The sequence below is a fragment of the Methylocystis sp. sgz306128 genome (assembly GCF_056032725.1).
The window spans coordinates 227129-342471 of record NZ_JBVYWO010000002.1 but is presented as its reverse complement, the minus strand read 5'-3'; the positions used below and the strand labels follow the sequence as shown (position 1 = coordinate 342471).

The following is a 115343-nucleotide window of genomic DNA, read 5'->3' as shown; positions in this document are numbered from 1 at the left end:
CCTGCTGCATTAAACAGATTCTGTTTGTAAATTAAATCAAATGGTGCGAATAAAATGGAGAAAAGGGCTTTCTCCATTGCCACACACCCGCAGCGCGCGCCTGTCCTGTGCCCGGCGCATCCGGCGATTCAGGCCACGGAACATTTGTCATGTCATCTGCCTCCACCCTGCACGGCAAAAACATCCTGCTCATCATCGGCGGCGGCATTGCTGCCTATAAAAGTCTCGACCTCATCCGCCAGCTGAAAAAGCGCGGCGCGGGCGTCAAGGTCGTGCTGACCAGAGCCGCAGAAGAATTCATCACCCCGCTTTCAGCCGCAGCCCTTTCCGGCAACAAGGTCCAGACCGATCTGTTCTCGCTCGATGACGAAGCCGAAATGGGCCATATCGAGCTTTCGCGCAGCGCCGATCTTGTGGTCGTGGCGCCCGCCACGGCCGATCTTCTGGCCAAACAGGCGCAGGGGCTGGCCAATGATCTGGCCTCGACGCTGCTGCTGGCCACCGACAAGCGCGTACTCAATGCCCCGGCTATGAACCTGCGCATGTGGCTGCACCCGGCGACGCAGCGCAATGTGGCGCAGCTTACCGCCGACGGCATGCTTTTTGTCGGGCCGGACGAGGGTGAGATGGCCTGCGGCGAATACGGCCCCGGCCGCATGGCCGAACCGCTGGAGATTGTCGCGGCCATCGGCGCTGCGCTGCAGGGTCCGCATATCCTGCCCCTGCCCGGCGGCCTGCTGGCGGGCCGGCGGGTGCTGATCACATCCGGCCCCACGCATGAGCCTATCGACCCTGTACGTTATATTGCCAACCGCTCCTCCGGCCGGCAGGGACATGCGCTCGCGCGGGCAGCCGTGGCGGCGGGAGCACAGGTGACGCTCGTTTCCGGCCCTGTCGCCCTCGCCGATCCGCCCGGCGCGAAAGTCATCCATGTCGAGACGGCGCGCGAGATGCTGGCCGCTGTCGAGGCGGCCCTGCCCGCCGACCTGTTCATCGCCGCCGCCGCCGTGGCCGACTGGCGCGTCAGCAGCACCGGCACGCAAAAGCTCAAGAAGGACAAGGGCGAAGCGCCGCATCTCGCCTTTACCGAAAACCCAGATATTCTCGCCACCATTGCCCGGCGCACGAGCGGACGTCCGCCGCTCGTCGTCGGTTTTGCCGCGGAAACCGAACATGTGCTCGAACATGCCCGGGCGAAGCTCGCGCGCAAGGGGTGCGACCTTATTGTCGCCAATGATGTGAGCGCAGCCAGCGGCGTCATGGGCGGGCAGAACAATCAGGTCACGCTGGTGTCTGCCGGCGGCGAGGAGAGCTGGCCCCGCCTCGGCAAGGAAGAGGTGGCGCAGAGGCTTATCGCCCATTTTGCGGGAATGCTGCCATGAACGTGCTGGTTGAACGGCTGCCCCATGCCGCCGACCTGCCGCTGCCGGCCTATCAGACAGCGGATTCAGCTGGTCTCGACCTGATGGCCGCACTCGCGGAACCATTGGTTCTGGCGCCCACGGCGCGGGCACTGATCCCCACCGGCCTGAAGCTGGCGCTCGCACCCGGCTTTGAGGCGCAGGTACGCCCGCGCTCGGGTCTGGCGCTCAAGCACGGCGTCACCGTGCTCAACAGTCCGGGCACGATCGATGCCGATTATCGGGGCGAGATCAAGGTGCTGCTGATCAACCTCGGAGCAGAACCCTTCACCATCACGCATGGCATGCGCATCGCCCAGATGGTGATCGCGCCGGTGCGGCAGGTGGAACTTGTGGAAATCGCCGTCCTGCCCGCCAGCGCACGCGGCGAAGGCGGCTTCGGCTCAACGGGCACCGGTACGGGGACTGGCCGATGAACCTGCTCGCGCGCCGCCAGATTCTGGCTATCGCCGCCGTGGTCGACATTGCTCTCCATGCCCGTGGTACGCCAGTGGCGGCCAAGGCGCTGGCCAGCAGGTTCAATGTCCCCGCGCGCTATTTCGAGACAGCGCTGCAGGCCCTCGTGCGCGTGAACATTCTCAAGGGCGTGCGCGGGCCGAAGGGCGGTTATGAACTGGCGCGCGAACGGCGGCGCATCACTCTGGCCGAAATTCTGCGCGCCACCGGCACGGATGAGGATGAGGCAACCGCCGCCTTCCCCTATGTGACGCAGATTATCGAGCCGGCGCTGCATCCGGCCACAACGGCTTTCATGAACGAGCTCGAACTCGTCAATATCGCGCAGTTGTGTCAGGCCTGTGAATCGGCGCAGGATGCCAGACAAACGACCAGCGCTGCTGATTTTACAATTTAATTTTGTAATTAAAAATAAATATCGACAAAATTATGTGTATTGAATAGTGTACTGGGATATCAATCAGTTTCTGCTAGGATCAGTTCAAAACAGGGAGATCCACCATGAGCGCGCAAACCAAGAAGCCGGGCCGCGGACGTATCTATAATTCCATCACCGATACGATTGGCGATACGCCGCTGGTGCGCCTCGACCGCCTCGCCAAAGCCAAGGGCGTCAAGGCCAACCTTCTGGCCAAGCTTGAGTTTTTCAATCCCATTGCCAGCGTCAAGGACCGCATCGGCGTCAATATGATCGATATGCTGGAAGCTCAGGGCCGCATAAAGCCGGGCCAGAGCACGCTTGTCGAGCCCACCTCCGGCAATACCGGCATTGCGCTCGCCTTCGTGGCGGCGGCGCGCGGCTACAAACTCGTTCTCGTCATGCCGGAATCAATGTCGATCGAACGGCGCAAGATGCTGGCTCTGCTTGGCGCGGAACTGGTGCTGACCCCCGCCCCGCTCGGCATGAAGGGCGCCATCGCCAAGGCCAACGAAATTGTCGCGGCCACGCCGGGCGCCATCATTCCGCAGCAGTTTGAAAATCCCGCCAATCCGGAAATTCACCGCACCACCACCGCCGAGGAAATCTGGAACGACACCAATGGCGAGGTGGATGTGTTCGTCTCGGGCGTGGGAACAGGCGGCACGATCACAGGCGTCGGGCAGGTGCTGAAGCCGCGCCGGCCTTCACTTCATGTCGTGGCCGTAGAGCCGGAAGATTCGCCGGTTCTTTCCGGCGGCGCGCCCGGACCGCACAAGATACAGGGACTTGGCGCGGGTTTTATCCCCGGTATCCTCGACCGTTCCGTGATTGACGAAGTGATCACCGTGGGCAACCAGACGGCTTTCGATACGGCCCGCCTTCTGGCACGGATAGAGGGAATTCCCGTGGGCATTTCTTCGGGCGCGGCGGCGGCGGCGGCCATCGAAATAGGTCTCAGGCCGGAATTCGAGGGCAAGAATATCGTCCTCATCATTCCATCTTTCGCCGAGCGCTATCTCTCCACCGCCCTGTTCGAGGGATTATAAAAACCTCCGCGGGGCGGGATCTTGCATTCATGCAAATGCGATCCCATATTGGCGTTATCCGGGGGCTGTCATGGACCCGGATAACCGAAGTGCCGATGAGAGGACTTCCCCGTGAGCCGTATTGCAACTCTGAATTCGCCATTTCTGCTTGGCTTTGATGAAATCGAACGCGCATTGGACCGCGTCACCAAAGCGACTTCGGATGGCTATCCGCCCTATAATATCGAGCGCCTCGCGCCTGCCGAGGGTCAGCCTGACCGCTTGCGCATAACTTTGGCTGTAGCCGGCTTTCGCCGCGATCAGCTTGAAGTGGTGATCGAGGAAAACCAGCTTCTGATCCGCGGCAAGCAGACAGACGACCGGGAGCGCCAGTATTTGCACCGCGGCATTGCAGCCCGGCAGTTCCAGCGCGCATTTCTGCTGGCAGACGGCATGAAAGTGCTGGGCGCCGACCTGCAGAACGGTCTCCTCTCCATCGACCTTGTGCGGCCCGAACCAGAAAAGCTCGTCCAGAGCATCACGATTAACGTTCACGATTAAAGAAAGGAATTCAGGGACTTATCGCCTGATAAACGCGATTGCACCCGTCCACTACCGAGGATCAACATGCCCCATATCGATTTGTCGACTTTCAATCATTCGCCCCTGACCACCGAGGAATTCGCACATCTGGGCGACGGACTGGTGGCCTATGTCAAGCCTATGCGCTCAGAGGACGTGGCCGCCTTGTTTCCGCAGGCTCCGGCGCTGGAACCGGGCCTGAAGATTTTTGCCCTGCTTGGCGCTGATGGTACGCCCATTCTGCTGACGGATTCGAAAGATGCCGCCATTGCCAATGCCTGGGAACATGAGCTGGAAACCGTCAGCGTCCACTGATGAGCGGCCCGGCCGCGCTCTAATTGCCGAACAATTGCTGCAGGAAATTGCCGGATGGCCGCGTTTTTCGCGGCGCTTCCGGGCGGTTTGGCACGTCCGCAGGCGGAAGGAGTTCGTCTGACGCAGCGGCCTGTGTCCGGCGCGGGCTGGCCGCTGTCTGGCCTCGTGCGGGCGTGACGGGCGAAGGCCCGGCGGGCGCCGCCGACTGAAGCGGCAGGGGCGCCTGCTCCGCGCCGGGAATCGAAGCCGGCGGCAATCCGGGCGCGGTCTCGGGGCTCTGCCCGTCGCCGCGATGCCAGAGGCCGAGCGGCAGCGGAGCGGGCGGGATGCCGTGAAGCGCAGCCTTCATGAAGCGGCTCCATATCTCGACGGGAAGATTGCCGCCCGACGTTTTCTTCGTCGGCGAGGAATCGTCATTGCCCAGCCAGACATCCGCCGTCAATGCGCTGGTATAACCGACAAACCATGCATCGCGGTATTCCTGACTGGTGCCGGTCTTGCCCGCCGCCTGCCAGCCCGGCAGTTCGGCCTTGCGGGCCGTGCCTGTGAGCAGGGTTTCCTGCATCATCGTGTTCATCATCCGCACATATTGCGGCTCGATCACCCGCCCGAAACCCGTGCCCTTGCGCTGATAGAGCAGCGCGCCCTCGCGTGTGCGCACTCTGGAGATGATATGCGGCTGCACGCCGATGCCGCCATTGGAAAACGGCACATAGGCGGCGGCCATTTCCAGCGGCGTGACCTCGGATGTGCCAAGCGCAATCGAGGCATTAGGCTGCAACTCGGACTGAATACCAAGACGGTGCGCGGTTGCGACGACATTTTTCGGGCCGACCTCCATGCCGACGCGCACCGCGACAGTGTTGAGCGACAGGGCCAAACCGTTCGTCAGCGTCACCGGGCCGAAATATTCGTGGCTGTAATTTTCCGGCTGCCAGCCATTGATGTTGAGCGGCCCGTCCTCGCGCACCGTATCCGGCGTGAGGCCGTGTTCCATGGCCGTAAGATAGACGAACGGCTTGAACGACGAGCCCGGCTGGCGTCTGGCCGAGACGGCCCGGTTAAACTGGCTGTCCGCATAATTGCGGCCGCCGATCATGGCCTTGATCGCGCCATTGCTGTCCATGGCCACGAGCGCGCCCTGAGAAACACCATATTTGCCGCCCTTGGCATCCAGTTCCTCGACAAGAGCCGTTTCCGCCGCGCTCTGCATCACCGGCGAAATGGTCGTCGAGACGACAATATCCTGATCAATGGCGCCGACGGTCTCATCCAGCGTGTCCATGACATAATCGGCGACGTAATTCATCGAACCGGCGCTGTCCTCGCGCACGGCGCGGGCCGGATGAGCGAGCGCAAGATCGGCCATGCCATGCGTGATATAGCCCTCCTGTTCCATGGCCTGTATCACTTGTGCCGCGCGCGCGCTGGCGCCTTCGGGGTTGCGATTGGGCGCGAGCTTCGTCGGCGCCTTCATCAGGCCGGCCAGCACGGCCGCCTCCGCCAGCGTGACATTCTGCGCGCTCTTGCCAAAATATTTACGCGCCGCCGCCTCTACGCCATAGGCGCCCGAGCCGAAATAGACGCGGTTGAGATAGAGTTCGAGAATTTGGTTCTTGGAATATGTATGCTCGAGCCAGAGCGCGAGAACCGCCTCCTGCGCCTTGCGCGACAAGGTGCGCTCCTGCGTCAGAAACAGGTTTTTCGCCAGTTGCTGCGTCAGCGTCGAGCCGCCCTGCGGCGCGCCATGACCGATCACGTTGCGCACGAGCGCGCGCGCTATGCCGAAGGGATCGATACCGAAATGATGGTAGAAACGCCTGTCCTCGATGGCGATAAAGGCCTTTGGCAGATAGGGCGGCAGTTCGCTCAGCCGGATGGCCGGGCCGCCTGAATCGCCGCGATTGACAATGAGCGAGCCGTCATCCGCCATGATCGCGATATTGGGCGGCCGCTTCGGAATCGCCAGCTGGTCGATCGGCGGCAATTGCGCCGCGTAATAGCCGACAAGCCCCGCCAGACCGATGAAGGCCCAGAGGCCGAGGATGAAACACCAGTAAACCAGCCTTAACAGCCATGAGCGCCGCTTCGGGCGCGAGGACCGGCGCCCGTCGCCGGAACCGGCGCGCGCGCGCCGTCCCTTGCCCCCGCCGGCCTGACCCTTGCGCCGGCCTGACGATTTCTTTGCAGGAGCCTCTTCCGCCTCGCCATCCCAATTCTGCGACGGATCATCGCGCGTGGCGCGCAGATCGGACATGCCCGGCGCGGCATGCGCATCGTCGAAGCTGGGCTCGATCCGCCCCCGCCCTTCACCTTTGCCCCGACGCGCCATCATACAGTCCTGACTGGTCGGCGCGGACCGGACGAACCGGAGCCGCACCTGAATAAGCCGCCTTTGAACAGGCTCGCCTGCGAGATTGTTTAGGCTGACAAGATAATAAGAATCAAAGTTAAATTTATTCTGGATTTTAAGCGAATCCGCCAGCAACGCCACGGATTTTCTCTTGCACTTACGCAGACGACACGTCAATGATATCGCCCCACCATGGTCTGCGAACTATAAAATGATGGATTTGGCGTTATGAAAGTGACATTGGAACGCTCGGCTCTCCTGAAATCCCTGGGCCATGTGCATCGGGTGGTCGAACGGCGCAACACCATACCGATTCTGTCCAACGTGCTTATTCAGGCCGAGGACGGCCATCTCGCCCTCAAGGCGACCGACCTCGATCTTGAAATCGCCGATCAGGTGCCCGCCGAAGTGACACAGCCGGGCGCGACAACCGTCCCCGCTCAGGTGATCTACGACATCGTGCGCAAATTGCCGGACGGCGCGCAGGTCACGCTGGAACTGGGCGGCGATTCAGGCCAGATGCTGCTGCGCTCCGGCCGCTCGCGCTTCAACCTGCAGGCGTTGCCGGAAACCGATTTTCCAAAATTGAGCGCGGGAGATCTGTCGCACCAATTCGCGCTGCCCGCCTCCGATCTCAAGAAGCTGATTGAAAAGACCCAGTTCGCCATCTCGAATGAGGAGACGCGCTACTATCTCAACGGCATTTTCATCCATACTCTGGATGTCGGCGGCAAAACCATGCTGCGCACCGTCGCCACCGACGGCCACCGCCTCGCGCGCGTCGAGATTGGCGCGCCCGCCGGGGCCATCGGGATGCCCGGCGTGATCCTGCCCAAGAAGGCTGTCGCCGAAATCCAGAAGCTTATCGACGACACCAATGCCGAGGTGAGCGTCGAAATGTCGACAACCAAAGCGCGGTTTTCCTTCGGCTCCGTTGTCCTGACCTCCAAGCTCATCGACGGCACCTTCCCGGATTATAACCGCGTCATTCCCACCAATAACGACAAGAGGCTGGTGGTCGAACGCAGTGCCTTTGCTGCCGCTGTCGACCGCGTCTCGACCATTTCTTCCGAGCGTGGCCGCGCGGTCAAGCTTTCGCTCAACGATGGCAAGATGACGCTTTCCGTCACCAATCCGGACAGCGGCTCTGCCGTCGAGGAACTCGAGGTCGATTACGACTCGGCCCCGATCGATATCGGCTTCAACGCCCGCTACCTGCTCGAAATCACCGCGCAGCTGGATGGCGACACCGCCCTGCTGAAGCTGGCGGACGCCGGTTCGCCGACACTCGTGCTCGACCGCGACGGCGCACCGGCGCTTTATGTGCTGATGCCGATGCGGGTTTGAAATTTCATTTTCGCATGAATCATGGCATGAGACCTCATGACCGCTCTCGTGCCAGACTACCCTGCGCTTCAGCGCCCGCTTGTCCGCCGGCTGGCGCTGAACGGGTTCAGATCCTATGCCACGCTCGATCTTGAGATCGAACGCCGTCTGGTTGTGCTGACCGGGCCCAATGGCGCAGGCAAGACCAATATACTCGAGGCCTTGTCGTTTCTCAGTCTTGGCCGCGGCCTTCGGCGCGCCGATCTGAAGGATTGTCTGCGCCGCGAAGCGCAAAGCATTGCCCCGTCCTGGGCGGTTTCAGCCGAACTGGCCGGCGACGACATAGAAGTGCACCTTGGCACCGGCTATGAAAGCGGCGAGACAAGCCGCAGATGCCGTGTCAACCGCGCACCCGTCGGCTCAGCCACGGCCTTTGCCGAATATATCTCGGTCATCTGGCAGACGCCCGCCATGGACGGCCTGTTCACCGGCCCCGCCGGCGAGCGGCGGCGCTTCCTGGACCGGCTGGTGCTGGCGATGGATGCGGCGCATGGCAGCCGGGTCAATGCGCTGGAGCGCGCGCTGCGCAACCGCAACCGCCTGCTCGAGGACTCGTTTACCGACAAAGTCTGGCTGGACGCCGCCGAACGCGAAGCCGCCGAACTCGGCATAGCCGTTGCAACGGCGCGATTTGAGGCGATCAGCCGCCTGCAGGCCCTGATTCTGCGTGAACGGGACGAATTTACTGTATTTCCATGGGCCGAACTGGCGCTGGAGGGGGAAATAGACCGGCTTTGCCGGGAAAACCCCGCTGTCGTCGCTGAAGAGATCTATCGCGAACTGCTGCATGACAACCGCGGCCGGGATGCGGCCGCCGGGCGGACGCTGATCGGCCCGCATGTGAGCGATCTGCACGTCAGGCACGGCCCCAAGGCCATGGATGGAGCGCAATCCTCAACCGGCGAGCAGAAAGCTTTGTTGACCGGCCTCATTCTTGCTCATGCGCAGCTTATCGGCCAGATGACGGGACGTGCGCCCCTGATCCTGCTGGACGAGATTGCCGCTCATTTTGACCCCGAGCGCCGGGAAGCCCTGTTCAACAAGCTGGACGGCTTCGGTGCCCAGATCTGGATGACGGGCGCAGACCAGGCGGCTTTCGCCGGTCTGGCGGGCCGGGCGCATATTTTCCATATTGAACAAGGCCGCGTGCACCCGACATGACATTGGCGAATCTTCTTCTGTTCAGCAGCATCTACGGCCTTGCCGTGGCCGTGCCCGGCCCCGGCATAGCCGCGCTCATCGCGCGCGTGCTGCGGCAGGGGCGGCATGGGCTGGCGGCCATGATTGCGGGCTTCGTTGTCGGCGACCTCATCTGGTTCACATGTGCTGCCGCCGGGCTGACGCTGGTGGTGCAGAAGTTCAGCTGGCTCTTCACCGTCATCCATTATGGCGGCGCGGCTTATCTCGCCTATCTGGGCTGGGCATTGTGGCATGCGCCCGCAACCGGGGCGGAGCCCGCGCGCTCCGGCGCCGATGCTGGCGCGCTGCCGCTGTTTGCCGGCACTGTGAGTCTGACGCTCGGCAATCCGAAGGTCATCATTTTCTTTCTGTCGATCATGCCGCTCGCGCTCGACATGACGCAGATAGGGTTACAGCAATTTATACTGCTTGCCGCCGTGCTGGCGCTGGTGCTGACCAGCGTGACGTTGCTTTATGCGTTCACGGCAGACAGGGCGCGCACCCTGTTTCGTTCAGCACGCGCGCTCACCTTCATGCACAGGGGCGTGGCGATGGTGCTGCTGGCGGTTTCGGCGTCGCTGGCGCTGCGTTAGAACCCGAACACGCGCCGCCAGATCTCGGTATAGGGAAATACAATCAACCCCGCCGCCGAGAGCGCGAGACCGTAGGGAACACCGTTTTCCGGGCTATGCAGCCGGGCGATCCATTCATGCGAATTAGCCCATTGCGGCAATGGCATTTTGCGCAACTGCAGAAACCCGAGCGTCAGGACGCCGCCCAATATTGCCGAAACCAGCGTGTAATCGAGTATATCGGTCCAGCCGAGCCATACGGCGGTTGCCGCCGCCAGCTTGGCATCGCCGCCGCCAACCCAGCCAAGCGCAAAAAAGGTGAATGTGATGACCAGCATTACCCCGCCGCAGGACAGATGCCAGCCAATCTCGTGCCATGGCAGGCCGATCGCAAGCGCCAGCGCCAGAAAACTCGCCACCAGCGCAAGCGATATATTGTTGGAAATCTTCATCGTGAACAGATCGGAAGAACCCGCATAGGCCATCAGAAACGGAAAAACCAGCAAGCCTGCCAGACTGATCATCATATTATCCCCCGGGACGAGCCGGCGCGCATTGAACTGACGTGAGCCTAGAATTTGAACATTTCAGTTTGATTAATAAAACCTTAGAGCCAAAAAATAAAGGCAGGTCCATGGAAGACCCGCCTGTATTCTGATCCGACCAAAGCCGGACTTCATGACTGACACCGGTCAGGACAAGCTGTTGGCTACAGTCGTAAATGTACTTTTCAGTTGTGTGCCCACACTCGTGACAGCAGTGATAATAGCAACAGCGATCAGCGACGCGAGCAGACCGTATTCAATGGCCGTTGCTCCGGACTGATCATGCACAAAGCGCTTTATAATGACCCTCATAGTTTTGCTCCGATGTTCGTGAGCTTATGCAACCATTTGATCCGACAAGGCATAATCTCTGAGCGGAAGTATGTCTTGTCTGGCTTGCGTAAACCTGAACATCGAAGCAAATGTAATTTATAACTGGTGTTTAAGTAGCAACATTGGTCGCGATGGAATTGAATCTATCGGAAATTTTTGTCCCAACATTGGTCACTGCCGTGATGATTGCCACAGCAATCAATGACGCAATAAGACCATATTCAATTGCAGTTGCTCCAGACTGATCCTGGATGAAGTTTCTAGCCAGATTTATCATGATTTGCTCCAACATATGAATTTTATAATGCGGTAATTCCGGTATATTTATTCCGCAATTCAAAAACTATTACGTAATTACGTATATTCAGTTAATTTCACTGTTTAATTTGCTTAGTATTGTTGTTGTAATTTCAAAAATAAGCACAAAATTTTTATATCAACTCTGCGTCATCATGAATTTAATTATATGATTATTATGTACCGTGAAGACACATCTGGTGCGAATAACAACCTGTGCTTGCAACCAGACAAAACAAAACGGCCCCGGAAAGGGGCCGTTGTGTTGAAAACCTAAATTATATTGCCTGCAGCAGGCCCTGCTTATTTCAGGGGGCGGGTGGCTTGAGCTTTGCGCCGGTGGCCTGCAAGGCGCCGACGATCGCGACGCCAATGAGCGAGGCAATGAGGCCATATTCAATTGCGGTCGCGCCGGATTGATCCGTCATGAAACGGGAGAGAAGTTTCAACATCAATGTGCTCCGAAAATAAACTGATAAAAATACATTAAACGCCATCGCGCTGACGTATCACGAGCATATCCGAGAGCCCCAAATAAATGCTTAACGGAAGGAAAGAAAGTAAGATAAAATATGTAAATAATCTGTTTTCAGCACATTCGCAGCTCTTCACTATATAATATAAAGTGAAAAATCAGGACAATATGGCAATTTATGCAAATCAATGAATAATAATGAGATATAATAGAAAGATATATTTAATTTTTATTCACTATTATTTGCTTGTTATGGGTGAAATTGCTCCAGATGGGAACCTGCAGATGAAATCGATCCGGGCCAGAATGCTGATTTCACTTGCCAGCATTTTATCCGGCGGCTGCGGCAACGCGCTGGCCGATCCAGCCCAGATCGAGGTTTTTCTTGACCGGGCGCAAGTCATGAAAATGCCGGACATGGCCAGGACCATCATCATCGGCAATCCGGCAATTGCGGATGTCACCGTTCTTAAAAATCGCACCATGATCCTGACGGGAAAAGGCTATGGCTCAACAAACCTGATTGCCGTCGACGATCAGGGAAAGGCAATTTCTGAGGCCACCATTTCCGTTCATCCGGCTGAGGAAAAAGTGCTGGTTCTGCAGCGTGGGATGAACCGCGAGTCCTATTCCTGCACACCCGGATGCATGCCTCTCGTATCACTGGGCGATGCGCAGGCCTTTTCCTCGGAAGTACAAACCGGCATCAAAGCAAGAAACGATCTTATAAGCCCATCATCCAAATAATATCGATAAATTCAGGCGAATTTATTTTTCAAATCGAAGTATAGATATAATTTAAATGCTGACATTAAAACATTTATAAGGTCATTCCAGTACGTTCAATTCAGAAAACAACGCTGAATGAACAGATATGCCGGAAAATAATAGGGTCCCTATACAACAGAGCACAAAATTTCCAGGCATACGCGCGCGACGGCGCTTCAGATCCATGGCGGGCTCGGTATCGATTGAATTCGCCTTGCTGGCCGTACCCATGCTTGGCCTCATCTTTGGAACCATTGAACTGTCGATAAATTACTTTCTCGAGGAGGTGTTTCAGACTGCCGTTAATGATGCAGCCCGCGACATCCTTACCGGGACAGCCGCTTCAAGCGGATATGCATCGGCGCAGGGCTTTATAAACGGAGCTCTGTGCGGCAACCCAAGGCGCCTGCCAGCCATAATGAATTGCAATGATGTTTATATGGATGTTTCAACGGCAACCTCGTTTTCTAGCGCGTCGCTCACATATCCCGTGCAATATCCAGTGCTGGATGTAAGTCAATGGACTTATAGACAAATCGGCTCGGGAGGCATCGCGGTCGTTCGCGCGGTTTATACCCTGCCCGCGCTGACGACTGGTCTTCTGGGTACTGCGAATACCGTCACTTCAGTTTCTACAGGCAATGGACAATCGACTTCATATACAATTCCGCGACGTGTGCTCTGGGCCACCGCTGTCTTCAAAGCCGAACCGTTCTGAGGCCGGCATGCTCAATTCAACACCCGGAACGGGCAGAGCGTCGCATGGATCCCGAAACCGGTGGCGAGATTATATCAATAACCGCGATGGCAGCGTGGCTCTGGAATTTGCCCTCATCGCGCCCCTCGCGATCATCCCGATCTTCGCCGGCGTTGTTGCCTTTTCTGAGGCGCTCATGGCGAACAGGCGGGTTGTCAGCCTGTCACGCTCGCTGGCAGACCTCACAGCGCAATATACTACAGTCAGCGACAGCGATATGACCAACATTTTCAGCGTCGCCACGCCGATGATGAGCGGCATCAGCGGGCCGACTGCCACAATGACAATATCCAGTGTATTTTTCAATTCGGGGGCAAATACACCAACAGCCTATCTGGCCTGGTCTGCAATCAATTCCGGCACGACGCAGTGGTCATGTGGCTCGCCATTAACCCTTGTGAGTTCCGGCGGTGCAAATGCACCCAACACTGTCCAGTCCAATCTGGCCATTGCCGGCACAAGCGTCATTGTCGCGAACGTATCCTTTGCCTATACGCCGCGGTTCGGATCCACCTTTTTAAGGAATGGAAGTATAACACTGACCCAAACCACCTACGCGCCGCCGCGCAAGGTCAATATCATTCCCAGCACCTTCTCAAATAAATACACGTCTTGCCCGGGCAACGTTTTCAATGGCTGACAGGCCTATATATGAAAAGCCATCTGCTCGCCCGAGATCTCGTAAGACCTGAACGTGCGCGGCAGGCTCATGCCCATCAGGCTTGATTGCGCGGCCCCCTGATTCATGACAAGGGCCGGGACATCGTAAAAAACATGCTGCGCGAAGCGAAAGGCGGCCAATCTGATCGGCGCGGCCGTGCCCGTTCCATTGGCCGTGGTCATTTTGAGCTGAAATTCAGCGGGAGCCGGGTTGATGCCGGCCGCGCGGGCATCCTCATATCTCAGGGCCACCATACTCGCGCCAGTGTCCACCAGCAGACGGAAGGCAACGCCATTGATGTCGACAGCGGCGCGGAAATGCCCATCGGCATCGGCATGGAGAACCAGATCTGGAACGCTGCGCAAAGAGTCAGCGGGCGCTGACGACGGGCGGACGGAACTGGAGGCTGGCGGAGCGAATGAGGCGATACGATCCTGAATATATTGCGACAGAAATACTGAGCCTATACTCAGTATAATTGCCGCTCGCAGAAACATAACCATACCGCGCCCTCTGCATTACGCAGGGAAAGCTAAAGACAATTTCTTATTAAATCATTGACATTATTACCATCAGCGGCCCAGCACGCTTTTTATTTCGCTTTCATACGGAATACTTGTCTGTGCGCCGGCGCGTGTACACGCCAGAGAACCCGCAGCTGCGGCGAAAGGCAGCGCAGCCTGCAAATCCGCGCCATTGGACAAGGCCGCTGCCAGAGCGCCGACAAAGCTGTCGCCCGCCGCCGTCGTATCGACCGGCCTGACCGGCAAGGCCGGCACAGCCAGCCGCGCGCCGGAAAAGAAGGCCACCGCGCCCTCAGCCCCCAGAGTGACAATGCTGATCAGGCCGAAGGCTTCGTGCAGCGCGCGCGCCGCCGCCTCTGGCGACGAGGCCTCAAGGCCAAGTGCAGAGGCCAGCACGCCCGCCTCATGTTCGTTCATCACCAGAATATCGACATTTTGCAGATATGTTCTGGAGATCATACCGGCAGGAGCCAGGTTTAACACGACTTTCGCGCCGCGCTGATGCGCCAGACGTGCTGCGGCCTCGCCTTCCTCATCCGGAACTTCGCGTTGCAGAAGCAACCAGTCGCCAGCATGGATATGTTCGGCCACCTGCGTGTGCGTTGACCGGGCATTGGCGCCGGACGCAACCACGATGGTGTTTTCCGAGTGCCGGTCGACCGTGATGAAGGCCGCGCCCGTCGGCACGTCTAAACGCTTGACCTGTGCGCAATCGACACCATCCTGCCGCAGCAGGGCAAGCGCGGTATCGGCAAAGCCATCGGCGCCCACGGCGCCCACCAATTTCACCTCGGCTCCGGCACGGCGGGCGGCCAATGCCTGATTGGCGCCCTTGCCACCGGGAATGACGACATAGGACGGCCCCAGCACAGTTTCTCCGGGCCGGGGAATATCCGGCACATTGGTGACCAGATCGACATTGATTGAACCGAAAACAACGATCATCCCTGCCTCCAGGCGCGAATAAGTGCTTCTGCCCGCTGTCTGACATCAATGGCGGAGAGGCCGGGCTTGTAGAGCGAAGACCCGATGCCGAACCCCGCCACGGGGGCGCCCTTCCATTGGACAATATTGTCGGCGGAGACGCCGCCCACGACAAGCAGGCGCGCATGGGCGGGCAGAACGGCCTTCAGGGCGCGGGCAAATGCCGGGCTTGCCAGTTCTCCGGGGAAAATTTTCAGGGCATCGGCACCGGCGGCAATTGCCGCAAAAGCCTCCGTCGGCGTGAATATTCCAGGCAGCGACACAAGGCCGAGCGCCTTGGTATGGGCGATGACTTCGGGATTCATATTGGGCGAAATGATGAGTTCGCCGCCGGCGTCGCGCACGGCTTCGGCATCCTTTGGCGTGAGCACGGTGCCCGCACCCACAAGCGCGCGGCCCCTGAGCGCGTCCGCAAGCAGGGCAATGCTCCTGAGAGGTTCGGGCGAATTGAGCGGCACTTCGAGAATTGTGATGCCGGCCTGAACCAGCGCCTCGCCGATCTGCAGGGCCTCGGCAGGCTGCAGACCGCGCAAAATGGCGATCAGGGGCTGCGCCGCAAGAGCGGCATCAAAACGGGAAGACAAACTCATGAACCCTCACATTGCGGCATGAATCGCGGCAAGCCCGGCGACAAGCGCCGCCTCCGGCACGATCAATCGAGCATTTAATCCATAAAACTGCAAGGCGGTCTGATAGGCCGCCGCCATATGGCCATCGGCAACCAGCACCCGTTCGGGGCTGGCGGAATGGCTCGTCATCGCGCCAAGAATTTCCGCGCCGATGAGCAAGCCTGAAAGATAAGGGCCGACCTGCGCGCCGGTCATCGCGGCGTCCAAAACATTGCTGCGGGCCAGAAACAGCAGATGGGTCAGGCCGGCCGGGCTGCGCGCGGCCTGCAAGCCAAGGACGAATCCAGAATCATCCTCCGGTTCGCTGGCAAGGCGGCTCAGGATCGACACATTGCGCGCCCATGCGTAAAGCTCGCCCGTCATATAGGTGGCGAAGCCGGTGATGCGCCCGCCCTCAATCCGCGCCCATTTCGAATGGGTGCCGGGCAGGATAATGGTGGCATCTTCCGTGCCGCAGCCGAAAATCAGCGTTTCCTCGCCGCGCATGACATCGGCGCCATCCGCGTCATGCGCCAGAACGCCCGGCACAATCATGGCAAGGCCGCCATCGAGCCGCGTCACGGCGCTCATCTGGCTGGCAATGTCGCGCGCCGATGCAGGCGCGAGCGCATAGGGCGCTTCCGCCCAGCCGTTTCGCGAGCCGACCATGCCGGCCATGATCACGCGCTGACCGGGCGCAGCCGCCAGCCAGGGGCCGATCGCATCGTGCAGCGCCGCCGGAAAGGCCCCGGCGGCCACATGCTGCATGCCGCCCTCGGGACGGCTGACGCGATCCAGTATTTCTCCCGAATCGCCCAGAAGATAGGCCCTTAACCGGGTGGTGCCCCAATCGACGGCGATCATCAGACCCAGCCCCCATCGGCGACGTAATGCTGATTGGTGCAGGCGCCAGATTCATCGGAGGCAAAGAACAGCGCCATGCGCGCCATGTCGTCCGGCACCAGTTTGCGCTTGAGGCATTGCCGCTCCATCAGTTCCTTTTCCGATTCGGGCGTCAGCCACAGATCAATCTGGCGCTGAGTCATGATCCAGCCCGGCGCAATGGCATTAACGCGGATATTGTCCTTGCCAAAATCGCGCGCCAGCGAGCGCGTCAGGCCAAGAACCGCCGATTTGGCCGCCGTATAAATGGCCATATTGCCCTGACCCACCATCCACGAGACCGAGCCGAAATTGATGATGGACCCGGCGCCCAGTTTCTGCATATCCGGAATCACGGCCTGCGCCGCAAAGAACTGATGCTTGAGATTGACGGCAATGCGATCGTCGAAATATTCAGGCGTGACATCCAGCGTGGCATGGCGCTGGTCATGCGCAGCATTGTTGACAAGCACGCCGATAGGCCCGAACGCGGCCCGCACATTGGCTATGGCTTTACGCAACGCATCGATATCGCGCAGGTCGCAGGCCTCAAACCGTACATTATGGCCGGCAGCCGACAATTCCGCCGCCAGCCTTTGCGAAGGCTCGACGGCAATATCAAGGAAACCGACCTTGCAGCCCTGCGCAGCAAAGCGGCGCACGATGGCCTCGCCGATACCGCTGCCGCCGCCGGTAACCAGCACCGCTTTGCCGGCAAGATCGGGGTAAATGACCGATTTTTTCTGCTCATCCGCCTTTGCTGTCATGCGCGCAACCATGTCTCTCGTTGAATGAAGGAAGGCCCGCTCACCGCGCGCCGCTAACATGCTAGGTTGAACATTAATCGGCCGGCTCTGTCGAGCAAATTTTTAAGCAGAACCTGGCGCCGTTCCTCCCGCCTAAGCCCCCATCCTTCAAAAGGCACAGAACAGGCGAAAGAAGCAGCCGGTTTTGTGAGGCCGGACGAAATCCGATCCCCGAAAACGGCTAAAGCAATCTGCGCAGCGCGTAGAGTGCCTCCAGCGCCGCGCGCGGCGTGAGTTCATCCGGATCAAGCTTGCGCAGGGCCTCGTGGATCGGATCGGGCCCCTGCGCGGGCGGCGGCGCCTTGGCGGCAAAAAGCGGCAGGTCATCGACGAGATCATCCATCCTGACGCCATGCTCGCCCGATTCAAGCTCGGCGAGGAGCACGCTGGCCCGATCGATGACGGTCTTCGGCAGGCCCGCCAGCTTGGCAACCTGAATGCCGTAGGAGCGGTTGGCCGCACCCTCGACAACTTCATGCAGGAACACGACGTCGCTGTTCCATTCAGTAACGCGCATGGTGAGATTGACAATGCGCGGCATGATGCCCTGCAGCCGGGTCAGTTCGTGAAAATGCGTGGCGAAAAGCGTGCGGCACCGGTTGATGTCGTGCAGGTGGTCAAGACAGGCCCAGGCGATGGACAGCCCGTCATAGGTGGCCGTGCCGCGGCCGATCTCGTCAAGAATGACAAGAGACCGGCTGGTCGCCTGATTGAGAATGGCGGCTGTCTCCACCATTTCCACCATGAAGGTGGAGCGTCCGCGGGCCAGATCATCCGAGGCGCCGACGCGCGAAAACAACCGGTCGACAATGCCGATGTCGGCGCTTTGCGCTGGCACGAAGGCGCCCATCTGCGCCAGAATGACGAGTAGCGCGTTCTGGCGCAGATAAGTCGATTTACCGGCCATATTGGGGCCGGTGATCAGCGCGAGATGATTGCCCGCACTGCCCGACAACTGGCAGTTGTTGGCGACAAAGGCGGCGCCGCGCGCCCGGAGCGCCGCCTCAACCACGGGATGACGCCCGCCAACAATATGAAACTGCGTCGACTGGCTCACCCGGGGCCGTGTCCAGTTGTGATTGGCGGCCAGTTCGGCCAGAGCCGCCGAGACATCGAGAACGGCCAGCGCGGCGCTGGCAGCGCGCAATGCCTCGCCCTGCGCCAGCACATGCGCCACCGCCTCCTCGAAATGACGGATCTCCAGCGCCAAAGCCTGATCGGCAGCTGATGAAATCTTCGTTTCAAGCTCGGCCAGCGCCGCTGTCGAAAAGCGCATCGCATCGGACATGGTCTGGCGATGAATGAAGGTTTCATTCAGCGGCTTTTGCAGCATCTTCTCGCCGAGCGCCTGCGGAACTTCGACAAAATAGCCGAGAAAATTGTTATATTTGACGCGCAATTGCCGCGTTTCGCACAATTGCGCGTAATGCGCCTGCATTTCAGCGATAACACGGCGGCTCTCATCGCGCAGCAGCCGCAATTCGTCCAGCGCCGGGTCGAACCCTTCCCCGACAAAGCCGCCGTCACGCTTGTTCAGCGGCAATTCGCCGGCCAGCATCCGGCCAAGATGTTCGGCCAGACGCGGACTGAGCGCCTGACAGCCGGCGACGGCAGCACGCAATTCGCGCGGCAGCGCCTCGCGCGCGCCCAGACGTGCGGCAAGATCGCCCGCGAGCATCATGCCATCGCGCAAGGCCGCAAGATCACGCGGACCGCCGCGCTCCAGCGCCAGCCGGGACAGGGCGCGGATCATGTCCGGAATGCGTTTGAGCGCGGCGCGAAGGTCAAACCGCGCGGCGCTTTCCTCGATGAACCAGCTCACCGAATCGAGCCTGTCCTCGATCCGTTCAAGCTGCGTCAGCGGACCGGCCAGCCTCTCCGCGAGGAGGCGCGCGCCCATCGGCGTCAGTGTCTGGTCAATCGCGGCCAGCAGAGAACCGGCCCGCTCGCCCGCCAGCGTGCGCGTCAGCTCGAGACTGGCGCGCGTCGCCGCATCGACGCTGAGATATTCGCCCTGCTGGACGCGCTGGGGCGGCGCAAGCAGCGGCTGCGAGCCAAGCTGGGTTTTTTCGACATAGTGCAGCGCCAGCGCGCAGGCCCTGATCTCGGCGCGCGAAAGTGCGCCGAAGCCATCAAGCGTGCCCACTTTGAAATAATTCAGCAGCTTTTTTTCGGCAGTTTCGTTATCCGCCGCATCGGAGAGGCGCGTCACGGGAATCGCGGTGTCGTCAAACTGAAGGCGCAGGGACAGATCATCGCCCGTCGTCTCGCTGACAACGATCTCGCGCGGCTCCAGCCGCGCCAGTTCGCCCGCCAGACCGGTTTCGTTGGCCGAGGCCACCAGAAACGCGCCTGTCGAGATATCCACGGCGGCGAGGCCGTAATGCCAGCTTTCATCCGGCTGCCTGTGCCGCGCCAGAGCCACAAAATGGCTTGAGCGCCCCGGCTCCAGCAATTGCTCCTCGGTGATGGTGCCGGGCGTCACCAGACGGATGACATCGCGCCGCACCACCGATTTCGACCCGCGCTTCTTCGCCTCCGCCGGGTCTTCCACCTGCTCGCAGACGGCCACGCGATGCCCCTGACCAATCAGGCGCTGCAGATAATCTTCGGCGCGCACCACCGGCACGCCGCACATCGGAATATCCTCGCCCTGATGCCTGCCGCGTTTGGTGAGCACGATGCCAAGCGCACGCGAGGCCACTTCCGCATCCTGGAAGAACAGTTCGTAAAAGTCCCCCATCCGGTAAAACAGCAGGCAATCGGGATAGGCCGCCTTGATCTCCAGAAACTGCGCCATCATCGGCGTTGCCGGGTCCTGGGTGCTGCGGGCCTTGAAGCTCTTGTCGGAGGCGTGTGTCATACGGAGACACTAACAAATGCACCATAACGATGCATCCGCCGCAGGCCGATCATCCACTGATTTGCGCCGATTATTGTCGATTATCAAAAAGTCTCATCACAAATTCTGCAGTTGTGAATTGATAAAGACCGGCGCTATTCTCGACGCAACGTCAAATCAGAAAGATTTTTGGAGGATTGATGACCGAGGAGCCCCGCAACCGCCCCAAGCGCCCCACCATTACGGATCAGGAGGCGCTGGCCTTTCATTCGCGCGGGCGGCCCGGCAAGCTGGAGATCGTTCCGACAAAACCCATGGCGACCCAGCGCGACCTGAGCCTCGCCTATTCGCCCGGCGTAGCCGTGCCGGTGAAGGCCATTGCGGCCGATCCGTCGCTGGCCTTCGAATATACGACACGCGGCAATATGGTCGCCGTGATCAGCAATGGCACCGCCATTCTCGGCCTCGGCAATCTTGGCCCGCTGGCCTCGAAGCCGGTGATGGAAGGCAAGGCCGTTCTGTTCAAGCGCTTCGCCGACATCGATTCCATCGATCTTGAAATCGACACCGAAGATCCCGATGCGTTCATTAACGCCGTGCGTTATCTCGGGCCTTCATTCGGCGGCATCAATCTTGAGGACATCAAGGCGCCGGAATGTTTCATCATCGAAGAGAAACTGCGCGAACTGATGTCGATTCCGGTGTTTCATGACGACCAGCACGGCACGGCGATCATTGCCGCCGCAGGCATGATCAACGCCATCGAACTCACGGGCCGCGATATCAAACAGACAAAGCTTGTGTGCAACGGCGCAGGCGCGGCGGGCATCGCCTGCCTCGACCTGATCAAAGCCATCGGCTTCGCGCCGGAGAATGTCGTTCTGTGCGACACCAAGGGTGTGGTTTACCGCGGTCGCAAGGAAGGCATGAACCAGTGGAAATCGGCCCATGCCGTGGAAACCTCCAAGCGCACGCTGGAAGAGGCAATGGAGGGCGCGGATATTTTCTTCGGCCTCTCGGCCAAAGGCGCGCTGACGCCGGAAATGGTCAGGAGCATGGCGCCCAATCCGGTGATCTTCGCCATGGCCAACCCTGATCCCGAGATCACGCCTGAAGACGCCCATGCCGTGCGGGACGACGTGATCATCGCAACCGGGCGTTCGGACTATCCCAATCAGGTGAATAATGTCCTCGGCTTTCCCTATATATTCCGCGGCGCGCTGGACGTGCGGGCAACGACCATCAACATGGAAATGAAGATTGCCGCCGCCAATGCGCTGGCCGCGCTGGCGCGCGAGGATGTGCCCGACGAGGTGGCCGCCGCCTATCAGGGCTCGCGCCCGCGCTTCGGCAAGGAATACATCATTCCGGTGCCGTTCGATCCGCGCCTGATCCATGTCATTCCGACGGCGGTTGCGCAGGCGGCGATGGATTCTGGCGTCGCGCAAAAGCCGATCGTTGATTTCAATGCCTATAAGGCGCAGCTTTCCGCGCGCCGCGATCCTGTGGCGGGAGCCCTGCAACGCATCGTCGAACGGGTGCGCAGATACCCGAAGCGGGTGGTCTTCGCTGAGGGCGAGGAGGAGCAGGTTATCCGCGCCGCCGTGTCTTTCGTCAATCAGGGCTATGGCACGGCCATTCTGGTGGGACGCGAAAGCCGCATCAGCCAGACAGCTGCGCTGGCCGGCATCGATCTTGAGGATAAAGGCATTGAAATTCACAATGCCGCCCTGTCGCATCGCAATTCCACCTATGCGCAGTTTCTTTACGAGCGCCTGCAGCGCAAAGGCTACCTTTTCCGGGACTGCCAGCGCCTGATCAATCAGGACCGCAACCATTTCGCCGCCGCCATGGTCAGCCTTGGCGATGCCGATGCCATGGTGACCGGCGTGACCCGTAATTTCTCCATCTGCCTTGAGGAAACGCGGCGCCTGATCGACCCGAAGCCCGGCCATTCAGTGATCGGGATCAGTCTCGTTCTGGCGCGCGGCCGGCCGGTGATCGTCGCCGACACGGCCATCCATGAAATGCCCGGCGCGGAGGATATCGCACAGATCGCCATAGAGGCGGCAGGCGTGGCGCGCCGTCTTGGCTATGAGCCGCGCGTCGCCATGCTGGCGTTCTCGACCTTTGGCCATCCACCCGGCGAGCGCTCGCTGCGGGTACAGGAGGCGGTGCGCATTCTTGACGCCAAGCGCGTGGATTTTGAATATGACGGCGAAATGGCTGCCGATGTCGCGCTCAACCGCGAACTGATGGCGTCCTATCCGTTCTGCCGGCTCACGGACACCGCGAATGTGCTGGTCATGCCGGCCTTCCACTCCGCCTCGATCGCAACCCGCATGGTGCAGGAGCTGGGCGGAGCCACGGTCATCGGGCCACTTATTGTCGGCCTCGACAAGCCGGTGCAGATCGTGCCGCTGGGCGCGAAGGACTCGGATATCGTCAATTGTGCCATTCTGGCCGCCTATAATATCGGCGGTTGAGGAAGTTCAGCTTCACATGAGCTTCATCCCGGCCTAGTAAGGCACGAACACTTGTCCGGCGCTTCGGCATGGCCGTGCGCCGGCAACGGCCTTGACGATGGAAGGACGAAACTCATGCGCGTTGCAATGATCGGTTCAGGCTATGTCGGTCTTGTTTCCGGCACCTGCTTCGCCGATTTTGGCCATATCGTGACCTGCGTTGATCTGGATACGGCCAAGATTGCCGCGCTCCGGCACGGGCAGATCCCGATATTCGAGCCCGGCCTTGCCGAGTTGGTGCGGTTGAACATGCGCGACCAGCGGCTGCATTTCACCACGGACCTTACGGGCGCGGTGCGTGAAGCGGATGTGGTGTTCATTGCCGTGGGCACGCCCTCCCGTCGCGGCGACGGACATGCCGACCTGACCTATGTCTATGACGCCGCGCGGCAGATCGGCGAGGCGCTGACCAAGTTCACTGTCATCGTGACAAAATCGACAGTGCCGGTCGGCACCGGCGACGAAGTGGAACGCATCATCCGCGATTCCAATGCCGATGCAGAGTTCGAAGTGGTGTCAAACCCGGAATTTCTGCGTGAAGGCGCCGCCATCGCCGATTTCAAACGGCCCGACCGCATCCTGATCGGCACGGACAGCGAGCGTGCGCGCGAGGTGATGCGCGAACTCTACCGGCCTTTGTTTCTCAATGAGGCGCCAATGCTGTTCACCAGCCGCCGCACCTCGGAACTGACGAAATATGCGGCCAATGCCTTTCTCGCCACCAAGGTGACCTTCATCAATGAAATGGCCGATCTGTGCGAGCGGCTCGGTGCCGATGTGCAGGATGTGGCCCGCGGCATCGGCCTCGACAAGCGCATAGGCCCGAAATTTCTCAATGCGGGACCGGGCTATGGCGGCTCCTGCTTTCCAAAGGACACGCTGGCGCTGGCAAAGACCGCGCGCGATGCCGGAGCGCCGGTCAGCATTGTCGAAGCTGTCATCGCCAGCAACGAGGCGCGCAAGAGATCCATGGCCAACAAGGTCATCGCGGCCTGCGGCGGTTCAGTGCGGGGCAGGACCATCGGCCTGCTGGGTCTGGCCTTCAAGCCCAACACTGACGATATGCGCGACGCTCCGGCCCTGACCATAGCGGCGAGGCTGCACGAGGCCGGCGCGCATCTGCGTGTTTTCGATCCGGAAAGCATGAACCAGGCCCGCGCGCTGATGCCTTATGCCACGTTCTGCAGCGATCCCTATGATTGCGCCGCCGGCGCGGCCGCTCTGGCCATTATAACCGAGTGGGATGCCTTCCGCGCGCTCGATCTGGACCGGCTCAAGGCCGCGCTGGCCCAGCCCGTGGTGCTCGACATGCGCAACATTTACCGGCCAGATGAAATGCGCCGGCGCGGATTTGTCTATTTTCCGGTAGGCAAAAGCGCGCCCGGACGCAAATAAGCGGCTAGACCGAGACCTGCGCCCCCAGTTCCACGACGCGGTCGGAGGGAATGGAGAAGAAGTCCGTCGCGCTGGTCGCCTGCTTGGTGAGGCCGACATAGAGCTTGTCCTGCCAGAGCGGCATATCCGACTGCTTCGAGACTTTCAGCGTCCGCCGCCCGAGGAAGAACGAGGTCGTCATGATGTCGAACTTCAGGCCGCTCTTGCGCATGAGCGCGAGCGCCGCCGGAATGCGCGGACTTTCCATGAAGCCGAAATGCAGGGTGATGGCGAGGAAGCCTTCAGCAAGCTCGCTCACCTCATAGCGGTTGGCCTGCGGCACGCGGGGCATATCCTCGGTACGCACCGACATGATCACCACCCGTTCATGCAGGATCTTGTTGTGCTTGAGATTGTGCATCAGCGCCGAAGGGGCGACTTCCGGGTCGCTGGTCAGGAAGATGGCCGTGCCCGGCACGCGGACGGGCGGCTTGCGCTCCAGCATGCGCACCAGATCGGCCATGGGGATTGAATCGCGGTGGGTCTTGCCTTCGAGCAGGCGCGTGCCGCGCACCCAGGTCCACATGACCACCATGGCAAGGCCCGCCATGGTGAGCGGCACCCAGCCGCCCTCCAGCACCTTGACAAGATTGGCGACAAAGAAGGCCAGATCAACCACAAGGAACATGGCCACGACGCCCAGAGCCACCCAGAAGGGCCAATGCCAGCTCTTCCAGACAACCACGAAGGCAAGCGCCGTGGTCACGACCATGGTGCTGACCACCGAGATGCCATAGGCGTTGGCAAGAGCATCCGAAGATTTGAACAGCAGGGTCAACAGCAGCACGCCGATGAGCAGCAGGCGGTTGACACGCGGAATGTAGATCTGGCCTTCCTGCGCCTCCGAGGTGTGGCGGATTTCCATGCGCGGCAGCAGGCCGAGCTGGATGGCCGAGCGCACGATGGAGAAGGCGCCGGTAATCACGGCCTGGCTGGCTATGACGGTGGCCATAGTGGCGAGGATGACGAGATAGGGAATGGCCCATTGCGGCGCCATCAGGTAGAAGGGATCCTTGATCGCGGCCGGATGGCTGAGGATCAGCGCGCCCTGCCCGAAATAATTGAGCACCAGCGCCGGCAGGACGAAGGTCACCCAGGCCAGCTGAATCGGCAGGCGGCCAAAATGGCCCATATCGGCATAAAGCGCCTCTGCGCCGGTGACGCCCAGAAACACAAGGCCGAGAATGACAAAACCTTCCAGCCCGTTGCTGAAGAGGAATTCCAGCCCGGTGAGCGGATCGAGCGCCCAGAGAATCTGCGGCGCATCAAGGATGTGATAAAGGCCGAGCACCCCGATAACGGCAAAGAACAACACCATGATCGGGCCGAAAAACCGGCCGATCCGCTCCGTTCCGGAGCTTTGGGTCATGAACAGTGCGACCAGAATGACCACGGCAATATAAATGACGAACGGCCCGAACGAGGTTGAAACCTGATTGAGACCTTCCACGGCGGACAAAACCGAAATGGCCGGGGTGATGATGGCATCGCCGGAAAACAAGGCAGCACCGGCAACGCCGAGGAGAAACACCCAATGGGACCGTGTGCCGAGCGCGTGCTGCGCCAGCGCCATGAGGGCCAGAGTCCCGCCTTCGCCCTTGTTGTCGGCCTGCATGAGAAAGGCGACATATTTGATCGTGACGGTGAGGATCAGCGCCCAGACGAGCAGCGAAACGATGCCGATCACCTCCTGCGGGGTGGCGCCCGTTCCTGCTGCATGGGCCAGCGCGGATTTGAGCGCGTAGAGAGGACTGGTGCCGATATCGCCGTAAACAACGCCGATGGAGCCAAGAGCGAGCGCGAACAGGCTGGACTTCTTGTGTGAATGGCCTTCCGGCTTTAACGCGCTGTGACCTGAATTCGACGGTTCGCCGGCTTTCACCAGATCGTTGGCCCCGGCGAGCGGCGCGTTATTCTCTTTCATGTCGAAAGTCTCAAATTGGTTCATGTCACCCGGGCCAGCTTCAAGCCAACCCTTCGCACATGAGCGCGGGCTTATACCTCTTCCCCAGAGGCGAGAGAAGAGGAATTTTGCAACACTGTCCGAATCTTTGATTCGCTGGCGGCTAGAGATCGCGCAAAAGGCCGCGATAGATCTCCTCATCGCCGCACAGACCGGCCAGCCGGCCAAGCTGATCGACGAGAAGAATGGGATGCCCCGAGGCCCGGCGCAACTCGATCGCCGCCCTCAGCCGTAAATCCACCGGAGCAATGACAATATCGGTGGTTTGCGGATCAAACTTGCCCGTTTCGCGGTCAACGTGGGTCAGGCGCCCGGGCTTTCCGTCAATATGAGCCTGTTTGGGCCGGTTTTCCTCGTCCAGAGTCAGCCGCAGGCGGCCCGCCGTATCGAGCAGGATGCTGGACCCTTCGCGGGCCAGATCATGCGCCGGTTTCATCAGCGAGGCGCCGCGCAAAACCTGCAGCGGGTTCATATGGGCAACGAATTCAGCCACATAGGCATCTGCGGGGCGCAGGACGATATCTTCGGCCGTGCCGCATTGCACGATGCGTCCGCCCTCCATGATGGCGATGCGATTGCCCAGTTTCAGCGCTTCATCAAGATCATGGCTGACGAAAAGGATGGTTTTCTGCAATTGCTTCTGCAAAATCAGCAATTCATCCTGCAATTTGGTGCGGATCAGCGGATCGAGCGCCGAGAACGGCTCATCCATGAGCAGAATATCGGCATCGGTGGCAAAGGCGCGGGCAAGACCGACGCGCTGCTGCATTCCGCCGGAAAGCTCCTGCGTCAATTTGTCCGCCCAGCGGGAAAGTCCCACCATCTCCAGCTTTTCATCGACGATGCGGTCGCGTTCCTTGCGCGACATGCCGCGCAGCTCCAGACCGAAACCGACATTGTCGCGCACGCTGCGCCAGGGCAGCAGGGCAAATTGCTGAAACACCATGGCAACCGAGCGGGCGCGCACATCGCGCAGGACATGCTGTCCGCAGGAGGTGACATCGACCATCTGGCCGCCGTGACGCACCAGAACCTTGCCTCTGGCCACCTTGTTCAGCCCGTTGACGGCGCGCAGGAGTGTGGACTTGCCCGAGCCGGAGAGGCCCATCAGCACGAAAATCTCGCCGGTCGCCACGGAAACATCGGCATCGGCCACGCCGATGACCTGATTGGTCATGGCCAGAATCTCGTCGCGGCTGCGCCCCGCATCAAGCAGGTCCAGCGCCTTGGCCGGGTTGCCACCGAAAACGATATCGACATGGGAAAATACGATTGCGTCAGCCATTATCTGCCCCCGATCAGGCGGTCAGGCTGGCGGAACACGCGGTCAAGCACGATGGCCAGCAGCACGATGCACAGGCCCGCTTCAAAACCCATCACCGGATTGACTGTGTTGAAGGCGCGCACCACGGGCTTGCCAAGCCCGTCCGCGCCGACGAGGGCCGCGATCACCACCATCGAGAGACTGAGCATGATGCATTGCGTGATCCCGGCCATGATGGTGGGCAGCGCGTAAGGCAGCTCCACTTTCCACAGCAGCTGGCTTTTGGTCGCGCCGAAGGATTCACCGGCCTCAAGCAGATATTTGGGCACCGAGGAGACGCCGAGATGGGTCAGGCGCACCGGCGCAGGAATGGCGAACACCACAGTCGAGATCAGCCCCGGCACCACGCCGATGCCGAAAAGAATCAATGTGGGGATCAGATAAACGAAGGTGGGGATCGTCTGCATCAGGTCGAGAATGGGCCGCATGACATTGTAGAGCCAACTGCGATGCGCCATGGCGATGCCGAGCGGCACACCCACAAGCGTGGACACCAGCGTCGCCCAAGTCATGAGCGAGAGCGTCTGCATGGTCTCGTTCCAGTAGCCGAGGTTCATGATCAGCAGGAATGCGATCAGAATGAAGACCGAGAGCCTGACCGAGCGGTGCATCCAATAAGCGAAACCGCAGAACAGCAGCACGACAACGGGCGCGGGAATCCAGACCAGGACATCCGTCAGCATCGTGATGAAGAATTGCAGGACCGTCGTCAGCGTATCGAAAAAGCCCTGCGCTGTTTTCAGCGTGTCGACGCCATCCTTGATCCAACGCCCAAGAGGAATTTTATGGTCGCTCAGCCATTCTTCCACGCGCACCCCCATCACCCGGCAGGCGCCCCGCGGCTCTCGCCGCAGGGCGTGGTTTCACTCAGAGGCCGAGGCTCTGCTTCACGGCCGGCAGGCCCGGCTTGCCGTCAATGGTGGTGACGTCCTTCAGCCAGCCATCAAGGGCCGACGGATTGGCCTTGAGCCATTTTGTCGCCGCCTTGTCGCCTTCCATGCCGTCAAACAGGATCGAGCCCATGACCTGATTTTCCATGTCGAGCGTGAATTTCAGGTTCTTGATGAACGTGCCAAGGTTGGGGCAGTCCTTCGACAGATTGGCGCGTGTATTGGTGTAGACGGTGGCGCCGCCGAAATTCGGCCCGAAGACGTCATCGCCATCCGAGAGATATTTCATCTTGAATTTGGTGTTCATCGGATGCGGCTCCCAGCCAAGGAAGACGATCGGATCATTCTTGACGCTGGCCTTTTCAACCTGCGCCAGCATGCCCTGCTCCGAGGATTCGACGAGCTGGAAATCCTTGAGGTCGAATTTGTTGGCCTTGATCATGTCAAGGATGAGGCGGTTGCCGTCGTTGCCCGGCTCGATGCCGTAAATCTTGCCGCCAAGCTTATCCTTGAACTTGGCAATATCCTTGAAGCTCTTGAGGCCGGCGTCATACAGCGTTTCGGGCACGGCCAGAGTATATTTCGCGCCTTCGAGATTGGCGCCGATGACTTCGACGGTCTTGTCGTCGACATAGGGCTTGCGGTCGGCTTCCATGGTCGGCATCCAGTTGCCGAGGAAGACGTCGATCTGCTTGTTGTGCATGGCGGTGTAGGTCACCGGCACGGCGAGAACGTCGGTATGCGGCTCATAGCCCAGCGCCTTGAGCATGACCGAAGCGGTTGCGGTGGTGGCGGTGATGTCCGTCCAGCCGACATCGGCAAATTTGACCGTTTTGCACGAAGCGGGGTCGTTGGCCCACGCGCCTTGCGAGATCATGCAGGCCATGGCGGCTACGGAGAGGGTTTTCAGCATCAACTTCATCGGTTTCTCCCTATGTTATGAGCTTATCTTTGCCCATTTCGTCATATGTTGCACGTTCAAATAAGAAACGTAAATGCACAAATTAACGGCCCTAGAATTGAGGCATGATACGGATTGGCATTGACGAAAAACGACAAAATAAGGCGAATTTTGCCAAGTTATTTCAATTGAGATCGGCGATCAAAATCCATGCTGGAAAATTTCGATTTCATCATCGTAGGTGCCGGTTCGGCCGGCTGTGCGCTCGCCCACCGCCTGAGCGAGGATGCGCGCAACCGCGTCCTGCTGCTCGAATTCGGCGGTTCGGACATCTCGCCCTTCATCCAGATGCCGAGCGCCCTGTCGATTCCGATGAATTCGCCAAAATATGACTGGGGCTATCATTCCACCCCGGAGCCGCAGCTCAACAACCGGCGGATGCATGTGCCGCGCGGCAAAGTGCTGGGCGGTTCCTCATCGGTCAACGGCATGGTCTATGTGCGCGGCCATGCTGAGGATTTCAACGCCTGGGACGCCCTGGGCGCGGCAGGCTGGGCCTATGCCGACGTGCTGCCCTATTTCAAACGGGCCGAAACCCGCGACGGCGACGGCGGCGATCTTTATCGCGGCAACAGCGGCCCGCTGCATACCAGCAAGGGCGACATGAAGAACCCGCTCTACCGCGCCTTCATCGAGGCCGGCAAGCAGGCGGGCTATGCCGAATCGTCCGATCTCAACGGCGAGCGTCAGGAAGGCTTCGGCCCGCTCGACATGACGATCCATAATGGCCGGCGCTGGTCCGCCGCCAACGCCTATCTCCGGCCGATCCGGGGACGGCGCAATCTCGATATCCGCACCCATGTACGGGTGGAAAAGGTTCTGTTCGAGGGCAGGCGCGCCAGCGGCATCCGCTTTACGCGGGGCGGGCGCAGCGTCGAGGTCTCGGCCAGCCGTGCGGTCATCCTTGCGGCGGGCGCGATCAATTCACCGCAGATCCTCAAGCTCTCGGGCATCGGGCCGGGGCCGGAACTGCAGAAATTCGGCATTACGCCCATTGCCGAGCGGCCGGGCGTCGGCGAAAATCTGATGGATCATCTGGAATTCTATTTCCAGATCGCATCCAGCCAGCCGATCACGCTCTATCCGTCGCTGAGCCTGTGGCGCAAGGGCTTTATCGGCCTGCGCTGGCTTCTGGCCAAGAACGGGCTGGGCGCAACCAATCATTTCGAGGCCGGCGGCTTCATCCGCAGCCGGGCCGGCATTTCCTATCCGGACATCCAGTTCCATTTCCTGCCGCTGGCCGTCTCCTATGACGGCAAGTCGATGGCGGACCGGCACGGCTTTCAGGCCCATGTCGGGCCGATGCGCTCGAAAAGCCGCGGCCATGTGCGCCTCACCTCGCCGCAGGCGCAGGATGCACCCGCCATCACCTTCAATTATCTCACGCATGAGGATGACCTGCCCGAGATGCGCGCCTGCGTGCGCCTGACGCGGGAAATTTTCAGCCAGCCCGCATTCAGGCCCTTTTTCGCCGGCGAGATGCAGCCGGGCGCGGCGGTTGTGTCGGACGAGGCGATTGACGCCTTCATCCGCAACAAGGTGGAAAGCGCCTACCACCCTTGCGGCACCTGCAAGATGGGCGCGGCGGACGACAGGATGGCCGTGGTGGACCCGACAACCAAAGTTATCGGCACCGAAGGCCTTTATGTGGCCGATTCCTCCATCATGCCGCAGATCACCAACGGCAATCTCAATGCGCCGACCATCATGATCGGCGAAAAGGCGGCGGACCACATTCTTGGCAAGAGCCTGCTGCCGCGGCTTGAAGCGCCGGTCTATCAGGCGCCCGACTGGCAGACATCGCAAAGATAAGCGCTCCTCCTGCCCCGAGCTATGCGCAAGGCCGGAAGAAGCTGCCAGAATATTTACCTTTTGCCGATTGAGCCCGAACCTTGCATCGGCTAGAACAGCGCCAGTTCTCTTGAAGACCTGAAAAGGCCAGCCATGTCCGACACCGAACCGCAAGCCATAGCCAATATTCTGATCCGTGCGCTGCCGCACATGCTGCATTACGACGATGCGACCATCGTCGTGAAATATGGCGGTCACGCCATGGGCGACGAGAAAGTGGCGCGCGATTTCGCCAAGGACATGGTTCTGCTGGAACAATCGGGCGTCAACCCCGTTGTGGTGCATGGCGGCGGGCCACAGATCGGCGCGATGCTGAGCAAGCTCGGCATCAAATCCGAATTTTCCGGCGGCCTGCGCATCACAGACAAAGCGACGGTCGAGATTGTCGAGATGGTGCTGGCCGGCTCCATCAACAAGCAGATCGTCGGCACCATCAATGCCGAGGGCGGGCGCGCCATCGGCCTGTGCGGCAAGGACGGCAACATGGTCACGGCCCGCAAGGTGGGCCGCGTGGTGCGCGATCCCGGCTCCAACATTGAAAAACATGTCGATCTTGGCTTCGTCGGCGAGCCGGCCAAGGTGGACGCCACCGTGCTGGAGCAGGTTCTTGGCCGCGAGCTTATTCCCGTTCTGGCGCCGGTGGCGCAGGGGCAGGATGGCGAAACCTATAATGTCAACGCCGATACTTTCGCCGGGGCCATTGCCGGCGCGCTCAAGGCCAAGCGTCTGCTTCTGCTCACCGACGTGCCGGGCGTGCTCGACAAGAACGGCAATCTCATCAAGGAACTGCGTGTTGAAGACATCCATGGCCTCATCGCCGACGGCACCATCACCGGCGGCATGATTCCGAAGGTCGAGACCTGCATCTATGCGCTCGAACAGGGCGTCGAGGGCGTCGTCATTCTCGACGGCAAGGTGCCGCATGCGGTGCTGGTCGAGCTTCTCACCGACCATGGCGCAGGGACGCTGATCACCAAGTGAGTGTGCATTCTGCCGATCTCAGCCAGAGGATGGAGGCCTTTGCCGGGGTCGACACATGGGTGTTTGATCTCGACAATACGCTCTATCCGCCCGATGCCGACCTCTGGCCGAAGATCGACGCGCGCATCACCGCTTACATTGCGCAGAAATTGCAGCTCGATGCGGTCGAGGCGCGGCAATTGCAGAAGGCCTATTATCAGAAATACGGCACCTCGCTGCGCGGGCTGATGGACCTGCATCAGGTCGATCCGACGGAATTCCTCGCCTTCGTGCATGAGATTGACCGCACCTCGCTCGATCCGCATCCCGAGCTGGGAGAGGCCATCGCCGCCCTGCCGGGCCGCAAGCTGATTTTCACCAACGGCCCGCGCCATCATGCCGAAAACACGGCGCGTCAGCTTGGCATCGACCATCATTTCGAAGATATTTTCGATATTGTTGCCGCGGATCTCATTCCCAAGCCGAATGCCGAGGCCTACGAGCGGTTTTTCCGCAAGCATGACGTCAATCCGAAGCGGGCCGCCATGTTCGAGGATATTGCAAAAAACCTCGTTGTGCCCCATCTGAGCGGCATGGTGACGACGTTGGTCATTCCGCAGAGCGGCCGCCTCGACCACCGCGACGAGGCGGACAAAACCGCAGGAACGCTGAATGACCTCACTTCGCCTTTCGTGGATTTTATCACCGAAGACCTGAAGGATTTCCTGCGCGCCTTCGCCGGAGGACCACCGAATGCCGCAAGCTGAACCAGCCCTGAAATTATCCGGCAGGGCGGACGCTTCCGTCTGTGCAAGGGCGGTTTTCGCAATTGCCCCTTGCAAACAGGGCTGAGCCCGCCCAATTTGCCCTGAAAGATCATTGGAACTTCAAGTGCCGCGTTCTTCACACGATAACAATCACGACAGGATGGTCGCCGTCGAGCGCGTGATCAGCGAATTGCGGGCCGGGCGCGCCGTCGTTCTGCGCCATGGCGAAACGGCGCTGCAGGTAAGCGGCATCGAGCATCTGCCGCACTCGCTGGCCAACGCGCGTCTGCTGCTGACGGGCGCGCGCCTGCGCCGCCTGCACCTCAACCTGCCGCAGGGCGGCGCAACAGATGCCGCCGGCCTCAGCGGCCAGCAGGTGCTGGATCTCGCCATCGGGCGCAAGGATAGCGCGATCCCGTTTTTTGCGCCGGTTTCGCAGATTGAGCGCGCGGCGCTCGATCTTGCCAGGCTGGCACTGCTGCTGCCCTCGGTTATTGTTCAGCCGGTGCAGGAAGATGGGCTGTTGCAGGCCGATATGACGGATATTGCGGCCTATCGCGCCAATGCCATGAGCAAGGTGGATATCGTCAGCCGAGCGCCCGTGCCGCTCGAAGGCGCGCAGGACAGCGAATTTGTGATTTTTCGCGGCGGCGAGGGCATGCGCGATCAGGTGGCCATCATCATCGGCAGGCCCGATCTCACGGGGCCGGTGCCAGTGCGTCTCCACTCCGCCTGCCTGACGGGCGACCTCTTCGGCAGCCTGAAATGCGATTGCGGCGACCAGTTGCGCGCCACCGCCAGAGCCATGGCGGAGGGCGGTGGCGGCATCATCCTTTATCTCGATCAGGAAGGGCGCGGCACCGGCATCGGCAACAAGATGCGGGCCTATGCGCTGCAGGCGCAGGGTCACGACACATTCGACGCCGACGAAATTCTGGGCTTCGAACATGACGAGCGCCATTTTGAATTTGCGGCCAGAATGCTGCAATTGCTCGGCGTTTCGCGGGTGAGGCTGATGACCAACAATCCGGCCAAGGTCGAAGCCTTGCGCAGCGCCGGTCTGGATGTGACCGAAACGCTCGCCATTCAGGGGCGGCTCACCAGCCAGAACCGCGGCTATCTGCAGACCAAGCGGGACAAGGGCGGCCACCTGCTCGACCTTGAACTGGCGGCGCGCATTCCGGAATAGCTAAACAAAGCTCTCATCCCATCCTTTTCCCAGAGGAAGAAGGGATCACCCCGGCAATTCCCGCTCCGTTCCGGAGCAGGCAAGGTAAGGGCCCGACGCCCTATTTGCCGAACATCCAGGCGTGATCCGGATCATTCCAGAATTTCCATACCCGCTTCGGCCCGGCCATGACATTGAGATAATAGAGATCATAGCCATGTGCCGCGCCGACAGGATGATAACCCTTCGGCACCAGCACGACATCGCCGTCAGACACCACCATCACTTCATCGAGCGAGCGGTCGTCGGTATAAACCCGCTGCACGGCATAGCCCTGCGGCGGATTGATGCGGTGATAATAAGTCTCTTCGAGATAGCTTTCCTGAGGCAGCATGTCGCGGTCATGCTTGTGCGGCGGATAGCTGGACCAGTTGCCGCCCGGCGTGATGACTTCCACCACCAGCAGGCTTTCCGCCGGATCGGTTTCCGGAATGATGTTGCAGACATGGCGCACGTTGGTGCCTTTGCCGCGCACTTCCCGGCCGCACTGATCAGGGCCGATAACGCGCGCCGGCAAAGCACCGGTGCCGGGCGAGGCACATACGGCCAGTTCCACTCTGGTTGTGGCCGTCAGGCTCCATGAGGCCTGCGCGGGCACATAGACCGACCACGGCGCGCCCTCGAAAACCGACATGCGCTCGCCAAGCTCGCCGAAGTCCTCGATCCTGCCCTGCACCTCGACGGCGATTTTTGCCTTGCCGGAAATGAGGACGAGACAGACTTCCATGTCTCTCGTCTGCTTATCGAGCCGCTCGCCGGGGGCAAGCTCGAACATATCGAAGCCGACATAGGTCCAGCCGGCCGATTCCGGCGTCACGTGATGAACGCGTCCTTCCGCATCGGGTTTGGTGGGGTGCAGCAGCAGTTTGGACTGGGGCATATTGAAATCCTAAGGTTTTTTAACGCATCATTCCGCCATCTGACCGCGCCTGACGCGGTCACCGCCGACAGATCCCCGTGTCAGGCACGGGGATGACGCGGCAAGTCTACTCTTTCAGCATCTTATCTCAAACCAATCCGGCCTCGCTCAGAAAACGCCTGAGATTGGCGACGCCCAATTTGGCATAGGTCAGCGGATGCGCCTTTTTCGGGTCCTGTTCGGCCTCGACGACCACCCAGCCGGAATAGCCCTTCAACTCCCGGAACACGCTGACATAATCGATGCTGCCGTCGCCCGGCACCGTATAGATGCCGATCTCGTCCCCCATGCCGAGGATGGAATCAAGAAAACTCCAGTCGCCGGCCTCGGCCTTGGCCTTGATGTTCAGGCGGACATCCTTGCAATGAACATGCCTGATGCGGCTTCTGTAGGCTCGCGCCACTTCGGCCGGATCGCAGCCGCCCCACGTCAGATGGCCGGTATCCAGCAGCAGATTGACGCTCTCGCCGGTATTTTCCATGAAGGCGGCAATATCCTCGCGGCTCTGCACCACTGTGCCCATATGGTGATGGTAGCAGGGCACAAAGCCCTCGGCCACGAGCATATCGGCAAAGCGGGTCATCTTCTGGCCAAAACTGGCCCAGTCCGTGCAGTGCGGGCGCTGCGAAAGCGGCTTCGCGCGGTCACCGTGAATGGCGTTCGATGTTTCAGCAAGAATGATGATGTTGGTGCCCGCACCTTTCGAGAGCGCACGATGCGCTGCAGAGGCGGCAAATTCCTCCTCGGGCGAGCGCACCAGCAATTCGGTCGAATACCAGCCGCCGATGAAGGACATGCCGAAGTCGGCAAGCTTTGCCTTGAGCGCCGCACCCTCGCGCGGGAACTTGTTTCCAAGCTCCATGCCGACAAAGCCGGCCTCGCGCGCTTCTGCCAGACAGGTTTCAAGCGGCGTGTCGCCGCCGATCTCCTGCAGATCGTCATTTGACCAACCGATGGGATTGGCTCCGATACGGATCATCTCAGTCTCCAATATGCTGCTGGGTGCGGGCCTGCTCATAATTGGCGCGGGCCTTGTTGACGGTTTCACGGGTCGAGACTTCGGGCACGGCGACGTCCCACCAATGCCCGCCAGCGTCAGTGGAGAGCCGGGGGTCGGTGTCGATCACGATCACCTGCGAAGTTCTGGCAGCCCGGGCGGCTTTAAAGGCTGCCTCCAGATCGGCGATGGACGAGACCTTGACCGCATCGGCGCCCAGGGCCCGGGCATGTCCGGCAAAATCGATGTGCGGCGTCACAACCTGATAGGAATCCTTGAGCAGGTTGTTGAACGGCGCGCCGCCCGTGCCCGCCTGCAGGCGGTTGATACAGCCAAAGCCTCTGTTGTCGGGCAGGATGAGGATGATTTTCATATCCATCATCACCGCAGTGGCCAGTTCGGAATTCATCATCATATACGAGCCATCGCCAACCATGCAGATGACCTCGCGCGAGGGATCGGCCATTTTCACGCCCAGAGCACCCGCAATCTCGTAGCCCATGGTCGAGAAGCCATATTCGAAATGATAGCCGCCCGGCGCGCCGGGCTGCCAGAGTTTGTGCATCTCGCCCGGCAGGCCGCCTGCCGCGCCCACCACCACATCGCTCGGCAGCGCATTGCGCTGCACCGCGCCGATGACCTGTGCATCCGAGGGCAGTTCGGCGTTGGTGGCCGCCGTATAGGTGGCGGCAACCTCAAGCCATCTGGCCTTTTCCTCAGCCGCCAGCCGGCTCCAGCCGGCGGGCGCGCTCCAGCCAGAAAGCGCGGCATTGAGCGCCGCAAGGCCAGCGCGCACATCAGAGACCAGCGGCAGGGCGCGATGTTTCGAGGCGTCGAAAGGTTGCACGTTGAGGCCGATGATCTGACGCTCCTCGCCCTTGAATAGGCCCCATGAGCCGGTGGTGAAATCGGCGAGGCGGGTGCCGACAGCCAGAATCACATCCGCCTGTTCGGCCAGAACATTGGCCGCTGCCGTACCGGTGACGCCCAGCGCGCCCAGAGCCAGCGGCGAGCCTTGCGGCATGACGGATTTTCCGGCCTGCGTCTCGGCCACGGGAATGCCATGGCGCTCGGCAAAGGCCAGCAATTGCGACTCGGCCTCGGAATAAAGCACGCCGCCGCCCGCGACGATGAGGGGGCGCTGCGCCGATTTCAGCAGTTCCGCAGCCTCGGCCAGTTCATGCGTATCGGGGGCCTGCCGGCGCTGGCGGTGCACGCGGCGCTCGAAAAAGCTCTCGGGATAATCATAGGCCTCAGCCTGCACGTCCTGACAGAAGGCCAGCGTCACCGGACCGCATTCGGCCGGATCGGTGAGTACGCTCATCGCGCGGTTGAGCGCCGGAATGATCTGCTCGGGCCGGGTGATACGGTCGAAATAGCGTGAAACGGGCTTGAAACAATCATTGGCCGAGATAGTGCCGTCACCGAAATCCTCGACCTGCTGCAACACCGGATCAGGCGCGCGATTGGCAAAGACATCGCCCGGAATCAGCAGCACGGGCAGGCGGTTGACATGCGCCACTGCTGCCGCAGTCACCATGTTCACGGCGCCGGGGCCGATGGAGGTGGTGCAGGCCATCATCCGGCGGCGGCGCGATGCTTTGGCAAAGGCCACGGCCGCATGGGCCATGCCCTGCTCGTTATGAGCACGGTAGGTTGGCAGTTCATCCCGCGTCGCGTAGAGGGCCTCGCCAAGTCCCGCAACATTGCCATGGCCGAAAATAGCCCAGACACCGGCAAAGATCGGAACGTCCTTGCCGTCGATTTCTGTCATCTGCACGCTGAGGAAGCGGACAAGCGCCTGCGCCGCAGTCAAACGGATTGTTTTCATGTTTCAAGCCTCTTTTTTGGCCAGGAGCCACGCATCTACCAATGTGGCGAAGCTCTTGGCCATTTGTGTGACGGCTTCGGCGTCGGATATCCTGCCCACCAGCCAGTTCTGCGCCGGATCGACAAATATGGTGCGGCCAACGGCAAAGCCCTTCACCATCGGACATTTTGCCGCCAGCCTGAACGCGCTGGCGAGTTCGGCCTCCGGAGCTTCCAGCCCCAGCATGACAATGCCGCGGCAGAATTCATCCTCCCGCGCAATCACGCCGGCAATATTCGACCATGCGTTCAGCGTTGTCTGCGGCTCCAGCTTCCACCAGTCCGGCTTGATGCCGAGGCTGTAGAGATGCGTCACCACGCGGGAAATTGTCGTGTCGTTCACCGGCCCGTGCTTGCCGGCAATGATCTCGACCAGCAGTTCGCGCCCGCCCATGCGGGCGGCATCATAGAGCCGCAGCAATTCACGATCCTGCCGGGCGCGCAGCTCTGCCGGATCGTCGGGATGATAGAAACACAGGCATTTGATCGTGTGGATCAGCGGCCATTCGTTGAGCTTGGCTGCAAGCGAGCCGCCGCCCTCGAAATCGAGCGGACGCGAACCGGGGTCTTCGACCGGACGCCCGATCCAGAAATCACGATCGGCGGCGCGAAACAAAGCCTCGCGGCCATAGGTTCCGTCGATCAGCATGCCGAAGGTGCCTTTCGGCAATTCGGGATGCCGGCGCATGACCGTTGCGGCAGCTTCTACAGCCAGCCGCTTGAGATGCGGGATTTTATCGCGCGACACATTGAGATCGTCGGCAATTTTTTCAAGCTGGACGCGGTGGTCGATGGCCAGCGCCATGAGATGCGGCGCATGGGTGACGGCGCGCGCCAGCGCGGTCTTGTCGTTGCGGGTGGTGGCCCAGTGAATATGGTTGAGCTTCGCGTCCTTGCGCAGGGCCCGCAGCGGGCTGCCATGCTCCAGAAAATAAAACAATTCGGTTTCGGTGAGATATTCCACCGAGCAGAGCAGGCGTGAAACGGCGAAGGCCCCGCCTGCATTGGCATAGGCGCAGCAGCGCTCGATCGGCTCGTCGCGCAGGTAGCCGCGCAGGAAGCCGGACATGAAGGCATCGCCCGCGCCCAGCACATTATAGACCTCGACCGGAAAGCCCGGCCCCTTGATGCCATCCTCGATATCGGCAGGAATGGGGCCGTCGAACACCACGCAGCCCATCGGCCCGCGCTTGCACACAATGGTGGCATCGGAAAGGGAGCGGATGACACGGATGGCTTCAAGCGGCTCCTCGACGCCGCCGGCAATCATCAGTTCTTCCTCGGTGCCGACGATCAGATCGCAATCCTTCAGGATGGTCTGGAGATGGGCCGTGACATTCTCGGATCTGACATAGCGCTCCTCGCCCGCGCCGTGCCCCGCCAGACCCCAGAGATTGGGCCGGTAATCGACATCGAAGAGAACCTTGCGGCCATGCTTTTTGGCGTAAGTTATGGCGAGCCGCTGCGCCGCAGCAGCGTTTTCCTTGGCAAAATGCGTCCCCGTGACGACAATGGCCTTAGCTGAAGCGATATAGGCCTCGTCGATATCCTCAACCGAGAGCGCAAGATCGGCGCAATTGTCGCGGTAGAAAATCAGCGGAAAGGTTTTCTCATCGCGGATACCAAGCAGCACGAGTGCGGTCAGCCGCTCTTTATCGATTTTGATGCCGCGCACATCGACGCCTTCGCGGCCGCATTGCTCGATAATGAACCGGCCCATGTGCTCATCGCCCACACGGGTGATCAGGCCGGATTTCAGGCCAAGCCGCGCGGTGCCGATGGCAATATTGGTCGGACAGCCGCCCACCGCCTTGGAAAAGCTGGCCATATCCTCCAGCCGCCCGCCCACCTGCGCGCCGTAAAGGTCGACACTGGAGCGGCCGATGGTGATGACATCAAGCAGGGGGGCGTTGGAAGCAGGTGCACTCATGGCATGTCCTCTCAAAAAACCGGAAGGAATGGCGTCCTGCCATTCCTTCGCTTGTCGTATCCTCCGCCAGCCGAGGCGGAATCTGGCTCAGGCAGCGGGATCGAGCGGGGCGTCGCCCGCGCCCATCACGTTCTGGTCGAAATCGATATTGGCGCCGGTCATCAGGCCGGATTCATCGCTGGCCAGATAGGCGCAGGCGCGGGCCACTTCGTTCGGGTCGATCAGGCGGCCAAAGGGCTTGGCCTTGACGGCCTCTTCCAGCCAGCCGTCCTGCGCGCCATGATAGGTTTTCATGATGCGGTCCTCGCCGGGCGTCGACATCCAGCCGATATTGAGGCCATTGACGCGGATGCGGTAGCGCACCAGCGAATGGGCCACATTCTTGGTCAGTGTCGCCAATGCGCCCTTGGAGGCGCAATAGGCCGTAATGAACGGCTGGCCGCCATGCGCCGACATGGACTGGATATTGACGATGGAGCCGTGGATTTTCTGGGCTGCCATGATCTTGACCGCTTCCTGTATGAGGAAGAAAGGCCCGCGCACGTTGACATCGAAAATCTCGTTGAACCGCTCTTCGGTCGTATCGAAAATATTGCCGCGGTCGGTCAGGCCCGCAGCATTGACCAGCACGTCGACCCGGCCAAAATTGTTCTTTGCCGCAGCGATCACGGCGCGGCAATCGGCGACCTTGGCAAGATCGGCCTGCACGAACAATGTTTTGCAGCCCGAAGCGCTGATCGAATCCGCGACCGCCTTGCCGGCATCGGCCTTGCGTCCGCAAATCACCAGCCCCGCTGCGCCGCTGGCGGCAAAGTGACGCGCGATAGCCTCGCCCAGGCCTTGTGTGCCGCCGGTGACGACAGCGATTTTACCTTTAAGTTTCTGCGGGAGGTCTTGTGCCATGGCTGAGAAAATCCTGATCGGGCTGAATTGAATTCAAAAGCGGAACCCACTCCGGAAGCAGGCCGCCCGCATATAGAACAAAAATTCTATTCCATAGTCAATTCAGAATGTATATTCTTTTTTGAAATTATGTTTCAATCGCTGCAAATTTCGTGAAGCGGGCGCGCAGCGCGCCCAGACAATGAGGAAACCCATGCAAAAATTACGTGTCGGATTGATCGGAACAGGCTTCATGGGCAAATCCCATGCACTGGCATGGAACGCCGTCAAAGCCGTCTTCGGCGATGTCGCACAGCCGGAGCTCCGCCTGCTCTGCGATGCCGACGAAGCGCTGACCGGCCGGCGCGCCGGCGAATATGGCTTTGCCGGCTGGACAACGGATTGGCGCGCGCTTGTCAATGATCCGGCAATCGATGTCGTCTCCATCACCACGCCGAACGGAATGCACCACGAAATGGCGCTGGCGGCGCTGAAGGCCGGCAAACATGTCTGGTGTGAAAAGCCGATGGCGCTGACGCTGGATGAAGCGCGCGCCATGCGCGATGCCGCAAAAGCCAGCGGCAAGGTAACCATGCTGGGCTATAATTATACCCGCAATCCCGCCATTGCCCATGCAAAAGCCCTGATCGAGAGCGGCGCGATCGGCCGGGTCTTTCATTTCCGCGGCTGGGTCGACGAGGATTATCTGGCCGCGGCCGAAATTCCCTGGTCATGGCGCGCAACGCTCAAGGATGCCGGGCTCGGCGTGCTGGGAGACCTGATGTGCCATCTCGTTTCGCTGGCCAGCATGGTGTGCGGGCCGATAGAGCGCATTATCGCCGATACGGATATCGTACACCGTGAACGCCCGATGCCCGATGCGCCCGGCAAGACCGGAACCGTCGAGAACGAGGATGTTGCCAACGGACTGGTGCGCTTCGCCAATGGTGCCAGCGGCGCCCTGCTCGCCAGCCGCGCGGTCTGGGGCCGCAAGAACTGGCTGGGCTTCGAGGTTCATGGCACGGAGGGCACGATCCTGTTCCAGCAGGAACAGATGAACGAATTGCAGCTTTTCTCGCGCAGGATCGCGGCGGACGACGTGAAATCCCTGCAGGGTTTCAAGCGCATCCTCACAGGTCCGGCCCATGCACCCTATGGCCAGTTCTGCCCGGCCCCCGGCCACGGCCTCGGCTTCAACGATCTCAAGATCATAGAATGCGCCGAACTCATCCGGGCGATCGAGGGCAAGGGCACGGCCTGGCCGGATTTTTCGGCTGGCTATGAGATCGAACGCGTCATTCACGGCTTTGCCGAATCTCAGCAAAGCGGAAAATGGATAAACCTGCGCTGAGCGAACCGCGTAAAATAGTTGGAAAGCGCGGATGTGATGCCTTGCGGCTGTCATATTACCTGCCTATTGACTATATGTTCTGAAACAGAGGCAGACGCGGAAGATGGAGGACAAAAAAACGGCGGAGGCGACGGAAACCGACTTTGACACCGGAACCCATCCTCGTCTGTGGCGCGCCATCGGCCTGAGTGCTTCGGCCGCGCTGATCTTCGTCGCGGTGCTCATTCTGGCGCGCACACTGCGGGCCATTGATGTGGCCGAACTGCGCGCCGCCTTCGATGCGACACGTCTCGAGCAATTTCTCATGGCCGGCGGTTTTACCGCGCTCTCCTATGCGGCACTGACCGGCTATGACGCGCTGGCCCTGCGCCATCTGCGCGCGAAAATTCCGCTGAGCGTCACCGCGCTGGGTTCCTTCACATCCTATGCGATCTCGTTCACGCTGGGCTTTCCCATTGTCACGGGCGGGGCGGTGCGGTTCTGGACCTATGCGCGGGCCGGCTTGTCTGCGGGCAAGGTGGCCAGCCTGACCGTGATCGCCGGCATCACCTTCTGGCTCGGCATGGGAACGGTGCTCGGCGTGGGCATGATTCTCGAGGCGGGCGCCATCGCCGATCTCAATTATTTCAAGGTGGACGTCAATATTCTGATCGGCCTCGCCATATTGGGCGTGATCAGCGCCTATCTCGTCTATGTCGGCCGGCGGCGTCGGCGCATCCGCTGGCACAGGTTTCGCCTTGAGCTGCCGGGGCTGTCCGTGACGCTGGGGCAGATGATGCTCGGCGTCATCGATGTCTGCGCGGGCGCGGCAACCCTCTATGTGCTGCTGCCTGAAGGCCACGGGCTCGCCTTCATCACCTATGCGGCGCTCTATGTCTTTGCGGTCATGCTCGGCATTGCCAGCAATGCGCCGGGCGGCATCGGGATTTTTGAGGCCACGATGCTCAAGGTCATTCCCAATGCCTCGACTTCGGCGATCCTTGCCTCGTTGCTGATGTTCCGCGTGATCTATTATGTCGCCCCCTTCATTCTGGCGCTGGCCCTGCTCGGCGCGAGCGAAATCATGCGTCGCTGGCAGGCCCTACGCTCCGCCATGGAAGAAGCGGACGAATAGGCGGATAACCGATGGCTGACAGAAACCGGACCTCCCCGACCACAAGCTTTGCAGCCGCGCTGCTGGAGGCCCTGCCCCATCCGGTGCTGATCGTCGACCAGAATGTGCGCATCGTCGCCGCCAACAGCGCAGTGCGTAAAATATTGCCCGGCCTGCGCCTCAACGAACCGCTGATCCTGACCCTGCGTGCGCCCGATGTGCTTTATGCCGTGGCCCGCGTCCTGACGAACAAGCGGGGAGAAAACACGCTGCTGCATGAGCGTGTGCCGGTGGAACGGGTTTTCGATGTCACGATCACGCCGCTCGATGTGCCGGGGCAGATCGCCTCGGCTGCGGTGCTGGCGCTCACGGACATGACGGAAGCGCGGCGGCTTGAGCAGATGCGCGTCAATTTCGTCGCCAATGCCAGCCACGAGCTGCGCACGCCGCTGGCCTCGATCCTGGGATTTGTCGAAACGCTGCAGGGCCCGGCAAAGGACGACGCAAAGGCGCGCGGCAAGTTTCTCGAAATCATGCGCGATCAGGGACGCCGCATGTCGCGGCTGGTCGATGACCTGCTCTCGCTCTCGCGAATCGAGCAGAAGGCGCATCTGCGGCCGGAAAATCCCGTCGATCTCAGCCTGATCGTCCAGCATATCGTCGAGACGCTGCTGCCTCTGGCCAAAGAAAACGGCGTCGAAGTGCTGCGCGCGATCGATACGGGCATGGTGATTGCGGGCGACCACGATGAACTGGCCCGCGTATGCGAAAACCTTATCGAAAATGCAATCAAATATGGCGTCTGGGACGAGCAGGGCAAGCTCAACCAGATCGAGATCAACCTGCTCCGGCAGGAGAATGAGGCGGTGCTCAGCATCCGCGATCATGGCCCCGGCATTGCGGCGGAACACCTCCCGCGTCTGACGGAGCGCTTCTACCGCGTCGATGACGGACAGAGCCGCGCCAAAGGCGGGACGGGCCTTGGCCTTGCCATCGTCAAGCATATCGTCGCCCGGCACAGAGGCCGGATGAACGTGGAAAGCACGATCGGTCAGGGCACTTGCTTCACCGTGGCCTTTCCGCTGATATAATTTGATTTTCAGCAATGAAAACATTGCAATAGACTGTCATAATACTGAGATCAAATTTTCATATTATCGTGATCGAAAGCCTATAGGACTCCCGTTGCGTGCCGAGGGCGCGCAATCCGCACACGCCTTAACGAACGAAAGAGGCACTTTATGAAGATTTCCGTTTCCCGCGCAGCTCTGGCTGCCGTCATTGTTGCCGGCACTGTCCAGACCGCCTTCGCGATGGATATTTCCGGCGCCGGCTCCACCTTCGGCTATCCGATCTACGCCAAATGGGCTGACCTCTACAAGAAAGAGACCGGCAATGGCCTGAACTACCAGTCCATCGGTTCCGGCGGCGGCATCAAGCAGATCAAGGCCAATACCGTGACCTTCGGCGCATCCGACATGCCGCTGAAGCCGGATGAGATCAAGGCTGCGGGCCTTGTCCAGTTCCCGACAGTCATCGGCGGCGTGATCCCGACCGTCAACCTTGACGGTATCAATGCCAATGAGCTGAAGCTCGACGGCACCACGCTGGCCAGCATCTATATGGGCAAGATCACCAAGTGGAACGACGCGGCCATCGCCAAGCTCAATCCGTCCGTCAAGCTGCCTGATCAGGACATCGTGGTCGTGCACCGCGCCGACGGTTCGGGCACCACCTTCATCTTCACCGACTACCTCTCGAAGGTTGACGCTGAGTGGAAGGACAAGGTTGGCGTGAACACCTCGGTCGAATGGCCGGTGGGCGTCGGCGCCAAGGGCAACGAAGGCGTCGCCAACAATGTCAAGCAGACCAAGGGCGCAATCGGCTATGTCGAATATGCCTATGTCAAGCAGAACAAGATGACCTCGGTCGAGATGATCAATCAGGCCGGCAAGGCCGTCGCCGGTGACGCCGCCGCCTTCCAGGCCGCCGCTGCTTCGGCTGACTGGGCCAAGGCCGATCATTATTATGTCGTCATGACCAACGAGCCGGGCGACAAGTCCTGGCCGATCGCCGGCGCCACCTTCATCCTGATGCATGCAAAGCCGAGCGACGAGGCTGCAAGCCGCGAGGCCCTGAAGTTCTTCGACTGGGGTTACACCAAGGGCACGAAGGCCGCTGATGAGCTCGACTACGTGCCGATGCCCGCCTCGGTGATCACGCAGATCGAAAAGACCTGGACGGACGAGATCAAGGGCGCCGACGGCAAACCACTGTTCTCCAAGTAATAATCCGGCCCGCGGGTGCTGTGCATCCGCGGGTCTTTCCCGTGTTTTAAAAGAGCGCATATGAGCGACAGCCTAATCCTGCACCGCGAAGCCAGCCCGCTATCTCAGGCGGCCAGACGTTCCGCCCTCAGCCGCTTCCGGATCGGCGACCTTCTGTTCCACAACGCCACCATGGCGTCCGCCTTTGGTGTTCTCATCCTGCTTGGTGGTGTGATCGTCTCGCTGGCGATCGGCGCGGCGCCCGCTCTCGGACATTTCGGCTTCGGCTTTCTCTTCAATCAGACCTGGAATCCCGTCACCGAGAAATTCGGCGCGCTTGCAGCTATCGGCGGCACGCTGATCACATCGTTTCTGGCTCTGGCCATCGCCGTGCCGCTCAGCACCGGCATCGCCATATTCCTGACCGAACTCTGCCCGGCCATGCTCCGGCGCCCGCTCGGCATCGCCATCGAGCTGCTGGCAGGCATTCCGTCGATCATCTACGGCATCTGGGGTCTGTTCGTTCTCGTGCCCTTCCTGCAGACGCAGGTTCAGCCCTTCCTCATCAAGCTGTTCAAGCCCGTGCCCGTCCTGTCCAGCCTGTTTGCCGGCCCGCCCTATGGCATCGGCATGCTGACAGCCGGCCTGATTCTTGCCGTGATGATCCTGCCTTTCATCACCTCGGTTATGCGCGACGTCTTCGAGACCGTGCCGCCCGTGCTCAAGGAGGCCGCCTACGGCATCGGCTGCACCACCGCGGAAGTGGCAGCCAATATTGTCTGGCCCTTCACCCGGGTCGGGGTTATCGGCGGCATCATGCTCGGTCTTGGCCGCGCGCTCGGCGAGACCATGGCCGTTACTTTCGTCATCGGCAATGCCCATAAGCTCACCGCCTCGCTGCTGGCGCCGGGCACGACGATCTCGGCGACAATCGCCAACGAATTTCAGGAAGCCACCGGCGACCTTTACACATCGTCGCTGGTCGCACTCGGCCTGATCCTGTTTCTGATCACGTTCATCGTTCTGGCCGCCGCCCAGCTGCTGCTGTTCCAGCTCAATCGCAAGGCGGGGAAGTAAAATGACACCTTATCGCCTGCGCAAATGGCGCAATAAGCTGATCATGGCGCTGTGCTATGCCGCAACGGCCGTCGGCCTCGGCGCGCTGGCGCTGATTCTGTTCGCACTGATCGTCGAGGGCGCGCCCGGGCTTTCCCTGAGCGTCTTCACCCAGATGACTCCGCCGCCCGGCTCCAACGGCGGTCTTGCCAACGCAATTTTCGGCAGTGTCGTCATGAGCGCGATCGGCGTGGCGGTGGGCACGCCCATCGGCATTCTGGCGGGCACCTACATGGCTGAATATGGTAAATATTCAAAGGCGACCTTCGTCATCCGCTTCGTCAACGATATTCTGCTCAGCGCGCCCTCGATCGTTGTCGGCCTGTTCATTTACCAGATTCTTGTGCGGCCGATGGGTCATTTCTCGGGCATCGCCGGTGCGGCATCCCTTGCCATTCTGGTGATTCCGGTTGTGGTTCGCACAACCGAAAACATGCTCAATCTGGTGCCGCCGCACCTGCGCGAGGCGGCGACCGCGCTCGGCATGCCGCGCTGGCTAGTGATATCGCAGGTTGCTTACCGGGCGGTGCGCGCCGGAATCCTCACCGGCGTGCTGCTGGCCATTGCCCGCATATCGGGAGAGACGGCGCCGCTGCTGTTCACCGCGCTCAACAACCAGTTCTGGAGCACCGATCTCAACGCGCCCATGGCCAGCCTGCCTTCCACCATTTTCCAGTTCGCCATGTCACCTTACAAGGAGTGGCAGCAACTGGCCTGGACGGGCGCTCTGCTGATCACGGCCGCTATCCTGCTGCTGAGCATCATTGCCAGAACATTGACATCCCAAAGGAAATCCGGATGAACCTCATCACCCCCGAACAACTGGAAGAAAAAGTCTCGATCCGGGATATCAAGTTCTATTACGGCGCCACGGAAGCCCTCAAGGGCATCACGCTCCCGCTCTACAAAAACAAGGTGACGGCTTTCATCGGCCCTTCGGGCTGCGGCAAGTCCACGCTCCTGCGCATTCTCAACCGCATCTACGAACTTTATCCCAATCAGCGCGCCGAAGGAGAGGTGCTGCTCGACGGCGAAAACATTCTGAGCAAGGATCAGGATCTCAACCTGCTGCGGGCCAAGATCGGCATGGTGTTCCAGAAGCCGACGCCATTTCCGATGTCGATCTATGATAATATCGCCTTCGGCATCAATCTTTACGAAAAGCTGCCGAAAAGCGAGCTCGACGGGCGCATCGAAGAGGCGCTGCGCAAGGCCGCGCTCTGGGAAGAAGTGAAGGACAAGCTCAGGGCGAGCGGCCTCAGCCTTTCGGGCGGCCAGCAACAGCGCCTGTGCATCGCCCGCACCACAGCCGTAAGGCCGGAAGTCATCCTGCTCGACGAGCCGGCCTCGGCGCTCGACCCGATATCGACGGCGAAGATCGAAGAGCTTATCGACGAGCTCAAGGAACAATATACGATCGCGATCGTGACGCATAACATGCAGCAGGCCGCGCGCGTATCGGATTATACCGCGTTCATGTATCTCGGCTCGCTGATCGAATTTGACATCACGACCAGGATTTTCACCTCACCGGCCAACAGCCGCACACAGGATTACATTACCGGTCGCTTCGGCTGACATGAGGATTGATTATGACAGAACATATTGTTGCAGCCTTTAACAAGGAACTGGAATCCCTCGGCAGCAAGATTGCCGAAATGGGCGGCATTTCCGAAAAAATGCTTACCGATGCGATGGAAGCGCTGGGCACGCTCAATCTTGACCTCGCCCGCGACGTTATCGCCGCCGATACCCGCCTCGACATGCTCCAGCGCGAGATCGAGGATGCGGCTGTTCTGACCATCGCGCGCCGCCAGCCCATGGCCGTCGACCTGCGCGAAATCGTCGCGGCCATCCGTGTTTCCGGCGATCTGGAACGCGTCGGCGACCTCGCCAAGAACCTGGCCAAACGCACGCTGAAAATTGCCAGGGAACAGCGCCCGCAATTGCCACGGGCCATCATCGGGGTGCGCCACATGGTGGATATCGCCGCCATGATGATGAAGGATGTGCTCGATGCCTATGCCCGCCGCGATATCGCGCTGGCCAGATCGGTATGGGAGCGTGACAGCGAGCTCGATGCGCTTGAGGATTCCGTATTCCGCGACCTGCTGACCTTCATGATGGAGGATGCGCGCAACATCACGCTCTGTACCCATCTTCTGTTCTGCTCCAAGAACATCGAGCGCATCGGCGACCATGCCACCAATATTGCCGAAACCGTTTTCTATCTGGTGACAGGCCAGACATTGCCGCTGGAGCGCCCGCGCGGCGGCCTTGAGGCGGATGACCAGACCGGGAGCAACGGCAAATGATGAGCTTGAGCAAAGCGCGCCAGAATTTTGAAGGCGCCGCCTCGGGACCAAAGCCCGTCGGCCAGACCGCGCCGCGCGTTCTTATTGTCGAAGACGAAGCTTCTCTGTCGCTTCTGCTGGCTTACAATCTCGAAGCCGAAGGCTATCAGGTGGAGCGGGCGGAGCGGGGCGACGAAGCCGAACTGAAGCTGGCCGAATCCCCGCCTGATCTCGTTATTCTCGACTGGATGCTGCCCGGCGTCTCCGGGCTTGAAATCTGCCGCCGGCTGCGGGCGCGCGAGGCCACCAAGACCCTGCCGGTCATCATGCTCACCGCGCGGGGCGACGAAGGCGAACGTGTGCGCGGCCTCTCGGTGGGCGCGGACGATTATGTGGTCAAGCCGTTTTCGGTGCCCGAACTTATGGCCCGGGTGCGCGCCCTGCTGCGCCGCGCCAAGCCGGAGCGCGTGGCCGCGCGCCTGAGGGCCGGAGATCTCGAACTGGATCGCGAAACCCACCGCGTCACACGCAATATGCGCGACATTCATCTCGGGCCAACAGAGTTCCGCCTGCTCGAATTCATGATGGAACGTCCGGGCCGCGTCTTCTCGCGGGCGCAATTGCTGGATGGCGTCTGGGGCATTTCCGTTGAAATTGACGAACGCACGGTGGATGTGCATGTGGGCCGGTTGCGCAAGGCCTTGTCGCGCGGGCGGGAGCGGGACCCCATCCGTACGGTGCGCGGCGCGGGCTATGCCTTCGACGAGACATTCGGCAAGCATTAACACCGCTCACACGCTGCCCGGATGCAAAGCACGCCACCCAGAAAAAAGGCCCCGAACAAGGGGCCTTTTATCGTTTCAGGCTGACTTTGCCACTTTCTGCTGCGCGCGGCGGCGATCGTGGCTTGGCTGATAGGCGATGCGGGCATGCGGCCCGCAATAGGTCTCGCCGGGACCGGAGCGTGTTCCGCAGAAGCGGAATTCCGGTGTGGACGGGTCGCCCAGCGGCCAACGGCACATGGATTCGCGCAGTTCCATGATGGTGACGCGCTCGGATATCGGAATCACCACTTCAGAAGCGGGGCGCTCCCGTACTTCCGGCTCGGCATCGGCAGCGACCTGCATCACCATCGCCGTATTGCCGCGCACATGCGTGACAGTGCGCGCGGCATGGCTGCGTTCAACCGGCTTTGCAGGACTGCGGTTACGGGCAACCGGCGTGATCGAGACCTTGTCACGCCCGGAAAGGCCGAGACGATGCACTTTGCCGATCACGGCATTGCGCGTGATGGCATGGCCGAGTTCGGCGGCGATCTGGCTGGCGCTGTGTCCGTCGAGCCATAGTTTTTTCAATAATTCAACGCGCTCGTCTGTCCAGGACATGTCAATTTCCTTAAAACAATGGTCGCGGTCCAATATTCAGAATCCTCCCGCACCATCCGAAGACAAAGCCCGCGGATGCCTGGCGCAGCAAGCAGTTTGAGAAGCCTGGAACACGATATGTCGTGGTTAACGATTTTTTAAATACACCATTCGTTGAATCCCGCGCAAGAGTCCGCGCCCGTGTTTATGGGCTGCAGACTCGTTTTCCCCAGCCCATTTCAGTGATTCTCTGTTCGTTCTTTTATTTGACCAAACCGAGTCAAGATATTAAATAGAAAATGTGGTGCCGCTCTTGCATGAGAGCGGCCCTTTGATTTTGATCCCGCCCGTTCAGGCCTCACTCAAGGAGTTTGACCCCCGTGTCTTCACCCCTTTTACCGACTTTTGCGCGCGCCCCTCTTTCGTTCGGGCATGGTGAAGGCGTCTGGCTGTATGCGCAGAACGGCGAGCGATATCTCGATTTCGGCGGCGGCATCGCCGTCAACGCACTGGGCCATGCACATCCGCATCTCGTGGCAGCGCTGCAGCAGCAGGCCGCCAAGCTCTGGCATGTGTCCAACCTGTTCCAGATTCCTGAAGGCGAGCGTCTGGCGCAGCGGCTGGTTGACGCAACCTTCGCCGATCAGGTGTTTTTCACCAATTCGGGCGCCGAAGCTCTGGAATGCGCCATCAAGATGGCGCGCAAATATCACGCAAGCCAAGGGCACCCCGAGAAATTCCATATCATCACCTTCGAGGGCGCCTTTCACGGACGCACGCTGGCAACCATTGCTGCCGGGGGCCAGCAGAAATATATCGATGGCTTCGGCCCCAAGGTCGCCGGCTTCGATCAGGTGCCGTTCGGGGACATCGATGCGCTGCGCGCAATGATCGGCCCGCAAACCGCGGCAATTCTCATCGAGCCCATTCAGGGCGAGGGCGGCGTGCGCGTGGTGCCGACGCAATTCCTGCGCGCCCTGCGCTCGCTGTGCGACGAACACGGCCTGCTGCTGATCTTCGATGAAGTCCAGACCGGCGTCGGCCGTACGGGCCGCTTTTTCGCGCATGAACTGGCCGGTGTCGAACCGGACATCATGGCCGTGGCCAAGGGCATCGGCGGCGGTTTTCCCATGGGCGCATGCCTGTCCACATTCGAGGCGGGACGCGGCATGACGGCAGGCGTGCATGGCACCACTTTCGGCGGCAATCCGCTGGCCATGGCGGTCGGCAATGCCGTGCTCGACGTGGTGCTGGAGCCGGGCTTCATCGAGCATGTGGCCGAACTTGGCCTGCTGCTGCGCCAGCGGCTTGCCGAACTGAAGGACCGCCACCCCGGCGTCATCGGGGAAATTCGGGGCGAGGGCCTGATGCTGGGCCTCAGGACCGTCGTGCCGAATACGGATTTCGTGGCCGCCGCGCGCGACCAGCACATTCTCGTCATTCCGGCGGGGGATAATGTCGTGCGTCTGCTGCCGCCGCTCATCATCACCGAGCAGGATATTTCCGAGGCTTTCCGGCGGCTGGATGCCGCCTGCGCCGCCCTCGAACATAAAGCGTAAGGACAAGGCATGACCAAAGCGCCACATGCACCACGGCATTTCATCGACCTGACGGAACATAGCGGCGAGGAGCTGCGGCGCATCCTCGCTGAGGCTGCTCGCATCAAGGCCAAAAGACGCAAAGGCGAAGTTGCTGCCGAAAAGCCGCTAACCGGCAAGACGCTGGCCATGGTGTTCGACAAGCCATCCACCCGCACGCGCGTTTCCTTCGATGTGGGTATGCGCGAACTGGGCGGCGAAACCCTCATGCTCACCGGAACGGAAATGCAGCTTGGCCGCGGCGAAACCATCGCCGATACGGCGCGGGTGCTCTCGCGTTTCGTCGATGCGATCATGATCCGCATTCTCGACCACGAAGCCATGCAGGAACTCGCCGCCCACGCCAGTGTGCCGGTGATCAACGGCCTGACCAAGCGCAGCCATCCCTGCCAGATCATGGCTGACGTGCTGACCTTCGAGGAGCATCGCGGGCCGATCGCCGGGCGCACCATCGCCTGGACGGGCGACATCAACAATGTGCTCACCAGCTGGATTCACGCGGCCCAGCGCTTCGATTTCACGCTGAATATAGCGGCGCCTTCGGCTTTTCGCCTGCCCAAGGCGGTGGCCGACTGGGCCAAGGCCCATGATACGCGCCTCAATCTGACGGAAGACCCGCTGGAAGCAGCGCGCGGCGCCGATGCCGTCGTCACCGATTGCTGGGTTTCCATGGGCGACGAGGAGGAGGAGCGGTTCCGCCACAACCTGCTCAAGCCCTATCAGGTCAACGAACGGCTGATGAGCTACGCCAAGCCGGACGCGATCTTCATGCACTGTCTGCCAGCCCATCGCGGCGAAGAAGTGACCGACGCCGTCATGGATGGCGCGAATTCCGTTGTCTTCGATGAGGCGGAAAATCGCCTGCATGCGCAAAAAGGCATTCTGGCCTGGTGTCTTGGGGCCCTGGCATGACCCAGGCGGTGGACATGACGGGCGAGCATGACGATCTTGTGCTGCCCTTCACGGTGGAGCCGCTGGATGTGCGCGGCCGCGTGGCGCGTCTTGGCGCGGCATTCGATGAGATCGTTGCCAAGCATGGCTACCCGCCGGCGGTGTGCCGCGCGCTGGGCGAAGCGCTCGCGCTGACCGGCCTGCTTGGCTCAGCCCTTAAAATTGACGGACGTTTCCAGCTCCAGACCAAGACTGACGGCGCGATAAGCATGATCGTGGTGGATTTTGACTCGCCCGATAAATTGCGCGCCTATGCCCGTTTCGAGGCAGACAGGCTCGACGCAAGCGCCAGCACCGCGGCTCTCATCGGCAAGGGGCATCTGGCGCTCACCATCGATCAGGGCGCGGACATGTCGCGCTATCAGGGCGTTGTCGTGCTGAACGGGGAAGGATTCGAGGCTGCCGCGCATCATTATTTTGACCAGTCCGAGCAGATTCCAACGCAAATCCGCCTCGCGGTCGCCGAGGACATGACCACGCAGGGCAGCCGCTGGCGCGCCGGCGGCCTGATGGTGCAGTTCATGCCGCAATCGTCGGAACGCCGTCCGGCCGATCTGCATCCCGGCGACGCGCCCGAAGGAACCGAGATTCCGGATATTGCGGAAGACGATGCCTGGACCGAGGCGCGGGCTCTTGTGGGCACCATCGAAGATCACGAACTGGTCGATCCGACCCTTACACCGGAAGATCTGCTCTACCGCCTGTTTCACGAGCGGGGAGCAACCGTGTTCGGGGCGCTGCGCCTGCGGCACGCCTGCCGCTGCTCGCGACAGGGCATTCTGACAATGCTCAGCCGGTTTGACGCACAGGAACAGGCCGACATGCGCGGCGAGGACGGCAAAATCGGCGTCACCTGTGAATTCTGCTCGACCCATTATGAGATCGATCCCGGCGAAATAGAGCCGGATGCCGGATAAAGCTACGCTTTAATATAAAGCAGCCTTCAGTCTTTGTTAAACGCTGTCATGAATCATGAAGTCATGGTTCATGACAATAAAAAGCAGGAAAGTTGCCGCATTCTTCTTGTGCAGACACAGGCTGAGCTTGGCGGCGCGCAGGAAATTTCCCGGCTTATATTTCAAGAATTTACCTCAAGCGGCGCGGATATTCATCAGCTTTTCTTTTTCCGGCGGACAAATTCATTCGACGATGCGCCAAACAGCGTATTCTGTGCACAGGCCCGCCCGCGGAATCTGGTACAGATGGCACGGTTCTTGTGGAATTTATTCAGGCTGATGCGCCGGATCCGCCCGGATACGGTGCTGACGTTCCAGCATTACGGCAATGTGATCGGCGCGGTCTTTGCGCGGCTGGCGGGCGTGCGGCATGTCATCGCCAATATCAATACAGCACCGGAGCTGATCAGCAGGCCCGTGCAGATGCTTGATATGCTCTGTGGCGTAAGCGGCATTTACGACCAGATTGTCGTCAATTCCGCCAGCACCGAGAACGCATGCGCCGGACAACCGGCGGCCTACAGGCGAAGGCTGATGCGGATCGACCACGGCTTCGAGGACAAGAGCATCGCGCTGGCCAAAAGCGCCGCGCGGGCGCGTCTCGGCCTTGATCCGTCGGTTATTCTGCTTGGCTGCGTTGCGCGCCTGCATCCGCTGAAAAACCTTGACGCGGCCGTACGCCTGCTGCGGCACGACGAAAGCTGGCATCTGGCTCTTTGCGGACAGGGCGGCGAAAAGGAGACGCTGGTGCGCCTTGCCCGCAGTCTTGATGTCGCGGACCGCCTGCATTTTGTCGGTGAACTTCCGCCGCAGCAGGTGGGTGTCTTTCTGGCAGCGCTTGATGTGTTTGTCTTTCCAAGTCTGGCGGAGACATTTGGTCTGGCTGCGGTCGAGGCCGCGCAGGCCGGCCTGCCGGTGGTGGCCAATGATCTTGCGGTACTGCGAGAAGTTCTCGCCACGGCGCAGGGCGAATGCGCCCTGTTTGTGCATGCTGCGGACGAACAGGAGTTTGGTGGCGGCGTTGCCCGCATCCTCGCGGATCAGGATTTGCAGAATCATCTGCGCCGCCGCGCCAAAAGCCTGAAGGAACGCTATTCTCTGGCGCGCATGTGCAATGCCTATCAGCGGCTCATCGAAGCCGGGCGCAGAAAGTAGCAGCCGAATTGGCATTGTCTGGCGCGGCCGCATCGGGCTAGAATGATGATATTCATAGCGCGGGTTTTGTCTGCAGGTCTTTCGTGGCTGATATTTTATTTTTCTCTTCTCCGGACTCCGCCTCATGAAATCTCCGGGATTGAGCGCACGCGTCAGCCTTCTTCTCGTCGCGACCCTCATCCTGACGGAAATCATCATCTTCGTGCCGGCCATGACCAATTTCCGGCTGAGCTGGCTTAATGACCGCCTCGCCGCGGCCCATACTGCAGCGCTGGTTTTTGCAGCAAGCCCCTCGGACATGATCCCGCGCCAGCTGGCGATGAATATTCTTGATTCCGTCGGCAGCAAAACCATCGCCATCAAAATGCATGGCGCCAAACGGCTGCTGGCCGTCTCCGACATGCCGGTGATGGTCGACGAGACAATCGATATGCAGGACCCTTCCTGGATCAATCCGGTCATCGATGCGGCAAGAACGCTGTTTGCGGGCAAAAACCGTCTTCTCAACGTCAAAGGGCCAGCGCCGATGGGCGGCGATTTTATTGAAATTGTTATCGATGAAGCGCCGCTGCAAAAAGCCATGCGCGCGGCAGCCCGGACATTTCTGGGCATCTCGGTGCTGATTTCCGGTCTGGTGGCTCTGGCGGCGGGTCTGGCGCTGCGCACGATGGTGCTGAGGCCGGTGCGCCGCCTCACCAATAATCTGATGCGCTTTGCCGAGGAGCCCGAGGATGCAACGCGCATCATGGCGGCATCGGGCGCGGGACACGAGATCGGGCAAGCCGAAATCGCGCTTCAGCATATGCAGACGGCGCTGTTCCAAGAATTGAAGAACAAGAAACATCTGGCGGCGCTTGGTCTGGCGGTCGCCAAGATCAACCATGACCTTCGCAACATGCTGGCTTCCGCGCAATTATTCTCAGACCGGCTGGGCCTGCTCACAGACCCGCAAGCGCAAAAGACCGGCGCACGCCTCATTGCCGCGCTAGACCGCGCGCTAGCGTTCTGTCAATCGACGCTGGATTACGGACGCAGCAGCGAACGGCAGCCGCAACCGGAATTCCTGATTTTATCGGACGCGGTCACCGATGTCATTGAAACCTCCGGTCTGGCCGGACGCGATGCACTCACAATCGCCACCGATATTCCGGCAAATCTGCGGGTCTATGCAGACCCCGAACAACTGGCCCGCATTCTGCTCAACCTGCTGCGCAATGCCGCCGAGGCCCTGCGGGCCATGCCCTCGCCGGGCGCTCACGGCAGCATGATCGGCATACGCGCCGGAGAGCAGGATCAGCACGTCTGGATCGAGATTTGCGACAACGGACCGGGCATTGCCCCGGAGCGGCGCGAAGGTCTTTTTGAGCCCTTTCATGGCTCTGACAAGGCTGGCGGCTCGGGACTGGGATTGCCCATCGCCGCCGAACTGCTGCAGGCCCATGGCGGCAGGATCATGTTGCAGGACAGCTTGCAAGGCGCATGTTTCCGGATCATTCTGCCCGCTCCGCCGCTGCCAGCCCCGCGCCGGAACGCCTAACGGACAAAGTATGACGATATTTTGCTCGGAGGAAATTCCGGCAATTTACGTGTTTTTGCAGTTGCCTTTTGGCAAAAGAGCGGCTACACACACCCTGCTTGCGGCTAAAGCCGCCAGCACGTCCTCCGGACATTGCGCGCCCGTAGCTCAGCTGGATAGAGCATCAGACTACGAATCTGAGGGTCAGAGGTTCGAATCCTTTCGGGCGCGCCATTATTTTCAATGAGTTAAGCAGAAAATTATTGATACGTGCTTCCACAGAGCTACAAAGTGGAAGCACCGTGGAAGCACAGCGGTCCAGTTCAGTCACCTTAGAAATTGGTAGACACCAGCTTTCTGCCAATCGGTTGAGGGAATAGCATGGCAGATGCAACCTGGCAGGAACGGAAAAGTTGCCAGCTTGATCCAATAAAATTGTAGGACAAATAATTCTTTTTAGCCCTGACATCCCCGAGGGGGTTTTTATTATTGCCAGGGGGGGGGGTAGTTCCACAATGCCCTGTAGCGGACAGGTAAATTTTTCAAAATCTTATGACTGAAGGTTTAAGGAAGCTATCTGAGACATTCAAAAAAACTGTCAAAGCGCATCAAAAGCTGCACGAGCGTCATAGAAATGAATAAATGAACTGATGGTCATAGTAGTCCTTATTTTCTGAACCGCTGGTCGCTAGCTAAGAAGTCCGATTGCCATCGATTGAAAATAGTGCTCCGTGAAATCGTTATAAATCCGCCGATTCACCGCTAATCAGCCAAGATTTCTGTAACATGGTCTTACATCTATATGTAAGGTCTCCGCCTTATCGGGCCTTTGTCACAAAAGTATACGAGATGACCTGCGATCATCAGGCAGCGCTCGTCGTCAGGTACACTTGCACATCTCGCTCGGTCGCTACGAACTAACGGTTGAACTAGAAAGCTATTCGATGACTTGCCACAGATTGGCCTGATAAAATCAAAAAACGCGTCGCTGACTACCCAGAAGTCATCACGCCAGCTTGGCTGATGGGCGCGATGCTGGAACTCGTGAAAGAGACGGCGGACTGCATTGACTTCCGGTTCCTCGAACCGGCCTGCAGCAGTGGCAATTTTCTCGTTAAAATTCTCCGGCGCAAACTCACTGTAGGAGACGTGAATTACGGAAAGTCCGACTTCGAGCGCCGACCCCATTGTTTGTCACGCTGGATCCTTATCTCGGACGCCTGGTTCCGGTGTTCAGCAATGGAAGTGGCGAGCAAAATCACGCCCAATGAATTAGCCAAGAGATTCACGATTAAAAATACGGGCAGCGTGAGGCTAATCTAAGACCCGAATTCCTGTCATTAGCTGGGGGTTAGATCACAGGTCGCTCGGCCAAAAGTGCGCGGCGTCTTCATTCCGAAACAAAGTCTGAATTTCAAGGCGCGTTCCGTTAAATTTTAGCCAAAACTTACGGTCGGTTATGCCGATAGCAACTTGCTTTCCCGAAGCACCTAATTTTTTCAATGTTTTGCAAAGTTCACTAAGTCTGTATGAATCTACACCAATATTGGCGCGCCAGGGTGAGGTACAATAAATCAAAGTTCCCATAACCGGTGTATTGACAACGATCCCGTCTCGATCTGCTAGAAACTGCGTGTCAAGCGGCACCTCGGCTTTAGTGCTTTTCGTACCCAGCCGCATTTTTGGTAATTTACTGGCTGCTTCAAATAATTCATCGAAAGGCAGTTGAACGGACCGGTCATGATTCATGCATTTTATCCTATTTTATTGTGTCCCTAGCGTTCAAAGCCCAGCCTTATAGCGGAAGGCATCCCAATACGCCACGCTTCTCCGACATGCCAACACACCCGTGATTTTCATTTTCGTGCCAGATAGGACGTGATCTGCAAGTGATTCTCTACTAATTGTTGCTATCACGATATTTCTTCTGAGCTTATAGGGGTGTTTTAATGACGCAGGATGATCGCGCGGCCGCTTCCTCCTACAAGCACAAGCAAGAATCGGTGCAACGTCCTGACGTTGGCGTCGAAGCGCAGTTCTCCAACAAGAAGGCACCTAAGACCTACCGTTACGATTCAAGCCTTGCGCCAGAATTGTCGTGGGATGACAGCGCCGAGCGCGCCTTTGCCGAATGGCTCCTGGGGCTGGTCGCCGACGCCGCCGAAAAGGGCGAGAGCACGGTCTTCGCCACCCCGCATGTATGGGCGGGCAACGGCGAGAGCTTCGGGTCCCTGTCCCAATGCGTCGCCCGCCTTCGCAGCCTGACTAAGCCCTTTCTGAATTGGACAGGTAAAGCTGAGAGGCAGCAGGTCACGGTGCCGACTATGCCCCTGTTCGTCCACGAGCGGCATTCGACACAAGCCATCCTGGAAACGCTGAAATCGCACAAGGCGCTTGGCACCAACCTCGACCTGTTCGGCGACACCAACCTCGACGTCGCCGACAAACTCGACGCCTACGAGCATAAGGGGCCGTGGGCCAACCGTCTCATCCTGGGCGACTCATTGCAGGTCATGAATTCCCTGCTCGAATACGAAGGCATGGGTGGTCAGGTCCAGATGATCTATTTCGATCCGCCTTATGGGGTGAAGTTCGGATCGAACTTCCAACCATTTGTGAGAAAGAACCGGGTCACTCACGGATCAGACGACGAAATGATCCGTGAACCGGAGATGGTTAAAGCCTACCGGGATACATGGGAGCTTGGTCTTCACTCTTATCTCACCTACCTGCGTGATCGAGTGATGCTTGCAAGAGAGTTGTTAGCAGAATCAGGATCAATCTTTATTCAAATATCTGACGATAACATTCATCATGTAAAGGAAATTTTGGATGAAATATTTGGATCAGACAATTTCTGCGCTGTCATATCCGTTCGAAAAACCACTAGCGAAGGAAGTCGCCTGATAGGCGCAACTTGTGACTACCTAATTTGGTACGCCAAAAATTCGAAAACAGTATCATATAGTCCAGTTTACGTATCACGTAGTGACGAGAGCGATGATCGCTATGATCAAGTCTTAATGCCTGACAACACGAGCAGACCTGCCACTGCAGATGAAAAGGCGGGATTGGTCGAAATTCCTAAAGGCGCTCGCCTATTCAGGTTGGATAACATTACAAGCTCACGTCCCGCAGGGGATGGAGACCTAAGAGAATTTGAGTTCGATGGGCGGACTTTTACTCCTGGGAAGGGGACATTTAAAACTAACCTTGAGGGAATGAAGCTCCTTGCAAAAGAGGGACGCCTTCACGCATCAAGTAAGGGTGGATTGTCTTACCGGCGATTTAAGGACGACTTCGGATATTCGATCGTCGGTAACTTATGGGCAGATATAAGTGGTGCTGTTCAAAGTCGTTCCGACCCAAAGATTTACGCTGTTCAAACTTCAACATCAGTAATTCAACGCTGTATGATGTTAACGACGTCCCCTGGCGATTTAGTGATGGATATAACTTGTGGGTCTGGTACCACTGCATATGTTGCAGAGCAATGGGGAAGGCGTTGGATTACTTGCGACACATCTAGGGTTCCATTGGCACTTGCCCGTCAAAGGCTCCTGACTTCATCTTTCCCGTGGTATCATCTTAAACAACCTTTATCAGGCCCCATCGGCGGTTTTATCTATGAGCGCAAAAAGAACCGAAATGGTGACGAAATTGGCGGTCTTGTTCCAAGAATTACACTTGGATCAATAGCCAATAAGGATGAGCCCGAAATTGTTACGCTAGTCGATAGACCCGAAACAGCTAGTAAAGTCACGCGCGTCTGCGGCCCTTTCACTGTCGAGGCCACTATCCAAGCGGCCATAACGCTTGAGGATGATACGACAAACTCGACGCCGAGCACATCCGACAACCCGCGCGCCTTCCTTGATCGCATGATCGAAGTGTTGCGCCAAAGCAAGACGCTGCAACTGCCCGGCAATGTAACCCTACAACTGGAAGGGATCAGCCCACTGCCCGACCGCGAATATCTCCATGCCGAAGGCGTGGCGAAGAACGGCACCGACAAGCGCATTGCCTTCGTCTTCGGTCCGGAAGACGGCGCCATCGGCTCCGAATATGTTTTCAACGCCCACACCGAAGCCTTGCAGCAAGGCTTCCAGCAACTGTTTCTGTTTGGCTTCGCCATTCAGGCAAAGGCGCGCGAGATGCTGGACAAGCTGAAAGTGCCGACGACTTATGTGGCAGTAACGCCTGACGTGGTGATGTCGGACCTGCTGAAGACTACTAAGGGAAGCGAAATCTTCTCGATCACCGGCTTGCCCGATGTCACTATTGAACAGGCCGGAAAGGACAAGGACGGCACACCGCTGCATCGTGTCGTGATCAAGGGGCTCGACATTTTCCGCCCTGACACGATGGAGACAGAGGAGGTCAAGGCCGAGAACCTGCCGTGCTGGATGCTGGATAGTAACTACAACGGCATGGTTTTCATGGCGACGCAGGTGTTCTTCCCTAAGACTGGCGCTTGGGAGAACCTGCAAAAATCCCTCAAAGGCCAATTCAGCGACAGCGTCTGGGAGCATCTTGCCGGCACGGTGAGCGAGCCCTTCGTGCTCGGCGACAAGAAGCGCATCGCCGTCAAAGCCATCGACGAGCGCGGCAATGAACTGATGGTCGTCAAAGCTGTCGAGGGAGGCAAATGATGCCCGCCGCCCAGACGCGGGAGCCAGCACCGACCGTTGCCGAAGTTGACTCGCCAATCATCAACTCGCCTTTTCGCGAGCCTGAGCAGCACTGGCAAATCGAACGCGGCAAGCCGCCCGTCAAGGCTGAGGGAAGGCGGCGCGCGAGCTATTTTTATCGTGTGCCGGAACATGCCGGGCGCGGTAAAAAGAATAAGCAACAAGCTGAGATGTTTGAAGAAGCCAAGGGTGAGGAAGTCGAACTTACGATAGTCAACTTGATCCGCCTCCGGGTGAAGGAATGGCGCGAGGGTCTGCATTCGGGCGGCGTAGCCTATGACGGCGCAACGCCGATCACCAAGGAACTGCTGGAGCTCTGGCGCAGTGGCGACAGGATGCAGCGACTGTTTTTCGCCCAAATCGAAGCTGTCGAAACTATCATCTTTCTGACCGAAGCCGCCGAAATTTATCGCAAGGGTATTCCTGAAATTCCAAAGGACGAGCCCGGCCTTGAATCTAAGGCGGCAGGTGTTCGCGCGTTCCTCCGCTACGCCTGCAAAATGGCGACTGGCTCCGGCAAGACGACCGTGATGGGGATGCTGGCGGGGTGGTCCATTCTCAACAGCGTGGCGGCGCCGCGCGATGATCGCTTCTCTGATACGATCCTCGTCGTTTGCCCGAACGTGACCATCCGCGAGCGGTTGCAGGAACTGGACCCTGCGCTTGGCGATCTCAGTCTCTACCGGACGCGGCAATTGGTGCCGCCCCATCGTATGGAAGAACTGCGCCGTGGCGAGGTGATGATCGCTAACTGGCACCGCCTTGCGAAGAAGGAGACCAACACGGTCAACGGCGACTCGGCAAAGGTCGTTAAAACCGGCGAGGCCGTCGAGGTCGTCAAGAATGCCGGAAAGACCAACGAGACGGTCGAAACGAAATACTTCGAGTCCGACGCCGCATGGTTCAAGCGCATCCGCCGTGAACTCGGCAGCGGCAAAGGCCGCAGTCAGCACTGGCTGATTTTCAACGATGAAGCCCACCATGCCTATCGTCGCGGCGATAGCACGGCGGAGGACCAGACACTCGACGAAGATAAGGACCTCGCCAGCAAGAACGAGCGCGAGGCGACGATCTGGATAGAAGGGCTCGACCGCATCCATAAACTGGCAGGTGGCAGCCGCAGGCGCGGTATCAATCTCTGCGTTGATCTATCGGCCACCCCCTTTTATATTCAGGGTTCCGGCAATGATGTCGGCAAGCCTTTCCCTTGGATCGTGTCGGACTTTGGCCTGCTCGATGCGATTGAGTCCGGCCTTGTAAAGATTCCGCAGCTACCGGCACGCGACGTGACCGGCGCAGCGGAAGCGGCCTATTTCAACATCTGGCGGTGGGTGCAGGCCAAGGCAAAGGAAGATGGCCTCGGCACGACCATTACACCTGAAATTGTCATGAACTACGCCAGCGCGCCCATCAACCTGTTGGCCGCCGAGTGGCATCAGCGCTTCCTCGAATGGGAGCAATTTTCCAAACAACAGCAGAAGCACCCGGTCCCACCGGTCTTCATCGTTGTATGTCGTGACACGGCGGTCGCGCGCGAAGTCCATTCATGGCTTGCAATTGGCAATGACAGCTATGGGCTGTCACCTGCATATTTCCGTAACGCTCCAGGTCACGAGGTCACCGTCCGCATCGACTCGAAGGTGATCGAGGACATTGAGGCTGGTGGCACGAAGGATGAGACACGTCGCCTGCGCTTCATTCTCGATACTGTCGGCAAGGCTGAATGGCCTGGCGGCAAGGTGCCTGAGGATTGGTCAGAGCTTGTTCGCAAGCATAATGAGAAGGCTGCTAACGACGACAATGACGGATCGCTGAAGTGGATCGATGAGCGCATTCCGCCCGGTCGCGATGTGCGGTGCATCGTCTCGGTGGCGATGCTAGCCGAAGGCTGGGACGCCAACACCGTGACCCACATCGTCGGCCTGCGTCCTTTCGGATCGCAGCTTCTGTGCGAGCAGGTCGTGGGCCGCGCCTTGCGCCGCAAGAGCTATGCGCTCAACGAAGACACGCAAATGTTCTCGGAAGAAACCGCAAAAGTCTTTGGGGTGCCCTTCGAGTTGATCCCGTTCAAGGTCGCGCCAGCCGGTCCACAGCCGCCGCAACCGGACCCCAATCACATCTATTCAGTGCCAGAGAAGGCTGAATACGAAATCAACTTCCCAATCGTGACCGGCTATCACCAGTCGGGAAGCTTCGAGGTTTCGGTGGATTGGGGACAGGTGTCGAAGGTGACCATTGACCCCATGCGCATTCCACAGCTTGTCGAACTGACGCCGCTGACGACGCCGGATGGCGCGCTTGCCGCCTACGGTCCCGGCGAAAAGCCAGTGCTCTCGCTGAAAGACTGGCGCGCTCTGTTCCGTGACCAGCAGGTCGCTTTCCGCCTTGCGCGGGAAGTCTGCGTCCGCTGGCAGGCTGACAACGGTGCGGCTGCTGTGCCGATGCAGCAATTGTTCCCGCGCGTCGTCTTTGCCGCCAAGCGCTTTCTTGCCGAGAAACTGGACCGGAAAGGCGACAGCCAACCATGTGACGTGCTTCTGGTTGGCGAATACATGCAGGCTTCCATCGGCGCTTTGCTCGATGCGATCAAGAAGGGAGCATCGACCTCTAATGCTGAGGTGGCGATCATTCCGCAGGGCGCATCTGGCAGAGGCAGCACGCTTTATGTCGATTTCCACACGACCAAGCCGATTTATCCCGTCAATCGTTGCCATCTCAACGCAATGGTCGCGGATACGCAGAGGTGGGAACAAAGCGCTGCTTTCATCCTTGATATCCATCCAGGCGTCGGGCGCTGGGTGAAGAATGACAGGCTCGGCTTTTATATTCCTTATCGACGCCGTGGACTGCCCGCTAAATACTTTCCCGATTTCATCGCTGTCACCGACAAGGGCGAGAACGTAATCGTTGAAATCAAGGGACAGGCCAACGACGATGCCGACACTAAGGCTAAAGCTGCGCGGCGATGGACGGGGGCTGTGACTCGGCTGGGTTCACATGGAACCTGGCGTTATCTTTTCGTGACCGATCCTAGCCGCCTCGGACTGGACTTAAACGAGCATACCAAAGCGGCTTGGGATCAGGGTGAGTTTGAGCTAACCTAGACTACAAGATCTTAAGCCGAAACCTTCAAGCATTTGACGTTCCGGACACACATAGAATCGATTACAGTACTTGATTTCTTGGATTCAACTTGCATTCCGGCTATCATTTACCTGAACGACTTCGGCGAGAATGCACTTTAGGACGTGATCATGAAGTTGGAGCCGGATTTGTTCGCTGCTGTCACCGGCCTCAATGTGACGGATTTCCACCTGTTTGTGCGTCTGAAGGTATTCCACGCTGAACAAATGAATTGGGCGGTGTTTATCGTCCAAAGTTATGAGGATGCATCGTTGCAATACACTGGAATCGAGAGCCACGATGGACTTACCGATTACAGGCTTTACGACACAGTAGTTTGCAGAGAGTAAATACAAAACCGCACGTCAAGCCGCATAATCAAATAGCAATTATTTTTACCTTCTAGCAGATCCTGCCAGCTTTGGCTGTAATGGCCTTCCTGACCTCGAATTTAACAAACAAGGCGCACAGAAATTCAGATTCTTCGCCATACCGCACGAAATCCCTCGTCCCCACTCCAACGCCGCTCGCGACGAAAGCCCAGTTTCCGAAGTGCATCGCCTAACTCACCAGGATGCGCATGCGCGCGCGACCTGCCGCGCAACGAGATCTGCAGTGTTGGCAGAGAGAGCCCTTCGCGTTGCAACTCAGCAGGGACCGTTTCGAGTAACCGCCGCAGGCGAAGTTCTAGCGGAACCAACCTCTCTTTCACAGCATCCACTTCAGCGCATTTGCGCTCCTCCTGCTCCAAGCGTTCACGCTTACAATATTCCTGCAAAGCATTTATGTAGGCCGACAAACACACCTCCTGTGGTGATCAAATTCAACCCCGCCAAACCGCTAGCAATCAAATAAGTGAAGTCAGTGATTTCTTATTGTCAACATTCTCCCACTCGCTTTTTCTCTCCCCATTTTTTAGATTTATAAAATTAATCAATACAATGAGAGGTAACCACCTGACGAAGATGCCACATTGTATAATCAACGACTTCACCTACATCACTTGCCGCTGCCTCTCGCCAGTGCCGCCGCTGCTGTAAATCTTTCGTTGATCGGCAACGATTTCTTAGAGTAAATGGCGATCCTGTTACCATCAATTTTCCATAAACCGTCCGCGGCACTTTCGTTCCGAACAGGCACATAGCCACATTTTTCGAGGCGATGCGGGATTGCACGTCGATTTTTTCGTTCACTGATCCACCCGTACAGTTCCAACCCACCTTTCTCGCGAGCCGCAACTAAGATCTGACTAAGCGTAATAGCTTGTGGGCTTCCAATTTTTTCAATCGTATCCGCGAGTTCTGTATCTTCCGGCGCGCGGTTTGCGTCCGCGATGGCCCAAAACGCTGAAGTCTTAGGAGGTGGAGCCTTAGGATTGAAGGCAGAAATATCGAGGGAACCTAGATAAGCCGCGACGTGCGCGTGACCACCGCTTTCATACCATCGCCAAAGGTTCACCCAATATTCCGGTGAAAAGTCAGTCTTTTCTCTATCGGACCACGCAACAAAATGGCGACGATCATCAGTTGGAAGATAAATGCCGTCGGTCTTGTGATTTGTAGTGATGATCACCCCGCAGCAATTAACAACATAATGTTCGCGAATATGCTTTTCATCTACGCGCAAGACATCAGGTGGAGAGGCTGTATAGACCTTCATATGATCATAGAATTGAAACCGGTCAGTGTCTCCTAAATCGCGAGCTTCGCTGACGCGCAAAATGACTGATTTAACAAAGCCGTTGAAGCGCCCGAGTATCTGCGTTGGACTTGCCTCTGCGAAATTTCCCGGTCCGATAGCCTTTTTAACAGGCTCCAGAATAGTGTCCTTTCCGATACCTTGTCCGCCGCCAAGTACAAGTGCGTGATTAATTTTCTCGTGTGGGCGCTGCACACGATGGGCAAGCCAACATACTATGTGATCCGCTTCCTCAGGAAAGACCTTGCGAATATGATCGAGCCAAGGACTTGCTTTTTGGGAAATGCCCCCAGGCAGATAAGCTGGTGGTCGGTATAGGTTGAAGGTGGTTGCGCCTTTATGGTCGATCCAACCGCCATTGGCGACAAGTCGGTTATAAATGAACATTGGCTCGCCCGGCGCCCAAGTTATCTGCTCGACAGGGTGATTCTGATCGAGCCAATTGCTGGCAAGTTGCTTCCGTTGTTGGCCATCGCCCGCAGCTAAAAGAATTGGAGCGAAGCGAGCATTAATGCTGGTAGCGGGCCACATTTCGCCTGTCGGCAGGAAGATATAAGAGTGCATAGGCATGTATGCGCAAAATTGATTGAGCGAAACACCCTCGTTAGTTGAATCTGGGGCTCCGCTATTTAGATCATAGCCAAGTTGAATAGGTGACTTACATTTTTGATTGCACCCGCTACATTTAGCGTCAGCCAGCAGGCGGAATGTATTGCAAAGTGTCGGACCCTTCTTCCAGCCGTTGATCTTCTGATCCGTTTCCTGCTTGTCGTAACGAGGATCACCGTTGCTCCATTCGTGACAAAGCGATTCACCTCCCGTAGTGAATTTGATAACACCGATACTGGCTCGCCAAAGCGGCTCGCTCACGCGCCCTTTCACTTCTTTGAAATACGCCAATGTCGGACAATGCTCGATAATCCGGAGCGCCGACGATAGCGAAAAACTGCAGTCTATCGATTTACTATCGGAATTCCCGTCACGTCCGGCCCCTTCGTCGCTTAACGCGGCCATAAAGTCGAATAGATCGACCTTCTCACCAGAATAGCAGATTTGTACTGACTTGGGATTAGCCGGGTCCTTCCAATTCGTCGTGCACGGTACACGCAATACACTCACGATGTCTGCGGTGCGGCTCGGATCGGCGTCAAAATTGAGTCGAGAAGCCAGCCACTTTAGTTGTGTTGCGCACTCGATCCATATTTCAGTAGGGATACGCTCATCGAACACCCAATAAATGTGAAGGCCATTTCCAGAATTCACAACATAAGTCGGCTTCGGCAACGAGGCAGCCAGCGCAAATTTCTTGAATGCTTTCAACCCGTCGGTTTGATTCGCGAATGACTTTGTTGGCCCGCAGTCAATATCGAGCCAAAAGCTACGCGTACCCATAGCCTTCGCGGTTACGCGGTTACCCGTGTTGACCTCAAAATCTACGTCTCGAAAAAGCGCAAGAGCAAAATAAACGTTCTCGCCCTCTTTAGAAAAACGCTCAACATAGGCGATGGCTTCATCAATTGTTTTGGCATAGTGGTGCTTAAAGCCTGACTTTGCTTTCCCGGTCTGTTTATCGATCCATTGAGTCGATTTGGCGATGATCCCTACGCCCGGTAGACTACCGTCCATTTTTGCACCCCAAATGTCAGTTAAAAACAGACGCGTCGTGGCGTCGCCTACTAGCGGCGTATAGTGGTTCATCGTGGATTCTCCCCGTTGAGGAGCCGAATGATCCTAATGAGTTGCGGCTTAAAGGCTGGCACATCGTCCGATAACATGCTGCCCATGTATCCCGTCATATCGTCTTCATTCCCCCACGCAATCACGTATGCCTCTCCCGCTTCCACAAGCAAATGCTCGAGCGCGGTTAATTCCCCGATCAGAAAACGCGCTCGCCGCTCGGCTTCCGGTATTAAAAATCTGTAGCAATCAATGGCCTTCTCATGAGTTAATACCCAAAGCTCATGTTGACTTTTGTAATTACTCATCGAACTTATCCTTGCAGTTAAATCAGCAGGTTTTTTGCCTTTAGCCCTAAGTCGAAACGGTCGAGCTATTGCGTTGCGCTATGACTTTCGGCGTAAGCTAACAGGGCAGTGACGGGCCAACCCAAACGGCGCTCGGAGAGACGGATGGCAGGCGGAAGTTTCCCGGCCCAGTGAAGCCGACGAAACGTAGCAATAGAGACACCAAGAAGTTCTGCGCCCTGACGAGCACTCAAAATGCGCGCCGCATCTAGTCCAGGCGGCAGAAGAACAGATTTTTTTTCGCTGCTTTTTAAATAAAACATTATTTGATCCTCCAAGGCGCAATGATCGCGGCAATGGATCAATAATGCTCACTCATAGGCTGAATGCAGCCAGAAATAGCCGGAAATAGCCGGAAATCATCTTGCGGTGGGCTAACCCTAATCCCGAAATGCGCCCATTACTGCCTTGGCAACGTCTTGCAGAGTTGTGCGACTAGGCACGTGCTCTTCACCGTACAGTTGTTGAAAGGCCAGTTGTATTTTTTCGATAGTTTCCGCCTGTGATTTCTGAATCCCGTCGTTATGAACGGCCAGAGCGATTGCTGCACATAATCTATCGCGATCGATCGTCTTTCGCCCTCTCGTCTCTTTACGCTCCTGCGACACAAGTTCAGGCTTATTGCCCGTTGACTTTATTTCGGTCGCGTGAAGAATCACATCGTTATATTTCATACGTGATGTAATATTTCTAAAGAAATATTCTATTTCGCTCGTCCACACTGCGCTACCGATTGGGATTATTCCTTTATCAGGATCATAACGGAAGGCCTGCAAAGCTCCTGTCACGAGTTTATGAAGTAGCCGATTCGCAGCCTCAAAGGCGATATCAGGCCCGCGTATGTTGTCGCGATTCTGATTAGCAAGAGTTGAAAAGGCTGCATAAAGAGAGATGTAGCCGTCTGGGATCATTGCCCCGTCCCTTCGATCAATTTAGCAATATGACCCGCCCAATGATCGAGCGCTGCGCGCTTTTCTGCGGCATAAACGGCTCGGTTATAAATCCCAGCAACACCTGCCTTATGGCCGCTAAGATGATTTAACACGGCCTCGACAATATGCGGCTGAACTCCAATATTGGCCATTCCGGTAGCAACCGTTCGGCGAATATCATGAACACGCCAAGGCACCAGTTCCGTATTAGACTTACCTTTGCGAAGCGCCGTTAGAATTCGTGCGTCGAGCCGTGTCTTGCAGTTACTCCAACCGGAAAACGACCCAACACCTTCTCCAAACAAAAGATCTCGTCCTTCACGCTTATTCACTCCTTCAATGATCGCTAACGCACCGGCACTTAACGGCACCTCATGAGGTCGGCCGTTCTTCGAGCGCTCTTTCGGCAAGGTCCAAAGAGCGTTTCCAAAATCAATTTCGCTCCAACGCATCGCCGCCACTTCCTCTCGCCGCTGGCCGGTCAACATAAGCAACTTAATGATTGCACCATAATCGCCGTCACCAGCTTCACACCATATTAGCCGCAATTCGTTAGCTTTCAGCACGCGATCACGCGTCACTTCATCTACTGCTTTGTTGGTTCCGACGACAGGATTCACCTCGGCCAGCCCCTCGCCCATAGACCAAGTATAAAATGCCGATAGAGCAGCACGCGCACGATTTGAGGCAAAGGGTCCGTTTTCCTTCGCAATCTTATTGAGTTGGACGGCAACACTCGCCTTGGTAACTTTCTTCAACGGCAGACCATGAAGTAATTTCCAATGGCTTTGCAGATGGCGTTGAACTTCCTGATAGCTGCGCAGCTTAAGTTTCCGTTTTGCAAAAACTAGATATTCGTCGATAGCTGTCCCGAGGGTAGTTGCCGCCTGTTGCCTGCTTTCGGCCTTCTCTTTTGCCGGGTCGCCACCAAGCCTCGCTTTTGCTAATATCGCTCTCGCCGCTTTACGTGCGGCATCTGGCTCGAAATGTTCGAGGCTTCCAATGGTTAGACGGCGCTGAGGGGAGCCGCGACCACCGAGTCGATAGGAAACGAACCATGTCGATTTTGTCGCTCTGACCCGAAGGCCAAAACCAGGAAGTTCGTCGTCATAAACAAACATCTCCTCCCGTTCAGGAGGAAGAGTAAGTTTGGACACTGAGGCTTTTGTAAGTTTCATTTGCAAAGCCGCTGTGCAATAGGATGGAAGCACTGTGGAAGCACCAGCATAGCGTACTTACGCCTACTTACGATGCTCTATGCTCCCGTTTATCTGATATTGTGCTCGAAAACGCAAGAGATTTTGGGTTTTTTGGCAGCATATGATCACAAATGAATAAATTAAATTGCAGACTACGAATCTGAGGGTCAGAGGTTCGAATCCTTTCGGGCGCGCCATTATTTTCAAATTCTGATGGGTAAGGAAAGCTTAAAAGCTTCGCAAAATCACGCGCGCCTTTTTTGCGCCCGATTTAAAAAACAATCTTCCGGCAAGCTTCAGAATCTACGGTTTTTATATTAACCTCTGGGCGGATATCCCGCCGAGAGCTATGCTGCCAGAGCGGCATGGGTCATCAAATTTTATGACAATGTTATTTGATCTGATGAATGGTGCTGCACAGCGTGCTAATTTTGAAAACTGAATAATTGTCATTCGTTGATTGTGAGATTTTGATTTCGTGGACGGCATTCGCAGAATCGGAAGCATTGATTTCTGGCGCGGCATTGTGCTCGTCGCCATCATGGCTGACCATATTCCGGGAAACCTGCTTGAATTCCTGACGCCGCGAAATTTCGGAATTTCGGACAGCGCCGAGGCCTTCGTGTTCCTATCCGGCATATCTGTCGGTCTGGTCTACTACGCCAAGGCCGAAAAGCAGGGCATGATCGCGGTGTTTCGCAGCGCGCTGATGCGGGCCGGTCTGATCTACGGTGTACATATTGCCCTGACATCCGGGGGCATCATCATTTTCTCGCTGGGATACTGGCTCTGGGGCCTGCCCGATCTCATGCAGATGCATGGGCGCGACGTGCTGCTTTTCCAGCCCTGGCAAGGCATGGCCGGAATCCTGCTGCTCAGCCACCAGCTGGGCTATTTCAATATTCTGCCGCTTTATATCGCGCTGATGCTCTGGACTCCGGTTGTGATCGGATTGGCGCGCCGCAGCAAAATGCTCGCGCTCGCGGTCTCTCTGGGCCTGTACACCATCACCCGCTATCTTGGCCTCGGGCTGCCGGCCTGGCCGCAATCGGGAACTTGGTTTTTCAACCCGCTGGCCTGGCAACTGGTCTTCACTCTGGGCATAGTCTCGGCGATTGAATGGCGCGAGAAATATCTGCCGCGCGCGCCCATGCTGCGGGCGGGCGGATGGCTCATTGTGCTGGCTGGCGGCCTCATCGCCACCAACGCTTTTGGCCTGATGCCGGACCTGCGCGCCACGGCCTATGCCGAGCTGGATATCGGCAAGCAGAATCTGGGCCTCGTGCGTCTTGGCTATTTTCTGGCGCTCGCCTATTCCCTTGCCACCACGCCGCAACTGATGCTGCTCGCTGGCCATACACTCGGCCCGATGCTGCAGAAGCTCGGACGGCAAAGCCTCAAGGCCTTCGTCATCGGCTCCTTGCTGACAGCGATGGGACAGGTGCTGCTGCTGGAGCTGGGCACCTATTTTCAGCCGGAAGTTTTGCAGGCCTTTGCAGCCGCTTACACAATTTGCGCCGTGATCCTGCTGTTCAGGCTTGTCGCGCACCTTGACGCCGGGCTTCACTGGCTCCCGGATGCAATTCTTGGGTTTGTGGCCCGTATGACCGGACCGGTCAAGAAACCCGTGCGCTGAAGGCCGGTCACAGGGCAGGAGCCGCTGCCTGCTGCACGCGTCAGGCGGCTTTACAAATATGGTTCCGCTTGTCACAAACAGACCATGTGCGGACGCTTCACCCAACATTATACATGGCGCGAAATTCATGAGGCGCTGAATATCATCGGCCCGAACCGCAACCTGCCGGCGCGCTATAATCTTGCCCCAACCAATCCCGTGGACACGATCATCGGACATGGCGACGATCTCGAACTCACCATGCGCCGATGGGGGCTTGTGCCCGGCTGGTGGAAAAAGACGCTCAGAGAGGTACCCTCCACCTTCAACGCCCGCGCCGAGACCATCGCCGAAAAGCCCATGTTCAGAACCGGCTTCCGGCGCAAGCGCTGCGTGATTCCGGCCTCGGGCTTTTACGAATGGACGCAGACGGAAACCGGCAAGCAGCCGCATTATTTTTCTGCCCGCTCGCATATGCCGCTCTGGATGGCCGGGATATGGGACGACTGGACCGATCCCGTTTCATCGGACACGCTGTATTCATGTACCATCATCGTGACGCGCGCCAACACCTTCATGCAGCCATTCCACGACCGGATGCCGGTTCTCCTCGAACTGGCCGACGTCAGGAAATGGATCTTTCACGATGGTGATGCGGAGCAACTGCTGCAACCACCGGGTAACGGGATGCTGCAGCAATGGCCGGTCTCAAGGCGGGTCAATGCCGTGGGCAAATGCGATGACGCCGGCCTGATCGAACCTCTGCCGGCTTAGGCTGCCTTCTTCATCAAGGCGAGCCGACACGATAGAGGCGGCCATTGCATCTGAATGGAGCGGGCCTAGCGAAACAAGCCGTAGATCAGCATCACGCAGCCTGCCGTCAGCATGACGACACACATCATGAAAATGCCGTTGCGGATATTGTTTAAATATGCGTCAAATTTTTCAAGTGTTTGTCGCGGCACAACCGAATTTGGCAGATAATGGACGAGCTTATAGGCCGCCCAGCACAACAGGAAAAAAACAACGACAATCTTGATCACGCCAGAAAATCCATGCCCTCAGGCCGACGCCGCCTATCCTAAATTCCCAGGAGAACGGCGTAACTCTAGGAGGTCTCGGGTCACTCGTCCATGACAATATCCAGACCGAGGTCAAGAACCTGTGCAGAATGCGTCAGCGCGCCGCTGGAGATAAGGTCGACGCCCGTTTCGGCAATGGAGCGAACGCTCTGCAGACTCACCCCGCCCGAGGCCTCGCACAACATGCGCCCGCCCACCATGCGCACAGCCGTGCGCAGGTCATCCAGACCCATATTGTCGAGCAGCACGACATCGGCGCCCTCGCGCAGCACGTCTTCAAGCTGGGCGAGCGTATCGACTTCGATCTCAATCTTCACAAGATGTCCGGCATGACGTCTTGCGGCGCGCAGGGCCGCGGCAATGCCGCCGGCAACGGCGATATGATTATCCTTGATCAGCACCGCGTCATCGAGTCCGAACCGGTGATTCATGCCGCCGCCGCAGCGCACGGCATATTTTTCCAGCGCGCGCATACCGGGCGTCGTCTTGCGTGTATCGCAGATCTTTGCGCGCGTATGGGCAATTTCCCTGGCAAAGCTCGCTGTCAGCGAAGCAATGCCGGACAGGCGGCCAAGATAATTAAGCGCCACCCGCTCGGCAGTGAGAAGCGGGCGCGCCGGGCCTGCAACATGCGCCACCGCATCACCGGGCGCGACGGGGTCGCCATCTGCCAGCAGGGGCGTGAAGATCATGGCGGGCTCAAGCAGCCGGAACGCTGCCCGCGCCAGATCGAGACCGGCAATCACGCCTGCCTGACGCGCAACAATGCTGGCCCGTGCCGTCGCTGTGGCCGGAATGGTCGCCTGCGTGGTGATATCGCCGGCGCGGCCGAGATCTTCGCTCAGGGCGGCACGCACCGCAGATTCAATCAGAAAAGGATCAAGCATCGGAAAACTCCTTCGCCCGCTGGCGCAGTTCGGCCAGCGTATAGCGGAATCTACGGGCAAGTGCCGGGTTTGGCTGCGGAAAATCCGTACGGAAATGGCCGCCGCGGCTCTCTTCGCGGGCCAGTGCGGACATGGTGATGATGAAGGCGGCGCAGGCCATATTGCGCAGGCTGAGGCTCGAAGCTGCCTGTTCGGCCTGCACGATGAACCGCAACGCCTGCCGCAGTCCCGCGCCATTCCGGATCACGCCGACGTGCCGGGACATGGTTTCGCGCAACTGGCTCTCGAGCGCCGTGTCGGCTTCGGCGGCGGTGAACTGGCTTATGCCGGGATCGGATACCGGCTGCGCCAGCGTCTGCGCGCCAATATCCTCGGCAATGCGCGCAGCGAAGACCACCGCCTCCAGCAGAGAATTCGAGGCCAGACGGTTGGCGCCATGCACCCCCGTACAGGCGACCTCGCCCGCCGCCCACAGGCCCGGAACGCTCGTGCGGCCCATGGCATCGGTGGCGACACCGCCCATGTGATAATGCTCGGCGGGCATGACGGGGATCGGCTCGCGCACCGGGTCTATGCCCGCACTGATGCAGATTGCGTGAACCGTCGGGAATTTTTCGGCAAAATCCGCGCCGATCGCCGACCGCGCATCAAGAAACACACGCCTTCCTGCCAGAATTTCAGCAAAGACGGCGCGGGCCACCATATCCCGCGGGGCCAGTTCCGCATCGGGATGCACATCCGGCATGAAACGATGACCGGCGCTGTTGATCAGCGTTGCGCCATCGCCGCGCAATGCTTCGGTCGCAAGAGGCGCGGGGTCGCGGCCAATATCAATGGCGGTGGGATGAAACTGGACGAATTCAGTATCGGCCAGAAGAGCACCAGCCTTCGCCGCCAATGCAAGACCGATTCCGCGCGCCTCCACCGGATTGGTGGTGACTTTGTAGAGATGACCTATGCCGCCTGTCGCCAGAACCACAGCCGGGGACATGACATTGCGCAGGCGGCCATCCGCCTCCTGCAGCAAAACCCCGGCGATACGGCCATCGCGCAGAATGAGGTCCTGCGCGGTAATACCGGAAACAACGCTGATCGACGGCGTCTGCGCCACCGCCAGCGCGAGCGCTTCCATGATGGCCTTGCCAGCCATGTCGCCCCTGACGCGGACAATGCGCCGCTCCGAATGGGCCGCTTCGCGCGATTGCACCAGCCGTCCGGCAAGATCGCGGTCAAAAGGCACGCCATAGGAAAGCAGATCGCGAATGCGGGCGCCCGCCTCGCGCGCCATGCCCAGCACCTGCGCCTCGTCGACAATGCCGGCGCCGGCGATCATTGTGTCCTGTGTATGCTTTTCCGGCGTATCGCCTTCGGACAGCGCAGCGGCAATGCCGCCTTGCGCCCAGGCGGAAGACGCGCCAAGACCTATCGGCGCCGACGAAAGAATGACCACCGGCCGGGGTGCCAGCTTCAGCGCGCAGAACAATCCCGCCAGCCCGCCACCAAGAATGAGAACGGGCGAGGACATTCAGTTCAGGTCGATCATACGCTGAACGGAACGACGGGCGCGGACGGCAAGCTCAGGCTCGATCTTCACTTCATGGGTGAGGTGCAGGAGCGAATTCAGGATGGCGGGCAGGGTTATGCGCCGCATATGCGGGCAGAAATTGCATGGCCGGATAAATTCGACATCAGGCGTCTGCGCCGAGACATTGTCCGACATCGAGCATTCCGTGACCATCAGCACCTGTTTGGGCCGGTGCTTCTGCACGTAATCGATCATCCCTGCGGTAGAGCCGGAAAAGTCGCATTCGGCGATCACATCGGGCGGGCATTCAGGATGGCCGATAATCTGAAGCCCGGGATGCGCATCGCGATATTCCCGGATCTCGGCCGAGGTGAAGCGCTCGTGCACCTCGCAGGCGCCGTTCCAGCTGATAATTTTTACACCCGTTTCCCGCGCCACATTGGCGGCGAGATAGCGATCCGGCAGGAAGATGACCTCCGGCGCGCCGAGGCTCTCGACCACGCGCCGCGCATTCGAGGAGGTGCAGCAGATATCGACCTCGGCCTTCACATCGGCGGACGTATTCACATAGGCCACCACCGGGACGCCGGGGTGCTGCGCCCGCAGGCGGCGTACATCGGCGCCGGTAATCGATTCGGCCAGCGAGCAGCCGGCCTCCATATCGGGAATCAACACTTTTTTCTGCGGATTGAGCAGTTTCGATGTTTCGGCCATGAAGTAGACGCCGGCCTGTACGATGACATCGGCTTCGGTTTCCGCCGCCATGCGGGCCAGAGCCAGGCTGTCGCCCACGACATCGGCCACACAATGATAGATTTCCGGCGTCTGGTAATTATGGCCAAGAATGACGGCGTTGCGCTCACGCTTCAGTTCGTTGATGGCATGGATATAGGGCGCATGCACCGGCCATTCGATGGCCGGCATCACCCGCTTGACGCGCTCATACAGCGGCGCGGTGGCGCGTTCCACAGCCGCCGTGAACGAAAGATCGGGCAGGGCCGGATCCTTTTGTGCCAACGGCGACAAAACAGCAGAAGACTCACTCAGATTCATGTCAATCCCGTCATAATTCCGCCGGTTCAGGGGCGGACTATCCTGATCGGCTGCGATTATATGATTTTTTGATATATTCACCAATAAAATATATGCAGCTATATGGGTTCCATCAACGCGCAACGCAAGGCGTGCCGCCGCACCTGCCTAATCACGCGCGCGCGAAATGACAAGAGCCAAGCCGAACGGATCAGGCTGTTTTCGGGATAAGCGCCGGCGCAGCGCCGCTTTTCTCAGCTGGCGCGCAATACATCTGGCTATTTGATCCGGGGTGCGGCATAGGCGCCCACCTTGCTGGTCTTCAGGCCCGCACCCACCAGCGCTTCCACCATCTTGACCGCGCAAACGACACCGTCGAGCACCGGTATCCCGGCCTCGGCGCTGAGCCATTCGGTCAGATCGGCCATGCCGGCGCAACCGAGCAGCACGGCCTCGCTGCCATCCTCGGCGACAGCGCGGCGGATTTCAGCCAGCACCTTCTCGCGGGCGCCGCTGCCCTCTTCCTCGAGGGCGAGAACCGGAATATTGGCGGCACGCACCTTGCGGCAGCGGCGCTCCATGCCATAGCTGAGCGCCAGATCCTCGATGATGGGAATCGAACGCGGCAACGTGGTCACCACCGAGAAACGGCTTGCCAGCATGGAGGCTGCATGCATTCCGGCCTCGCAGATGCCCAGCACCGGGCCGCTGGCCGCCTCGCGGCAGGCGCCGAGGCCCGTATCGTCGAAACAGGCGATGATATAGCCGTCATAGCCCGCGGCCTCGCCCTTGCGCATTTCGCCAAGCAGGCCGGGAAGGCACATGGCCTCGTCGTGATAGCCCTCGATGCTCACCGGCGCATTGACCGGATTAACCGCACCGATCATCGTGCCCGGCGCGGCAAAGCGACGGGCGCAGGCGCCGATTTTTTCGGTCATCGATGCTGTGGAATTGGGGTTGATCACCAAAATACGCATGAATGGCTCCGCTTACATCTCGCCGCCCAGATAGAGCGACTTGATGCGCTCATCCTGAATAAGTTCTTCCGATTTGCCGTGCAGGGCCACTTCACCGAGCGAAAGTGCATAGGCCTGATGCGAAATACGCAGGGCCATGCGCGAATTCTGCTCGACCAGCAGCACGCTCACCTTCTCGTCGCGGTTGATCGAGACGATGGAGCGGGCGATCTCCTGCACCAGCTTGGGGGCAATGCCCAGAGAGGGCTCATCGAGCAAAAGCAGTTTGGGCCGCGACATCAGCGCCCTGCCGATGACAAGCATCTGCTGCTCGCCGCCGCTCATCGTGCCCGCCGCCTGAGTATAGCGCTCTTTGAGACGGGGAAAGCGTGTCAAAATCCGCTCGAGACTCTCGCTGATCTCCGCCTTGCTGCTGCGCGTGAACGCGCCCATCATCAGATTGTCCTTGACCGACATGAGCGGAAAGACCCTGCGGCCTTCCGGCACCATCGAAATTCCGCGCTGCACGATGGCGGCGGCACTCATGCCGTTGATTTTCTGCCCATCGAACCGGATCTCTCCGCTCCTGATCGGCCTGATGCCCGTGATGGCGCGCAGAATGGACGATTTACCCGCGCCATTGGCGCCGATCAGGGCCACGGTCTGACCCTGCTGCACACGTAGCGAAACGCCCTTGAGCGCGTAAACCTGATCGTAATAAAGCTGAACGTCGGAAAATTCCAGAATGTCGGTCATGGCTAAAGCCCTATCGATTCGTCTTCGATGCCGAGATAGGCCTCGATGACCCGTTCATTGGACTGAATTTCGCCGGGCGTGCCCTCGGCAATCTTCTCACCGAAATTGAGCACGACGATCTTGTCGGAGATTTTCATCACCGCAGGCATGTCATGCTCCACCAGCAGGATAGTGATGCCCGAATCGCGCACCCCGCGTACCAGATCCACCATGCGCATGGTTTCGTCATGGTTCATGCCGGCAAAGGGTTCGTCGAGCAGCAGCACCTGCGGGTTGGTGGCAAGGCCGATCGCCATGCCAAGAGCACGCAGATGGCCCTGCGGCAGGCTGCTCGCCAGTTCAGACTGCAAATGCGTAAGACCGAGCAGATCCAGGATACGGTCAGCCGATCGGCTGAAATCCTCGGTGTCGCGCTGCGCCTGCGCCGTATTGAAGAAGTAGCCCGCCAGACTCGCCTTCGAGCGCAGGTGATGCGAGACGATGATGTTTTCGCGCACCGTCATGGAGCGGAAGATGGTCGCTTCCTGAAAGGTGCGCACCACACCCCGGCGCGCCGCGATATGGGGCGCAAGGCCCGAAACGCGCTCTCCCCTGAAACGGACCTCGCCGGCGCTCGGCTTGAGAAAGGACGAGATCAGCTTGAACAGGGTGGATTTGCCCGCCCCATTCGGCCCGATCACCGAGACGATCTGATGCTGATCGACGGTGAAGGACACGTTATTGACCGCGACAAGTCCGCCGAACCGCCGCGTAATGCCCTGAACAGCCAGAAATTCAGCCATTGCTTCCTCCCTTCGCCATTTTGAACAGCCGCAGGCTGAGCAGGCCGTTTGGCAGCACCAGCATCAGAATGATCAGCGCGCTGGAGAAAATCAGAAGCTGGAACTGGCCCGTCTGGAAAAGCAGGTCCCAGCCGAAATAAAGCACCAGCGTGCCCAGCATCGGGCCGAAGACATAGCCAAGCCCGCCAAGGAAACAATTCAGCATGAAGTTGATGGAATCGGCGATGGTGAAGCTCGACGGATAGATCGACTGCGATATGGCCACGAATATCGCCCCGCCGATGCCGCCCAGAAACGACGAGATGGCGTAGGCGATGATGCGCAGATAAGCGATGTTCACGCCGATGGAGGCGGCAAGATCCTCATTCTGCTGCAGAGACACGCAAAGCGCACCCAGCCGCGAGCGGGTCAGGCGATACATTCCGGCAAAGCACACCAGCATCAGCACCACGGCAAGGTAGTAAAAGCCGAGTTTCAGATTGGCCAGCGTCGCAAAATCCGGGATGAGCGTCAGGCCAAAGATGCGCAGCGCGCCGGGCAGGGGCAGGCTGACCATGCCCTTGGCGCCATTGGTGATGGGCAGAGCCAGCGCCAGCAATTGCGCAACCTGCGTCAGCACCAGCGAGATCATGGCAAAATAGACGCCGCGCAGGCGCAGGATGGGCAGACCGATCAGGATACTGGCTATAACGCAGACCAGCCCCGCCAGCGGCAGAGTCAGCCAGAATGAAAACCCGTATTTCACCACGAGGATGGCGGACGTATAGCCGCCGAGCAGGGCATAGGCGCCCTGGCCGATATTGATGCGGCCGATGTAGAAGGTCAGCCAGACTCCGGCGCTGGCTATGCTGAGCAAGGCCACCGACGTGAGCGTATAGAAAAGATCGAACTGGCCCGAAGCCGTGATCGCGACAGGCACGACCACCATCACAACGATAATGAAAGCCAGTGTGGACAGAAGAAAGGAGCGCGTCATGGCATCAACCCCACGGTTTGCCGACAAGGCCCTGCGGCCTTATGCTCAGAAACACCATCAATGAACCGAAAATGACCAGATAAGTGATATCGCCATAGGCATGAAGCGTGGTCAGCAGCACGGCTTCCAGCATGCCAAGGATGAAGCCGCCGATAATCGCACCGGAAATCACGCCCGCGCCGCCGATCATCACCATCATGAAGGCCTTGATCGAGACCGGCCCGCCTATGCCGGAATTGACGCCGGTTATGGCCACCAGAAGCCCGCCCGCCACGCCGGCCAGCATCGCCCCCAGCGCAAAGCCGAGCATGGAATAGCGCTCGACATCGACACCCATAAGCTGTGCCGCCACGCGGTCCTGCGCCAGCGCGCGCATGGCCCGGCCCGGTTTGCTGTATTGCATGAACAGAATGAATGCGGCAATCATCGCCACCGACAGCACGCCGATCAGAATGCGGTCATAGGGCATGATGATCACGTCAAGGTCGAGCAGGCCATTGATGATCTTGGGAACGCCGCGCTGCTTTTCCCCGAACAGCAGCAGAATCACCGCATCGAGGAAAAAGGCCGTGCCCGCGGCAAGCAGCATCGTGCTTTCCTCGCGCGAACTTCGTTTGAGCACCGTTCGGAACAGGACACGCTCAAACAGCGCGCCCACCAGCGCCAAAGTCAGAGCCGAGGCCGCCAGCGCCACCCAGAAGGGCCAGTGCAGCCGCCCGTAAATCGTATAGGTGATGAATCCGCCCAGCACAAACATCTGGCCATGGGCGAAATTCAGAACGTTCATCAAAGCGAAGACGAGGGTCAAGCCCAGCGCGATCAGTGCATATTGCGCACCAAGATAAAGGCCATTGGCCAGAGCCTGTTCCATGAGAGCCCATCCGGAAAAAGGGGCCTGAAACAAAGTTCAGGCCCGGGAACAAGACAGGGGTTCAGTCAACCTCGCCGACGAACAGCGTATCGAACTTGCCGTTCTCGAACTGGGTGACCACCATCGGTATCGAAATCTGCCGCTTCTGGCCAAAGGAGGTCATGCCGACATATTTCAGCGTCTTATCGCCCTTAAGATAGGGGTTGGGCGCGGAGAAGGTGTCCATGGTCTTCTTGAATTCATCGACATTGTCTATGGCCTTCGGATTGGCCTTCATCGTGTCGAGGATATATTCGAGCGCATAGACCTTGGTGTTGGACTCGTCATTATATTCGCCGAACTTCTTGGTGTAATTGGCGATAAAGTCCTCCATCTCCTTGGAACGGATTTCCGGGGTCGAGGCGCCGCCCACCGAGATGAAGCCGTTGGCCAGTTCGCCCGCGCCTTCCTCAAGCACCTTGGCGTCCTGCGCGGTTTCGGTCGACATCAGGCCCTTGTAGCCCAGTTCGCGCGCGGCGCGGATGAGCAGCGGCGCATTGCCCGGCGACACGCCCGACAGCACGATGAGATCCGGCTTCTGCTTGACGATAGGCGCGATCACAGGGGCGAAATCGCGCGTATCGTTCTGGTAGGTGTCCTTGTCGGCCACGACATTCAGGCCAAGCGCCTTGGCCGCGGCCACGCCGCTGTCGCGCTGACTGAGCGGATCGGATTCATTGGCGGCGATAAAGGCCACCGTTTTCACGCCCATATGCTCCTTGAGATATTTATAGATCGCCGGACCCGATTGATAATTGGCGATCATGCCGAGCACGGCATTGGATGCAGGCTTGGTGTAAAGCTCCTTGGGGAAGGCATAGGGGAAATAGATGATGTTGTTTTTTTCCGCAACGGGGCGCACTGCGGCGGCGCCGTCATCGACATTCGGGCCCACGACATAGTGAACGCCTTCCTGGGCCATCTTCTCCATGCCTTCGATGGAGCGCTTGGGGTCCTTCTGGTCGTCAAAAGTCACGATATCGATCTTGTATTTGGTGCCGCCGATCTCAGCGCCGCCCTTGGCATTGATCATATCGGCGAGCGTCTGCATGGAGCGCACGTTGGATGTGCCCCAGGCCGCGGCCGGGCCGCTGGTGACGCCTACAAAACCTATTTTCAGTTCAGCGGCATAGGCCGCGCCACCGGCGACCGATCCGAAAGCCAGGGCCGAAACTCCGGCCGCCATGGCCGCCTTGAAGAGATCTCTGCGTTTCATCGTCTTCCTCCCGAAATTCTTATGCTCCAGGAAACCCGCGCCTCCTCTGGAACATCATGAGTAAAATCCTCACTTGAAAAATTGTCAACAATCTGGTTCAGAATTGTTGCATATTATTTTTAGGCATTGCGCCATTTTTGATGCACAAATTTTCCGCACGTGCTTATTATGAGAGCGAGTAAGATGAATCGGGGATCAAGCGGGTTGGAATTGCGGAGCTCTGGCGTGTTTCACGAAAGCGAATCAATCGAAATGGAATCGCCGGTGGAGGGCGAGGACGCCCGGGCAGCCGAAGCACGTATCATCGAAAGCATCCATTCTGCCATTCTGGAACAGCGCCTTCCGCCCGGCACCAAGCTTTCCGAGGCCGCCCTGTGCGATATATTTCAGGTCAGCCGGACGCGTATCCGGCGCGTGCTGCTCGTATTGGCGGGGCGGGAAATCATCCAGCTTCATTCCAACCGCGGCGCCTTTGTCGCCGAGCCCACCGCCGGGGATGCGCGCGATATTTTCGAGGCCCGCTGCATCATCGAGCCGACAATCGTGCGCAACGTGGTGCGCCACGCCACCGATGAGGACATCCGCCTGCTCGAATCGAAGGTGAGCATCGAGATGGAAGCCAAGGCGCGCAAGAACCGGCGCAGCGCCATCCGCCATTCCGGCGATTTTCATGTCTCGCTCGCGCAGATGGGGCGCAATCAGGTGCTGGAGGATATCGTCAAGCAGCTGGTGGCCCGCACCTCGCTGATCATTGGCCTGTTTGGCACGCCGGGCGGCATAAATTGTTCAAATGACGAACACAGCCGCCTCGTCGACATGATCCGCCGGCGCGACGCGGACGGAGCAGCGTCACTGATGCTGCATCACCTGCATCACATCAATGACGAACTGAATCTCGACCGGCCCGCGCTCAAGAAAACCAACCTCAGGGAAATTTTCTCCGATCTCGACTGACCGGCCTCAGCTATCGATCAGTATCGCCCTGAAATCATTGACATTGGTGAGCGTCGGCCCGGTCATCACCAGATCGCCCAGCGCCGCAAACAGAGAATAGGCATCGTTCCGGGCGAGATAATCCGCAGCTTTCAGGCCCATGGCGCCAGCGCGCGCCAGACTGTCGGGAACAAAGACCGCTCCGGCATTGTCCTCGCTGCCGTCTATGCCGTCCGTATCCGCCGCCAGCGCCGATATGCCCGCATGGCCGTCAAGCGCGATCATCAGGCTGAGCAGGAATTCGGCATTTCGACCGCCGCGCCCCTTGCCCCGCACCGTAACCGTGGTCTCGCCGCCCGAAATCAGACAGCAGGGTGTGCGGACAGGCTGGCCATGCGCGGCGCATTGTCTGGCTATGCCCGCCATGACGATACCGACTTCGCGCGCCTCGCCTTCAATGGCATTGCCAAGGATAAGCGGCGTATAGCCCGCCCGGACGGCGATTTCCGCCGCAGCTTCCAGCGACATCTGTGGACTGGCGATCAGCCGGTTGCTGACCCGGGCAAAAGCCGCCGTTCCGGGCTTGGGCGTCTCCGAGCCGGAACTTTGCAGATGAGCCCGCACATGGGCAGGAATTTCGATGGCATATTTATCCAGAATGGCCAGCGCCTGCGCCGAAGTGGTGACATCGGGCACGGTCGGGCCGGAGGCGATGACGGAAAGATCGTCGCCCGGAACATCTGAGATAATGAGGCTCACCAACTCGGCGGGCGCGGCGGCCAGCGCGAGGCGTCCGCCCTTGATGGCGGAAAGATGTTTGCGCACCGCGTTCATCTCGCCGATATGCGCGCCGCTTTTAAGCAAGGCGCGGTTAATCGCCTGCTTGTCCTCAAGGGTGAGGCCATCGGCGGGAAGGGTCAGCAGCGACGAGCCACCACCGGAAATGAGGCAAATGACGAGATCATCCGAGCTCAGCCCGCTGACCAGCCGCAAAATCTCGCGCGCTGCCGCCGGGCCTGCGGCATCCGGCACCGGATGGCTGGCCTCGACCACCTTGATGCGGCTGCTTGGCGCGCCATGGCCGTAGCGTGTCACCACCAGCCCTTCCAGCGGCCCATCCCAGAGGTTTTCCAGCGCCGCGGCCATGCTGGCGGCCGCCTTGCCCGCGCCCACCACGACAGTGCGCCCGGCCGGCCGGGCGGGAAGATGCGCCGCAATGGAGCGGGCGGGCTGGGCGGCAGCCACTGCGGCCGCGAACATGTCTGAAAGCACCTGCCTGTGCCGCTCGCCCATTTTATAGTCCTTCCCTGCCGCGCCTAAGTGTCGGGCGCGATTTTATGATTGGCCATAAGCTCCAGCGCCCGGGCCATGGCCGAATGATCCCAAGCCTTGCCGCCATGTGCGGCGCAGGCATTGAACAATTCCTGCGCCATCGCCGTATTGGGCAGCGAGAGCCCCAGAGTTTTGGCGCTCTGCAGCGCAAGATTCAAGTCCTTCTGATGCAATTCAATGCGGAAACCGGGATTGAACGTGCGCCTGACCATGCGCTCGCCATGGATCTCAAGAATTTTCGACGAGGCAAATCCGCCCATCAGCGCCTGGCGCACCTTGGCCGGATCAGCGCCCATCTTCGAGGCAAAAAGCAGCCCTTCGGCCACCGCCTCGATGTTGAGAGCGACAATGATCTGATTGGCGACCTTGGTGGTCTGGCCGTCGCCGTTGCCGCCGACCAGCGTGATATTCTTGCCCAGTTTCTCAAAAACCGGCTTGATCCGCTCGAAGACCGTCTCTTCGCCGCCCACCATGATGGTCAGCGTGGCCGCTTTGGCGCCCACTTCACCGCCGGAGACCGGCGCATCGAGATAATCCGCGCCGCAGGCGTTGATTCTGGCGGCGAATTGCTTGGTGGCGATCGGCGAGATTGAGCTCATGTCGACAATCGTCTTGCGCGGTCCTGCGCCCGGCAGCGCTTCGGCTATGCCAGACGGGCCGAACAGCACGTCCTCCACCTGTGGCGTGTCCGGCACCATAATGATGACGATCTCCGCCTTTTCCGCGGCTTCGCGGCACGACGCGCAGACCCGCCCGCCCGCGGCGACAAGCTCTTCCGGCACCGTTCTGGGCGCATAGAGATAAAGCTCATGGCCCGCAGCTATCAGATTGGCGGCCATGGGGCGGCCCATAATGCCAAGGCCGATGAAACCGATCTTCGTCATGTGCTGATCCTCTTTCTCAATGTTCAGGCAACGCCCATGGCCGTGCGCCAGCCCAGCCCCGCCAGCGTGGATTGCGCCGGCTTGTACTCACAGCCGATCCAGCCAGAATAGCCAATTTTATCAATATGTTGAAATAAGAACGGATAATTGATCTCGCCGGTTCCGGGCTCATGCCGGCCCGGATTATCCGCAAGCTGGATATGGCCGATGCGCGCCAGATTGGCTTCCATCGTACGGGCAAGGTCACCTTCCATCACCTGCATGTGATAGATGTCATATTGCAGAAAGAGGTTGTCGGAGCGCACGGCATCCAGCACAGAGAGCGCCTGTGCCGTGCGGTTGAGATAGAAGCCCGGAATATCTCGCGTGTTGATCGCCTCGATCAGCAGCCTGATCTTGGCGCGGGCCAGCGCCTCGCTGGCATATTGCAGGTTTTCGATGAATGTGCCGCGCAACAGGCTCGCGCTGGCTTCGGCGGGCACGATTCCGGCAAGGCAATTGACCTGATCGCAGCCCAGAGCCGCCGCATATTCGATGGCTCTGGCCACGCCATCGCGAAATTCGGTCTTGCGCTCGGGCAGGATGGCGATACCGCGCTCGCCGCCCGCCCAGTTTCCGGCGGGAAGATTATGCAGCACCAGCTTGAGATCGTTATCGGCAAGACGTCTGGCGATCTCCCGCCGGTCGAATTCATAGGGAAAGAGAAACTCCACGCCCTTGAAGCCCGCCTCGGCCGCCAGTTGAAAGCGGTCGAGAAACGGAACCTCGTTGAACAGCATGGTCAGGTTGGCGGCAAATTTTGGCATGATTCACCTCGCTTCGATCAGGCGCGGGCCGCAGGGGGCTGGTTCAGATCCGCCCGCTTGCGCAAGGAGAGCGACGGATCAAGGCAGAGAATATCCTCGAATTCGTTGACGCCGTCGATTTCTGTACCCATCGATATGTTGGTGACCCGCTCGAGGATGAATTCCAGCACGACGGGCACCTGATATTGCTCCATCAGGGCCTTGGCACGCGCAAAGGCGCTTTTGAACTCATTCGGACTTTTCACCCGGATGGCCTTGCAGCCCAGCCCTTCCGCCACCGCGACATGATCAACGCCATAGCCGGGCACCGCATCGCCCTCGGGCGCGACATTGATGTTCTCGAAGGCCAGCGAAACCTCGAAATCCATCTCGAAATTACGCTGCGCCTGCCGGATGAGGCCAAGATAGGAATTGTTCACGACAATATGCAGATAGGGCAGCTTGTGCTGCGCGCCGACGGCCAGTTCCTCGATCATGAACTGGAAGTCGTAGTCGCCGGAGAGGGCGACAATCTTGCGTTTGGGATCAGCGGCGCGCACGCCGAGCGCGGCGGGCAGCGTCCAGCCCAGCGGGCCGGCCTGACCGCAATTGATCCAGTTACGCGGATTATAGACGTGCAGGAACTGCGCCCCTGCAATCTGCGACAGGCCGATCGTCGTGACATAGCAGGTATCCCGGTCAAGGCTTTCGTTCATTTCCTGATAGACGCGCTGCGGCTTCAGCGGCACGGCGTCATAATGGCTGCGGCGCAGCATGTTCTGCTTGCGATGCGCGCAGGCTTTTGCCCATTCGCTGCGATCGGGGAGCGTACCGGCCGCTTTCATCGCCTTTGCGACATCGATGAACTGGGACAGCGCGGCGCGCGCATCCGAGACGATGCCCAGATCCGGGCCGAAGATGCGTCCGATCTGCGTCGGTTCGATATCGACGTGGATGAACTTGCGGCCCTTGGTGTACACGTCGATGGAGCCGGTATGACGGTTGGCCCAGCGGTTGCCGATGCCAAAGACGAAATCCGACTCAAGATAGGTGGCATTGCCGTAACGGTGGCTGGTCTGCAGGCCGACCATGCCCGCCATCAGCGGATGATCATCGGGGATGGAGCCCCAGCCCATCAGCGTGGGAATGACCGGAACGCCGGTCAGTTCGGCAAATTCGACCAGCAGGTCGCAGGCATCAGCATTGATAATGCCGCCGCCGGCAATAATCAGCGGCCGCTCCGAGGCGCAGAGCATGGCCAATGCCTTTTCGGCCTGCCGGCGCGAGGCGGCGGGACGATAGACGGGCAGCGGCTCGTAGGTCTCTTCGTCGAACTCGATCTCGGCCATCTGAACGTCGATGGGCAGATCAATCAGCACCGGACCGGGGCGGCCCGAGCGCATGACATGGAATGCCTGCTGGAAGACATAGGGCACTAGGGTCGGCTCGCGGACTGTAACCGCCCATTTGGTAACGGGCTTGGCGATGGTCTCGATATCGACGGCCTGAAAATCCTCCTTGTGGAGTTTTGCGCGAGGCGCCTGGCCTGTGATGCACAGGATGGGAATGGAATCGGCGCTGGCAGCATAGAGGCCGGTGATCATATCGGTGCCGGCAGGGCCGGACGTGCCGATGCAAACGCCGATATTGCCGGCTTTGGCGCGCGAGAAACCGTCCGCCATATGTGAGGCCCCCTCGACATGGCGCGCCAGAATATGGCGGATGGCGCCATGTTTCTTCAGTGCCGCGTAAAGGGGATTGATGGCGGCGCCGGGAACGCCGAAGGCCGTCCTGACACCCTCCCGCTCCAGAACCCGCGCCGCAGCTTCGACAGCTCTCATCTTGGCCATTATCCGCTCCCATATGTTTTATGGGTCGATTACAGCCGAAGAAAACGCCTTTGTCGATACGATTTGAAATCTTTACCGCATTATGAAATATAATAAGTTATTATATTTAAAATCAATAATTTATATAATTTTCAAATCGAAAAAATATCTGTCTTTTTTAGCGATTTTTGCTGAAATGCTAGCTCAGTTACGAACCCGGCGCGCGCCAGCCAAAATTCATCGCCTCATTCCCGGCATCAAATGATAAAAACGCCGGATAATTGGCATATTTATAACAAAATCTGCATTCCGGCTGCAAAAATCCTGTAATTCTTGGCATTTTTCCGTATTTGCGCCGACTTCAACACTACATGAAATTGTCCCTTGAAATTTTGCAATATGGAATTAATTTCACTATATGCAAAACGGAGCCGGTCATGCGCATAGCACGGAAAACAGCCCATAAGGTCAAGACCAAGGATTTACCCCGCGAAAAACCGCTCGCTGCAGCCGCGCCGCGTTCCGATCAGGTGCAGTCGCTGGTGCGGGCGCTGAGCCTGATCAACCGCCTTGCGCTCGCCGAGGGCGGCGTATCGCTGACCGAGCTTGCCCAGCAGGTCGGGCTTTCGCCCTCCACCGCACATCGCCTGCTGACCACGCTGGAACAGGAGCGCTATGTGCATTTCGATCAGGAGCGGCGGCTGTGGTCGGTGGGGATGCAGGCCTTCATGACCGGCAGCGCCTTTCTGAAAACACGTAATCTTGTCAACATCGCCCGTCCGCACATGCGCGCGCTGATGGAGGAAAGCGACGAAACCGTCAATCTCGCGGTGCAGGATCAATTTGCCGCCGTCTATCTGGCGCAGATCGAATGTTCGCAGATGATGCGCGCCTTCGCCCGGCCCGGCGGGCGTGTGCCGCTGCATTGCTCCAGCGTCGGCAAGGCGCTCATGGCGGCCATGAATGAAGGGGAGATCGCCAAGATACTGCACAGTCAGGGCATGCCGCAGATCACCGTCAAGACGCTCACCACCACGCATGGCCTGCGCGACGACCTGCGGCGCACGCGCGAGCGCGGCTATGCCGTTGATGATGAGGAACATGCCATCGGCCTGCGCTGCATCGCCTCGGCCATCTATAATGAAAATGCCGAACCTGTCGCAGCCATTTCGATTTCCGGCCCAATGGTGCGCATTCTCGATGACCGCATCCCCGTGCTGGGCGACCGTGTGCGCCGCAAGGCCGAGTCCATCACTGCGCAATATGGCGGTGTCATGCCCAAATGGAAATGACGGCGGCAAACCTGACGCCAAAGGCAGGACATTTGCCTTGAATCAATGAAACCGGCCGGCGTTTTTGGCAGGCTTGGACAAGTTTCCGCCCTCGTCCCGGATCAGTTCATGCGCCGCTCTTTTGACAAATGCCCCCGTCTCGCCAACCATGTCCGCGTCGGGGCCGGAGCGGAAGGGCGGATGGCATGACAGCCGGGACACAGGATAATTTCATCGAGAACCGCCTGTTCGAGGAACTCAAGGTTGGCGACAGCGCCAGCCTGACGCGCATCATCCGGCATGACGACATGGAACTGTTCAGCGTGTTGTCGGGCGAGATGAACCCCGAGCAGCTGAACCCCTCAGCCGCCAACTGGCTGGCCGCGAGCCTGATATCAACCCTGCTCGACACGGTTTTGCCGGGACCGGGAACAATTCACCGCGGCCAGAGCCTGCGATTTCCGCTCACTCTGCGCATCGGCGACCAGTTGCGGGCCAAGGTCACCGTCGCCAGCAAGAATGCAGCCGACCAATCCCTGCTTCTCGATTGCCATTGCATCAATCAGGCTGGCGATACGGTGATAACGGGGACCGCCGACGTCGTTGCGCCGGCACGCAAGATAAGGCGGGCACGTTCCGCCGCAGTCGACATTCAGGTACACCGCCACATGCGGCTCGAAGCGCTGCGCCTGAAAGTGGCGCGGATCAAACCCATGCCCACCGCGATCGCCCATCCCTGCGACGCGGCCGCGATCGAGGCGGCGGCGGATGCGGCGCAGGCCGGCATGATCGAGCCCATTTTCGTCGGCCCGCCCGCGAAGATACGCCGGGCCGCGGCAGAAGCGGGCATAGACATCGCCCGTTTCCGTCTTGTCGAGGCGCCGCACAGCGAAGCCGCCGCGAAGGCCGCCGTTGCGCTTGTCCGGCAGGGAGAGGCTGCCTTGCTGATGAAGGGCTCGCTTCATACCGATGAACTGCTGCATGCCGTCCTCGACCCCGAAAGGGGCCTGCGCACCGGCCGGCGGCTCAGCCATGTCTATCTGATGGATGTGCCAACCTATCCGCGCCTCCTGCTCGTGACCGACGCCGCCGTCAATATCGCGCCGGACCTGATGGAAAAGCGCGATATCGTGCAAAACGCCATTGATCTGGCGCATATCATCGGCATCGCGCAGCCAAAGGTCGCCATTCTCGCCGCCGTGGAAACCGTCAACCCGCAGATGCAATCGACGCTCGATGCCGCCGCTCTGTGCAAAATGGCGGAACGCGGCCAGATCTGCGGCGCGATTCTCGACGGGCCGCTGGCCTTCGACAATGCGATCAGCCCTGCGGCGGCGCATGAAAAGAATATTGCCTCGCCCGTGGCGGGACAAGCCGACATCCTGCTCGTGCCGGACGTCGAGGCGGGCAACATGCTGGCAAAGCAACTCACCTTTCTTGCCGATAGCGATGCCGCCGGTATCATACTTGGCGCAAAAGTGCCCATTATCCTGACCAGCCGGGCCGATTCCGCCCGCACACGCATCTCTTCCTGTGCCGTTGCGCTGCTGATGGTGATGCATGCGAATGCTGCGGCATCGGGAGAGCAAGGCCGTGGCTGACGCCATTCTGACGCTCAACTCCGGCTCTTCGAGCATCAAATTCGCACTTTTCGAGATTGAAAACGGCTATGATCTCAGGCCCGTCTGCCGGGGACAGGTTGAAGGCATGCGCACTGCGCCGCATTTTATCGTGCATTCAGCAGCCGGCGTTTGTCTGGCAGAGCAAAACTGGCCTGAACCGCCGGAATTCGGCCAGCTGCTGGAGACCGTCATCGGCTGGGCGGAAAGCCACCTCAACGGCGACCGGCTCGTCGCCATCGGACATCGCATCGTTCATGGCGGGCCGGATTTCGCCGCGCCGGTGATTGCCGATGCGGAGATTGTCCGGGTGCTGGAAACATTTACGCCGCTCGCGCCGCTGCATCAGCCGCATAATCTGGCGCCATTGCGGCCGATTGCCGTTCTGCGCCCGCATCTGCCGCAGATTTTGTGCTTCGATACGGCTTTCCACCATACCATGCCGCGGCTGGCGCAGCTGTTCGCCCTGCCCCGCGCCTATGAGGCGGCAGGCATCCGCCGCTATGGCTTTCACGGCCTGTCCTACGATTACATCAGCCGGCAACTGCCCCGCCTCGCGCCGGGCCTCGCCAACGGGCGCGTGATCGTTGCCCATCTCGGCAATGGCGCCAGCCTTTGCGCGATGCGCTCTGGCCGGAGCATCGATACGACCATGGGCTTCTCGACGCTGGACGGGCTGATGATGGGCACGCGCTGCGGCGCGCTCGACCCGGGCGTGATCCTGTATCTGCAAGCGCAGCGCGGCATGACGCACGAGGCGGTGCACCGGCTGCTTTACGACGAATCCGGCCTTCTGGGCGTCTCGGGCGGTCTGTCCAGCGACATGCGGCGCCTGCTCGCCAGCGACGCTCCGCAGGCCAGAGACGCCGTCGAACTTTTCGTGTATCGCATCGCACGGGAGATCGGCGCGCTGACAAGCTCGCTCGGCGGGCTGGACGGACTGGTCTTTACGGCAGGCATCGGCGAAAACGCCTCCCCGGTGCGCGCGATGGTCTGCGCCCGACTCGGCTGGCTTGCGCTGAAGCTCGACGAGGCCGCCAATGCGGCGCATGCGCCGCGCATCGATGCCGCCGGCAGCGCCGTCGCGGTTCATATCATACCCACCAATGAGGAATGGATGATCGCCCGGCACGCGCTCGACCTGCTCGCGGCATCGGGCTGAACCCAATTCTTGATATAGCGCAATGCAAGAACATCCGCCCGGGGACAGGCTGGCAGCCGAAGGAGCTTGGACCGCATGGCCGATGTCATTACCGTGCCAATTTCAGCCAGAAGAAGTCTGCCTCTGCGAATCTGGGACCATCGCTGGTTCATATTGAGCGTGATTGCGGTCCTGGGCTTCGGCGGCTGGCAGGGCTTGCGCATATTCATCGGGCCGACAGTGGTCGTGGACCGCGTGGCGCGCGGCAATCTCGTTCAGACGCTGGTGGCGAGCGGCAATGTGGAGACGCCCTACCGCGTCGAAATCGGCAGCCAAATCACCGGAACCGTAGAGGACGTACTGGTTGAGCAGGGACAAAGTGTAAAAAAGGGGCAGGCGCTCATCGCGCTCGATTCGCGCGAGCTGAAAGCCGCCCTGGTTCAGGCACAGGCCAGCGTGGCGCAGGCGCAGGCCCGGCTTCAGCAGCTTGCCGAACTCACCCTGCCCGCAGCGCAGGAAAGCCTCAAGCAGGCCAGCGCCAACCTTCTGAACGTGCAGGATATCTACAACCGCACTGCAGCTTTGTTCAAAACCGGCAATACGACGCAGGCCCTCATGCTTGAGGCCCAGAAAAACCTCGATGTTGCGCGCACCCAGAAGCAGACCGCCGAATTGCAGGTGCGCTCCGTCTCGCCCGGCGGCAGCGACGCTCTCCTTGCCCAGACCCAGTATGAAGAGGCGCGCGCCAATCTCGATCTGGCGCAATCGCGGCTGGATTACGCCCTCATCCGCGCCCCGCGCGACGGCGTTCTCATCAGCCGCAATGTCGAGCGCGGCGCCGTCGTCCAGCCGGGCAAGGCGCTGCTGGTGCTGGCGCCCAGCGGGGAGATTCAGCTTGATCTGCAGATTGACGAGCGCAATCTCGGCCTGATCGCCCTTGGCCAGAGCGCAGTCGTTTCGGCCGACGCCTATCCCGACAGACACTTCAACGCACTGGTGAGCTATATAAACCCCGGCGTCGATATTTCCCGCGCCTCTGTCGACGTGAAGCTTTCGGTGCAGAATCCGCCCGATTATCTGCGGCAGGACATGACTGTTTCCGTGGATATTTCGGTGGCGCACAAGGACGACACGCTGATCGTGCCGGCCAGCGTCATGCATGATGCGCTCTCGGTCAGGCCCTGGGTGCTGATGGTGCGCGACGGACGCGCGCGCCAGAACTATGTGACGCTGGGCATTCACGGCAACAGCCATTATGAAATTCTTGACGGGCTGAAGGAGGGCGATCTTGTCATCCCCGCCGCTTCGGGCGTGGTCAACGGCCAGCGGATAAGGCCGCTGCCGCGATGAACCGCTGGCTGCCCTTCGAATGGATTGTCGGCGTGCGCTTTTTACGCGACGGGCGGATGCAGACCGCCTTCATCATCACCGGCATATCCATCGGCGTCGCAGTGATTGTGTTCATGTCGGCGATGCTGGCCGGGCTGGAGGCCAATTTCATCAGGCGCGTGCTGACCTCGCAGCCGCAGATCCAGCTCATCCCGCTGGATGAAGTGGCGCGGCCCCTGCGCTCGGGTGCCGGAACCTTCGAGGATGCGACGATCCAGCGCCGCTCGCAGCGCATTCTCTCCATCGACCAATGGCAGACCATCCGCGACCGGATGCTGGCTATGCCGGAGATCACGGCGGTCTCGCCGGTCATTTCTGGCTCGGCACTGGCCATCCGCGGGGCGGCGAGCCGCTCCGTGACCTTGTCCGGCATCGAACAGACCAGTTATTTCAAGATCGTGCCGCTGCCCGACTATATCGTGAAAGGGCAGGCCAATCTCACCAGTCAGGATGTGGTGGTCGGCGTCGATCTGGCCAGCGATCTGGGCGCGACGCTCGGCGACAAGCTCAACATCAGCTCTGCGACGGGCAGCAGCGTGGTTCTGACCATCGTCGGCCTGGCGGATTTCGGCAACAAAGGCGTTAATCAGCGCAATGTCTATGTGACGCTGCGCACCGCGCAATCGCTGCTCAACATGATCGGCAGCGTCACGGCGATTTATCTGACCGTGCAGAATATCTACGACGCCGAGAAACTTGCGCAGGTCATTCAGGCTTCCAATCGCATCGAGGCGGATAGCTGGATCAAGACCAACAGCCAGTTTTTCACGGCCGTGCAGGCGCAGGAAAACACAAATCTGCTGATACGCATATTTGTCGGGCTTTCGGTGGCTTTCGGCATTGCCGCGGTGCTGATCGTGTCGGTCATCCAGCGCTCGAGCGATATCGGTATCCTGCGGGCGATGGGCACCACGCGCGGCCAGATTTTGCGCATCTTTCTGTTGCAGGGCGGCCTGCTCGGGTTCATCGGCTCGGGCATCGGCTCGATGCTCGGCGCGGGCGCGCTCATATATTGGCATTCGGTGGCGCGGCAGGCCGACGGCAGCGAGATGTTTCCGCTGCTGCTGGAAAAGCAGCTTTTTATCACCACCGCCATAATCGCGACCATTACGGGGCTGATGGCGGCGATCGCGCCCGCATGGCGCGCGGCCCAGCTCGATCCGGTGGAGGCAATCCGTGGCTGAAGAGGTGCTGCGCCTTGAAAAGATCCGGAAAGTATACAATCCCGGCCTGCCCTCGGAAACCGAAGTGCTGCATGGCATTGATCTGTCCATCGCAAGCGGCGAATTTCTTGCTCTTATCGGCCCGTCGGGCTCAGGCAAGAGCACGCTGCTCAATATCATGGGTCTCCTCGACCGGCCGACAAGCGGGCGCATATTCATCAAGGGCAGGGACACGCATGACCTTTCCGAGGCGGAGATCACCCATCTGCGCGGCCATTCCATCGGTTTCGTATTCCAGTATCACCATCTTATTTCCGCTTTCACCGCCGCCGAAAACGTGATGATGCCGCTGCTGGCGGACCGGGGCTTCCCCGATGATGGCATGGGCGTGCGGGTGGCGGCGCTCCTGCATCAGGTTGGCCTTGATCACGTTGCCGGCAACAAGGCCACCAATATGTCCGGCGGACAGCAGCAGCGTGTCGCCATAGCCCGCGCGCTGGCGATGAACCCCGACCTCGTGCTCGCCGATGAGCCGACAGGCAATCTCGACACAAAATCCGCCGACAGCGTCTTCAGCCTCATGCGGGACATCAATGCGCGCGAAGGCACCACCTTCCTCATGGTGACGCACAATATGGCGCTGGCGCGCCGCTGCGACCGGATCATCGAGGTCGTGGACGGGCAGATTCATCAGAGCTGAGCTTAGACTTCGGCCCTCCCGTCGCTGCACAGATACGGCTCAAGCGGCGGCCATGTCACGCAATACGGCGGGAATCTGCTCGGGCAGATCCTCGGCGATGAGGCCGGGGCCAAATTTTGCACCTGCTGCGCCATGAATCCAGACAGCAGCGGCAGCGGCGTCAAATGCGGCCATGCCCTGCGCCATAAGTCCGAGGATGAGACCGGCCAGCACGTCGCCAGAACCGGCCGTGGCCAGACAGGGCGGTGCATTGGCATTGATCAGCGCACGGCCATCGGGCGCGGCGATGATTGTATCGGCGCCCTTGAGCACGATGATCGCGCCGCTCTGCCGGGCCGCGGCACGGGCGCGCGATAGTCTGTCGCCTTCATGACGGAAAATACGGGCAAATTCTCCCTCATGCGGCGTGAGGACGCATTGCTCGTGCAGCGCCGCGAACAGCGCCTGCGGCTCATCCTGAAACACGGTGAGCGCGTCGGCGTCGAGCACGGCGGGTTTACGATGGCCGAGCATCGAGAGAACCTTTGCCCGCGTCCCGGCGGAAAGGCCTGCACCGGGGCCGATGAGAAAGGCGGAAAACCGGCGGTCTTCGAGCAGAGCATCAAAATCTCCGGCCCGATTCAGCGGCCGCACCATGATGCACGCCAGCGAAGCCGCATAGATGGAAAATGCCTCCTGCGCCACGGCAATGCTGACCAGCCCCGCGCCGATACGCGCCGCCGCACGCGCCGCCATGCGGGCCGCGCCGGTCATTGGATAGCCGCCGGCAATCAGGGCATGGCCACGGTCATATTTATGGCCGGACGGGTCAAGCTGCGGCAGCTTTGCGCGCCACAGCACCGGCGCATTCCCGGCGCAAAGCGGAGCAATTTCATCCAGAACCGTGTCGCTGATGCCAATGTCGGTCACAACCACCCGCCCGCAAAGTTCGCGCCCCGGCAGCAGGAGATGACCCGGCTTCCTGCGAAAGAAGGTCACAGTCATGGTGGCGCGCACAGCGCCGAGCGCGGCGCCGGTGTCGCCCATGACACCGCTTGGCACGTCAACCGCGACCACAGGCAGGCCGCGCTTCGCTGCGCCGGCCAGAACAGCCGTAATTTCGGACGGCAAAGGGCGGTCAAGTCCGGCGCCGAACAGCGCATCCACCACAAGGCCCGCGCCTTCAAGCGCGGACGCTGTAACCGGCACGGTCGCCTCGCCCCACAATGCCGCATGTTCGGCGGTTTCGCCCGTCAGGCGGGCGAGGTCCGCCATGGCCGCGACCTTGACGGGCCAGCCCGCCTCGCGCAGGCGCGCGGCGATGACATAACCGTCGCCGCCGTTCTTGCCCGGCCCGCACAGCACCACGACCGGACGTCTGGCCCAATGCCGGAGAATTTCATCGGCGACGCTCCGGCCCGCCCGCGCCATCAGGTCAAAGGCGCTGATGCCGGCCCGTATCGTCAGACTATCGGCCTTTGCCATTTCGGCGACGCTGAGCAGCACAGTGCATTCAGACATTATTTATTCTCCCAGCATGAGCCGCAGCAGAACCGGCACCAAGAAGGCCGTGATAACCGCATTGAGCGCCATGGCAATGCCGGAAAACACACCAGCGAGCGAACTGACATGAAAGGCCCGCGCCGTGCCGATGCCGTGCGACGCGAGGCCAACGGCAAATCCACGCGCCGCGTAATCCTTGATGCGGAAGGCATTGAACAGCGGCGTCACCATCATTGCGCCAATGACGCCGGTGGTCAGCACCAGCGCCGCCGTCAGGGAGGGAATGCCGCCCATGTCCTGCGAAATAGCCATGGCGACAGCAGCCGTCACGGATTTTGGCGCGATCGAGACCAGAACGGGCCGCGGCACACCCATCATGGCGGCAACGCCGACCGCCGAAACGATGGCGACGGCGGAACCGGCCAGCAGCGCCGCCAGCATGGGCAGCAGGTTACGCCGCACGAGCGCCAGATTACGGTAAAACGGCACGGCCAGCGCGACAGTGGCCGGCCCGAGCAGAAAATGGACGAACTGGGCGCCATTGAAATACGTCTGATAATCCGTATGCGTGACCTCAAGCAGAGCCGCGATCAGCGCAATCGCCAGCAAAACAGGATTGACGAGCGGGTGCCGCCGCGCCTTGTAGGCGCAAAAATCCGCGACAAGCCAGGCCGCAAGCGTCACGGTGAGCCAGAATAGCGGCGTGGTGGCAAGATAGACCCAGAGTCGGAACGGATTCATGGTCCTTCTTCCTCATGCCCGGCACCCGTCCATCGCTTGACAAGCACAAAGCTGAACACAGTCACGAGCAAGGTCAGGAATGTCGAAACGAGCAGGCTCAGGGCAAGGGCAAAGCCATGCGCGCCGACAAGCCCGGCATATTGCACGACACCAACACCCGCAGGCACGAAAAATAGCGCCAGATTGCCCAGCAAGCCGTCGCTGACCCGCCCAAGGCCGCTGTCTGTCAGGACTGCTTCATCAAATGGGCGAAGCCGGTTCCAGACGATCATGCCGAGCACCAGAAAGGTCAGTCCGAGCACCGGCCCCGGTATGGGCAGGGCCATTGTTCTTGAACCAATTTCGCCAGCCAACTGGCAGATGAGAAGCAGCGCGAAACCACGAACCATGTCGATCAACACCGTTTACATGCCAGGGCCGGCGGCAGTACGCCAGATCATCCGCATGTTGCCATGAAAGCTGCGAAACGCAATCGAACTCCGGCGCGGCTCCTGCGCCAAGCTCCGCCCATTTTGCCCGAAAACAGGCCGGACCGGCGCCTCGGTAACTTACCCAACGCATAGAGACTAAGCTCAAACTTATCGTCATATCATAATATTTTATGGCATTTACTATAGTATAAAAAAGTAAACTGACGAATTTGTTGCGTTTTATCAAAAATGATTTAATTTAAACTTTGACTTAATTACGGCAATTTTAATTCAAAGAAAATCCGATGAACAATGCAATCATACCTACAGATATAGAATCCGGGGATGATCAAAGGCCCAGCATTCCGCTCAATCAAAATGAGACAGAAATGCTTTATTACGCCAATGAACCGTATATCGTCGACCTTGTCCGCTATGCACTTGTCTTAAAGCCAAAATTGCGTCGCCATATGATACGGATGATGCACGATATCATTATGATGAAAGATGGACATTGAGGCTTAGGGCCGGAAGACCACCAGAACAGCAGCCTTCCGTTGTGAATTTACTTTGATTGCTCAATGAATGGCGCAGGCCTTCTGCCTGCATTCTGCCGCTCCAGCATCCAGCCGGGATATTCCGGCGGCAGCGCACTCACTTCGTCGAGACGGCGCATATCTTCCGCATCGAGCTGCACATTCACGGCCGCCAGATTTTGCTCGAGCTGCTCCATGCGCTTGGCGCCGATGATGACGCTGGTGACGAAAGGTTTGGCAAGAATCCAGGCAAGCGCCACAGTGGCCACGCTTGCGGCATGCTTTGCCGCCACCTCGCGCAGCACCTCGACACAGGCCCAGGCGCGATCCTTGTTCACAGGCGGAAAATCAAAGCTGTCGCGACGGCCCTTGTCATTTTGCGTGGAACCCGGGCCATATTTGCCCGACAACAACCCGCCCGCCAAAGGCGACCAGACCATGAGACCCAGTTGTTCATCCTGTATCAGGGGCATAAGTTCGCGTTCAAGATCGCGCCCCGCGATGGAGTAATAAGCCTGAATGGTTTCAAACCGGGCATAGCCGCGCAGTTCCGAACGTCCCAGCGCTTTAGCTATGCGCCATGCCTGCCAGTTCGAAACACCGGCGTAGCGCACCATGCCGGAGGAAACCAGATCATCCAGTGCGCGCAGGGTTTCATCGATCGGCGTGACGCTGTCGGTAGCGTGAATCTGATAGAGGTCGATATGATCCATCTGCAGCCGATCGAGGCTCGCCTTGACCTGATCCATGATATGGCCGCGCGAGGCGCCGCGCTCGTTCGGCCTTGTTCCCATCGGACTGGCCGCCTTGGTGGCGACAATCACATCCTGACGACGCGCCCCGACATTGCGCAGCGCCTGCCCGAGCAGCCGCTCGGAATCGCCAAACGAATAGACATTCGCCGTATCGATGAAATTTACCCCGGCAGCCAGCGATCGCGCAACGATGCGATCAGCGGCATCCTGATCGACATCGGCGATCATGCCCCAGTTTCCCGCGCCGCCGGCCTCGCCGAAAGTCATGGTGCCCAGACATAATTCGGAAACGAAAATGCCCGTCCGGCCCAATTGGTTATAACGCATGTGTAAACTCCCATCCGATACGTGAATTCGTGCCTTGCATCAAAGAATGCGCGACTCAGGCAACGATTATAGGACGATCATTTTGCCGAAGGGTGACAAAATTCAGGCGGCGGCGCCTGAATCCGCAGGCTCCGCCCGTCCGGGGAATTCGTCCGAGGGAGAGCCGATTTGCCCTGAACCATCTGGACAGCCCGCTCTCTCCGGCTGCGGCCTGAACTCTTGCCGTAAATCACTGTCCAAACGGGCGGCAAATTGTTAGAATTCGCCTTTGATCCACGAAGGAGGCGGGCCATGGCGCAAAACCTTCTGTTACCCGACGCTTCCGGCGCAATGCAGCCGTATCAGATGAGCGGAAGAAGTCTCGGCACCATCGCGATGAAGCCGTTTCGCAGCCGCATCTGCTATGCGGCAGCCCATGTGGTCGCCGATCCGCACCGCGTCGACCTGACGGGCCAGCCGCTGCCCGACTGGGAAATGACCATGCGCATAAGGCACCGTCTCTGGGGGCTTGGATTCAAGGTGGCGGAAGCCATGGATACGTCTCAGCGCGGCATGGGCCTTTCCTGGGAGAACGCGCAGGAACTGATCCGATATTCGATAAACGAGGCGGCGAAAACGCCCGGCGCCGATCTGGCCTGCGGCGCCGGAACCGACCAGCTCGACGCCGATACGGTCGAATCGATCGACGAGGTCGTTGCCGCCTACGAAGAACAGATGGATTTCATCGAGGGTCTCGGCGGACGCATCATCCTCATGGCTTCGCGCGCGCTTGCCAGAACTGCAGCGTCCGCCCACGATTATGTCCGTGTTTACGGCCACTTGCTGGGCCGCGCCAGAGACAGGGTCATCCTGCACTGGCTTGGTGACATGTTCGATCCACAGCTGCGCGGCTATTGGGGACATGCGACAATCACACCCGCGATGAATGTTGTGGCCGGTCTGATCGCCGACCACGCCGAAAAGGTCGACGGCATCAAGATATCGCTGCTCAAGGCCGAATATGAAGTCGAAATGCGGCGGCGCCTGCCCGAAAACGTGAAAATGTTCACCGGCGACGACTTTAATTATGCCGAACTGATCGCGGGAGACGAGCAGGGCTTCAGCCACGCACTGCTGGGCATATTTGATCCGATCGCGCCCATCGCCGCTCTGGCCATGCATGAGCTTGATGCGGGCAATGCCGCCGCCTTCCGCGCCATTCTCGAGCCCACCGTGGCGCTTTCACGCAAGCTCTTCGAAGCGCCGACATGGAAATATAAGTGCGGCGTGGTGTTTCTCGCCTGGCTGAACGGTCTGCAGGATCATTTCATCATGCTTGGCAACCAGCAGAACGCGCGCGACATCGTTCATTACGCGGAAATCTTCCGGCTTGCGGATCAATGCGGCCTGCTGGAGCAGCCTGATCTTGCTGCCGGGCGGATGCAGGAGCTGATCCGCCAGCGTCAGAAATAGCGGCCTTCCGAAAGAAGGCGGGTCGCCGCCCCGCATTCAGGACGGAGCGCTGCTCCTGCCCTGTCAGTTTATGCTTGCAGAGCCAAGAATTTTTCAAATTCATTTAATTTTTTGCGCTGCATTCCGATAACAATTCATAGGTTAGACTTTCGGATATAAGAAAATTTCCATGGAATAATAATTCTGATACTAAAGTCTTATAATATTTTGGATTTTTTATCTTCCCTATAAAGCAGTCCGCACTATCTGATTCAAAAAAATAATGATCCTGAATTTTTAGCATTCAGGTAATACGTAAGGGAGAGAAACAAATATGACTTCATCAACCCAGACAGCCAGCCATGGATGGCTTGACCGCAGCCATACTGTCGCCCGGCAGGGATTTAACCGCTGGCTTGTGCCGCCCGCAGCGCTTGCCATTCATCTGTGCATCGGAATGTCCTATGGACTGAGCGTCTTCTGGCTTCCACTCAGCCGCGCCATACCCGGCGCTCAGCCCGAAGCGTGCAAAACCATGGGCGTGCTCGACGCTCTGGTGACGACAAGCTGCAACTGGCGGGTCAGCGACCTTCTGATCACATTCACCATCGGAATTGTATTTCTCGGCCTCTCGGCGGCACTGTTCGGCGGCTGGCTGGAACGCGCGGGGCCGCGCAAGGCCGGCCTTGCAGCCGCGGTCTGCTGGGGCGGCGGATTCGTTCTTTCCGCTTTGGGCATCTACGTCCATCAGCTCTGGATCATCTGGCTGTCTCTGGGTGTTCTGGGCGGCATCGGGCTGGGACTGGGCTATATTTCGCCGGTGTCGACATTGGTCAAATGGTTTCCGGACCGTCGCGGCATGGCAACCGGAATGGCCATTATGGGATTTGGCGGCGGCGCGATGATCGGCTCCCCGCTGGCAAATCTGCTGATGAACCATTTCAAAACCGAATCCTCGGTCGGCGCCTGGCAGACGATGCTGGTCATGGGCATAGGCTATTTCATCTTCATGTCAGCCGGCGCTCTGGGATACAGGGTCTCGCCGGAAGGCTGGCAGCCGGAGGGCTGGACGCCGCCGGACAGCGCGTCGGGTGCAATGGTGACCCGGGATGCCGTCGCGCTTGAAAACGCGCACAAGACCCCGCAATTCTGGCTGATCTGGGCCGTCCTCTGCCTCAATGTCTCGGCCGGTATCGGCGTTCTGGCCATGGCTTCGCCGATGCTGCAGGAAATCTTCGGCGGCGCGCTGATCGGCCATCCGGAAACCGGATTCGCCGCGCTCGATCCGACCCAGAAAACAATGATCGCCACGATTGCAGCGGGCTTTGTCGGCCTGTTGTCGCTGTTCAACATTGCCGGACGTTTCTTCTGGGCTTCGCTTTCCGACAAAATCGGGCGCAAAACAACCTATTTCGTGTTTTTCGGCCTGGGTATCGGACTTTACGCTCTGGCGCCCACACTCGCCCACGGCGGCCAGAAGGCGCTGTTTGTCGCGGCGCTCTGCGTGATCCTGTCCATGTATGGCGGCGGCTTTTCCACAGTGCCGGCCTATCTTGCCGACATATTCGGAACACGCTTTGTCGGCGCCATTCATGGCCGCCTGCTGACCGCATGGTCGACCGCCGGGGTCGTCGGCCCGTTTATCGTGGGCTATATCCGCGATGCGCAGATTCAGGCCGGCGTCGAGCGGGCGCTCGTCTACGACAGGACACTCTACATTCTCTCGTCGTTTCTGATCATCGGCCTGATCTGCAATGCCCTCGTGCGGCCGGTTGCCGCAAAATGGCTGATGCCCCGGGAGACGGCCAAAGCCAAGGCTGGAAAAGCCAGCGCCGGAGCCGCCGGCTCCTTTGGCATTGGTCGTGGCGGCGCACTGAATCTCACAGCTGTCCTCGCCTGGGCCGCCGTTTGCCTGCCGATCTCGTGGGGCATATGGAAAACAATGGAAAGCGCGGTCAAGCTGTTTCAGTAACGCGGGGTCTGTCGCGGCATTCTCGAATACACCGACGCAAGGGGAGGCGAACAATCGCCTCCCCTTTGAATTTGGCGCGATTGCCTTTATAGCTCGCGGCTCAATCCGCACGTTCCAGCCGCAGCAGGTCAAAGCCGAAAATGCAGCCCGTCCTGAAAGTCGACTCGCTCAGCAAGATCTATGGCACGAGGCCGGCCGTGGATCGCATTTCCTTCGAAATCGGCAAAGGCGAAATCGTTGGCCTTATCGGTCTTAACGGCGCGGGCAAGAGCACCACCATCAACATGATTCTCGCCGTTCTGGAACCCACAGCGGGGCGCATCACCATTCAGGGGCATGATGTCGCGCATGAGCGGCGCGCTGCGCTCGCCTGCACCAATTTTGCCGCCGTTTACGCGCCCCTGCCGGGCAATCTCACCGTCGAGCAGAATCTGCGCATCTTCGGAATGATTTATGGCGTGGCGAATCTTACGGCCCGCATCAGCGAACTGCTGGCCGAATATGAGCTGCTGCAATTTCGCCGCACGCGCTGCGGCCTGCTGTCGTCGGGCGAGCAAAGCCGGGTTCTGCTGGCCAAGGCCATGCTCAACGCGCCGCAACTGCTGCTGCTCGATGAGCCGACAGCTTCGATCGACCCGGCCAATGCGCAGGACATCCGCCGTCATATTCATCGCTTTGCGAAAGAGCGTCAGGGCGCCGTGCTCTGGACAAGCCATAACATGTATGAGGTCGAGGATGTGTGCGACCGGATTCTCATTCTCTCGCAGGGGCGGATTTTGCTGAGCGGCGATCCGAAATCGCTGCCCGCCGCCCATGGCAAGGCGTCGCTGGAGGAGCTTTTTGTGGGGATCGCGCGCGACATCGCCCCCGATGAGGAGAGCGCCGCATGAGCCTGCGCCGCATTTTCGCAATCATCCTGCGCCAGATCTATCTGCTGCGCGGCAGCCCGTCGCGGCTTTTGCCGATGTTCGCCTGGGTGACGATCGATATTGTGCTCTGGGGCTTCTTCACACTCTATCTCAACAAGATCGCAAGCAGCGGTCTGGGCGCGTTTTCGGCCCTGCTGGGCGCGGTGCTGCTCTGGGATTTTCTTACCCGTGTCATGCAGGGTGTGACCATGGCTTTTTTCGAGGATGTCTGGTCGCGCAATTTTCTCAATTTCTTTGCCACGCCCCTTTCGGTCGGCGAATATATTGCCGGACTTGTGATCACCGGCATCATGACCAGCCTGCTCGGGCTCTCTGCGATGCTGCTCACGGCCTATCTCGCCTTCGGCCTGAGTTTTGCGCTTTACGGACTGGCTATCCTGCCCTTCATTCTGGTGTTGTTTCTGTTCGGACTGGCGCTCGGCATTCTCGGCAGCGCCTTCGTGCTGCGTCTTGGCCCGGCTGCGGAATGGCTGATCTGGCCCATACCGGCCATTCTGTCGCCGTTTGCCTGTGTATTTTACCCGCTGAACATTCTTCCCGGCTGGATGCAGGCCATAGCGCTGGCGATGCCGCCTTCCTATGTCTTCGAGGGCATGCGCATGGCGGCGCATGGTGGAGCTTTTGCCGCAGGGCCGCTGGCTGTGGCGCTGACGCTGGCCTGCCTCTACCTCGGCCTTGCCATATATGTTTTCCTGAGCGTTTACAGAACCGCGATCCGTACCGGCCTAATTGCCCGCTACAGCGCCGAGGCTGTCAGCTGAAGGGCGCTTCTTTTTCTTTTGCTTCTTCTGCGGCAGATCCTGCGTCAGATGCGAGAGGATATGCTGAAGCCCCGTTTCGTCAACGAGATCGGCGGCGTTTTCAGGCGATGTCCAAAGCAGCCGCCGCTGGCCCTGTTCACGCCAGTTTGCCGCCTGCGCCTTGAATTCCATAAGAAAGACGGCGACCTTCACCGGCGCGAAATGATCGACCCGCCGCTTGAAATAATCGAATGTTCCGACGGGCTTGGTTTTGGTCTTGCCGATCACGCCCGCCTCCTCGAGCGCCTCGGTCGCTGCGGCCTCATGTGGTTTTCGCGCCTTCATCGGCCAGCCTTTGGGAATAACCCAGCGGCCCGTCTCCCGCGAAGTGACCAGCAAAACCTCGACCGCGCCGGATTGCGCCCGCCGCCACACGATGGTCGCATATTGCACCAGCGCCTGCTCGGGCTCGGAAAGGCGTTTCGCCCTTTTTCTTTTCATTGAGAATCAATCCTCCATCCCGTTGAGGATGAAAGCCTATTTCGCATCTTACAAGCAAAAGTTTCAGGGCATTGAATTTCAACCGCAGAGGGTCATGGCGCTTTGATGCAAAATCGTTTATTGCATTCAGACAGTGCCCGAAATGCTCCGACGGACAGGTTGAACGCTCAACCGGTGGTTGCTTCGGAGACCGGGCAAGAGGTTTTGAACATTCTGATGACTTTTCCTTCCGTGCATCCGGCGCTCGACAGCGCGCTGAAAAAACGCGATTATCTTGAACCTACCCCGGTGCAGCGCGCCGTGCTCGAAGCCAAAGCCAATGACAAGGATCTGCTTGTCTCGGCCCAGACCGGTTCCGGCAAGACCGTGGCATTCGGACTGGCCATGGCCACCAACCTTTTTGGCGGCGCAGACCGCCTGCCCGCAGCCGCCGAGCCGCTGGCGCTCATCATTGCGCCGACGCGCGAACTGGCGCTGCAGGTGCACCGGGAACTGGTCTGGCTTTATGCAGAGGCGGGCGCGAAAATCGTCTCCTGCGTTGGTGGCATGGATGCGCGGCGGGAATTTCGCGCGCTGAGCGCCGGATGTCATATAGTTGTGGGCACACCGGGCCGTTTGCGCGACCATCTCGAGCGCGGCCAGCTTGATATTTCCAAATTGCGGGCCGTGGTGCTGGATGAAGCCGATGAAATGCTCGATCTCGGCTTTCGCGAAGATCTGACATTCATTCTTGAAGCTGCGCCGGTGGAGCGGCGCACGCTGCTGTTCTCGGCGACGCTGCCGAAGGAAATTGTCGCGCTGGCGCGGCAATATCAGCAGGACAGCGTGCGTATCGACACTCTGGTGCGCAACCAGCAGCATGGCGATATCGAATATCGGGCGATGCGCATTGCGCCCAACGATATCGAACATGCGATCGTCAACATTTTACGCTTCTTCGATACAGGCGCCGCCATGATCTTTTGTGCGACGCGTGAAGGCGTGCGCCATTTGCAGGCCTCACTGGTGGAGCGCGGCTTCGGCGCCGTTGCGCTTTCGGGCGAACTGAGCCAGAACGAGCGCAACCACGCGCTGCAAGCGCTGCGCGACGGGCGCGCGCGTGTCTGCGTGGCCACGGATGTCGCGGCGCGCGGACTTGATCTCCCGGATCTTGGCCTTGTCATCCACGCCGATCTTCCCAACAACCGGGACACGCTGCTCCACCGCTCGGGAAGAACCGGACGCGCGGGGCGCAAGGGCCTGTGCGTTCTGCTCGTGCCGCACACGCGCCGGCGCCGCGCTGAAGGCCTGCTGATGCAGGCCAATGTTCAGGCCACATGGTGCAATCCGCCATCGGCGGCCGAAATTCACGCCAAGGATCAGGAACGCCTGATCAATGACGCGATCTTCACCGATGAATCGACCGAGGATGACCAGAATCTCGCTGCCGCGCTGCTGGAAAAGCGCAGCGCGCAGGATCTTGCTCTGGCGCTGGCGCGGCTGTTCCGCACCCGCCTGCCCGCGCCGGAAGACCTGCTCGAAAGTCCGTCGATGCAGGATCGCGGCCCGCGCGAAAAGCACAAGCGGCACGAACCACTGCTCTATGACAATGATGCCAGAGCGCTTTCGGGCGAATTCGTCTGGTTCCGTCTCAATATCGGCCGGGAGAAGAACGCGGATCCGAAATGGCTCATCCCGCTGATCTGCCGCCATGGCCATGTCACCAAGCGCGAGATCGGCTCGATCAAGATTTTCGACCGCGACACGCGCTTCGAAATCGCGCAGGAATATGCCACGCGCTTTGCCGCCGCGGCGCGCCATGCCGACGACAAGGATATACGCATCGAGCCGGCGACCGCCGCCCCACCCAGCCGGAAACCGGCAAGAGACACGCATAAGCCCGCCTATGGCGCAGACAAGCGGCCGGAGCGCAGCGAAAAGCCCGCATATCCGGGCAAAGCCGGCTTCAAGGGCGAAGGCTACCGGAAAAGGCCGGAACGCGACAACGCCAATCCGGGCAAGGGGAAGCGCTGAACCGGTATATGCCTGAACGGGAGGCACAGGGCATGGATCTTGCGGCTCATCTGGCCGAAAATGTCAGTAAGGCGATGCAGGCGCGTGATCCCGGCTTCCGGGAGGCCAGGATCCGTGTCGATTCCGTCGGCCCCGGCCGGGCAGTGCTGTCGTGCAGCGTGACGCCGGAGATGATGAATGCGCTTGGGCTGTGTTCCGGCGCGGCCATTTTCGCGCTGGCTGAACGCGCCTTCCTTCTGGCGGCCAACAGCCATAACCAGCGCGCCGTCAGCCAGAGCGCCTCGATCCATCACCTTGCGCCCGCGCATGAGGGCGACCGCCTTGTCGCCCGGGCGCGCGAGATCAGCCGGTCTGGCCGAAGCGGCCTCTACGAGGTTGAAATCACACGCGAAAGCGGGCCGGTGATTGCCGTATTCCAGGGGCAGGCGCGCACGGTGCGCGGAACCTGGGTACAGGCCTTCGCGCCCTGATCAGGCGGATGTGGCCTGATTTTCAAGCCATGCGCCAAAAATACCGGAAATTGCGATCATCGCCGCACCGACCAGCGCCAGCGCCGTCGGGGCGGAGCCCGACAGCAGAAAGCCGAACATCCCCGCGAATACCAGCTGCACATAGCTGAACGGCGCGGCAATCGACACGGGCACGTCGCGATAGGCGGCGATCAACGTGATATTGGCCAGCGCGGCAGCGACACCGACAATCAATGTGAGACCCAGATCAGACCATTGCGGGGTCACCCAATGCCAGGGCAGGGCCAGCGAAATGACGACAAGGCCGACAAGGCCGGTGTAAACCAGCATGGACATCGGGCTTTCGTTCTTCATGAAGCGCGTCGCCAGAATGGCAAGACTGGAGCCGAGCGCCGCGACGAAGGGCAGAACCGCAGCCCATTGAAAAGCGCCCGTGCCGGGCTGCACGATCACCAGAACGCCGGCAAGGCCGATGATCGCCACCAGCCAGCGCCGCCCGGCGACATGTTCGCCCAGCATGGGCACGGACAAAGCCATGATCAGAAACGGCGCGGAAAAGGCAATCGCCGTGGCATCGCCGATGGCCATCTTTTGCAGCGACATCACGAAAGCAATGGCCGACATGACGGTAAAGAGGCCGCGCGCCACCTGCCAGCCCGGCAGTTGCGTGCGCAGGGCCGCAAGAAACCGGCGCCCCTGCCACAGCAGCAGAAACACGACGAAGACAAGATAGCGCAGCCAGGCCACTTCCAGCGGCGGCAGACTGCGCGTCTGCAACTGGGCAAAGGAATCCGAAATGGCGAAAAACAACGCGGTCAGAATGACAGCCGCAATAGCCCGGCCCGCGGCCCTGCCATAGCCCAGTGAGATTGCCGTCATGTCTTGAAACTGCCTGCTGTCAGAAGAAAAGCGCCGGCCAACATGCCGACGCTTTGCAAAAGCATAAATGATTCTCTCAGCCGTTCAATGCAAAGGACGCACGCTCGTCTGCATTTGGCACGGGGTGTTGCAAATGTGTCGAAAGAATAAAGCCCCCGCCCAGAACGCGGCTGCGCGGATCGAGGCTCTCATAAAACACGCAGGCCTGCCCCGGTGAAACGCCGTCCTCGCCCTCGAGGAGATCAACCCGCACTTCATCCTCATCGACGCGCAGATGCGCCGCGACCGGCGCGCGCGTCGAGCGCACCTTGACGAAAAGGTCGAGTCCCTCCGGCGGCAAATGCATAAGCGGCGCATCCCCCAGCCAGTTGATGTCGCGCAGGACAAGGGATTTCGTCGCCAGCATGGAACGGGGCCCGACAATCACCTGCGCGCGCTCCGCATCGAGCCGGACCACATAGAGCGGCTCGCTGCTGGCGATGCCCAGTCCCCGGCGCTGGCCGATCGTATAATGGATGATGCCCTGATGGCGACCGAGCACCCGCCCGTCGACATGAATGATTTCACCCGCCTGAACCGCATCCGGCTTCAGGCGCTCGATGATTTCGGTATATTTGCCGCTTGGCACGAAGCAGATATCCTGGCTGTCGGCCTTGTCGGCAATGGCCAGTCCGAAACGACGGGCCAGTTCGCGCACATCCGGCTTGGTCATGTCGCCGAGCGGAAACCGCAGCATCCTGAGCTGCTCCGGCGTGGTGGCGAAAAGAAAATAACTCTGGTCGCGATCAGGATCGGCGGCGCGATAGAGCGCATGGTGATCGCCGACGGGCCGGCTGGCGACATAATGGCCGGTGGCCAGAATATCGGCGCCCAGTTCTATCGCGGTTTCAAACAGATCGTTGAACTTGATATGCTGGTTGCAGGCGACGCACGGAATCGGCGTCTCGCCGCGCGCGTAGCTCAAGGCAAAATCGTCGATGACCTTGGCGCGGAAGCGGCTCTCATAATCAAGGACATAATGGGGAATGCCAAGCCGCTCGGCAACAAGCTGCGCGTCATAGATATCCTGCCCGGCGCAGCAGGACCCCTTGCGATGCGCGGCGGCGCCGTGATCATAAAGCTGCAGGGTGATGCCGAGCACGTCATAGCCCTCGCTGTGCAGCAGCGCAGCAACAACGCTCGAGTCGACGCCGCCGGACATGGCAACGACAACACGCGTATCTTCAGGCGCCTTGGCCAGACCAAGGCTGTTCAGGGGTGCGTTCATTCTCTTTGATCCTTTCCGGTTCAAGGCCGGAAGTTCCACATGTCAGATGTTCAAACGTTTTTTTTGAAAAGATGCAAGATATTTATCTGCCCGGCCGGCCCTGTACCGTTCAGAAACACTTTTGCGCCCGCTCTAATGAATTGGAAAGAATTGGACGCATTTTCAATGGGTTTTGGCTAAAATCCTCGATAATGACTTCAGCCTTTTTTAAATAACCTGCGTTACCGTGACGTCATTGAGTAATGAGTTTTGTCAAGCGAGTGTCACATGGTTGAAACGCATCGTCCGAGGGTCAAATATGTTATTGGGCCGGATGGAAGTCCTCTCACAATAGCAGATCTTCCGCCCTCCAATACCCGTCGCTGGGTCATACGGCGCAAAGCCGAAGTGGTTGCGGCAGTCAGGGGCGGCCTTCTTTCTCTCGAGGAAGCCTGCAGCCGCTATACGCTCACCGTGGACGAATTCCTGTCCTGGCAGATTTCAATCGACCAGCACGGCCTTGCCGGTTTACGCACAACACGTATCCAGCATTACCGCCAGTAATATTGACCGACGTCACGGTCAACCGGCCGGAACATTATTTGATTAGTCGATTTTGAACGGAACAAGCGCCGACATTGCTCTCGCATCGGCGCTTTTTTCTTGCGCCAGACCGGCCCTGACACCTTGCTGATCTGCGGCTGTCCTGTTCTGGCTGAGTTTCCATTTGCCTTCGATGCGGGCGATTTCGATTTCCAATCCGACTATAGCGCGCTTCTGCATGGCAATAAAAGCGTCCGGCGCATCGCCGACAGCCCAGGGCTTGTCCCGGCTGTCCTCATTGCTGCGGGTCAGCGCCTCGATCTGCTCGCCGACCCAGACCGGATCGTCATGTATCTTCACCCGGCCATAGACATGCACCTGAATATAGTTCCAGGTTGGCACGACCTTGCCGGTTTCCTGCTTGCTGGGGTAATAGGACGGGCTGATGTAATGATCGATGCCTGAAAAAATCACCAGCGCATCGGGATGTGCCGCAAACACCTGCCATTGCGGATTGGCGCGGGCAAGATGAGCGCGCAACCGGCCGCGGACGCCAAAATCGCGGTCCAGCACGAATGGCACGGGATTGGCGGTCAGCCCGTCGTCGCCATGCGAGACGAGAATGCCCAGCGGATGCGCGGCGATCAGATCGTGCTGCGTCGCAGGATCGTCGATCTGGAAATGCGCGGGCAGATACATGTTCGCTCTACTTCTTCTCGCGGTGGTGAGCCATGTGACGCAATCTGTCGGCAAGACGCTGGCGTTCAAACAGGAGCACGGTGACGATGGCGAGCGCCAGCGGCAGAATGAGATAAAGGAAGCGCCAGACCAGCAGGGCGGCAACGATATCGGCCCGCGAGGCATCCGGCAGCGCCTTGACAAAGACAAATTCCAGCACGCCGAGCCCGCCGGGCGCGTGGCTGATCAATGCGGCCGAAAATGAAGCGAGAAACACGCCCAGAATCGTGAAAAAGCCCGGATTGCCCGCCTCAGGCAGCGCGAAATAGATAATCGCGGCGGCGCCGAGCAATTCCAGCGGCCCGGCCATGAGCTGGCGCAGGGTGATGCCAAACTCCGGATAGGCCAGGTTAACAGCAGGCGTCGCCAGCTTGCCAAGATTGAACCTGCCAATCCGGATCGCCGGCAGGGAACGGCTGCGGATCGTCAGCGGCGGAAACCGGAAGGCCGAACCCAGCAGATACAGCACGATGAACCCGATCATGCCGACACCGATAAGCCGGAGCGTCAGCAACGGCAGATCGACAATATGCAGCATCACCTCGGGTTCGAACAGAAGCACGATCCCGCCAAGGGATATTGTGCCCAGCGCAAAGGTGAACGCCGTGAAGGCAACCAGAAGCCCCACCTCGCTCAGGGAAAGCCCTTTGGTGGAATAGGCACGATATCGCACCACCGCCCCGGAAAAGACCGAGGCGCCGATATTATGCGAAAGGGCATAAGTGGTGAAAGAAACGATGGAAATGAACCGCCAGCCCATCTTGTGGCCGAGATGCATCAAAGCGATGCGGTCATACCAGGCGAGGGCGGCATAGGCGATGAACGAAGCACCCACGGCAAACAGCCAATGATGCAGGGAAATCGCCGACAGACTCTGCTCGACATCTCCCAGAGAGAGATTTTTCAACTCGCCATGAAACAGCCGATAAACCGAATAGGCTAAAGCGCTGAGGCCAAAGACCGGCCAGAAATAGTCCAGATGACGTTTCATATGGCTCCGCACCGCTACGGCAAGGCTTCACCGGTTCCGCAAGGCAAAACCGCCAGCCGCATTCCCCGACAAGACGAACAGCTTGTCCTAGCAGGCGAAGCGAAACGCGTCCAGCCGCCAATGGAGCCGGACACAGGCATTTTCAGCATTCAGTTTATCAGGCGATCATGCCCGGCGAAGCAACATGCTTTGAGTCGCCGGAGCGAAGTTCGCTGCGCTCGCGTCCATCCAGCGCCTCAACTTTCTGAAGATCCTCCAGCGCCAGTTCGAGGCGTCCGCGCAGGTCGTCGATCTGCGCGCGCAGTTCGTCGACGGACTGCTTCAGATTGTCACGCCGCACCCGGGCTGAGCGGGCATAGGTCGGGTAAGCGAAATGGGTCGGGTCGGTGATGCCCGACTTGCTCTCCTCGGAGATAATCTCTTTGTCCAGCTCGATGACCATGCGGCTGAACTCGTTGATCATCAACTCGATTTTGGCGATCCGGCGACGATGGTCGTCGACCTGGAAGCGCTTGAGACGAAGAAGACTGTCTCGGGATTTCATACGCATTACTCCACTGGATATATAACTGAAATGACCAACCAAATTGTCAAAAGAACCGCGAGACAGATACAGTATGACCGAGGGAGGTTATTGTTTTGTTACCAAATCCGGCGGAATTGTCCGAAAACCGCGAGAAACATGTGCTGATGCGGGACAAAGGCGTGCCGCCGCTGCGCCTCATGCAAAAATATGCCGCTGCGAAAAGAATTTTCTTTCTTAATCCTTCACGGCTCAATTAGACTTTGTTAACCATTGTTCTTTAGTTTTGAGTCGAGTGTAACAGGGGAAATCTCCCTGAAGTTAATTTTGGGCTGCCGCCCGGATCTGAGCGCATAAGGCAAGGCAGGATCCTGGGGGCATGGGCGGGGAAAAAACATGCGCGTACTTCTGATAGAAGACGATAGCGCTACAGCGCAAAGTATTGAATTAATGCTCAAATCGGAAGCATTCAATGTGTATACGACCGATCTGGGCGAGGAAGGCATCGATCTCGGCAAGCTTTATGATTATGATATCATCCTGCTGGACCTGAACCTGCCCGACATGTCCGGCTATGAAGTGCTGCGCTCGCTGCGCGTCGCGAAAATCAAGACGCCGATCTTAATTCTTTCCGGCCTTGCCGGCATCGAGGACAAGGTCAAGGGTCTCGGCTTCGGCGCGGACGACTATCTGACCAAGCCCTTCCACAAGGATGAGCTCGTCGCCCGCATCCATGCCATCGTCCGCCGATCGAAGGGTCACGCCCAGTCGATCATCGTCACCGGCGATCTCATCGTTAACCTTGACCAGAAGACCGTCGAAGTCGGCGGCAACCGCGTGCATCTGACCGGCAAGGAATACCAGATGCTGGAACTGCTCTCGCTGCGCAAGGGCACGACGCTGACCAAGGAAATGTTCCTCAATCATCTTTACGGCGGCATGGACGAGCCGGAACTGAAGATCATCGACGTGTTCATCTGCAAGCTGCGCAAAAAGCTCGCCAATGCGTCAGAAGGCCTCAATTATATCGAGACCGTCTGGGGCCGCGGCTATGTGCTGCGCGAGCCCGGCGAATTTGAAGAGCGCATTCCCGCCTGATTTCGCCCGCTGAACCCCGCCAGACTTAAAAGCTGCTCACATGTGAGCAGCTTTTTTTATGGGCGGCGCTATCGGCTCAGGTCAAAGCAGCGCCCTCTTCCACTCTAAATGCATTGAATTCTTAGCCAGCCAGAGTCAACGTGGCTGGACCTGTGTTCGCAAACCTGCGCGTACTTTGGAATGAACCGGGCCGTGGTTCAGCGCGCAATATACGGAGCAAATTGTTTCAGACGTTGCGGATAGGGGCTCTGACAGGCGCAGGAAACGCATTTTCCAGATGGCGCTGAAGCGTGTTGACGGGGCGCTGGAACTCGATATCAGGCGCCGTCTCGGCGGCCAGAAGCAAGTCCAGGTGCTGGATGCGCTGCTGAATGCGCAGGGATTGCAAGCATATCTCCTGCAATTCCGGAGGCAACTGCTCAAACTGTCCGCCGGACGAGACAAGTTCCTGCGCGGCAAAACGCATTTTCGCCTTGTCCGCGCGCGCCTCCTCGAGCGTGAGTTCGCCCTCGTTCAGGGCGCGCTGATAGAGCAGCCAGGATGCGATATGCATCAGACGCGTGGTCAGGCGCATGCTTTCGGACGTGTACGCCAAAGCCAGCGTGCGCGGCAGAACCTTGGCGGCGCTGCGGCCCTCGCCATCGAGATAGGCGGCGGCCTTCTCCACCAGCGCCATGCCTTCCCGGAACAGATCCCGGAAGCTCTGCGACGTGATCATCCTGCCGCCAATGGATATGGCGACCGGGGATTCGGCAAATCGGGGGGGAAAGCTCGACATGATCATGCGCCTCACTTCATGGAATTCGGTAATCCAACATCCGCAGGGATGCAATCAATATTTTGTTATGGATAATGCAAAATGAACGCCATGCGCATTACATGACCAGATAATGGCGAAAATATAGTTAATTCACACAATTAATTATTTCACGTCGCTGCTGTTTCAAAAAAAGGCCATCTCAAATGTCCGGAGATGGCCTGATAGTCCAACAGGGAGTCACGAACCCATGCGGCAAGGAAGAAAGGACGTCGCAAAGGTCAGTATCAATATGAAGCAAAATCCTTAACAGAGGATTAACTTTGCCTCATTTTGAACGAGCTGTGCCAATTTGGGACAAGCGGCATCCGGCAATTTGTCCCATCCGGGCTTCAGCTTTTAAAAAACCCATCGGCAATGGATTTGGAGGCCAGCTTGCGGGCGCGCATTTGCGCCACACGCTCCAGTTCCTCGCGCAGTCTGGCGGCAAGTTCGTCAAGCTCGTGAACGGAGAGCGCATCAAGATTCGCTCCGAGTTCGTACGCCGCTCTGGCCTTGCGCGGCGCGGCGCCCAATATGTCGTCCGGATCAATCGCCATCTTGCCCTCCGCGCGGATTGGTTGCACCCTGATTATATCATCTGAATGCCGCAGGCCAATGCGCCGAAACAAGGATCGACCGGAATGCTGATGAACGTGATCGAAATTTCCGCCGCGGGCGGGCCGGATGTGCTCAAGCCGGCGCAAAGGCCCATCCCCATGATCGGCGACGACGACATTCTCATCAAGGTCGAGGCTGCCGGCGTGAACCGGCCCGATGTGATGCAGCGCATGGGCATCTATCCGCCGCCGCCCGGCGCGTCCGACCTGCCCGGCCTGGAGGTTGCGGGAAAGGTTGCCGCCGCAGGGCGGAACGTGCGCCAGTTCCAGCCCGGCGACGCGGTCTGCGCGCTGACTGCGGGCGGTGGTTATGCCGAATATGCGCGCGCGCCCGCTGCCCACGCCCTGCCCGTGCCAGCCGGCCTGAGCATGGTTGAGGCCGCCGCAATTCCGGAGACCTTTTTCACGGTCTGGGTCAATGTGTTCGAGCGGGGCGGCCTGAAAACCAACGAATGGTTTCTTGTCCATGGCGGTTCATCCGGCATCGGCACCACGGCGATCCAGCTCGGCAAGGCGTTTGGCGCGCGCGTCATCGCCACCGCCGGCAGCGCCGCGAAATGCGCAGCATGCCTTGAATTGGGGGCCGAGGCCGCCGTCAATTACAAAGAGGCGGATTTTGTCGCCGAAACAAAACGCATCACTGGCGGGCACGGGGCGGATCTCATCCTCGATATGATTGGCGGCGATTACGTGCAGCGCAATTACGAGGCTGCCGCGCTGGACGGACGCATTGCCCAGATCGCCTTCCAGCAGGGATCGAAAGCGCTGGTCGATCTGCGGCTGCTGCTGACCAGAAGGC

108 protein-coding genes and 1 tRNA gene (2 of these 109 running past the window's edge) are annotated in these 115343 nt (G+C 59.3%); 56 read left to right on the top strand and 53 right to left on the bottom strand.

What is annotated here, in order from left to right; genetic code table 11:
- From ubiB to AC0N03_RS05455, 7 genes are all read left to right on the top strand, one after another.
- Nucleotides 1-13: the 3' portion of a 2-polyprenylphenol 6-hydroxylase gene (gene ubiB / locus AC0N03_RS05485; protein ID WP_474287565.1), read on the top strand. It extends 1550 nt beyond the left edge of the window; 13 of the gene's 1563 nt are visible here — the last part of the coding sequence; its start codon lies off the left edge, out of view; the stop codon is at nt 11-13.
- 136 nt (nt 14-149) lie between these two features.
- On the top strand, nt 150-1382 hold the full coding sequence (coaBC, locus tag AC0N03_RS05480; RefSeq protein WP_474287564.1) for a bifunctional phosphopantothenoylcysteine decarboxylase/phosphopantothenate--cysteine ligase CoaBC: 1233 nt from the start codon (nt 150-152) through the stop codon (nt 1380-1382).
- Nucleotides 1379-1837, top strand: coding sequence for a dUTP diphosphatase (dut, locus tag AC0N03_RS05475; RefSeq protein WP_474287563.1), 459 nt, complete (start codon nt 1379-1381; stop codon nt 1835-1837). The genes coaBC and dut overlap by 4 nt, the downstream gene beginning before the upstream one ends.
- Complete coding sequence (locus AC0N03_RS05470) at nt 1834-2274, top strand: RrF2 family transcriptional regulator (RefSeq protein ID WP_474287562.1); 441 nt, start codon at nt 1834-1836, stop codon at nt 2272-2274. Before dut ends, AC0N03_RS05470 begins: the two co-directional genes overlap by 4 nt.
- Nucleotides 2275-2378: 104 nt before the next feature.
- Complete coding sequence (gene cysK, locus AC0N03_RS05465; RefSeq protein WP_474287561.1) at nt 2379-3344, top strand: cysteine synthase A; 966 nt, start codon at nt 2379-2381, stop codon at nt 3342-3344.
- A gap of 111 nt (nt 3345-3455) precedes the next feature.
- On the top strand, nt 3456-3884 hold the full coding sequence (locus AC0N03_RS05460; protein ID WP_474287560.1) for an Hsp20 family protein: 429 nt from the start codon (nt 3456-3458) through the stop codon (nt 3882-3884).
- A gap of 66 nt (nt 3885-3950) precedes the next feature.
- On the top strand, nt 3951-4220 hold the full coding sequence (locus tag AC0N03_RS05455; RefSeq protein WP_474287559.1) for a BQ00720 family protein: 270 nt from the start codon (nt 3951-3953) through the stop codon (nt 4218-4220).
- 19 nt (nt 4221-4239) lie between these two features.
- Here the strand turns inward: AC0N03_RS05455 and AC0N03_RS05450 are convergent, their stop codons facing one another.
- Nucleotides 4240-6555, bottom strand: coding sequence for a transglycosylase domain-containing protein (locus AC0N03_RS05450; protein WP_474287558.1), 2316 nt, complete (start codon nt 6553-6555; stop codon nt 4240-4242).
- Nucleotides 6556-6801: 246 nt separating this feature from the next.
- Between AC0N03_RS05450 and dnaN the strand changes: the two genes are divergently transcribed.
- Genes dnaN through AC0N03_RS05435 form a run of 3 tightly spaced genes read left to right on the top strand, consistent with a single transcriptional unit; the run spans nt 6802 to nt 9731 of the window.
- The gene (gene dnaN, locus AC0N03_RS05445; protein WP_474287557.1) at nt 6802-7920 is read left to right on the top strand and encodes a DNA polymerase III subunit beta; all 1119 of its coding nucleotides are present in this window, start codon (nt 6802-6804) and stop codon (nt 7918-7920) included.
- A gap of 36 nt (nt 7921-7956) precedes the next feature.
- Nucleotides 7957-9120 (top strand): DNA replication/repair protein RecF, encoded by a 1164-nt coding sequence (gene recF / locus AC0N03_RS05440; protein ID WP_474287556.1) that lies wholly within the window; start codon nt 7957-7959, stop codon nt 9118-9120.
- Nucleotides 9117-9731 (top strand): LysE family translocator, encoded by a 615-nt coding sequence (locus tag AC0N03_RS05435; protein ID WP_474287555.1) that lies wholly within the window; start codon nt 9117-9119, stop codon nt 9729-9731. The genes recF and AC0N03_RS05435 overlap by 4 nt, the downstream gene beginning before the upstream one ends.
- Here AC0N03_RS05435 and AC0N03_RS05430 read toward each other — a convergent pair.
- The 4 genes from AC0N03_RS05430 to AC0N03_RS05415 all read right to left on the bottom strand — a co-directional run bounded on the left by AC0N03_RS05430 (nt 9728) and on the right by AC0N03_RS05415 (nt 11337).
- Entirely contained in the window at nt 9728-10237 is a 510-nt protein-coding gene (locus AC0N03_RS05430; RefSeq protein ID WP_474287554.1) for an A24 family peptidase, read from the bottom strand. The two genes, AC0N03_RS05435 and AC0N03_RS05430, sit on opposite strands and share 4 nt — an antisense overlap.
- A gap of 165 nt (nt 10238-10402) precedes the next feature.
- Nucleotides 10403-10567: a Flp family type IVb pilin gene (locus AC0N03_RS05425; protein ID WP_474287553.1), complete on the bottom strand. Its 165-nt coding sequence runs from the start codon at nt 10565-10567 to the stop codon at nt 10403-10405.
- 130 nt (nt 10568-10697) lie between these two features.
- A complete protein-coding gene (locus tag AC0N03_RS05420; protein ID WP_474287552.1) occupies nt 10698-10865 on the bottom strand; it encodes a Flp family type IVb pilin in 168 nt (55 codons plus the stop codon).
- 328 nt (nt 10866-11193) lie between these two features.
- Complete coding sequence (locus tag AC0N03_RS05415; RefSeq protein ID WP_474287551.1) at nt 11194-11337, bottom strand: Flp family type IVb pilin; 144 nt, start codon at nt 11335-11337, stop codon at nt 11194-11196.
- A 308-nt stretch (nt 11338-11645) separates the two neighbouring features.
- On the opposite strand from AC0N03_RS05415, the gene AC0N03_RS05410 reads away from it, so the two are divergent.
- From AC0N03_RS05410 to AC0N03_RS05400, 3 genes are all read left to right on the top strand, one after another.
- Nucleotides 11646-12107, top strand: coding sequence for a pilus assembly protein N-terminal domain-containing protein (locus AC0N03_RS05410; protein ID WP_474287550.1), 462 nt, complete (start codon nt 11646-11648; stop codon nt 12105-12107).
- 205 nt (nt 12108-12312) lie between these two features.
- Complete coding sequence (locus tag AC0N03_RS05405) at nt 12313-12846, top strand: TadE/TadG family type IV pilus assembly protein (protein WP_474287549.1); 534 nt, start codon at nt 12313-12315, stop codon at nt 12844-12846.
- 94 nt (nt 12847-12940) lie between these two features.
- Nucleotides 12941-13525: a hypothetical protein gene (locus tag AC0N03_RS05400; protein WP_474287548.1), complete on the top strand. Its 585-nt coding sequence runs from the start codon at nt 12941-12943 to the stop codon at nt 13523-13525.
- Nucleotides 13526-13530: 5 nt separating this feature from the next.
- Here AC0N03_RS05400 and AC0N03_RS05395 read toward each other — a convergent pair whose 3' ends face one another.
- From AC0N03_RS05395 to mutS, 6 genes are all read right to left on the bottom strand, one after another.
- Nucleotides 13531-13911 (bottom strand): retropepsin-like aspartic protease family protein, encoded by a 381-nt coding sequence (locus AC0N03_RS05395; RefSeq protein ID WP_474287547.1) that lies wholly within the window; start codon nt 13909-13911, stop codon nt 13531-13533.
- A gap of 207 nt (nt 13912-14118) precedes the next feature.
- Nucleotides 14119-15015: a ribokinase gene (locus AC0N03_RS05390; protein WP_474287546.1), complete on the bottom strand. Its 897-nt coding sequence runs from the start codon at nt 15013-15015 to the stop codon at nt 14119-14121.
- Nucleotides 15012-15644: a 2-dehydro-3-deoxy-6-phosphogalactonate aldolase gene (locus AC0N03_RS05385; RefSeq protein WP_474287545.1), complete on the bottom strand. Its 633-nt coding sequence runs from the start codon at nt 15642-15644 to the stop codon at nt 15012-15014. Before AC0N03_RS05385 ends, AC0N03_RS05390 begins: the two co-directional genes overlap by 4 nt.
- A 6-nt stretch (nt 15645-15650) precedes the next feature.
- Nucleotides 15651-16526: a 2-dehydro-3-deoxygalactonokinase gene (locus tag AC0N03_RS05380; RefSeq protein ID WP_474287544.1), complete on the bottom strand. Its 876-nt coding sequence runs from the start codon at nt 16524-16526 to the stop codon at nt 15651-15653.
- Entirely contained in the window at nt 16526-17311 is a 786-nt protein-coding gene (locus tag AC0N03_RS05375; protein WP_474287542.1) for an SDR family NAD(P)-dependent oxidoreductase, read from the bottom strand. The genes AC0N03_RS05380 and AC0N03_RS05375 overlap by 1 nt, the downstream gene beginning before the upstream one ends.
- A 220-nt stretch (nt 17312-17531) precedes the next feature.
- The gene (gene mutS / locus AC0N03_RS05370) at nt 17532-20213 is read right to left on the bottom strand and encodes a DNA mismatch repair protein MutS (RefSeq protein ID WP_474287541.1); all 2682 of its coding nucleotides are present in this window, start codon (nt 20211-20213) and stop codon (nt 17532-17534) included.
- A gap of 179 nt (nt 20214-20392) precedes the next feature.
- Between mutS and AC0N03_RS05365 the strand changes: the two genes are divergently transcribed.
- The gene (locus AC0N03_RS05365; protein ID WP_474287540.1) at nt 20393-22678 is read left to right on the top strand and encodes an NADP-dependent malic enzyme; all 2286 of its coding nucleotides are present in this window, start codon (nt 20393-20395) and stop codon (nt 22676-22678) included.
- A 114-nt stretch (nt 22679-22792) separates the two neighbouring features.
- On the top strand, nt 22793-24112 hold the full coding sequence (locus AC0N03_RS05360; protein ID WP_474287539.1) for a UDP-glucose dehydrogenase family protein: 1320 nt from the start codon (nt 22793-22795) through the stop codon (nt 24110-24112).
- Between the two features lie 4 nt (nt 24113-24116).
- Here the strand turns inward: AC0N03_RS05360 and AC0N03_RS05355 are convergent, their stop codons facing one another.
- From AC0N03_RS05355 to AC0N03_RS05340, 4 genes are all read right to left on the bottom strand, one after another.
- Nucleotides 24117-26075: a potassium transporter Kup gene (locus AC0N03_RS05355; protein WP_474287538.1), complete on the bottom strand. Its 1959-nt coding sequence runs from the start codon at nt 26073-26075 to the stop codon at nt 24117-24119.
- Nucleotides 26076-26217: 142 nt separating this feature from the next.
- A complete protein-coding gene (choV, locus tag AC0N03_RS05350; RefSeq protein ID WP_474287536.1) occupies nt 26218-27399 on the bottom strand; it encodes a choline ABC transporter ATP-binding protein in 1182 nt (393 codons plus the stop codon).
- Complete coding sequence (gene choW / locus AC0N03_RS05345) at nt 27399-28247, bottom strand: choline ABC transporter permease subunit (protein WP_474287713.1); 849 nt, start codon at nt 28245-28247, stop codon at nt 27399-27401. The genes choV and choW overlap by 1 nt, the downstream gene beginning before the upstream one ends.
- Nucleotides 28248-28305: 58 nt before the next feature.
- Nucleotides 28306-29241, bottom strand: a complete 936-nt coding sequence (locus tag AC0N03_RS05340; RefSeq protein WP_474287712.1) for a choline ABC transporter substrate-binding protein — start codon at nt 29239-29241, stop codon at nt 28306-28308.
- Nucleotides 29242-29439: 198 nt separating this feature from the next.
- On the opposite strand from AC0N03_RS05340, the gene betA reads away from it, so the two are divergent.
- The 4 genes from betA (at nt 29440) to ribA (ending at nt 34056) form a co-directional block, all read left to right on the top strand.
- Nucleotides 29440-31101, top strand: coding sequence for a choline dehydrogenase (betA, locus tag AC0N03_RS05335; RefSeq protein ID WP_474287535.1), 1662 nt, complete (start codon nt 29440-29442; stop codon nt 31099-31101).
- Between the two features lie 132 nt (nt 31102-31233).
- A complete protein-coding gene (gene argB, locus AC0N03_RS05330) occupies nt 31234-32121 on the top strand; it encodes an acetylglutamate kinase (RefSeq protein WP_474287534.1) in 888 nt (295 codons plus the stop codon).
- On the top strand, nt 32118-32867 hold the full coding sequence (locus tag AC0N03_RS05325; protein ID WP_474287533.1) for a pyrimidine 5'-nucleotidase: 750 nt from the start codon (nt 32118-32120) through the stop codon (nt 32865-32867). The genes argB and AC0N03_RS05325 overlap by 4 nt, the downstream gene beginning before the upstream one ends.
- A 124-nt stretch (nt 32868-32991) precedes the next feature.
- Complete coding sequence (ribA, locus tag AC0N03_RS05320) at nt 32992-34056, top strand: GTP cyclohydrolase II RibA (RefSeq protein WP_474287532.1); 1065 nt, start codon at nt 32992-32994, stop codon at nt 34054-34056.
- A gap of 100 nt (nt 34057-34156) precedes the next feature.
- Here the strand turns inward: ribA and iolB are convergent, their stop codons facing one another.
- The 5 genes from iolB to AC0N03_RS05295 form a co-directional block, all read right to left on the bottom strand.
- Nucleotides 34157-34975, bottom strand: a complete 819-nt coding sequence (gene iolB, locus AC0N03_RS05315; RefSeq protein ID WP_474287531.1) for a 5-deoxy-glucuronate isomerase — start codon at nt 34973-34975, stop codon at nt 34157-34159.
- A gap of 127 nt (nt 34976-35102) precedes the next feature.
- On the bottom strand, nt 35103-35993 hold the full coding sequence (gene iolE / locus AC0N03_RS05310) for a myo-inosose-2 dehydratase (RefSeq protein WP_474287529.1): 891 nt from the start codon (nt 35991-35993) through the stop codon (nt 35103-35105).
- Between the two features lies 1 nt (nt 35994).
- Complete coding sequence (iolD, locus tag AC0N03_RS05305) at nt 35995-37842, bottom strand: 3D-(3,5/4)-trihydroxycyclohexane-1,2-dione acylhydrolase (decyclizing) (protein WP_474287528.1); 1848 nt, start codon at nt 37840-37842, stop codon at nt 35995-35997.
- Nucleotides 37843-37845: 3 nt separating this feature from the next.
- Complete coding sequence (locus AC0N03_RS05300; protein WP_474287527.1) at nt 37846-39810, bottom strand: bifunctional 5-dehydro-2-deoxygluconokinase/5-dehydro-2-deoxyphosphogluconate aldolase; 1965 nt, start codon at nt 39808-39810, stop codon at nt 37846-37848.
- Nucleotides 39811-39897: 87 nt separating this feature from the next.
- Nucleotides 39898-40713, bottom strand: a complete 816-nt coding sequence (locus AC0N03_RS05295) for an SDR family oxidoreductase (protein WP_474287525.1) — start codon at nt 40711-40713, stop codon at nt 39898-39900.
- 193 nt (nt 40714-40906) lie between these two features.
- On the opposite strand from AC0N03_RS05295, the gene AC0N03_RS05290 reads away from it, so the two are divergent.
- From AC0N03_RS05290 to phoB, 9 genes are all read left to right on the top strand, one after another.
- Nucleotides 40907-42043: a Gfo/Idh/MocA family protein gene (locus AC0N03_RS05290; protein ID WP_474287524.1), complete on the top strand. Its 1137-nt coding sequence runs from the start codon at nt 40907-40909 to the stop codon at nt 42041-42043.
- A 103-nt stretch (nt 42044-42146) separates the two neighbouring features.
- Nucleotides 42147-43157 carry a lysylphosphatidylglycerol synthase transmembrane domain-containing protein gene (locus AC0N03_RS05285; protein WP_474287523.1) on the top strand — a complete coding sequence of 337 codons (1011 nt, stop codon included), beginning with the start codon at nt 42147-42149 and terminating at the stop codon, nt 43155-43157.
- 11 nt (nt 43158-43168) lie between these two features.
- Complete coding sequence (locus AC0N03_RS05280; RefSeq protein WP_474287522.1) at nt 43169-44227, top strand: ATP-binding protein; 1059 nt, start codon at nt 43169-43171, stop codon at nt 44225-44227.
- 156 nt (nt 44228-44383) lie between these two features.
- Entirely contained in the window at nt 44384-45424 is a 1041-nt protein-coding gene (pstS, locus tag AC0N03_RS05275) for a phosphate ABC transporter substrate-binding protein PstS (RefSeq protein WP_474287711.1), read from the top strand.
- A gap of 60 nt (nt 45425-45484) precedes the next feature.
- On the top strand, nt 45485-46480 hold the full coding sequence (pstC, locus tag AC0N03_RS05270; protein ID WP_474287521.1) for a phosphate ABC transporter permease subunit PstC: 996 nt from the start codon (nt 45485-45487) through the stop codon (nt 46478-46480).
- A gap of 1 nt (nt 46481) precedes the next feature.
- Nucleotides 46482-47321 (top strand): phosphate ABC transporter permease PstA, encoded by an 840-nt coding sequence (gene pstA, locus AC0N03_RS05265; RefSeq protein ID WP_474287520.1) that lies wholly within the window; start codon nt 46482-46484, stop codon nt 47319-47321.
- Entirely contained in the window at nt 47318-48097 is a 780-nt protein-coding gene (gene pstB, locus AC0N03_RS05260) for a phosphate ABC transporter ATP-binding protein PstB (protein WP_474287519.1), read from the top strand. The genes pstA and pstB overlap by 4 nt, the downstream gene beginning before the upstream one ends.
- Before the next feature lie 14 nt (nt 48098-48111).
- A complete protein-coding gene (gene phoU / locus AC0N03_RS05255) occupies nt 48112-48834 on the top strand; it encodes a phosphate signaling complex protein PhoU (RefSeq protein WP_474287518.1) in 723 nt (240 codons plus the stop codon).
- Nucleotides 48834-49598 carry a phosphate regulon transcriptional regulator PhoB gene (phoB, locus tag AC0N03_RS05250; RefSeq protein WP_474287710.1) on the top strand — a complete coding sequence of 255 codons (765 nt, stop codon included), beginning with the start codon at nt 48834-48836 and terminating at the stop codon, nt 49596-49598. The genes phoU and phoB overlap by 1 nt, the downstream gene beginning before the upstream one ends.
- Before the next feature lie 75 nt (nt 49599-49673).
- Here phoB and AC0N03_RS05245 read toward each other — a convergent pair whose 3' ends face one another.
- Nucleotides 49674-50198, bottom strand: coding sequence for a GcrA family cell cycle regulator (locus AC0N03_RS05245; protein WP_474287517.1), 525 nt, complete (start codon nt 50196-50198; stop codon nt 49674-49676).
- A gap of 359 nt (nt 50199-50557) precedes the next feature.
- Here AC0N03_RS05245 and AC0N03_RS05240 point away from each other — a divergent pair, with 359 nt between their 5' ends.
- The 6 genes from AC0N03_RS05240 to AC0N03_RS05215 all read left to right on the top strand — a co-directional run bounded on the left by AC0N03_RS05240 (nt 50558) and on the right by AC0N03_RS05215 (nt 56587).
- Complete coding sequence (locus AC0N03_RS05240) at nt 50558-51736, top strand: acetylornithine transaminase (RefSeq protein WP_474287516.1); 1179 nt, start codon at nt 50558-50560, stop codon at nt 51734-51736.
- 9 nt (nt 51737-51745) lie between these two features.
- On the top strand, nt 51746-52687 hold the full coding sequence (gene argF, locus AC0N03_RS05235) for an ornithine carbamoyltransferase (protein WP_474287515.1): 942 nt from the start codon (nt 51746-51748) through the stop codon (nt 52685-52687).
- The gene (locus AC0N03_RS05230; protein WP_474287514.1) at nt 52684-53643 is read left to right on the top strand and encodes an Hsp33 family molecular chaperone; all 960 of its coding nucleotides are present in this window, start codon (nt 52684-52686) and stop codon (nt 53641-53643) included. The genes argF and AC0N03_RS05230 overlap by 4 nt, the downstream gene beginning before the upstream one ends.
- A gap of 285 nt (nt 53644-53928) precedes the next feature.
- On the top strand, nt 53929-54837 hold the full coding sequence (locus AC0N03_RS05225) for a glycosyltransferase family 4 protein (RefSeq protein ID WP_474287513.1): 909 nt from the start codon (nt 53929-53931) through the stop codon (nt 54835-54837).
- 124 nt (nt 54838-54961) lie between these two features.
- The gene (locus tag AC0N03_RS05220; protein WP_474287512.1) at nt 54962-56374 is read left to right on the top strand and encodes a sensor histidine kinase; all 1413 of its coding nucleotides are present in this window, start codon (nt 54962-54964) and stop codon (nt 56372-56374) included.
- A gap of 136 nt (nt 56375-56510) precedes the next feature.
- Nucleotides 56511-56587, top strand: a tRNA-Arg gene (locus AC0N03_RS05215).
- A gap of 1122 nt (nt 56588-57709) precedes the next feature.
- Here the strand turns inward: AC0N03_RS05215 and AC0N03_RS05210 are convergent.
- On the bottom strand, nt 57710-58102 hold the full coding sequence (locus tag AC0N03_RS05210) for a hypothetical protein (protein ID WP_474287511.1): 393 nt from the start codon (nt 58100-58102) through the stop codon (nt 57710-57712).
- A 200-nt stretch (nt 58103-58302) separates the two neighbouring features.
- Here AC0N03_RS05210 and AC0N03_RS05205 point away from each other — a divergent pair, with 200 nt between their 5' ends.
- From AC0N03_RS05205 to AC0N03_RS05195, 3 genes are all read left to right on the top strand, one after another.
- Nucleotides 58303-61005 (top strand): site-specific DNA-methyltransferase, encoded by a 2703-nt coding sequence (locus tag AC0N03_RS05205; protein WP_474287510.1) that lies wholly within the window; start codon nt 58303-58305, stop codon nt 61003-61005.
- A complete protein-coding gene (locus AC0N03_RS05200; RefSeq protein WP_474287509.1) occupies nt 61005-64148 on the top strand; it encodes a BPTD_3080 family restriction endonuclease in 3144 nt (1047 codons plus the stop codon). Before AC0N03_RS05205 ends, AC0N03_RS05200 begins: the two co-directional genes overlap by 1 nt.
- Before the next feature lie 150 nt (nt 64149-64298).
- Nucleotides 64299-64517: a hypothetical protein gene (locus AC0N03_RS05195; protein ID WP_474287508.1), complete on the top strand. Its 219-nt coding sequence runs from the start codon at nt 64299-64301 to the stop codon at nt 64515-64517.
- 649 nt (nt 64518-65166) lie between these two features.
- On the opposite strand, the gene AC0N03_RS05190 is transcribed toward AC0N03_RS05195, so the two are convergent.
- The 5 genes from AC0N03_RS05190 to AC0N03_RS05170 form a co-directional block, all read right to left on the bottom strand.
- Entirely contained in the window at nt 65167-67563 is a 2397-nt protein-coding gene (locus AC0N03_RS05190; RefSeq protein ID WP_474287507.1) for a primase-helicase family protein, read from the bottom strand.
- A complete protein-coding gene (locus AC0N03_RS05185; RefSeq protein WP_474287506.1) occupies nt 67560-67850 on the bottom strand; it encodes a hypothetical protein in 291 nt (96 codons plus the stop codon). The genes AC0N03_RS05190 and AC0N03_RS05185 overlap by 4 nt, the downstream gene beginning before the upstream one ends.
- Nucleotides 67851-67915: 65 nt before the next feature.
- The gene (locus tag AC0N03_RS05180) at nt 67916-68152 is read right to left on the bottom strand and encodes a helix-turn-helix transcriptional regulator (RefSeq protein ID WP_474287505.1); all 237 of its coding nucleotides are present in this window, start codon (nt 68150-68152) and stop codon (nt 67916-67918) included.
- 117 nt (nt 68153-68269) lie between these two features.
- Entirely contained in the window at nt 68270-68800 is a 531-nt protein-coding gene (locus AC0N03_RS05175) for a hypothetical protein (protein WP_474287504.1), read from the bottom strand.
- The gene (locus AC0N03_RS05170; protein ID WP_474287503.1) at nt 68797-69999 is read right to left on the bottom strand and encodes a tyrosine-type recombinase/integrase; all 1203 of its coding nucleotides are present in this window, start codon (nt 69997-69999) and stop codon (nt 68797-68799) included. Before AC0N03_RS05170 ends, AC0N03_RS05175 begins: the two co-directional genes overlap by 4 nt.
- Nucleotides 70000-70498: 499 nt before the next feature.
- Between AC0N03_RS05170 and AC0N03_RS05165 the strand changes: the two genes are divergently transcribed.
- Both AC0N03_RS05165 and AC0N03_RS05160 read left to right on the top strand, forming a co-directional pair.
- Entirely contained in the window at nt 70499-71656 is a 1158-nt protein-coding gene (locus tag AC0N03_RS05165; RefSeq protein ID WP_474287502.1) for an OpgC family protein, read from the top strand.
- A gap of 84 nt (nt 71657-71740) precedes the next feature.
- The gene (locus AC0N03_RS05160) at nt 71741-72409 is read left to right on the top strand and encodes an SOS response-associated peptidase (RefSeq protein ID WP_474287501.1); all 669 of its coding nucleotides are present in this window, start codon (nt 71741-71743) and stop codon (nt 72407-72409) included.
- A 65-nt stretch (nt 72410-72474) separates the two neighbouring features.
- Here the strand turns inward: AC0N03_RS05160 and AC0N03_RS05155 are convergent, their stop codons facing one another.
- The 10 genes from AC0N03_RS05155 to AC0N03_RS05110 all read right to left on the bottom strand — a co-directional run bounded on the left by AC0N03_RS05155 (nt 72475) and on the right by AC0N03_RS05110 (nt 81727).
- Nucleotides 72475-72678: a hypothetical protein gene (locus AC0N03_RS05155; RefSeq protein ID WP_474287500.1), complete on the bottom strand. Its 204-nt coding sequence runs from the start codon at nt 72676-72678 to the stop codon at nt 72475-72477.
- A gap of 80 nt (nt 72679-72758) precedes the next feature.
- Nucleotides 72759-73604, bottom strand: a complete 846-nt coding sequence (gene nadC, locus AC0N03_RS05150; RefSeq protein ID WP_474287499.1) for a carboxylating nicotinate-nucleotide diphosphorylase — start codon at nt 73602-73604, stop codon at nt 72759-72761.
- Nucleotides 73597-75129, bottom strand: a complete 1533-nt coding sequence (locus AC0N03_RS05145) for an L-aspartate oxidase (RefSeq protein WP_474287498.1) — start codon at nt 75127-75129, stop codon at nt 73597-73599. Before AC0N03_RS05145 ends, nadC begins: the two co-directional genes overlap by 8 nt.
- The gene (gene nadA, locus AC0N03_RS05140; RefSeq protein ID WP_474287497.1) at nt 75130-76182 is read right to left on the bottom strand and encodes a quinolinate synthase NadA; all 1053 of its coding nucleotides are present in this window, start codon (nt 76180-76182) and stop codon (nt 75130-75132) included.
- Between the two features lie 257 nt (nt 76183-76439).
- Nucleotides 76440-77138, bottom strand: a complete 699-nt coding sequence (locus tag AC0N03_RS05135; RefSeq protein ID WP_474287496.1) for an aspartate/glutamate racemase family protein — start codon at nt 77136-77138, stop codon at nt 76440-76442.
- A gap of 12 nt (nt 77139-77150) precedes the next feature.
- Nucleotides 77151-77873: an ABC transporter ATP-binding protein gene (locus tag AC0N03_RS05130; RefSeq protein ID WP_474287495.1), complete on the bottom strand. Its 723-nt coding sequence runs from the start codon at nt 77871-77873 to the stop codon at nt 77151-77153.
- Nucleotides 77874-77875: 2 nt separating this feature from the next.
- On the bottom strand, nt 77876-78655 hold the full coding sequence (locus tag AC0N03_RS05125) for an ABC transporter ATP-binding protein (protein WP_474287494.1): 780 nt from the start codon (nt 78653-78655) through the stop codon (nt 77876-77878).
- On the bottom strand, nt 78648-79631 hold the full coding sequence (locus AC0N03_RS05120; RefSeq protein WP_474287493.1) for a branched-chain amino acid ABC transporter permease: 984 nt from the start codon (nt 79629-79631) through the stop codon (nt 78648-78650). The genes AC0N03_RS05125 and AC0N03_RS05120 overlap by 8 nt, the downstream gene beginning before the upstream one ends.
- Nucleotides 79632-79635: 4 nt before the next feature.
- Nucleotides 79636-80502 carry a branched-chain amino acid ABC transporter permease gene (locus tag AC0N03_RS05115; RefSeq protein WP_474287492.1) on the bottom strand — a complete coding sequence of 289 codons (867 nt, stop codon included), beginning with the start codon at nt 80500-80502 and terminating at the stop codon, nt 79636-79638.
- A gap of 61 nt (nt 80503-80563) precedes the next feature.
- The gene (locus tag AC0N03_RS05110) at nt 80564-81727 is read right to left on the bottom strand and encodes an ABC transporter substrate-binding protein (RefSeq protein ID WP_474287709.1); all 1164 of its coding nucleotides are present in this window, start codon (nt 81725-81727) and stop codon (nt 80564-80566) included.
- A gap of 255 nt (nt 81728-81982) precedes the next feature.
- Here AC0N03_RS05110 and AC0N03_RS05105 point away from each other — a divergent pair, with 255 nt between their 5' ends.
- Nucleotides 81983-82711, top strand: coding sequence for a GntR family transcriptional regulator (locus tag AC0N03_RS05105; RefSeq protein WP_474287491.1), 729 nt, complete (start codon nt 81983-81985; stop codon nt 82709-82711).
- Nucleotides 82712-82717: 6 nt separating this feature from the next.
- Here AC0N03_RS05105 and AC0N03_RS05100 read toward each other — a convergent pair whose 3' ends face one another.
- Genes AC0N03_RS05100 through gcl form a run of 4 tightly spaced genes read right to left on the bottom strand, consistent with a single transcriptional unit; the run spans nt 82718 to nt 87541 of the window.
- Complete coding sequence (locus tag AC0N03_RS05100) at nt 82718-83983, bottom strand: glycerate kinase type-2 family protein (protein WP_474287490.1); 1266 nt, start codon at nt 83981-83983, stop codon at nt 82718-82720.
- 23 nt (nt 83984-84006) lie between these two features.
- On the bottom strand, nt 84007-84906 hold the full coding sequence (gene glxR, locus AC0N03_RS05095) for a 2-hydroxy-3-oxopropionate reductase (protein ID WP_474287489.1): 900 nt from the start codon (nt 84904-84906) through the stop codon (nt 84007-84009).
- A gap of 23 nt (nt 84907-84929) precedes the next feature.
- Nucleotides 84930-85712, bottom strand: coding sequence for a 2-oxo-tetronate isomerase (gene otnI, locus AC0N03_RS05090; protein ID WP_474287488.1), 783 nt, complete (start codon nt 85710-85712; stop codon nt 84930-84932).
- A 17-nt stretch (nt 85713-85729) separates the two neighbouring features.
- On the bottom strand, nt 85730-87541 hold the full coding sequence (gene gcl / locus AC0N03_RS05085; protein ID WP_474287487.1) for a glyoxylate carboligase: 1812 nt from the start codon (nt 87539-87541) through the stop codon (nt 85730-85732).
- A 416-nt stretch (nt 87542-87957) separates the two neighbouring features.
- Here gcl and AC0N03_RS05080 point away from each other — a divergent pair, with 416 nt between their 5' ends.
- The 6 genes from AC0N03_RS05080 (at nt 87958) to AC0N03_RS05055 (ending at nt 94803) form a co-directional block, all read left to right on the top strand.
- The gene (locus AC0N03_RS05080) at nt 87958-88812 is read left to right on the top strand and encodes an IclR family transcriptional regulator domain-containing protein (RefSeq protein WP_474287486.1); all 855 of its coding nucleotides are present in this window, start codon (nt 87958-87960) and stop codon (nt 88810-88812) included.
- 185 nt (nt 88813-88997) lie between these two features.
- Entirely contained in the window at nt 88998-90392 is a 1395-nt protein-coding gene (locus tag AC0N03_RS05075) for a bifunctional enoyl-CoA hydratase/phosphate acetyltransferase (RefSeq protein WP_474287485.1), read from the top strand.
- Nucleotides 90385-91572, top strand: a complete 1188-nt coding sequence (locus tag AC0N03_RS05070; RefSeq protein ID WP_474287484.1) for an acetate/propionate family kinase — start codon at nt 90385-90387, stop codon at nt 91570-91572. Before AC0N03_RS05075 ends, AC0N03_RS05070 begins: the two co-directional genes overlap by 8 nt.
- 75 nt (nt 91573-91647) lie before the next feature.
- A complete protein-coding gene (locus AC0N03_RS05065) occupies nt 91648-92901 on the top strand; it encodes an efflux RND transporter periplasmic adaptor subunit (RefSeq protein ID WP_474287483.1) in 1254 nt (417 codons plus the stop codon).
- Complete coding sequence (locus AC0N03_RS05060; protein ID WP_474287482.1) at nt 92898-94124, top strand: ABC transporter permease; 1227 nt, start codon at nt 92898-92900, stop codon at nt 94122-94124. The genes AC0N03_RS05065 and AC0N03_RS05060 overlap by 4 nt, the downstream gene beginning before the upstream one ends.
- Complete coding sequence (locus AC0N03_RS05055) at nt 94117-94803, top strand: ABC transporter ATP-binding protein (protein ID WP_474287481.1); 687 nt, start codon at nt 94117-94119, stop codon at nt 94801-94803. Before AC0N03_RS05060 ends, AC0N03_RS05055 begins: the two co-directional genes overlap by 8 nt.
- A gap of 39 nt (nt 94804-94842) precedes the next feature.
- Here AC0N03_RS05055 and AC0N03_RS05050 read toward each other — a convergent pair whose 3' ends face one another.
- Genes AC0N03_RS05050 through AC0N03_RS05040 form a run of 3 tightly spaced genes read right to left on the bottom strand, consistent with a single transcriptional unit; the run spans nt 94843 to nt 97415 of the window.
- Nucleotides 94843-96303: an NAD(P)H-hydrate dehydratase gene (locus tag AC0N03_RS05050; protein ID WP_474287480.1), complete on the bottom strand. Its 1461-nt coding sequence runs from the start codon at nt 96301-96303 to the stop codon at nt 94843-94845.
- Between the two features lie 3 nt (nt 96304-96306).
- Nucleotides 96307-97026 (bottom strand): LrgB family protein, encoded by a 720-nt coding sequence (locus AC0N03_RS05045; RefSeq protein ID WP_474287479.1) that lies wholly within the window; start codon nt 97024-97026, stop codon nt 96307-96309.
- Nucleotides 97023-97415, bottom strand: coding sequence for a CidA/LrgA family protein (locus AC0N03_RS05040; RefSeq protein ID WP_474287478.1), 393 nt, complete (start codon nt 97413-97415; stop codon nt 97023-97025). Before AC0N03_RS05040 ends, AC0N03_RS05045 begins: the two co-directional genes overlap by 4 nt.
- Nucleotides 97416-97741: 326 nt before the next feature.
- Between AC0N03_RS05040 and AC0N03_RS05035 the strand changes: the two genes are divergently transcribed.
- Complete coding sequence (locus tag AC0N03_RS05035; protein ID WP_474287477.1) at nt 97742-97954, top strand: hypothetical protein; 213 nt, start codon at nt 97742-97744, stop codon at nt 97952-97954.
- Nucleotides 97955-98001: 47 nt separating this feature from the next.
- On the opposite strand, the gene AC0N03_RS05030 is transcribed toward AC0N03_RS05035, so the two are convergent.
- A complete protein-coding gene (locus AC0N03_RS05030) occupies nt 98002-99054 on the bottom strand; it encodes an aldo/keto reductase (protein ID WP_474287476.1) in 1053 nt (350 codons plus the stop codon).
- A gap of 291 nt (nt 99055-99345) precedes the next feature.
- Between AC0N03_RS05030 and AC0N03_RS05025 the strand changes: the two genes are divergently transcribed.
- The 4 genes from AC0N03_RS05025 (at nt 99346) to AC0N03_RS05010 (ending at nt 104147) form a co-directional block, all read left to right on the top strand.
- Nucleotides 99346-100506 (top strand): dihydrodipicolinate synthase family protein, encoded by a 1161-nt coding sequence (locus tag AC0N03_RS05025; protein WP_474287475.1) that lies wholly within the window; start codon nt 99346-99348, stop codon nt 100504-100506.
- A 313-nt stretch (nt 100507-100819) separates the two neighbouring features.
- Nucleotides 100820-102457, top strand: coding sequence for an OFA family MFS transporter (locus tag AC0N03_RS05020; protein WP_474287474.1), 1638 nt, complete (start codon nt 100820-100822; stop codon nt 102455-102457).
- 140 nt (nt 102458-102597) lie between these two features.
- On the top strand, nt 102598-103347 hold the full coding sequence (locus tag AC0N03_RS05015; RefSeq protein ID WP_474287473.1) for an ABC transporter ATP-binding protein: 750 nt from the start codon (nt 102598-102600) through the stop codon (nt 103345-103347).
- Nucleotides 103344-104147 (top strand): ABC transporter permease, encoded by an 804-nt coding sequence (locus tag AC0N03_RS05010; protein ID WP_474287472.1) that lies wholly within the window; start codon nt 103344-103346, stop codon nt 104145-104147. The genes AC0N03_RS05015 and AC0N03_RS05010 overlap by 4 nt, the downstream gene beginning before the upstream one ends.
- Here the strand turns inward: AC0N03_RS05010 and AC0N03_RS05005 are convergent.
- Nucleotides 104112-104627: an NUDIX hydrolase gene (locus AC0N03_RS05005; RefSeq protein ID WP_474287471.1), complete on the bottom strand. Its 516-nt coding sequence runs from the start codon at nt 104625-104627 to the stop codon at nt 104112-104114. The genes AC0N03_RS05010 and AC0N03_RS05005 overlap by 36 nt on opposite strands.
- Before the next feature lie 216 nt (nt 104628-104843).
- Here AC0N03_RS05005 and AC0N03_RS05000 point away from each other — a divergent pair, with 216 nt between their 5' ends.
- Together AC0N03_RS05000 and AC0N03_RS04995 are read left to right on the top strand one after the other, a co-directional pair.
- Nucleotides 104844-106640: a DEAD/DEAH box helicase gene (locus AC0N03_RS05000; protein ID WP_474287469.1), complete on the top strand. Its 1797-nt coding sequence runs from the start codon at nt 104844-104846 to the stop codon at nt 106638-106640.
- A gap of 8 nt (nt 106641-106648) precedes the next feature.
- On the top strand, nt 106649-107110 hold the full coding sequence (locus AC0N03_RS04995; RefSeq protein WP_474287467.1) for a PaaI family thioesterase: 462 nt from the start codon (nt 106649-106651) through the stop codon (nt 107108-107110).
- Here AC0N03_RS04995 and AC0N03_RS04990 read toward each other — a convergent pair whose 3' ends face one another.
- Nucleotides 107111-107989 carry a DMT family transporter gene (locus AC0N03_RS04990; RefSeq protein WP_474287466.1) on the bottom strand — a complete coding sequence of 293 codons (879 nt, stop codon included), beginning with the start codon at nt 107987-107989 and terminating at the stop codon, nt 107111-107113.
- 76 nt (nt 107990-108065) lie between these two features.
- Complete coding sequence (mnmA, locus tag AC0N03_RS04985; protein ID WP_474287465.1) at nt 108066-109256, bottom strand: tRNA 2-thiouridine(34) synthase MnmA; 1191 nt, start codon at nt 109254-109256, stop codon at nt 108066-108068.
- A 267-nt stretch (nt 109257-109523) separates the two neighbouring features.
- Here mnmA and sciP point away from each other — a divergent pair, with 267 nt between their 5' ends.
- Entirely contained in the window at nt 109524-109799 is a 276-nt protein-coding gene (sciP, locus tag AC0N03_RS04980; protein ID WP_474287463.1) for a CtrA inhibitor SciP, read from the top strand.
- A gap of 42 nt (nt 109800-109841) precedes the next feature.
- On the opposite strand, the gene AC0N03_RS04975 is transcribed toward sciP, so the two are convergent.
- The 3 genes from AC0N03_RS04975 to AC0N03_RS04965 all read right to left on the bottom strand — a co-directional run bounded on the left by AC0N03_RS04975 (nt 109842) and on the right by AC0N03_RS04965 (nt 112051).
- The gene (locus AC0N03_RS04975) at nt 109842-110477 is read right to left on the bottom strand and encodes an FMN-binding negative transcriptional regulator (RefSeq protein WP_474287462.1); all 636 of its coding nucleotides are present in this window, start codon (nt 110475-110477) and stop codon (nt 109842-109844) included.
- 7 nt (nt 110478-110484) lie between these two features.
- On the bottom strand, nt 110485-111507 hold the full coding sequence (locus AC0N03_RS04970; protein WP_474287461.1) for a lysylphosphatidylglycerol synthase domain-containing protein: 1023 nt from the start codon (nt 111505-111507) through the stop codon (nt 110485-110487).
- A gap of 157 nt (nt 111508-111664) precedes the next feature.
- The gene (locus AC0N03_RS04965) at nt 111665-112051 is read right to left on the bottom strand and encodes a flagellar export protein FliJ (protein ID WP_474287460.1); all 387 of its coding nucleotides are present in this window, start codon (nt 112049-112051) and stop codon (nt 111665-111667) included.
- Nucleotides 112052-112426: 375 nt separating this feature from the next.
- On the opposite strand from AC0N03_RS04965, the gene ctrA reads away from it, so the two are divergent.
- Nucleotides 112427-113128, top strand: coding sequence for a response regulator transcription factor CtrA (gene ctrA / locus AC0N03_RS04960; RefSeq protein WP_474287459.1), 702 nt, complete (start codon nt 112427-112429; stop codon nt 113126-113128).
- A gap of 226 nt (nt 113129-113354) precedes the next feature.
- Here ctrA and rcdA read toward each other — a convergent pair whose 3' ends face one another.
- Nucleotides 113355-113906 (bottom strand): protease adaptor protein RcdA, encoded by a 552-nt coding sequence (gene rcdA / locus AC0N03_RS04955; RefSeq protein ID WP_474287458.1) that lies wholly within the window; start codon nt 113904-113906, stop codon nt 113355-113357.
- A 371-nt stretch (nt 113907-114277) separates the two neighbouring features.
- Nucleotides 114278-114484, bottom strand: a complete 207-nt coding sequence (locus AC0N03_RS04950) for a DUF1192 family protein (RefSeq protein ID WP_474287456.1) — start codon at nt 114482-114484, stop codon at nt 114278-114280.
- Between the two features lie 84 nt (nt 114485-114568).
- Between AC0N03_RS04950 and AC0N03_RS04945 the strand changes: the two genes are divergently transcribed.
- Nucleotides 114569-115343: the 5' portion of an NAD(P)H-quinone oxidoreductase gene (locus tag AC0N03_RS04945; protein ID WP_474287455.1), read on the top strand. Its footprint extends 209 nt past the window's final position; 775 of the gene's 984 nt are visible here — the first part of the coding sequence; its start codon is at nt 114569-114571; its stop codon lies beyond the right edge, outside the window.

Coding starts and splice junctions, on each gene's coding strand:
- AC0N03_RS05220 (WP_474287512.1), top strand. CDS start 54,962: ATGAAATCTCCGGGATTGAGCGCACGCGTCAGCCTTCTTCTCGTCGCG.
- ctrA (WP_474287459.1), top strand. CDS start 112,427: ATGCGCGTACTTCTGATAGAAGACGATAGCGCTACAGCGCAAAGTATT.
- nadC (WP_474287499.1), bottom strand. CDS start 73,604: ATGCTTGATCCTTTTCTGATTGAATCTGCGGTGCGTGCCGCCCTGAGC.
- AC0N03_RS05175 (WP_474287504.1), bottom strand. CDS start 68,800: ATGATCCCAGACGGCTACATCTCTCTTTATGCAGCCTTTTCAACTCTT.
- AC0N03_RS05075 (WP_474287485.1), top strand. CDS start 88,998: ATGACAGCCGGGACACAGGATAATTTCATCGAGAACCGCCTGTTCGAG.
- iolD (WP_474287528.1), bottom strand. CDS start 37,842: ATGAAAACAATCCGTTTGACTGCGGCGCAGGCGCTTGTCCGCTTCCTC.
- AC0N03_RS04975 (WP_474287462.1), bottom strand. CDS start 110,477: ATGTATCTGCCCGCGCATTTCCAGATCGACGATCCTGCGACGCAGCAC.
- AC0N03_RS05185 (WP_474287506.1), bottom strand. CDS start 67,850: ATGAGTAATTACAAAAGTCAACATGAGCTTTGGGTATTAACTCATGAG.
- AC0N03_RS05020 (WP_474287474.1), top strand. CDS start 100,820: ATGACTTCATCAACCCAGACAGCCAGCCATGGATGGCTTGACCGCAGC.
- choV (WP_474287536.1), bottom strand. CDS start 27,399: ATGGCTGACGCAATCGTATTTTCCCATGTCGATATCGTTTTCGGTGGC.
- AC0N03_RS05285 (WP_474287523.1), top strand. CDS start 42,147: ATGGAGGACAAAAAAACGGCGGAGGCGACGGAAACCGACTTTGACACC.
- AC0N03_RS05125 (WP_474287494.1), bottom strand. CDS start 78,655: ATGGCTGAATTTCTGGCTGTTCAGGGCATTACGCGGCGGTTCGGCGGA.
- AC0N03_RS05470 (WP_474287562.1), top strand. CDS start 1,834: ATGAACCTGCTCGCGCGCCGCCAGATTCTGGCTATCGCCGCCGTGGTC.
- AC0N03_RS04970 (WP_474287461.1), bottom strand. CDS start 111,507: ATGAAACGTCATCTGGACTATTTCTGGCCGGTCTTTGGCCTCAGCGCT.
- AC0N03_RS05005 (WP_474287471.1), bottom strand. CDS start 104,627: ATGAAAAGAAAAAGGGCGAAACGCCTTTCCGAGCCCGAGCAGGCGCTG.
- AC0N03_RS05130 (WP_474287495.1), bottom strand. CDS start 77,873: ATGACCGACATTCTGGAATTTTCCGACGTTCAGCTTTATTACGATCAG.
- argB (WP_474287534.1), top strand. CDS start 31,234: ATGTCCGACACCGAACCGCAAGCCATAGCCAATATTCTGATCCGTGCG.
- AC0N03_RS05420 (WP_474287552.1), bottom strand. CDS start 10,865: ATGATAAATCTGGCTAGAAACTTCATCCAGGATCAGTCTGGAGCAACT.
- iolB (WP_474287531.1), bottom strand. CDS start 34,975: ATGCCCCAGTCCAAACTGCTGCTGCACCCCACCAAACCCGATGCGGAA.
- AC0N03_RS05455 (WP_474287559.1), top strand. CDS start 3,951: ATGCCCCATATCGATTTGTCGACTTTCAATCATTCGCCCCTGACCACC.
- AC0N03_RS05430 (WP_474287554.1), bottom strand. CDS start 10,237: ATGATGATCAGTCTGGCAGGCTTGCTGGTTTTTCCGTTTCTGATGGCC.
- AC0N03_RS05385 (WP_474287545.1), bottom strand. CDS start 15,644: ATGAGTTTGTCTTCCCGTTTTGATGCCGCTCTTGCGGCGCAGCCCCTG.
- AC0N03_RS05100 (WP_474287490.1), bottom strand. CDS start 83,983: ATGGGCGAGCGGCACAGGCAGGTGCTTTCAGACATGTTCGCGGCCGCA.
- AC0N03_RS05015 (WP_474287473.1), top strand. CDS start 102,598: ATGCAGCCCGTCCTGAAAGTCGACTCGCTCAGCAAGATCTATGGCACG.
- coaBC (WP_474287564.1), top strand. CDS start 150: ATGTCATCTGCCTCCACCCTGCACGGCAAAAACATCCTGCTCATCATC.
- mutS (WP_474287541.1), bottom strand. CDS start 20,213: ATGACACACGCCTCCGACAAGAGCTTCAAGGCCCGCAGCACCCAGGAC.
- AC0N03_RS05405 (WP_474287549.1), top strand. CDS start 12,313: ATGGCGGGCTCGGTATCGATTGAATTCGCCTTGCTGGCCGTACCCATG.
- AC0N03_RS05210 (WP_474287511.1), bottom strand. CDS start 58,102: ATGAATCATGACCGGTCCGTTCAACTGCCTTTCGATGAATTATTTGAA.
- AC0N03_RS05120 (WP_474287493.1), bottom strand. CDS start 79,631: ATGACGCGCTCCTTTCTTCTGTCCACACTGGCTTTCATTATCGTTGTG.
- sciP (WP_474287463.1), top strand. CDS start 109,524: ATGGTTGAAACGCATCGTCCGAGGGTCAAATATGTTATTGGGCCGGAT.
- AC0N03_RS05295 (WP_474287525.1), bottom strand. CDS start 40,713: ATGGCACAAGACCTCCCGCAGAAACTTAAAGGTAAAATCGCTGTCGTC.
- phoU (WP_474287518.1), top strand. CDS start 48,112: ATGACAGAACATATTGTTGCAGCCTTTAACAAGGAACTGGAATCCCTC.
- mnmA (WP_474287465.1), bottom strand. CDS start 109,256: ATGAACGCACCCCTGAACAGCCTTGGTCTGGCCAAGGCGCCTGAAGAT.
- AC0N03_RS05415 (WP_474287551.1), bottom strand. CDS start 11,337: ATGTTGAAACTTCTCTCCCGTTTCATGACGGATCAATCCGGCGCGACC.
- AC0N03_RS05225 (WP_474287513.1), top strand. CDS start 53,929: ATGGCACGGTTCTTGTGGAATTTATTCAGGCTGATGCGCCGGATCCGC.
- AC0N03_RS04950 (WP_474287456.1), bottom strand. CDS start 114,484: ATGGCGATTGATCCGGACGACATATTGGGCGCCGCGCCGCGCAAGGCC.
- iolE (WP_474287529.1), bottom strand. CDS start 35,993: ATGATCCGTATCGGAGCCAATCCCATCGGTTGGTCAAATGACGATCTG.
- AC0N03_RS05010 (WP_474287472.1), top strand. CDS start 103,344: ATGAGCCTGCGCCGCATTTTCGCAATCATCCTGCGCCAGATCTATCTG.
- AC0N03_RS05035 (WP_474287477.1), top strand. CDS start 97,742: ATGAACAATGCAATCATACCTACAGATATAGAATCCGGGGATGATCAA.
- AC0N03_RS05340 (WP_474287712.1), bottom strand. CDS start 29,241: ATGCTGAAAACCCTCTCCGTAGCCGCCATGGCCTGCATGATCTCGCAA.
- rcdA (WP_474287458.1), bottom strand. CDS start 113,906: ATGTCGAGCTTTCCCCCCCGATTTGCCGAATCCCCGGTCGCCATATCC.
- AC0N03_RS05135 (WP_474287496.1), bottom strand. CDS start 77,138: ATGCGTATTTTGGTGATCAACCCCAATTCCACAGCATCGATGACCGAA.
- AC0N03_RS05435 (WP_474287555.1), top strand. CDS start 9,117: ATGACATTGGCGAATCTTCTTCTGTTCAGCAGCATCTACGGCCTTGCC.
- AC0N03_RS05380 (WP_474287544.1), bottom strand. CDS start 16,526: ATGATCGCCGTCGATTGGGGCACCACCCGGTTAAGGGCCTATCTTCTG.
- gcl (WP_474287487.1), bottom strand. CDS start 87,541: ATGGCCAAGATGAGAGCTGTCGAAGCTGCGGCGCGGGTTCTGGAGCGG.
- nadA (WP_474287497.1), bottom strand. CDS start 76,182: ATGAATCTGAGTGAGTCTTCTGCTGTTTTGTCGCCGTTGGCACAAAAG.
- AC0N03_RS05060 (WP_474287482.1), top strand. CDS start 92,898: ATGAACCGCTGGCTGCCCTTCGAATGGATTGTCGGCGTGCGCTTTTTA.
- AC0N03_RS05115 (WP_474287492.1), bottom strand. CDS start 80,502: ATGGAACAGGCTCTGGCCAATGGCCTTTATCTTGGTGCGCAATATGCA.
- AC0N03_RS05290 (WP_474287524.1), top strand. CDS start 40,907: ATGCAAAAATTACGTGTCGGATTGATCGGAACAGGCTTCATGGGCAAA.
- AC0N03_RS05065 (WP_474287483.1), top strand. CDS start 91,648: ATGGCCGATGTCATTACCGTGCCAATTTCAGCCAGAAGAAGTCTGCCT.
- dnaN (WP_474287557.1), top strand. CDS start 6,802: ATGAAAGTGACATTGGAACGCTCGGCTCTCCTGAAATCCCTGGGCCAT.
- AC0N03_RS05410 (WP_474287550.1), top strand. CDS start 11,646: ATGAAATCGATCCGGGCCAGAATGCTGATTTCACTTGCCAGCATTTTA.
- AC0N03_RS05355 (WP_474287538.1), bottom strand. CDS start 26,075: ATGAAAGAGAATAACGCGCCGCTCGCCGGGGCCAACGATCTGGTGAAA.
- pstB (WP_474287519.1), top strand. CDS start 47,318: ATGAACCTCATCACCCCCGAACAACTGGAAGAAAAAGTCTCGATCCGG.
- AC0N03_RS05145 (WP_474287498.1), bottom strand. CDS start 75,129: ATGTCCTCGCCCGTTCTCATTCTTGGTGGCGGGCTGGCGGGATTGTTC.
- otnI (WP_474287488.1), bottom strand. CDS start 85,712: ATGCCAAAATTTGCCGCCAACCTGACCATGCTGTTCAACGAGGTTCCG.
- AC0N03_RS05040 (WP_474287478.1), bottom strand. CDS start 97,415: ATGGTTCGTGGTTTCGCGCTGCTTCTCATCTGCCAGTTGGCTGGCGAA.
- AC0N03_RS05280 (WP_474287522.1), top strand. CDS start 43,169: ATGGCTGACAGAAACCGGACCTCCCCGACCACAAGCTTTGCAGCCGCG.
- AC0N03_RS04965 (WP_474287460.1), bottom strand. CDS start 112,051: ATGAAATCCCGAGACAGTCTTCTTCGTCTCAAGCGCTTCCAGGTCGAC.
- AC0N03_RS05080 (WP_474287486.1), top strand. CDS start 87,958: ATGCGCATAGCACGGAAAACAGCCCATAAGGTCAAGACCAAGGATTTA.
- AC0N03_RS04990 (WP_474287466.1), bottom strand. CDS start 107,989: ATGACGGCAATCTCACTGGGCTATGGCAGGGCCGCGGGCCGGGCTATT.
- cysK (WP_474287561.1), top strand. CDS start 2,379: ATGAGCGCGCAAACCAAGAAGCCGGGCCGCGGACGTATCTATAATTCC.
- argF (WP_474287515.1), top strand. CDS start 51,746: ATGACCAAAGCGCCACATGCACCACGGCATTTCATCGACCTGACGGAA.
- AC0N03_RS05230 (WP_474287514.1), top strand. CDS start 52,684: ATGACCCAGGCGGTGGACATGACGGGCGAGCATGACGATCTTGTGCTG.
- AC0N03_RS05030 (WP_474287476.1), bottom strand. CDS start 99,054: ATGCGTTATAACCAATTGGGCCGGACGGGCATTTTCGTTTCCGAATTA.
- AC0N03_RS05180 (WP_474287505.1), bottom strand. CDS start 68,152: ATGTTTTATTTAAAAAGCAGCGAAAAAAAATCTGTTCTTCTGCCGCCT.
- AC0N03_RS05025 (WP_474287475.1), top strand. CDS start 99,346: ATGGCGCAAAACCTTCTGTTACCCGACGCTTCCGGCGCAATGCAGCCG.
- phoB (WP_474287710.1), top strand. CDS start 48,834: ATGAGCTTGAGCAAAGCGCGCCAGAATTTTGAAGGCGCCGCCTCGGGA.
- AC0N03_RS05200 (WP_474287509.1), top strand. CDS start 61,005: ATGCCCGCCGCCCAGACGCGGGAGCCAGCACCGACCGTTGCCGAAGTT.
- AC0N03_RS05205 (WP_474287510.1), top strand. CDS start 58,303: ATGACGCAGGATGATCGCGCGGCCGCTTCCTCCTACAAGCACAAGCAA.
- AC0N03_RS05190 (WP_474287507.1), bottom strand. CDS start 67,563: ATGAACCACTATACGCCGCTAGTAGGCGACGCCACGACGCGTCTGTTT.
- AC0N03_RS05300 (WP_474287527.1), bottom strand. CDS start 39,810: ATGAGTGCACCTGCTTCCAACGCCCCCCTGCTTGATGTCATCACCATC.
- AC0N03_RS05195 (WP_474287508.1), top strand. CDS start 64,299: ATGAAGTTGGAGCCGGATTTGTTCGCTGCTGTCACCGGCCTCAATGTG.
- AC0N03_RS05000 (WP_474287469.1), top strand. CDS start 104,844: ATGACTTTTCCTTCCGTGCATCCGGCGCTCGACAGCGCGCTGAAAAAA.
- AC0N03_RS05170 (WP_474287503.1), bottom strand. CDS start 69,999: ATGAAACTTACAAAAGCCTCAGTGTCCAAACTTACTCTTCCTCCTGAA.
- AC0N03_RS05425 (WP_474287553.1), bottom strand. CDS start 10,567: ATGAGGGTCATTATAAAGCGCTTTGTGCATGATCAGTCCGGAGCAACG.
- recF (WP_474287556.1), top strand. CDS start 7,957: ATGACCGCTCTCGTGCCAGACTACCCTGCGCTTCAGCGCCCGCTTGTC.
- AC0N03_RS05160 (WP_474287501.1), top strand. CDS start 71,741: ATGTGCGGACGCTTCACCCAACATTATACATGGCGCGAAATTCATGAG.
- AC0N03_RS05045 (WP_474287479.1), bottom strand. CDS start 97,026: ATGAATCCGTTCCGACTCTGGGTCTATCTTGCCACCACGCCGCTATTC.
- AC0N03_RS04995 (WP_474287467.1), top strand. CDS start 106,649: ATGCCTGAACGGGAGGCACAGGGCATGGATCTTGCGGCTCATCTGGCC.
- AC0N03_RS05390 (WP_474287546.1), bottom strand. CDS start 15,015: ATGATCGTTGTTTTCGGTTCAATCAATGTCGATCTGGTCACCAATGTG.
- pstA (WP_474287520.1), top strand. CDS start 46,482: ATGACACCTTATCGCCTGCGCAAATGGCGCAATAAGCTGATCATGGCG.
- AC0N03_RS05365 (WP_474287540.1), top strand. CDS start 20,393: ATGACCGAGGAGCCCCGCAACCGCCCCAAGCGCCCCACCATTACGGAT.
- AC0N03_RS05110 (WP_474287709.1), bottom strand. CDS start 81,727: ATGGCGGCCGGAGTTTCGGCCCTGGCTTTCGGATCGGTCGCCGGTGGC.
- AC0N03_RS05245 (WP_474287517.1), bottom strand. CDS start 50,198: ATGTCCTGGACAGACGAGCGCGTTGAATTATTGAAAAAACTATGGCTC.
- AC0N03_RS05375 (WP_474287542.1), bottom strand. CDS start 17,311: ATGACAGCAAAGGCGGATGAGCAGAAAAAATCGGTCATTTACCCCGAT.
- AC0N03_RS05360 (WP_474287539.1), top strand. CDS start 22,793: ATGCGCGTTGCAATGATCGGTTCAGGCTATGTCGGTCTTGTTTCCGGC.
- AC0N03_RS05050 (WP_474287480.1), bottom strand. CDS start 96,303: ATGTCTGAATGCACTGTGCTGCTCAGCGTCGCCGAAATGGCAAAGGCC.
- glxR (WP_474287489.1), bottom strand. CDS start 84,906: ATGACGAAGATCGGTTTCATCGGCCTTGGCATTATGGGCCGCCCCATG.
- AC0N03_RS05450 (WP_474287558.1), bottom strand. CDS start 6,555: ATGATGGCGCGTCGGGGCAAAGGTGAAGGGCGGGGGCGGATCGAGCCC.
- betA (WP_474287535.1), top strand. CDS start 29,440: ATGCTGGAAAATTTCGATTTCATCATCGTAGGTGCCGGTTCGGCCGGC.
- pstC (WP_474287521.1), top strand. CDS start 45,485: ATGAGCGACAGCCTAATCCTGCACCGCGAAGCCAGCCCGCTATCTCAG.
- dut (WP_474287563.1), top strand. CDS start 1,379: ATGAACGTGCTGGTTGAACGGCTGCCCCATGCCGCCGACCTGCCGCTG.